General features: G+C 61.3%; 103 protein-coding genes, 1 tRNA gene, 1 other RNA gene and 4 pseudogenes (2 of these 109 cut by a window edge). 73 read left to right on the top strand and 36 right to left on the bottom strand.

The annotated features are described in order from the left end of the window. The 8 genes from cysG to NB311A_RS12940 all read left to right on the top strand — a co-directional run. Positions 1-1097 carry the 3' portion of a siroheme synthase CysG gene (gene cysG, locus NB311A_RS12975; protein WP_009799038.1) on the top strand. Its footprint begins 340 nt before the window's first position, so the window shows 1097 of its 1437 coding nt (coding positions 341-1437); the start codon falls outside the window, past its left edge; the stop codon is at positions 1095-1097. Next, complete coding sequence (locus NB311A_RS12970; RefSeq protein WP_009799037.1) at positions 1094-1855, top strand: phosphoadenylyl-sulfate reductase; 762 nt, start codon at positions 1094-1096, stop codon at positions 1853-1855. Before cysG ends, NB311A_RS12970 begins: the two co-directional genes overlap by 4 nt. A 129-nt stretch (positions 1856-1984) precedes the next feature. Beyond that, complete coding sequence (locus NB311A_RS12965) at positions 1985-2974, top strand: sulfate ABC transporter substrate-binding protein (RefSeq protein WP_040675226.1); 990 nt, start codon at positions 1985-1987, stop codon at positions 2972-2974. A 24-nt stretch (positions 2975-2998) separates the two neighbouring features. Beyond that, complete coding sequence (gene cysT, locus NB311A_RS12960) at positions 2999-3835, top strand: sulfate ABC transporter permease subunit CysT (RefSeq protein WP_083780451.1); 837 nt, start codon at positions 2999-3001, stop codon at positions 3833-3835. An 11-nt stretch (positions 3836-3846) separates the two neighbouring features. Then, positions 3847-4716 carry a sulfate ABC transporter permease subunit CysW gene (cysW, locus tag NB311A_RS12955; protein WP_050752115.1) on the top strand — a complete coding sequence of 290 codons (870 nt, stop codon included), beginning with the start codon at positions 3847-3849 and terminating at the stop codon, positions 4714-4716. Next, the gene (locus tag NB311A_RS12950) at positions 4706-5755 is read left to right on the top strand and encodes a sulfate/molybdate ABC transporter ATP-binding protein (protein WP_009799033.1); all 1050 of its coding nucleotides are present in this window, start codon (positions 4706-4708) and stop codon (positions 5753-5755) included. Before cysW ends, NB311A_RS12950 begins: the two co-directional genes overlap by 11 nt. Positions 5756-6024: 269 nt before the next feature. After that, complete coding sequence (locus NB311A_RS12945) at positions 6025-6534, top strand: CAP domain-containing protein (RefSeq protein WP_009799032.1); 510 nt, start codon at positions 6025-6027, stop codon at positions 6532-6534. Positions 6535-6541: 7 nt separating this feature from the next. Continuing rightward, positions 6542-7330 (top strand): 3-hydroxybutyrate dehydrogenase, encoded by a 789-nt coding sequence (locus tag NB311A_RS12940; protein ID WP_009799031.1) that lies wholly within the window; start codon positions 6542-6544, stop codon positions 7328-7330. Positions 7331-7339: 9 nt separating this feature from the next. Here NB311A_RS12940 and NB311A_RS12935 read toward each other — a convergent pair whose 3' ends face one another. Together NB311A_RS12935 and NB311A_RS12930 are read right to left on the bottom strand one after the other, a co-directional pair. Beyond that, positions 7340-8716 carry a flippase gene (locus NB311A_RS12935; RefSeq protein ID WP_040675068.1) on the bottom strand — a complete coding sequence of 459 codons (1377 nt, stop codon included), beginning with the start codon at positions 8714-8716 and terminating at the stop codon, positions 7340-7342. 105 nt (positions 8717-8821) lie between these two features. Then, positions 8822-9664 (bottom strand): protein-disulfide reductase DsbD domain-containing protein, encoded by an 843-nt coding sequence (locus NB311A_RS12930; RefSeq protein ID WP_009799029.1) that lies wholly within the window; start codon positions 9662-9664, stop codon positions 8822-8824. A gap of 142 nt (positions 9665-9806) precedes the next feature. Here NB311A_RS12930 and NB311A_RS12925 point away from each other — a divergent pair, with 142 nt between their 5' ends. Then, positions 9807-10457: a YqgE/AlgH family protein gene (locus NB311A_RS12925; RefSeq protein WP_009799028.1), complete on the top strand. Its 651-nt coding sequence runs from the start codon at positions 9807-9809 to the stop codon at positions 10455-10457. 42 nt (positions 10458-10499) lie between these two features. Here NB311A_RS12925 and NB311A_RS12920 read toward each other — a convergent pair whose 3' ends face one another. Both NB311A_RS12920 and NB311A_RS12915 read right to left on the bottom strand, forming a co-directional pair. Further along, positions 10500-13382: an EAL domain-containing protein gene (locus NB311A_RS12920; protein ID WP_040675222.1), complete on the bottom strand. Its 2883-nt coding sequence runs from the start codon at positions 13380-13382 to the stop codon at positions 10500-10502. Between the two features lie 197 nt (positions 13383-13579). Next, positions 13580-14578, bottom strand: coding sequence for an NAD(P)H-quinone oxidoreductase (locus tag NB311A_RS12915; protein ID WP_040675066.1), 999 nt, complete (start codon positions 14576-14578; stop codon positions 13580-13582). 202 nt (positions 14579-14780) lie between these two features. On the opposite strand from NB311A_RS12915, the gene NB311A_RS12910 reads away from it, so the two are divergent. Together NB311A_RS12910 and NB311A_RS12905 are read left to right on the top strand one after the other, a co-directional pair. Continuing rightward, a complete protein-coding gene (locus tag NB311A_RS12910) occupies positions 14781-14972 on the top strand; it encodes a DUF1192 domain-containing protein (protein ID WP_009799025.1) in 192 nt (63 codons plus the stop codon). Positions 14973-15485: 513 nt separating this feature from the next. Further along, entirely contained in the window at positions 15486-16007 is a 522-nt protein-coding gene (locus tag NB311A_RS12905; protein WP_009799024.1) for a DUF1465 family protein, read from the top strand. A 321-nt stretch (positions 16008-16328) separates the two neighbouring features. Here the strand turns inward: NB311A_RS12905 and rpmE are convergent, their stop codons facing one another. Next, entirely contained in the window at positions 16329-16556 is a 228-nt protein-coding gene (gene rpmE / locus NB311A_RS12900) for a 50S ribosomal protein L31 (RefSeq protein ID WP_009799023.1), read from the bottom strand. 147 nt (positions 16557-16703) lie between these two features. Between rpmE and NB311A_RS12895 the strand changes: the two genes are divergently transcribed. After that, complete coding sequence (locus NB311A_RS12895; RefSeq protein WP_083780460.1) at positions 16704-18590, top strand: ABC transporter transmembrane domain-containing protein; 1887 nt, start codon at positions 16704-16706, stop codon at positions 18588-18590. A gap of 12 nt (positions 18591-18602) precedes the next feature. On the opposite strand, the gene NB311A_RS12890 is transcribed toward NB311A_RS12895, so the two are convergent. The 3 genes from NB311A_RS12890 to NB311A_RS12880 all read right to left on the bottom strand — a co-directional run bounded on the left by NB311A_RS12890 (position 18603) and on the right by NB311A_RS12880 (position 21322). Further along, entirely contained in the window at positions 18603-19052 is a 450-nt protein-coding gene (locus tag NB311A_RS12890; protein ID WP_009799021.1) for a GNAT family N-acetyltransferase, read from the bottom strand. 158 nt (positions 19053-19210) lie between these two features. Further along, on the bottom strand, positions 19211-20239 hold the full coding sequence (locus tag NB311A_RS12885; protein ID WP_009799020.1) for a peptidoglycan -binding protein: 1029 nt from the start codon (positions 20237-20239) through the stop codon (positions 19211-19213). Between the two features lie 15 nt (positions 20240-20254). Beyond that, a complete protein-coding gene (locus NB311A_RS12880) occupies positions 20255-21322 on the bottom strand; it encodes a flagellar motor protein MotA (RefSeq protein ID WP_009799019.1) in 1068 nt (355 codons plus the stop codon). A gap of 525 nt (positions 21323-21847) precedes the next feature. On the opposite strand from NB311A_RS12880, the gene NB311A_RS12875 reads away from it, so the two are divergent. Together NB311A_RS12875 and NB311A_RS12870 are read left to right on the top strand one after the other, a co-directional pair. Further along, the gene (locus NB311A_RS12875; protein ID WP_009799017.1) at positions 21848-23056 is read left to right on the top strand and encodes an efflux RND transporter periplasmic adaptor subunit; all 1209 of its coding nucleotides are present in this window, start codon (positions 21848-21850) and stop codon (positions 23054-23056) included. Positions 23057-23062: 6 nt separating this feature from the next. Continuing rightward, the gene (locus tag NB311A_RS12870; RefSeq protein ID WP_009799015.1) at positions 23063-26227 is read left to right on the top strand and encodes an efflux RND transporter permease subunit; all 3165 of its coding nucleotides are present in this window, start codon (positions 23063-23065) and stop codon (positions 26225-26227) included. A gap of 44 nt (positions 26228-26271) precedes the next feature. On the opposite strand, the gene NB311A_RS12865 is transcribed toward NB311A_RS12870, so the two are convergent. From NB311A_RS12865 to NB311A_RS12855, 3 genes are all read right to left on the bottom strand, one after another. Further along, a complete protein-coding gene (locus tag NB311A_RS12865) occupies positions 26272-27063 on the bottom strand; it encodes an inositol monophosphatase family protein (RefSeq protein ID WP_009799014.1) in 792 nt (263 codons plus the stop codon). Between the two features lie 61 nt (positions 27064-27124). Then, a complete protein-coding gene (locus NB311A_RS12860; protein ID WP_009799013.1) occupies positions 27125-28153 on the bottom strand; it encodes a tetratricopeptide repeat protein in 1029 nt (342 codons plus the stop codon). Continuing rightward, positions 28150-28851, bottom strand: a complete 702-nt coding sequence (locus NB311A_RS12855) for a thiamine phosphate synthase (protein WP_009799012.1) — start codon at positions 28849-28851, stop codon at positions 28150-28152. Before NB311A_RS12855 ends, NB311A_RS12860 begins: the two co-directional genes overlap by 4 nt. A gap of 356 nt (positions 28852-29207) precedes the next feature. On the opposite strand from NB311A_RS12855, the pseudogene NB311A_RS12850 reads away from it, so the two are divergent. Beyond that, positions 29208-29525, top strand: a pseudogene (locus NB311A_RS12850) (cation transporter); the annotation flags it as partial. A 102-nt stretch (positions 29526-29627) separates the two neighbouring features. On the opposite strand, the gene NB311A_RS12845 reads toward NB311A_RS12850, so the two are convergent. From NB311A_RS12845 to tkt, 4 genes are all read right to left on the bottom strand, one after another. Then, positions 29628-30659 (bottom strand): class I fructose-bisphosphate aldolase, encoded by a 1032-nt coding sequence (locus NB311A_RS12845; protein WP_040675216.1) that lies wholly within the window; start codon positions 30657-30659, stop codon positions 29628-29630. Positions 30660-30778: 119 nt separating this feature from the next. Then, positions 30779-31975, bottom strand: coding sequence for a phosphoglycerate kinase (gene pgk / locus NB311A_RS12840; RefSeq protein ID WP_009799008.1), 1197 nt, complete (start codon positions 31973-31975; stop codon positions 30779-30781). 135 nt (positions 31976-32110) lie between these two features. Beyond that, positions 32111-33118 carry a type I glyceraldehyde-3-phosphate dehydrogenase gene (gene gap, locus NB311A_RS12835; protein ID WP_009799007.1) on the bottom strand — a complete coding sequence of 336 codons (1008 nt, stop codon included), beginning with the start codon at positions 33116-33118 and terminating at the stop codon, positions 32111-32113. Positions 33119-33437: 319 nt separating this feature from the next. Then, positions 33438-35423, bottom strand: a complete 1986-nt coding sequence (tkt, locus tag NB311A_RS12830; RefSeq protein WP_009799006.1) for a transketolase — start codon at positions 35421-35423, stop codon at positions 33438-33440. Between the two features lie 282 nt (positions 35424-35705). Here tkt and NB311A_RS12825 point away from each other — a divergent pair, with 282 nt between their 5' ends. The 32 genes from NB311A_RS12825 (at position 35706) to NB311A_RS12670 (ending at position 69345) form a co-directional block, all read left to right on the top strand. After that, a complete protein-coding gene (locus NB311A_RS12825; RefSeq protein ID WP_009799005.1) occupies positions 35706-36038 on the top strand; it encodes a DUF4164 domain-containing protein in 333 nt (110 codons plus the stop codon). After that, positions 36035-36418 carry a cell division protein ZapA gene (locus NB311A_RS12820; RefSeq protein ID WP_009799004.1) on the top strand — a complete coding sequence of 128 codons (384 nt, stop codon included), beginning with the start codon at positions 36035-36037 and terminating at the stop codon, positions 36416-36418. Before NB311A_RS12825 ends, NB311A_RS12820 begins: the two co-directional genes overlap by 4 nt. A 123-nt stretch (positions 36419-36541) precedes the next feature. Further along, a non-coding RNA gene (gene ssrS / locus NB311A_RS20615) (6S RNA) lies at positions 36542-36701 on the top strand. 215 nt (positions 36702-36916) lie between these two features. Then, on the top strand, positions 36917-37504 hold the full coding sequence (locus NB311A_RS12815) for a 5-formyltetrahydrofolate cyclo-ligase (protein WP_040675214.1): 588 nt from the start codon (positions 36917-36919) through the stop codon (positions 37502-37504). Positions 37505-37506: 2 nt separating this feature from the next. Then, on the top strand, positions 37507-38328 hold the full coding sequence (locus NB311A_RS12810; RefSeq protein WP_009799002.1) for a TIGR00282 family metallophosphoesterase: 822 nt from the start codon (positions 37507-37509) through the stop codon (positions 38326-38328). Positions 38329-38501: 173 nt separating this feature from the next. After that, on the top strand, positions 38502-39248 hold the full coding sequence (locus NB311A_RS12805) for a YebC/PmpR family DNA-binding transcriptional regulator (RefSeq protein ID WP_009799001.1): 747 nt from the start codon (positions 38502-38504) through the stop codon (positions 39246-39248). Further along, entirely contained in the window at positions 39245-39700 is a 456-nt protein-coding gene (locus tag NB311A_RS12800; RefSeq protein WP_245256994.1) for an NUDIX hydrolase, read from the top strand. Before NB311A_RS12805 ends, NB311A_RS12800 begins: the two co-directional genes overlap by 4 nt. A gap of 285 nt (positions 39701-39985) precedes the next feature. Then, the gene (gene mgtE, locus NB311A_RS12795; protein WP_009798999.1) at positions 39986-41356 is read left to right on the top strand and encodes a magnesium transporter; all 1371 of its coding nucleotides are present in this window, start codon (positions 39986-39988) and stop codon (positions 41354-41356) included. Between the two features lie 193 nt (positions 41357-41549). Next, the gene (gene ruvC / locus NB311A_RS12790; protein ID WP_040675060.1) at positions 41550-42068 is read left to right on the top strand and encodes a crossover junction endodeoxyribonuclease RuvC; all 519 of its coding nucleotides are present in this window, start codon (positions 41550-41552) and stop codon (positions 42066-42068) included. Positions 42069-42291: 223 nt separating this feature from the next. Continuing rightward, positions 42292-42909 (top strand): Holliday junction branch migration protein RuvA, encoded by a 618-nt coding sequence (gene ruvA / locus NB311A_RS12785; RefSeq protein WP_009798997.1) that lies wholly within the window; start codon positions 42292-42294, stop codon positions 42907-42909. A 193-nt stretch (positions 42910-43102) separates the two neighbouring features. After that, entirely contained in the window at positions 43103-44152 is a 1050-nt protein-coding gene (gene ruvB, locus NB311A_RS12780) for a Holliday junction branch migration DNA helicase RuvB (RefSeq protein WP_009798996.1), read from the top strand. Positions 44153-44478: 326 nt separating this feature from the next. Next, positions 44479-44940: a tol-pal system-associated acyl-CoA thioesterase gene (gene ybgC, locus NB311A_RS12775; RefSeq protein WP_040675211.1), complete on the top strand. Its 462-nt coding sequence runs from the start codon at positions 44479-44481 to the stop codon at positions 44938-44940. A 223-nt stretch (positions 44941-45163) separates the two neighbouring features. Then, positions 45164-45637 carry a VOC family protein gene (locus NB311A_RS12770; RefSeq protein WP_040675209.1) on the top strand — a complete coding sequence of 158 codons (474 nt, stop codon included), beginning with the start codon at positions 45164-45166 and terminating at the stop codon, positions 45635-45637. Between the two features lie 190 nt (positions 45638-45827). Then, the gene (locus NB311A_RS12765) at positions 45828-46196 is read left to right on the top strand and encodes a YciI family protein (protein ID WP_009798993.1); all 369 of its coding nucleotides are present in this window, start codon (positions 45828-45830) and stop codon (positions 46194-46196) included. After that, entirely contained in the window at positions 46193-47467 is a 1275-nt protein-coding gene (locus NB311A_RS12760) for an RNA polymerase sigma factor (RefSeq protein ID WP_009798992.1), read from the top strand. Before NB311A_RS12765 ends, NB311A_RS12760 begins: the two co-directional genes overlap by 4 nt. A 416-nt stretch (positions 47468-47883) precedes the next feature. After that, positions 47884-48300: a YciI family protein gene (locus NB311A_RS12750; protein WP_009798989.1), complete on the top strand. Its 417-nt coding sequence runs from the start codon at positions 47884-47886 to the stop codon at positions 48298-48300. Positions 48301-48466: 166 nt separating this feature from the next. Beyond that, positions 48467-49180, top strand: coding sequence for a TetR/AcrR family transcriptional regulator (locus NB311A_RS12745; protein WP_009798988.1), 714 nt, complete (start codon positions 48467-48469; stop codon positions 49178-49180). 270 nt (positions 49181-49450) lie between these two features. Continuing rightward, positions 49451-49945 (top strand): DUF2852 domain-containing protein, encoded by a 495-nt coding sequence (locus NB311A_RS12740; RefSeq protein ID WP_009798987.1) that lies wholly within the window; start codon positions 49451-49453, stop codon positions 49943-49945. Positions 49946-50465: 520 nt separating this feature from the next. Further along, the gene (tolQ, locus tag NB311A_RS12735) at positions 50466-51179 is read left to right on the top strand and encodes a protein TolQ (RefSeq protein WP_009798986.1); all 714 of its coding nucleotides are present in this window, start codon (positions 50466-50468) and stop codon (positions 51177-51179) included. 31 nt (positions 51180-51210) lie between these two features. Continuing rightward, positions 51211-51666, top strand: a complete 456-nt coding sequence (gene tolR / locus NB311A_RS12730) for a protein TolR (RefSeq protein WP_040675055.1) — start codon at positions 51211-51213, stop codon at positions 51664-51666. A gap of 3 nt (positions 51667-51669) precedes the next feature. After that, a complete protein-coding gene (tolA, locus tag NB311A_RS12725) occupies positions 51670-52680 on the top strand; it encodes a cell envelope integrity protein TolA (protein ID WP_009798984.1) in 1011 nt (336 codons plus the stop codon). A gap of 68 nt (positions 52681-52748) precedes the next feature. Then, a complete protein-coding gene (tolB, locus tag NB311A_RS12720) occupies positions 52749-54074 on the top strand; it encodes a Tol-Pal system beta propeller repeat protein TolB (RefSeq protein ID WP_009798983.1) in 1326 nt (441 codons plus the stop codon). Positions 54075-54388: 314 nt separating this feature from the next. Beyond that, positions 54389-56710 (top strand): bifunctional diguanylate cyclase/phosphodiesterase, encoded by a 2322-nt coding sequence (locus NB311A_RS12715; protein WP_040675053.1) that lies wholly within the window; start codon positions 54389-54391, stop codon positions 56708-56710. Positions 56711-56907: 197 nt separating this feature from the next. After that, the gene (locus tag NB311A_RS12710; RefSeq protein WP_009798980.1) at positions 56908-57651 is read left to right on the top strand and encodes a hypothetical protein; all 744 of its coding nucleotides are present in this window, start codon (positions 56908-56910) and stop codon (positions 57649-57651) included. A 256-nt stretch (positions 57652-57907) separates the two neighbouring features. After that, positions 57908-58402 (top strand): peptidoglycan-associated lipoprotein Pal, encoded by a 495-nt coding sequence (gene pal / locus NB311A_RS12705; RefSeq protein ID WP_040675050.1) that lies wholly within the window; start codon positions 57908-57910, stop codon positions 58400-58402. A 422-nt stretch (positions 58403-58824) separates the two neighbouring features. Further along, a complete protein-coding gene (ybgF, locus tag NB311A_RS12700) occupies positions 58825-59781 on the top strand; it encodes a tol-pal system protein YbgF (protein WP_040675049.1) in 957 nt (318 codons plus the stop codon). 59 nt (positions 59782-59840) lie between these two features. After that, a complete protein-coding gene (locus tag NB311A_RS12695; protein ID WP_009798977.1) occupies positions 59841-60230 on the top strand; it encodes a VOC family protein in 390 nt (129 codons plus the stop codon). Next, entirely contained in the window at positions 60217-61287 is a 1071-nt protein-coding gene (gene tilS / locus NB311A_RS12690) for a tRNA lysidine(34) synthetase TilS (RefSeq protein ID WP_116394768.1), read from the top strand. The genes NB311A_RS12695 and tilS overlap by 14 nt, the downstream gene beginning before the upstream one ends. A gap of 336 nt (positions 61288-61623) precedes the next feature. After that, positions 61624-63546, top strand: coding sequence for an ATP-dependent zinc metalloprotease FtsH (ftsH, locus tag NB311A_RS12685; protein ID WP_009798974.1), 1923 nt, complete (start codon positions 61624-61626; stop codon positions 63544-63546). Positions 63547-63847: 301 nt separating this feature from the next. Next, positions 63848-66694 (top strand): pyruvate, phosphate dikinase, encoded by a 2847-nt coding sequence (gene ppdK / locus NB311A_RS12680; RefSeq protein ID WP_009798973.1) that lies wholly within the window; start codon positions 63848-63850, stop codon positions 66692-66694. Positions 66695-67115: 421 nt separating this feature from the next. Beyond that, complete coding sequence (locus NB311A_RS12675; protein ID WP_009798971.1) at positions 67116-68501, top strand: cell wall hydrolase; 1386 nt, start codon at positions 67116-67118, stop codon at positions 68499-68501. Between the two features lie 265 nt (positions 68502-68766). Next, entirely contained in the window at positions 68767-69345 is a 579-nt protein-coding gene (locus NB311A_RS12670) for a hypothetical protein (protein WP_009798970.1), read from the top strand. 330 nt (positions 69346-69675) lie between these two features. Here NB311A_RS12670 and NB311A_RS12665 read toward each other — a convergent pair whose 3' ends face one another. From NB311A_RS12665 to NB311A_RS12650, 4 genes are all read right to left on the bottom strand, one after another. After that, complete coding sequence (locus NB311A_RS12665; RefSeq protein ID WP_009798969.1) at positions 69676-70182, bottom strand: tyrosine phosphatase family protein; 507 nt, start codon at positions 70180-70182, stop codon at positions 69676-69678. Between the two features lie 121 nt (positions 70183-70303). Further along, complete coding sequence (locus NB311A_RS12660; RefSeq protein ID WP_009798968.1) at positions 70304-70915, bottom strand: YfbR-like 5'-deoxynucleotidase; 612 nt, start codon at positions 70913-70915, stop codon at positions 70304-70306. Then, the gene (locus NB311A_RS12655) at positions 70912-71538 is read right to left on the bottom strand and encodes a DNA-3-methyladenine glycosylase I (protein WP_009798967.1); all 627 of its coding nucleotides are present in this window, start codon (positions 71536-71538) and stop codon (positions 70912-70914) included. Before NB311A_RS12655 ends, NB311A_RS12660 begins: the two co-directional genes overlap by 4 nt. Beyond that, positions 71535-72416, bottom strand: coding sequence for a folate-binding protein YgfZ (locus tag NB311A_RS12650; protein ID WP_009798966.1), 882 nt, complete (start codon positions 72414-72416; stop codon positions 71535-71537). The genes NB311A_RS12655 and NB311A_RS12650 overlap by 4 nt, the downstream gene beginning before the upstream one ends. Positions 72417-72569: 153 nt before the next feature. Here NB311A_RS12650 and NB311A_RS12645 point away from each other — a divergent pair, with 153 nt between their 5' ends. Next, positions 72570-73910, top strand: coding sequence for a dihydroorotase (locus tag NB311A_RS12645; protein ID WP_009798965.1), 1341 nt, complete (start codon positions 72570-72572; stop codon positions 73908-73910). A gap of 78 nt (positions 73911-73988) precedes the next feature. Here the strand turns inward: NB311A_RS12645 and NB311A_RS12640 are convergent, their stop codons facing one another. From NB311A_RS12640 to NB311A_RS12625, 4 genes are all read right to left on the bottom strand, one after another. Beyond that, the gene (locus NB311A_RS12640) at positions 73989-74255 is read right to left on the bottom strand and encodes a hypothetical protein (RefSeq protein ID WP_009798964.1); all 267 of its coding nucleotides are present in this window, start codon (positions 74253-74255) and stop codon (positions 73989-73991) included. Between the two features lie 264 nt (positions 74256-74519). Continuing rightward, positions 74520-74897 (bottom strand): TIGR02301 family protein, encoded by a 378-nt coding sequence (locus NB311A_RS12635; RefSeq protein WP_040675205.1) that lies wholly within the window; start codon positions 74895-74897, stop codon positions 74520-74522. An 85-nt stretch (positions 74898-74982) separates the two neighbouring features. Next, positions 74983-75414: an NUDIX hydrolase gene (locus NB311A_RS12630; RefSeq protein WP_040675203.1), complete on the bottom strand. Its 432-nt coding sequence runs from the start codon at positions 75412-75414 to the stop codon at positions 74983-74985. 100 nt (positions 75415-75514) lie between these two features. Further along, complete coding sequence (locus NB311A_RS12625; protein ID WP_009798961.1) at positions 75515-76027, bottom strand: hypothetical protein; 513 nt, start codon at positions 76025-76027, stop codon at positions 75515-75517. Positions 76028-76090: 63 nt separating this feature from the next. Between NB311A_RS12625 and NB311A_RS12620 the strand changes: the two genes are divergently transcribed. Next, positions 76091-76858 carry an SOS response-associated peptidase gene (locus tag NB311A_RS12620; protein WP_009798960.1) on the top strand — a complete coding sequence of 256 codons (768 nt, stop codon included), beginning with the start codon at positions 76091-76093 and terminating at the stop codon, positions 76856-76858. Positions 76859-76930: 72 nt separating this feature from the next. Here the strand turns inward: NB311A_RS12620 and NB311A_RS12615 are convergent, their stop codons facing one another. After that, positions 76931-78367: an FAD-binding oxidoreductase gene (locus NB311A_RS12615; RefSeq protein ID WP_009798959.1), complete on the bottom strand. Its 1437-nt coding sequence runs from the start codon at positions 78365-78367 to the stop codon at positions 76931-76933. Between the two features lie 13 nt (positions 78368-78380). Continuing rightward, entirely contained in the window at positions 78381-79367 is a 987-nt protein-coding gene (locus tag NB311A_RS12610; RefSeq protein WP_040675201.1) for an L-threonylcarbamoyladenylate synthase, read from the bottom strand. A 68-nt stretch (positions 79368-79435) separates the two neighbouring features. Between NB311A_RS12610 and NB311A_RS12605 the strand changes: the two genes are divergently transcribed. Continuing rightward, positions 79436-79512, top strand: a tRNA-Pro gene (locus NB311A_RS12605). 216 nt (positions 79513-79728) lie between these two features. On the opposite strand, the gene NB311A_RS12600 is transcribed toward NB311A_RS12605, so the two are convergent. Then, positions 79729-80664, bottom strand: a complete 936-nt coding sequence (locus NB311A_RS12600; RefSeq protein ID WP_009798957.1) for a LysR family transcriptional regulator — start codon at positions 80662-80664, stop codon at positions 79729-79731. Between the two features lie 128 nt (positions 80665-80792). Here NB311A_RS12600 and NB311A_RS12595 point away from each other — a divergent pair, with 128 nt between their 5' ends. From NB311A_RS12595 to NB311A_RS12580, 4 genes are all read left to right on the top strand, one after another. Then, on the top strand, positions 80793-81830 hold the full coding sequence (locus NB311A_RS12595) for a class 1 fructose-bisphosphatase (RefSeq protein WP_009798956.1): 1038 nt from the start codon (positions 80793-80795) through the stop codon (positions 81828-81830). 12 nt (positions 81831-81842) lie between these two features. Continuing rightward, positions 81843-82715 carry a phosphoribulokinase gene (locus NB311A_RS12590; RefSeq protein WP_009798955.1) on the top strand — a complete coding sequence of 291 codons (873 nt, stop codon included), beginning with the start codon at positions 81843-81845 and terminating at the stop codon, positions 82713-82715. A 121-nt stretch (positions 82716-82836) separates the two neighbouring features. Further along, complete coding sequence (gene fba, locus NB311A_RS12585) at positions 82837-83922, top strand: class II fructose-bisphosphate aldolase (RefSeq protein WP_009798954.1); 1086 nt, start codon at positions 82837-82839, stop codon at positions 83920-83922. Positions 83923-84398: 476 nt separating this feature from the next. Then, positions 84399-84659, top strand: a complete 261-nt coding sequence (locus NB311A_RS12580; RefSeq protein WP_040675199.1) for a hypothetical protein — start codon at positions 84399-84401, stop codon at positions 84657-84659. Between the two features lie 172 nt (positions 84660-84831). Here the strand turns inward: NB311A_RS12580 and NB311A_RS12575 are convergent, their stop codons facing one another. Further along, complete coding sequence (locus NB311A_RS12575) at positions 84832-85533, bottom strand: DUF1013 domain-containing protein (RefSeq protein WP_009798951.1); 702 nt, start codon at positions 85531-85533, stop codon at positions 84832-84834. Between the two features lie 231 nt (positions 85534-85764). On the opposite strand from NB311A_RS12575, the gene ispH reads away from it, so the two are divergent. The 6 genes and pseudogenes from ispH (at position 85765) to NB311A_RS12545 (ending at position 90348) form a co-directional block, all read left to right on the top strand. Then, a complete protein-coding gene (ispH, locus tag NB311A_RS12570) occupies positions 85765-86727 on the top strand; it encodes a 4-hydroxy-3-methylbut-2-enyl diphosphate reductase (RefSeq protein WP_009798950.1) in 963 nt (320 codons plus the stop codon). 131 nt (positions 86728-86858) lie between these two features. Then, entirely contained in the window at positions 86859-87839 is a 981-nt protein-coding gene (locus NB311A_RS12565) for a homoserine kinase (RefSeq protein WP_009798949.1), read from the top strand. Next, positions 87836-88291, top strand: coding sequence for a ribonuclease HI (gene rnhA / locus NB311A_RS12560; protein ID WP_009798948.1), 456 nt, complete (start codon positions 87836-87838; stop codon positions 88289-88291). The genes NB311A_RS12565 and rnhA overlap by 4 nt, the downstream gene beginning before the upstream one ends. A gap of 438 nt (positions 88292-88729) precedes the next feature. Next, entirely contained in the window at positions 88730-88921 is a 192-nt protein-coding gene (locus NB311A_RS22655; protein WP_245256999.1) for a hypothetical protein, read from the top strand. Further along, positions 88906-89055, top strand: a pseudogene (locus tag NB311A_RS22650) (RMD1 family protein); the annotation flags it as partial. The gene NB311A_RS22655 and the pseudogene NB311A_RS22650, both read left to right, overlap by 16 nt. A gap of 87 nt (positions 89056-89142) precedes the next feature. Next, positions 89143-90348 (top strand): PhoX family phosphatase, encoded by a 1206-nt coding sequence (locus NB311A_RS12545; protein WP_009798946.1) that lies wholly within the window; start codon positions 89143-89145, stop codon positions 90346-90348. 269 nt (positions 90349-90617) lie between these two features. On the opposite strand, the gene NB311A_RS12535 is transcribed toward NB311A_RS12545, so the two are convergent. The 5 genes from NB311A_RS12535 to NB311A_RS12515 all read right to left on the bottom strand — a co-directional run bounded on the left by NB311A_RS12535 (position 90618) and on the right by NB311A_RS12515 (position 97852). Beyond that, positions 90618-91103, bottom strand: a complete 486-nt coding sequence (locus NB311A_RS12535; protein ID WP_009798945.1) for a peroxiredoxin — start codon at positions 91101-91103, stop codon at positions 90618-90620. Between the two features lie 233 nt (positions 91104-91336). Continuing rightward, on the bottom strand, positions 91337-93019 hold the full coding sequence (locus NB311A_RS12530; RefSeq protein ID WP_009798944.1) for a long-chain fatty acid--CoA ligase: 1683 nt from the start codon (positions 93017-93019) through the stop codon (positions 91337-91339). Between the two features lie 132 nt (positions 93020-93151). Then, entirely contained in the window at positions 93152-94555 is a 1404-nt protein-coding gene (locus NB311A_RS12525; protein WP_040675194.1) for a serine hydrolase, read from the bottom strand. Between the two features lie 270 nt (positions 94556-94825). Further along, positions 94826-96655, bottom strand: coding sequence for a glucan ABC transporter ATP-binding protein/ permease (locus tag NB311A_RS12520; RefSeq protein WP_009798942.1), 1830 nt, complete (start codon positions 96653-96655; stop codon positions 94826-94828). 135 nt (positions 96656-96790) lie between these two features. Continuing rightward, complete coding sequence (locus NB311A_RS12515) at positions 96791-97852, bottom strand: ABC transporter substrate-binding protein (RefSeq protein WP_040675036.1); 1062 nt, start codon at positions 97850-97852, stop codon at positions 96791-96793. A gap of 237 nt (positions 97853-98089) precedes the next feature. On the opposite strand from NB311A_RS12515, the gene NB311A_RS12510 reads away from it, so the two are divergent. The 4 genes from NB311A_RS12510 (at position 98090) to NB311A_RS12495 (ending at position 100308) form a co-directional block, all read left to right on the top strand. Next, on the top strand, positions 98090-98671 hold the full coding sequence (locus NB311A_RS12510) for a YqaA family protein (protein WP_040675191.1): 582 nt from the start codon (positions 98090-98092) through the stop codon (positions 98669-98671). A 172-nt stretch (positions 98672-98843) separates the two neighbouring features. Continuing rightward, complete coding sequence (locus NB311A_RS12505; protein WP_009798939.1) at positions 98844-99032, top strand: hypothetical protein; 189 nt, start codon at positions 98844-98846, stop codon at positions 99030-99032. Positions 99033-99273: 241 nt separating this feature from the next. After that, positions 99274-99516 carry a hypothetical protein gene (locus NB311A_RS12500; RefSeq protein WP_009798938.1) on the top strand — a complete coding sequence of 81 codons (243 nt, stop codon included), beginning with the start codon at positions 99274-99276 and terminating at the stop codon, positions 99514-99516. Between the two features lie 138 nt (positions 99517-99654). Beyond that, positions 99655-100308: a hypothetical protein gene (locus tag NB311A_RS12495; RefSeq protein WP_116394767.1), complete on the top strand. Its 654-nt coding sequence runs from the start codon at positions 99655-99657 to the stop codon at positions 100306-100308. A 70-nt stretch (positions 100309-100378) separates the two neighbouring features. Here the strand turns inward: NB311A_RS12495 and NB311A_RS12490 are convergent, their stop codons facing one another. From NB311A_RS12490 to NB311A_RS22645, 4 genes and pseudogenes are all read right to left on the bottom strand, one after another. After that, positions 100379-101335 carry a glutathione S-transferase family protein gene (locus NB311A_RS12490; protein WP_009798936.1) on the bottom strand — a complete coding sequence of 319 codons (957 nt, stop codon included), beginning with the start codon at positions 101333-101335 and terminating at the stop codon, positions 100379-100381. 54 nt (positions 101336-101389) lie between these two features. Beyond that, entirely contained in the window at positions 101390-101893 is a 504-nt protein-coding gene (locus tag NB311A_RS12485; RefSeq protein WP_009798935.1) for an isoprenylcysteine carboxyl methyltransferase family protein, read from the bottom strand. Further along, on the bottom strand, positions 101890-102942 hold the full coding sequence (locus tag NB311A_RS12480) for a type III polyketide synthase (RefSeq protein WP_009798934.1): 1053 nt from the start codon (positions 102940-102942) through the stop codon (positions 101890-101892). Before NB311A_RS12480 ends, NB311A_RS12485 begins: the two co-directional genes overlap by 4 nt. 285 nt (positions 102943-103227) lie before the next feature. Beyond that, positions 103228-103548: pseudogene (locus NB311A_RS22645) on the bottom strand (PRC-barrel domain-containing protein); the annotation flags it as partial. A gap of 540 nt (positions 103549-104088) precedes the next feature. Here NB311A_RS22645 and NB311A_RS12470 point away from each other — a divergent pair. The 9 genes and pseudogenes from NB311A_RS12470 to NB311A_RS12435 form a co-directional block, all read left to right on the top strand. Next, positions 104089-105342, top strand: a complete 1254-nt coding sequence (locus tag NB311A_RS12470; RefSeq protein ID WP_040675185.1) for an MFS transporter — start codon at positions 104089-104091, stop codon at positions 105340-105342. Positions 105343-106136: 794 nt separating this feature from the next. Beyond that, positions 106137-106418 (top strand): hypothetical protein, encoded by a 282-nt coding sequence (locus NB311A_RS12465; protein ID WP_040675032.1) that lies wholly within the window; start codon positions 106137-106139, stop codon positions 106416-106418. A 117-nt stretch (positions 106419-106535) separates the two neighbouring features. Next, the gene (locus tag NB311A_RS12460; protein WP_009798930.1) at positions 106536-108536 is read left to right on the top strand and encodes a LodA/GoxA family CTQ-dependent oxidase; all 2001 of its coding nucleotides are present in this window, start codon (positions 106536-106538) and stop codon (positions 108534-108536) included. 3 nt (positions 108537-108539) lie between these two features. After that, on the top strand, positions 108540-109787 hold the full coding sequence (locus NB311A_RS12455; RefSeq protein ID WP_009798929.1) for an NAD(P)/FAD-dependent oxidoreductase: 1248 nt from the start codon (positions 108540-108542) through the stop codon (positions 109785-109787). Positions 109788-110013: 226 nt separating this feature from the next. After that, positions 110014-110217, top strand: coding sequence for a DUF3551 domain-containing protein (locus NB311A_RS20595; protein WP_083780449.1), 204 nt, complete (start codon positions 110014-110016; stop codon positions 110215-110217). A 209-nt stretch (positions 110218-110426) separates the two neighbouring features. Beyond that, on the top strand, positions 110427-110918 hold the full coding sequence (locus NB311A_RS12450) for a pyridoxamine 5'-phosphate oxidase family protein (protein ID WP_009798928.1): 492 nt from the start codon (positions 110427-110429) through the stop codon (positions 110916-110918). A 290-nt stretch (positions 110919-111208) separates the two neighbouring features. Beyond that, positions 111209-111766, top strand: a pseudogene (locus NB311A_RS12445) (ABC transporter ATP-binding protein); the annotation flags it as partial. Continuing rightward, positions 111763-114225, top strand: coding sequence for an FtsX-like permease family protein (locus tag NB311A_RS12440; protein ID WP_009798926.1), 2463 nt, complete (start codon positions 111763-111765; stop codon positions 114223-114225). The pseudogene NB311A_RS12445 and the gene NB311A_RS12440, both read left to right, overlap by 4 nt. Next, a protein-coding gene (locus NB311A_RS12435) for a lipocalin-like domain-containing protein (protein ID WP_009798925.1) crosses the window boundary here: on the top strand, positions 114215-114965 show its 5' portion. 338 nt of this gene lie beyond the right edge of the window; 751 of the gene's 1089 nt are visible here — the first part of the coding sequence; it begins with the start codon at positions 114215-114217; the stop codon falls past the right edge of the window. The genes NB311A_RS12440 and NB311A_RS12435 overlap by 11 nt, the downstream gene beginning before the upstream one ends.

The raw sequence follows: 114965 nt of genomic DNA, 5'->3' as shown, positions 1-114965 counted from the left end.
TTCCTGCGATCGTGGATCGTGGCGACGTGGTGGCGGCGATCGGCACCGGCGGTACGTCGCCCGTGGTGGCGCGGCGGGTGCGCGAACGCATCGAAGCAGCCTTGCCGGCGCGAATCGGCGATCTCGCGGCTATGATCGGGCGCTGGCGTAAATCGATTCATGACCACATTCCCGACCTCCCGTTGCGTCGTCGCTTTTGGGAACGTGTGATCGATGGTCCGATCGGCGAGGCGGTTCTTGCCGGCCGCTCCGATGAAGCCGAAGGTTCACTGAAGGCGATTGTCGATCCGACAGTTTATGCGGGTGCATCTGTTCCCGGCGATATCGCGGGCCGCGTTACGCTGGTCGGCGCGGGGCCGGGCGATCCGGATCTGCTCACCATCAAGGCGCTGCGGGCGCTACAGGATGCCGACATCGTATTCTATGATGAACTGGTCACGCCAGAGATTCTCGATCGCGCGCGCCGCGACGCGGTGCGTGTGCCGGTGGGACGCCGCGTCGGCAAGCCCGGCATCGGGCAGGACGCCATCAACCGGCTGCTGATCGATGCCGCCAGATCCGGCCAGCGTGCCGTCCGCCTCAAGGGCGGCGATCCCTTCGTTTTCGGCCGCGGTGGCGAAGAGATTGAGGCGCTACGAGAGGCCGGTGTCGCCTATTCGGTTATTCCCGGAATTACAGCGGGGATCGGCGCGGCTGCGGAATCCGAGGTGCCGCTCACTTACCGCCATGAAGCGCTACGCGTCACCTTCCTGACCGCGCACAAGGCTCGCGACGCTTCGAACGTCGACTGGTCGGCGCTGACCGACCGCAAGATGACGGTTGTGGTCTATATGGGAATCACGGCGGCGGCGGCGATCCGCAGCGGGTTGCTGGAGGCCGGGCGTTCGCCCGAAACTCCGGTCGGCGTGTTCGCTCGCGCCACCCGTCCCGACGCCAAATCCGCCGTCGGCATCCTGGATCATCTTCCGGCACTGGTTCGCGATGTCGAGGGCGGCCCCGCCATCCTCGTGATCGGCGATGTCGTGTTGCATTCCGCGCTGGGGCGCAACGCGAGCCGGAATTCCTTCCTCCAGACACTTCATGTGGCCGCAGAATGACTTCTCTGCCTGAACGAGAGAGCGTCGCGACGGATCCGACGGGGCAATCTCCCGTGGCGGAGGCTCCCGCATTGCCTGCTGCGGCCGCGCTGAACGAGTCCTTACGCGATGCTTCGCCCGCGGATGTGATAAGTGCGGCGCTTCGCGCGGTCGGTCGTGAGAGGCTGGCGCTGGTATCGTCGTTCGGGACCGAGTCGGCGGCGCTGCTCAAGGTGATGGCGGATGTCGATCCGGCCATTCCGGTGATCTTTCTCGATACCGGATGGCTGTTCGAGGAAACGCTGACTTATCGTGACACGTTGATCGCCGCGCTCGGCCTGCGAGATGTTCGCTCCATTCCGCCGTCCGACGAAGCGTTGAAGCGGGAGGACTCCGGTCGCGAGTTGTGGCTTTCGGATCCGGACGCCTGCTGCCGGATACGGAAAGTGGAGCCGCTTGCGCGCGCGCTTCAGCCGTTCGCCGCGTGGATCAATGGCCGCAAGCGGTTTCAGGGCGGGCTGCGCGCCGACATCCCGATGGTCGAGGATGACGGGACGCGGCTCAAGTTCAATCCGTTCGCGAACGCCTCGCGCGAGGATATCGAGGCGATCTATGCGTCGGCAAAGCTGCCGCAGCATCCGTTGGTGGCATCCGGTTTCCGCTCCGTCGGATGCATGCCGTGCACCAGCCGCGGGCAGGCCGGCGAGGATGCGCGGGCCGGTCGCTGGCGCGGCAGAGCCAAGACGGAATGCGGCATTCACACGATGAAGATTTCGTAGGGAAATGACTCTGCGCCGCCGCGAACATTGAAATCTCGTTCCGTTGACTTACGCATGCCCTTTGACGAGTTTCATCCATGGGTTCTGGCGCTAACGGTCCTCGCGTGAGCGGCTCTTGTGGAGATGGAAATGCTTCGTCGAATCTTAATGGTTTTGGCCGGTTTGATCTGGGTTGGTTCTGCCTACGCGGCCGATATATCGTTGCTGAATGTCTCATATGATCCGACCAGAGAGCTGTATGTTGATTTCAACAAGGCGTTCGCTGCGCATTATCAAAAGGAAACCGGCAAGAGCGTCGAGATCAAGCAGTCTCACGGCGGCTCCGGAAAGCAGGCACGCTCGGTGATCGATGGTCTTCGGGCCGATGTGGTGACCCTCGCGCTCGCCTATGACATCGATGAGGTGGCGGAGCGCGGTCTGTTGGCAAAGGACTGGCAGAAGCGGTTGCCGGAAAACTCGTCCCCCTATACATCAACGATTGTCTTCCTGGTGCGTACGGGCAATCCCAAAGGCATCAAGGATTGGGACGATCTGATCAAGCCGGGCGTCAACGTCATTACGCCGAATCCCAAAACCTCCGGCGGAGCGCGCTGGAACTATCTCGCGGCGTGGGGTTTTGCGCTTAAAAAGCTTGGCGGGGAAGATAAGGCCAGACAGTTTGTGTCCGATATCTACAAGCACGTTCCGGTGCTCGATACCGGTGCGCGCGGCTCCACAGTTACCTTCGTCGAGCGTGGTGAAGGCGACGTGCTGCTTGCATGGGAGAACGAAGCCTTTCTTGCGCTCAAGCAGTTCGGAAAAGACAAATTCGAGATTGTGGTGCCGTCGATCTCCATTCTGGCGGAACCACCGGTTGCTGTCGTGGACAAAGTGGTAGACAAGAAAGGAACGCGCGCCGTTGCCGAGGCATATCTGAAATATTGGTATACGAAGGAAGCGCAGGATATCGCGGGACGCAACTACTACCGCCCGACCAACCCGGAAGTAATCCAGAAGTATGCCGACATATTCCCTAAGGTCGACCTGTTCAAGATCGACGACGTCTTCGGCGGTTGGGCCAAGGCGCAGAAGGTGCACTTCAGTGAAGGCGGCATCTTCGACCAGATCTACAGGGACTGACTCGACGGGGCGGAGCGGGACAACGTGAAAGGGGGATCGGGACGACGACGGACTCTGCCGGGATTCGGCCTCACCATGGGGCTGACATTGACCTGGCTTTCGGTCATCGTCCTGATTCCGCTTGCCGGATTGTTTCTTAAGTCATTTGAGCTGAACTTTGCCCAGTTTCTCGACATCGTCATCAGCCGGCGAACTCTGAACGCGCTGAAGATTTCGTTCGGGCTCGCGTTTCTCGCCGCGCTGGCCAATCTGGTGATGGGCAGCGTCATTGTCTGGGCGCTGGTGCGTTATCGGTTTCCGGGTCGCCGGATTCTCGATGCCATCGTCGATATTCCCTTTGCGTTGCCGACTGCGGTCGCCGGCATCGCTCTTACGACGCTGTTTTCGCAGAATGGTTGGCTCGGCGCACCGTTGGCCGAACTGGGCGTCAAGGTTTCGTTCACGCCGCTCGGCATTTTCGTCGCAATGGTGTTTATCGGTATTCCCTTCGTGGTGCGCACTGTGCAGCCGGTGCTGATCGACCTCGATCCGGAGATCGAGGAGGCCGCCGCCAGTCTTGGCGCCAGCCGGTGGCAGACGGTGTGGCGGGTTGTTCTTCCCAGCCTTCTGCCGGCACTGCTTACGGGGTTTGCGCTCGCATTCGCGCGCGCGGTCGGTGAATACGGTTCGGTGATTTTCATCGCCGGTAACCTGCCGAATGTGTCCGAGATCGCGCCACTGCTGATCGTGATCCGCCTGTCGGAATTCCGCTACGCCGACGCGACCGCGATCGCGGTGGTCATGCTGGTGGTGTCGTTCCTGGTGATCTTCGTCATCAATCGCTTGCAGCGTTGGGCTCGGACGCAAGAGTCGGCGTATTAGAGGTGCCGTTGATGTCTGAAGCCGCTTTCACGATTCCGCTTGACCGGACCGATGCCCGCACCGAACCGCGCTGGGTGCGCGGACTATTGATCGGCCTCTGCGGACTGTTTCTCACGGTGTTCATCGTGTTGCCGTTGACGATCGTATTCGCGGAAGCTTTAGCCAGGGGCGGGCAGGCGTATCTCGCAGCCCTTACCGAACCGGAGGCGCTGTCCGCGATCAAGCTGACATTAACGGTCGCGGCGATTTCGGTCGGGCTCAATCTCGTTTTCGGACTGATCGCCGCATGGGCTGTCGCCAAGTTCGAATTTCCCGGGAAGACGCTGCTCATCACATTAATCGACCTGCCGTTCTCGGTCAGCCCGGTCATTTCCGGCCTCGTGTTCGTGCTGTTGTTCGGCGGACAAGGTTTCCTGGGGCCCTGGCTGCAGGATAACGACATCCAGCTTCTGTTTGCCTTGCCCGGCATCGCGCTGGCGACGACGTTCGTGACCTTTCCATTCGTGTCGCGGGCGCTGATTCCGTTGATGCAGGAGCAGGGGACGGCGGAAGAAGAAGCGGCGCTGTCGCTCGGCGCCTCCGGACTGCAGACCTTTTTTCGCGTCACGCTTCCGAATATCAAATGGGGCCTGCTCTATGGTGTGTTGCTTTGCAACGCGCGCGCGATGGGCGAGTTCGGTGCAGTCTCCGTGGTTTCCGGTCACATCCGGGGTGAAACCAATACGATGCCGTTGCTGGTTGAAATCCTGTATAACGAATATCAGTTTGTAGCGGCGTTCGCCGTAGCATCGTTATTGGCCTTGCTCGCATTGATCACGCTGGTTGCTAAAACAATTCTCGAAGGACAACTCGACGAGGGACGGCAGGCGCGTGAGCATTGAGCTGAAGAATATCGTCAAGAGATTTGGCGCGTTTTCCGCGCTTAATAACGTTGACCTGACGATCGCGGATGGCGAATTGCTGGCGCTGCTCGGCCCGTCGGGCTCGGGCAAGACCACGCTGCTGCGAATTATCGCGGGGCTCGATTGGCCGGACAGCGGCTCGGTGTCATTCGACGGCGAGAACGCGCTGGCGCGCGGGGCAGGCGAGCGGCAGGTGGGCTTCGTATTTCAGCACTATGCCCTGTTCCGCCACATGACGGTCTTCGAGAATGTCGCGTTCGGGCTGCGGGTTCAGCCGCGCGCCATTCGCAAGGATGAAGCCAGCATCCGCGCGCGAGTGAAGGAATTGCTCGATCTGGTGCAGCTCGACTGGCTCGCCGACCGCTACCCGAGTCAACTCTCGGGCGGCCAGCGTCAACGCATCGCGCTCGCCCGGGCGCTGGCAACCGAGCCCCGCATCCTGCTGCTGGACGAGCCGTTCGGTGCGCTCGACGCCAAGGTGCGGAAGGAGCTGCGCCGCTGGCTGCGCTCGTTGCACGAGGAGATTCATGTTACCTCGGTGTTCGTAACTCACGATCAGGAGGAGGCGCTCGAAGTCGCAAACCGCGTGGTGGTGATGGACAAGGGTCGGATCGAGCAGATCGGCAAGCCGGGTGAGGTGTATGACAGTCCGGCGACAGCGTTCGTCCATGGCTTTATCGGCGAATCGATTGTCCTGCCTGTCGATATCCAGGACGGCGTGATCCGGCTCGGCGGCACGCCGCTGAATATCGCCGCGGAGTGCGGTGCGGCCGGGCCGTCGAAGCTGTTCGTGCGCCGCCACGATATGCAGATCAGCCCGCCCGGCTGGGGCGGCCTCGAAGGCACCGTGCGACGGGTGCGGAGCTTCGGTCCGATCCAGCGCGCCGACATCGCGTTGTCCGACGGCCAGGGTGAAACCATCATCGAGATCGATGCGCCGCGTGATCGCGAGCTTCGCAGTGGCGAGGTCGTCGGATTGCAGCCCCGGCGCTATCGCATTTTCGCGGATCGCACCTGACGTATTTTCGCTTCTGACTTCGATGTTCGCATCAAAGGCTGCGGTAGCGAGACTCGGGATCATTCATCTTTCAGCCACTGTTGATGTGCAACAACAGCAGTTGATTGGGGGTGGTGGCCCGATTCGGACATTCGCATCCCGGTTCAGCGTGCCTTCCTACAAAGGCCGGAATACCACTAGCGGCATATGCTGCGCGTGCCCTTTAGAATCCGCGGTTCGCTACGGAGGGTACAGTGTCATGAGGCGAACTTCGGATTCGGGATACGGGGATGATCCGCATTTTTGCTGCGCTTCTCGGCCTGCTGCCTCTGGCCGGATGCGTTACGGATAAACCGCCTTCCCACGAGCAGCCGGCGTTCTATCTCGATATGGCCCATGGCGGGGCCAAGCTGGATCCCGCGATGGCGGCCTCCATGATTTCCGGCTATCGCGCCAATAACAACCTCGGCCCGGTGACGGTTGATCCTGAACTCATCAAGATCGCCGAAACCCAATCGATGGCGATGGCCAAACGCAACAAGATGGATCACGATGTTGCCGGAACGCTGCCCAAGCGGCTGGCAGCGGCCGGCTATCCGGCAACGCTGGCGGTCGAGAATATCGGCGCTGGTTACCATACTCTCGCCGAGGCGTTCTCCGGCTGGCGCGATTCGCCTCCTCATCGGGCGAACATGCTCAAGAACGGTGTCACGAAATTAGGCATTGCGGCGACCTATGCTCCGGGTACCAAATACAAGGTGTTCTGGACCCTGGTGTTGGCTTCCACCGACGAGCGATAAGAAAGCGATGACGGACCTGAAAGGCAAGACCGCGGTCGTGACCGGATCAACCAGCGGCATAGGTCTGGCCTATGCCCGCGCCTTCGCCGGGGCGGGTGCCAATGTCGTGATCAACGGGCTTGGCACGGCGGCCGACATCGAGAAAGAGCGCTCCGGCATCGAGGCGGAGTTCAAGGTCAAGGCGGTCTACTCGCCTGCCGACATGACCAGGCCAGCCGAGATCGCCGCCATGATCGAGCTGGGCGAAACAACCTTCGGCTCGGTCGATATTCTCGTCAACAATGCCGGTATCCAGTTCGTCTCGCCGGTCGAGGCATTTCCCGTCGAGCGGTGGGACGCGATCATCGCGATCAATCTTTCGTCGGCCTTCCACACCATCCGCGCTGCGGTGCCGGGCATGAAGAAGCGCGGTTGGGGCCGCATCATCAATACCGCCTCGGCGCATTCGCTGGTAGCCTCACCATTCAAGTCGGCTTACGTGACCGCCAAGCACGGCATCGCGGGTCTCACCAAGACGGTGGCGCTTGAACTTGCACCCCACAAGGTCACCTGCAACTGCATCAGCCCCGGTTATGTCTGGACGCCGCTGGTCGAGAAGCAGATCCCCGACACCATGAAGGCGCGCAGCCTGACCAGGGAGCAGGTCATTAACGATGTGCTGCTCGCGGCGCAACCGACCAAACAATTCGTTACCGTCGAGCAGGTCGCCGCGCTGGCGCTCTATCTCTGCGGCGACGATGCCGCTCAGATCACCGGAAGCAATCTGTCGATCGATGGTGGCTGGACGGCGGCGTAATTTTATTCGCTACGTCTTCTTTCCAAACGCCAGCACATGCAATCCGAGCCTGCGGCGGACGATCCAGAACAGCAGTACCGTTTCGAACGCGAGCGAGATCGAAGTGGCGGCGGCGGCGCCGTGACCGCCGTAGCGCGGGACGAACGCGAAGCACAAGGCGACGTTCATGCCGAAGGCCAGCGCATAGGCGGATGCACAGGCGTGCTGATGGCCAAGCATGTTGAGCAGTCGCTCGACGGGGCCAATGGCGGAACGGACCACGAGCCCGATCGCGGCGACGAACATGATGCTGTAGCCGGTGACGAATTGCGGACCGAACAGCCACAGCATCGGTTTGCCGAACGCGAGCAGCAGCAGCGTTGCCGCAAGCGAAGGCCAGAACGTCCATTTGATCGCATGCGCGAGGTAAGCCGCCAACCGCTCGCGGTCGCCCGCGGCATGATATTCAGTGAAGCGGTGGGCTGTTGTCGCCGACATGGCGTAGTGAATGAAAGATACCAGCGCCAAGGTTTTGACGACGGCGAAGTAAACGCCGACCTCCTCCGAAGAGCGAAACTGCTGCAGCACAAGGACATCGGTGTAGGATAACAGGAGATAGAAGCTCTCGACCAAAAGGATCGGCAACGAGACCGAGAGCCAGCCGCGAAAATCATGAACCTTGGCGCCGGACGCTATGATCTTGCCCAGTCTGCGGTTGAGGATGATCATCTGGCCGATCATGGCAATCCACACCGCCGCCACGCTGGCCAGCATGGCGACGGTGGCGTTGAGATGAAATCCCAGCACGAAAGCGCCGGCGGTGAAGCCGATAATCAGCGATTGCCGCACAATGAATTGCGGCATTAATCCGAGCCGCATCCAGTCGTGCGAACGCGCAATGCCGTCCTGGGTGTTGGCGACCACGAACGCCGGCAGCGTCAGGCAGCCGATATAAAGCGGAACGACCGTCGCTGCGTCGATCCATGGCGACAGCGCTTTGACAAGGGCCGCGAGTAAGATCGAGATCAGCGAGGCAACGATGAATGTCATCCAGCGGCTGCCGCTCAGGAATCCACGTAGCCGCTCGTCGTCGCCGCTCGCGCGATATTCCGGAATGATCTTCTGCGCCGAGGCCGAGATGCCGAAATCCATCATGCTGCCCAGCAGCAGCACCCAGGTCCAGACATACACATAGACGCCGTAGTCGGAACCGCCCATCCAGCGCGCCAGCAGGATTTGCGCCACGTAAGCGAGCCCGGCGCTTATCACACGGATGATGAAGATTGTGCCGGCGAGCCGCTTGGTCAGCGAAGCCTCGCTTGAACCGCCGCCCATTATCGCGCGCAATCGTCCGGTCAGGACCGACAATCGTTTCGCAGAGGCGGGCTGGGCGTCTGTCATGGCCACGGCGAAATCCTCGACGCTGGAAGCGCGCCTCGCTCCGGACCTAGCAACGATTCCTTAAGATTCAGTTGGGCGGAACGGATAGGTTTTGCCTCTGACGGTTCGCAGTCAATTCAGATTGATGTTGAATTCGTAGGCGCTCTTGTCGCCGACCAAGGTCAGTTTCAACGCGGCGCCTTCGGCGTTCGTGTTTGCCGGTAGACCGTCGAGCTTGAATGAAAATCGTTTCACCCCGTGCGGCGCGTGTTCGTGCCGTGTCGGGATCGGCAACGCCCAGTCCGGCGTCGGGCCTTCGACGAACAGGCTGACCTCGTCTTTGGGATTTGAGGTTGCGACATCGACGATCACGGTGGATTTCTCCTCGCGCCTGACGTCGCGGATCGTCAAGGGATTGGGATCGCCGATCCGGGCCGGCTTCGGCACCATATCGAGTGCTGCGGCCAGCGCGCTGTCTTCCGAGCTGGCGACGCTGGCGAAAGCAAGCTCCATACTGGCTTCGGCGGGAATGCACAGCTTGGCGCATACCGCGAAATTGACGGTTGCGCGCAGTGTGATCGGCTTGTCGGCGTTCGTGGCGGCGATCCGCAGCGGCAGCACGATCTGCTCCTTGTAGCCGAGCGCATGTCCGCCCGCGCCGTCGGGAAATTTCGAGGGCGCGGGCCACAGTACGGTCACCGCATCGACGTTTTCCGATCTTGAGAAGTCAAAACGCGGCGGCACGCCCGAGTCGCCCGGTGTGCGCCAGAAGGTTTTCCAACCCGGCTCGAGCTGAAACGCGATGCCGCCGAGCAGCACCGCTCCGCTGCGCGAGCCCGCGAGCAGGCGGACGGCGGCGTGGCTGCTCTGCTGCCATGGCGAGGAATCCTGGGCCGTCGCAGGAGTCGAAAGCGCACACGCCAGCAACGCGACCGCAACGCCGGGCACCGCGTAAAGAGGAACTTTGATGATCATGCGGTGTCTTTTTTACAGGTTGCTCCCGGGCCAAACTATTGAATTGCTTGTGATGCGCTGTTTAGCCCATGACGGGAAGGTTGATTGACAGAATGAACGCCCAATATCAGGATGGAAGGGGCAACATGAGGGTCATTTGCTGATGAATCCAGCGCGTAAGGAGCTTGGCGGAGACCATCGTCACACTGACGATGCAGACACGGAAACTCATGACCGCAGCTATCTTGACGGCCAGTTGCTGATTGCGATGCCGGTGATGGAAGATGAGCGGTTCGCACGTTCCGTGATCTACGTTTGCGCGCACTCGTCCGAGGGAGCGATGGGTATTATCCTTAATCGCCCTGCTGGGAGCGTCGACTTCACTGATTTGCTGGTGCAACTCAACATCATCAAGCGAACCGACCGGATCAAGCTCCCGGAAACCGCCGAAACGATGAAAGTGATGAAGGGCGGCCCGGTCGAAACCGGCCGCGGCTTCGTTCTGCATTCGAGCGATTTCTTCATCGAGGATGCGACGTTGCCCATTGACGAGGGCATCTGCCTTACCGCGACGCTCGATATTTTGGAAGCCATTGCCAAAGGCGCGGGTCCGAAACATGCGATACTGGCGCTTGGTTATGCCGGATGGGCGCCGGGGCAGCTGGAGACCGAAATCCAGGACAACGGATGGTTGCACTGCCCGGCTGATCAGGATTTGATCTTTGGCCGCGATATCGAGGACAAATATATTCGCGCGCTGCATAAGATCGGGATCGATCCGGGGATGTTATCGAACGAATCGGGTCACGCCTGAGCGAGCCGAGATTTTGCCTTTCGGCCTTCCCGCCCGCCAGTCTTAGCTCGCCGCCTCAAGCCGCTCCTGAGCCAGGAGCCGCATAGTCGCGTCGGCGTCCATCGGCTCGCCGAAAGCGAAGCCTTGCGCGTATTCGCAGCCCAGTTGATAGAGTTCCACCGCATCAGAATCGGTTTCGGCGCCTTCGGCGACTACATCCATGCTGAGATCGTGCGCCAGTGCGATGATCGACTTGAGAATGACAGGCCGCGTGCCATGGGTTGTGGTGCGCACGAACGACTGGTCGATCTTAATCGTATCGAACGGGAAACGCTGCAGGTACGAGAGCGAGGAATAACCCGTGCCGAAATCATCAAGCGAGAGCTTGACGCCGAGTTCGCGAATCCGTTGCAGCATCTGCGCTGCATGTTCGGGATTTTCCATGACAAGCGATTCTGTCAGTTCAAGCTTCAGCGTGCCGCGCGCGATTGATGAGCGCGAAAGCACCGAGCGGATGTCGTGGATCAGATCGTGCCGCAGCAATTGGCGCGACGAGACGTTGACGCTGGCGAAAATCGGTGGCTGCGACCGGATGGCGCGCTGCCAGACCGCGAGTTGGCGCGCGGTCTGGTCCATCACGAACGTCCCGAGATCGACAATCAGGCCGGCTTCCTCGGCGATGGTGATGAATTCGTCCGGCGCCATCCGCCCAAGCTTGGGGTGATCCCATCGCGCCAGCGCTTCAAAACCTGCGATCGAGCGATCCTCCAGCCGGACGATAGGTTGGTACAGGATCGCCAGCTCACGCCGCTCGATGGCGCGCCGCAAATCCGCCTCGAGCGATAGCCGGTCGTTTTTCCGGGCACGCATCGCGGGTTTGTAAACGTCGATCCTATCGCCGCCGATCCTTTTGGAATGGTACATCGCAAGTTCAGCATCCTTGATGATCTCTTGCGTCAGTTGCGTCTGAGGATCGCTCAACGCGAGTCCGATCGAGGCGGTCAGGAAGATTTCGCGGTCGTTGAAGGTGATGGGCGCGCGGATGGTCTTGCGGATGGTTTCGGCGAACGCGGTGATGCGGGGCGGGTCCTGCTCCGACATCAGGATGAGGCCGAACTGATCGCCGGCAATTCGCGCCAGCGTATCCTGTGGCTTCAGGATACGCGTCAACCGCCGCGCCAGCGTCAGCAGGATCGAATCCCCGACCGCGACGCCAACGGAGTCGTTGACCTGCTTGAAGCGGTCGAGGTCGATCACCATCAGGGTCGGCCGCAGGCTCGGCATGGTCTTGGCGAAGGTTGCGACCGCGTTGAGACGGTCGATGAAAAGCTTGCGGTTGGGAAGGCCGGTCAGATTGTCGTGCACCGAATCGTGCAGCATCCGCTCCTCGGCTTTCCTCGTGTCGGTGACGTCGGTGAGGGTTCCGACCACGCGTGAAACCTCGCCGTCGGATCCTACCACCGGGCGCGCCTTGAGCGCGAACCACATGAAGTGGCCGTCCGACGTGCGCAGCCGGTAGTCCTGCACCAGCCGTCCCCGGCGTTGTTCGAGCACGCTGTCCAGCGCGGCGCGGAACCGGTCCTGATCGAGCGGATGCAGCACTTCCAGCCAGGCCGCCGCCGGCCCCTCGAGCGTACCGCGCTTCAGGCCGAGCAGGCTTTCGGTTTCGGGACTGGTAAAGACCTTATCGGCCGAGACGTCCCAGTCCCAGACCAGATCGCCCGCGCCGGTCAAGGCGAGCGCGCGGCGCTCGATATCGGATACGACGCCCGAAGCGCCGCCTCCGCCAGCGAAAGCATGCTGCATCACCGTGAATCCGATCAGCATCACGATCAGCACCAGGCCGCCGAGCAGGGCAGGGCCCACGATGTCGTTGATGACTTCGCCTTCAATCGCCATTCCGGCGGCGGCGACCCACACCACCAACAGGAACCAGGTCGGGATCAGCAAGACGGCGCGATCGAAGCCGTGAACCGCGAGATAGACGATCAGTCCGAAGCCGAATACGGCGATTAGCGCGAGCGACATCCGCGCGATGCCCGAAGCCACCGCCGGATCGAACAGGGCAAGCGCCACCAGCGAGCCGAGGAAGGCTAGCCAGCCAAGGGTGATATGCGCATAGCGCACGTGCCAGCGATTGAGATTGAGATAGGCGAACAGGAATACGAGCAGCGTCGCTGCGAGAATTGCCTCGCCTGAGGCGCGCCAGACGCGTTCAGCGCCCGCCGGCATGTCCAGCACCTTGCCCCAGAAGCCGAAATCCACGCCGATATAGACCAGGACCGCCCAGGCAAGCGCCGCGGCGGCAGGAAACATGATGCTTCCCTTGACCACGAACAGGATGGTCAACACCAGCGCCAGCAGTCCGGAGATGCCGATGACGATGCCCTGATACAGGGTAAAGGAATTGATCTTGTCCTTATAGGCGTCGGGTTCCCAAAGATAAAGCTGCGGCAGCTTGTCGGTGCGCAGTTCCATGACGAAAGTAATAACGGCGCCCGGATCGAGCGTGATGCGGAAGACGTCGGCGGTGGCGCTCTCCTGCCGCTCCGGACGATCACCGGTCGATGGCGTGATGGTCGCGATGCGCGATTGTCCGAGATCCGGCCAAAGCAGTCCCGAAGACACGAGGCGATAATGCGGTGCGACGATCAGGCGATCCAGTTGATCGTCGGTGTTGTTGGCGAGCGCGAAAACCACCCAGTTCTGACCGCCTTCCCGCGCTCGCACCTCGACGCGGCGGACGATGCCGTCGGTGCCGGGCGCGGTCGAGACCTGAATGCGGTCGGAGTCGCTGTGCTGATGATCGAGGATGGCGGTGAGGTCGATAGCGGGCGCGTCACTGCGGACGCTGACGGCGTCGACTGCGCGTGCCGGCGATGCCGCGACGAAAATCATGAAGGCCAGCGTAAGCCACGCAAGCCACCTGACCGCATGCAATGTCATTTCCCCACGTTCAACAATACAGTCCGCCTTGATGCGCGCGCGGAGATCGAGACCCGCGCGGAGACGATCCTGCATGTCACAGGAATGGAAGCGAACCCGTGCAAACCCGCCACCTGCTCTTGCCGAACCCGTCGACCGCGCGAGATAGATGACATAATTTCAAAAGGAATTATAGACTCCCGCAGGTTCGCGGAAATCTAAACCGTCAACACAATTTTGCCCACATGCGCGCTGGTTTCCATCCGCCGGTGAGCTTCCGCCGCCTTATCGAGCGGGAAGCTGCTGTCGATCAGCGGCTTGATTCGTCCCTCACGCATCAAGGGCAGCACTCTGGCTTCGATGGCGCCGACCATCGCGGCCTTGTCGGCCACCGAACGCGGCCGCAGCGTCGAACCGGTGTGATGCAGCCGCTTCACCATCAGCCTGGCGAAATTAACGGTTGTCTTCGCGCCGCCGAGAAACGCGATCTGCACGATGCGGCCCTCGATCGCCGCGGCATCGTAGTTCTTCTCGATATAGTCGCCCCCGACCATATCGAGGATGAGATCGGCGCCTGCGCCGGCCGTCACCGCCGTTACCTCCGCGACGAAATCCTGGAGCCTGTAGTTGATGGCGTGATCGGCGCCGAGCCTGAGACAGGCGTCGGCCTTCTCTCTGGATCCGACGGTCACGATGGTCCTTGCGCCAAACGCCCTGGCGAGTTGAATCGCCATGGTGCCGATGCCCGATGAACCGCCGTGAATCAGCAGCGTCTCCCCGGACTTCAGCGCGCCGCGCTCGAACACATTGTGCCACACCGTCATCAGTGTTTCCGGTGTCGCGCCGGCCTCAATCATGGAGAAACCGAGGGGGACCGGCATCGCGATCGATTCATGCGCAACGCAGTATTGTGCGTATCCGCCGCCCGAGACCAGCGACATCACCTTGTCGCCGATCTGATACTTGTCTGCTCCCTCGCCAAGCGCAGCTATCTCGCCGGCGACCTCCAGGCCAGGCAGATCGCTGGCGCCCGGTGGCGGCGGATAGTGGCCGGAACGCTGCAAAATGTCCGGCCGGTTGACGCCGGCCACCGCGACCTTGATCAGAATTTCGTTCGGACCGGGTAATGGAACCGGACGAATCTCCGGTACAAGAACCTCCGGGCCACCGGGTTTGCTAATCCCGATGGCGGTCATTTGCGCTGGTGGCTTTTCCATGGTTTGTCCCCGGAAAACGCGGAAAATCAACGGGATTCCTGACTACAGCGTTTTCGAGCGAGTGGATACCGGCGTAGCGTGAAAACGCGTCGGAACAAATCATCGAGCTTACTCGCTTCTCGTTCCGTCCGAAGCGGCTCCGGATAGCCGGCTGCGGTCTGAACCGCGCTTCACGCGTATAACTGACAGCGGAGCAGGATGCATGGCCCTCGAGGATGACGACAAACCCAGGAAAAGGATCGCTCACGAGATCGGGCAGGACCTTTCGCTGCTTTCGGTCGACGAACTCGGCGAGCGCATCGCGCTGCTGACGGCGGAGATCGAGCGCCTGCGGGCTGCTGAAGCAAAGAAACGTGCTTCGAAGGATGCTGCCGACCGCTTTTTCAAGTCCTGAGAAGTTTCCTCCTTCCGTTCGGGCATAGGACGGATAGAGCGACGAGTCACCTTGCCCAAACTGCAAACAAAAGCTGAAGAAATTCGTTCGTTTACGATTAATTAAGCTTTCCCGTCTATGACTGAAATGTCCTTCATTGGACACCGAGTGGCTTCCTGTCCACTCTGTTTGACGCCTCCCTGTTATCAACTTCAGGCCGCCGGAAACGGCGGCTCTTTTTTTGCCCGCGTCATTTTGCTGGGTTGCTTTGCGTCATTTTTTCGCAATGTCGAGCCGCTTTGAATATTAACCCTTATTTAACCCTTGCCGATACCTAGCGCTGGACTCCCGCTCCGCGGCGCGCAATGATTTATTCATTATAAGCTGGCGCGAGGAAGCTGGCGGCGGATAAAATGGAAATACCGGACGTTACCCTCAGAATGCGCGTAAGTTATTGATCGAAAGTATTTTCTAGCGGTTAACCGGATTCCCTGCCTGGCGGTACAAGTGCCCTGATTGCGTGAGGCGTGAATTATGTTCGATCCATCGACAGCCGACACCGGCCTTGTTCAGTTCAGTGAACGTCTCGCCGGTTCTTCCGTGTTCACGACCCTGTTCCGGGAAGGCATGGATCTGGTGGAGGAAACCGCTGCCTATCTTGATGGTGAAGGCCGCACCGAGGCGAAGGCGCTCGAACGTTCAGTCAGCCTGACCTATGCCACCGAAAGCATGAGGCTGACCACGCGGCTGATGCAGCTCGCATCATGGCTCCTGCTGCATCGCGCCGTGAAGGAGGGCGAGATGACGCTGGCGCAGGCCAATCGCGAAAAGACCAGGGTCAAGCTGACGGCGGCGGATCCAGGTCCGCAGGACATGATCGCAAAATTACCCTGGCAGTTGCAGGACCTGATCGAACGATCGATGAACTTGCAGGCGCGGGTCCGGCGTCTCGATACCACCATCCATGCGCCGCCCGTCGAGCGCGGAACGGTCGGTAATCCGCTGGTGTCGCAACTCAACCGCCTCAAGGAAGCTTTTGAACGTCAGGTCAGCTGAATCCGCCGAGTAAAGTCGCAGCGAAGAAAGAGCAGGCTTGCCGTATTCTTTCTGGCAGCGGATGTTTTCATGAGAGCTTTTCCGCTTCTGATGGAATCAGAAGCGGGCTCTATGATTTTGATTTGACGCGTTTTCTTCAAGCGAACCGGCGTCCACTTCGCTTGAAAACGCTATAGGGCGAAACACGCACGCGCGCCTCGCCCTATGATGGAAACGGGCTCATTGACAGAACGCGCTCGACCCTAACCGTCCCATCAGAACTTCCAGATTGTCCGGCGTGATGCGCCTCGCAATGCTGCAATCTATGATTGAGTTCTGAACTCAGCCCTTCTTGAGGAAGCCCGAGAATTTCTTCTGGAACCGGGAGACGCGACCGCCGCGGTCGAGAATCTGCTGGGAACCGCCAGTCCAGGCAGGGTGCGACTTCGAATCGATGTCGAGGTTGAGGGTATCGCCGTCCTTGCCCCAGGTGGAACGGGTCAGATACTCCGTGCCGTCGGTCATCACGACCTTAATTGTATGATAATCCGGGTGAATTTCGGCTTTCATGACGTGTCCTTGCAAGGCTGACGATTTGGGGCGGATCCGGTCCGCTCTATATCGCACCAAAGTTTGACGGACAAGCGCGCCTGCGCATTTGCCAGCGTGCGCTGGGGGGCATATTAGGTGCCTTATCAGCAATGGCATGGTCAGGCGATGAGTTCGGTAGAAGTGCGTGAGAATACCTCGAAATCCGCGGCTGTCGCCCTGCCGCTCGATGGTCCCTTGAAGGCTGGGCCCGAGCCGGCCGGACCAGCCGTGGCGGATCAGGCCTCGCCGCCGGACGCCGGAGCCCGCGGCGGCGCACGGTTGCGCCCGCTGCTCGCGCTCCTGCCCTATATCGCCCGCTACCGCGGTCGGGCGCTGCTTGCGCTTGTCGCCCTGGTCGTTGCCGCACTGACGACGTTGGTGGTGCCGCTCGCGGTGCGCCGGATCATCGACTTCGGTTTTACGTCCGAAGGCGTTGCGATGATCAACAGCTACTTCACGATGATGATCGGCGTCGTCGCCGTCCTCGCCGGCGCCAGCGCGGCGCGTTATTTTCTGGTGACCACCACCGGCGAACGCATCGTCGCCGATCTGAGGCGCGACGTTTTCGCCCACCTGATCTCCCTGTCGCCTGTGTTTTTCGACACCGCCCGCAGTGGCGAACTGGTCTCGCGGCTGACCGCCGATACGACCCAGATCAAGTCTGCCGTCGGCTCTTCGATATCGGTTGCGTTGCGCAACCTGGTGCTGTTCGTCGGCGCGGTCTCGATGATGGTCATCACCAGTCCGCGCCTGTCCGGACTGGTGCTGGCGGCGATCCCGTTGATCGTCGTGCCGCTGGTCGCATTCGGACGCTGGGTGCGCCGCCTGTCGCGGAACGCGCAGGACAATCTTGCGGACGCCACCGCCTATGCCTCCGAGTTGGTCGGCGGGATCAGGACGGTGCAGGCCTATACCAACGAACGGCTTGCCGATGCGCGTTTCGGCGGCGAAGTCGAGCAGGCCTATGTCGCGGCGCGCAATTCGGCGCGCGCTCGTGCCGTGCTGACCGCGATCATCATCTTTATCGTCTTCACCAGCGTGGTCCTGATTCTCTGGATCGGGTCTCGCGACGTCCTTGAGGGCAGCATGACGCCGGGCCGACTCGGCCAGTTCGTGCTGTATGCCGCTTTCGCAGCGACCGGTCTAGGCCAGCTCAGTGAAGTCTGGGGCGAGGTCGCCGCCGCTTCCGGCGCGGCCGAGCGTCTGTTCGAGCTGCTTCGCGTCAAGCCGGTGATCGCGGCGCCGCCGGCGCCGCGCGCTCTGCCGGTCCCTGCGCGCGGCGATGTCACGCTGGACAACGTCAGCTTTGCCTATCCGTCGCGCCCGCAGGTCAAGGTGCTTGATGGCGTCTCGCTTGCCGTAAAGGCCGGTGAGAAGGTTGCCATTGTCGGCCCGTCAGGCGCGGGAAAAAGTACGCTGTTTCATCTTTTGCTGCGGTTCTACGATCCTGCTTCGGGCACCATCTCCTTCGATGGCGTTCCGCTGCGAGCAGCCGATCCGTGCGAGGTTCGCGCGCGCATTGCGCTGGTGCCGCAGGAGTCGGTGGTCTTTGCCGCGTCCGCCCGCGAGAATATCCGCTTCGGCCGGCCGGATGCCTCCGACGCCGAGGTCGAGCGTGCCGCCGAGCTTGCCCATGCCACCGAGTTCATCCGCCGGTTGCCCGGCGGCTTCGAGGCGTTGCTCGGCGAGCGCGGCGTGACGCTGTCCGGCGGACAACGCCAGCGCATCGCCATCGCCCGCGCAATCCTGCGCGACGCGCCTCTATTGCTGCTGGATGAGGCGACGTCGTCGCTCGATGCCGAATCCGAAACCCTGGTGCAGACCGCGCTGGAGGAACTGATGCGCCATCGCACGACGCTGGTCATAGCGCATCGCCTCGCAACGGTACTTTCCTGCGACCGGATCATGGTCATGGATCACGGACGGATCGTGGAGCAGGGGACTCACGCCTCGCTCGTGGCGGCGAATGGACTATACGCCCGGCTGGCGCGGCTGCAGTTCGAGGGGGTGTGAGGTCTTATTTCCTCACGGCTTCCATTCCATGCGGTTGACCGGCCGTCCGGAAATCGGATTCACATCCTCGCCTGCATGTTCGAAGCCGTTGCGCGCGTAGAAGCGTATGGCGCGCGTGTTGTCGGCGTTGACCTTGAGCGTGATTCCCGCGGGTGACAGGCGTTTCGCCTCATTCATCAGTGCGTTCGCGATATCGCCGCCCCAATGCGCCGGATCGACCACGAGCTGGTCGAGATAGCCTTCGCTGTCGATGGTGACGAAGCCGACGAGATCGCCGGATCGCCGGGCGACGACGATTGCGGCGTTCGGCACCAGTTCGTTGCGCCAGCGTTCGCGCCACCACGGCAGGCGCGCCGCGAAATCGATCTCAGGATAGGCTTGTTGCCACGTCGCCGCCCACAGCGCGATCGCGGCGTCCTCGTCGGAGGCACGGTAGGGGTGGAGCTGAAACGAGGCCGTCATTCAAACACCGCCGTTTTGCCCGACACTCGGGTCCGGCTTCATCGGCTCGAACACGGCCCTATCGTGCCGGGTATCCATGTCTTTCTTTTTTGCGGCACGGCAAGATGGGGATGGCCGGGATAAGCCCGGCCATGGCGATGGGGGATCGCATAAGGATATCACCGCTCCGTCAGCTTCAGCTCGATACGGCGGTTGCGCTTGTATGCGTCGTCCGTCGTGCCGGGATCGAGCGGCTGGAATTCGCCAAAGCCCGCGGCAACGAGGCGTTGCGGCGGCACGCCGCGCGAGACCAGATACTGCACCACCGAGATCGCGCGCGCCGCCGACAAGTCCCAGTTCGACTTGAAGACCGGGCTGTTGATGGGCCTGACATCGGTGTGGCCGTCCACGCGCAGCACCCAGGCGATCTCGCTCGGGATCTGTTTGTCGAGATCGGTCAGCGCGTTGGCAATCTTATCGAGCTCGGACTTCCCTTCCGGCAGCAAAATCGCCTGCGCGGTCTCGAAGAACACCTCTGACTGGAAAACGAAACGGTCGCCGACAATTCTGATATCCGGCCGGTTACCGAGAATGGCGCGCAAACGTCCGAAGAATTCCGAACGGTAGCGGGACAGCTCCTGCACGCGCTTTGCCAGCGCAACGTTCAACCGCTGGCCGAGATCGGCGATGCGATTCTGCGATTCCTTGTCCTTTTTCTCGGATGCGTCGAGCGCGTCCTCCAGCGCCGCCAGTTGCCGGCGCAGCGCGCTGATCTGCTGTGTCAGCACCTCGACCTGCGCCAGCGCACGAGCCGAAATCTGCTTTTCGGAATCCAGCGCCTTGTTCAATTGGCTGTTGCGGCCCGCGGCATCGTTACCCGCGCCGGCGAGGCCCTCATAGAGTCCCTTGATCCGATCGCGCTCGGCTTCGGCCGATGCGAGGCCCGCACGCAACTGGCTGACTTCGTCGCCGAGACTGACCTTGCCGAGCTTTTCCAGCGACAGCAGATCGGTCAACTGGGCGATCCTGGCATTAAGTTGTTCCAGCGCCTTGTCCTTGCCCGTGACTTCCTGCGACAGGAAAAACTGCACCACCAGAAATACAGACAGCAGGAAAACGATCGCGAGCACCAGCGTGGAGAGCGCATCGACGAATCCCGGCCAGTAGTTGAATCCACTCTCATTCCGGCGCCCGCGTGCTAGGGCCATGATGTTTCTCTTAGATTATGCCTCTCCCTCTGCGGAGGGAGGCGCCGGCCGCGGAGCGGCGGTCGGGGTAAACGGGACGGTCAGCTGATCGTTGTCCGGCGGTTGTGCTAGGTGCTGAAGCAGCTTCTTGATCTCGCGGTTTTGCTCGCCCTGTTCGTCCGCCCATTCGCGGATCAACTGTTGTTCGCTCCGCATATGGTTGACGAGCCCCTGAATGGCTTCTGCGAGGCTGGCCATTGCGGAGGTGGTCTCATGACCGGATCCCGCCTTCTCGACGGTGGCGCCAAGCCGCTCGATCGCAGCCTTTATCTCGGCCGCCGGATCGGCCCGGGCCTTGTCGCGATATTCGCGAACGGTGGTGGCGAGCCAGTCCTCGAGGTCGGTATAGAAGCGGTTCTGCGCCTGACTCGATTGCAGATCGAGAAAACCAAGAATGAGCGATCCGGCGAGGCCGAAAAGCGACGACGAAAACGAAATGCCCATGCCGCCGAGCGGCGCGGCAAGGCCTTCCTTCAGCGTCTCGAACAGGGATCCGGTGTCGCCGCCGACTCTCAGGCCGTCGATCACCTTGCCGACAGAGCCGACGGTTTCGATCAAGCCCCAGAACGTGCCGAGCAGGCCCAGGAATACCAACAGACCCGTCATGTAGCGGGAGATGTCGCGGGCTTCGTCGAGCCGCGTGGCGATGGAATCGAGCAGATGCCGCATGGTCTGCTGCGAGATCGACACCTGCCCCGTGCGTTCGCCGCCGAGAATCGCGGCCATCGGAGCCAGCAATCGCGGCCTTCGGTCAGAAGCCTGGCCCCGATTGGCGACGCGGAAATTGTTGACCCACGCGATTTCCGGATAAAGCCGGATCACTTGCCGGAAGGCAAAAACGATTCCGATCGTCAGGACGCCTACGATCAGCGCGTTGAGACTGGGGTTGGCGAAGAACGCGGAAACGGTCTGCTTGTAGAGAACGATCAGCACCAGCGCGCACAGCACGATGAACACGACCATACGCACCAGAAATATCCGGGGTGGCGCCAGCTTGGTCTGTTCGATCTCCGGTGCGGAGCGGGGGGCAATGCCTGGCGCCATGAGCGAGCGTGCTTAACCCATCAAGAGAGCAAGGAGGTTGAGTAAGCCGCATTATGGCACGGCGTCGCCGGCAACAAATAGCTCTTCCACCGATTTTGCCAAGTTATCGATTTTGCCAAGTCATCCGCCCCGCGGCGCAAAGAGTTTCAATCGCGGCGTATTTCTTGCGTCGAGATTTCGCCAAGAACAATGCGCGGAGCTTTTGGCGTGCCGTGCTGGTCGATCCTTCTGCTTGAGGTCATCGCGACAAAACAGCGCATTCGGAAAGACTGTCGTTACCATTTTCTTTCAATTTGAACGGAACCTGGATCACGACTGTTTGAATCCAAGAAACCGGAACGATCTCAACGCGATAGCGGTATGTGACATTGCGCCGCCAACAAATCATATTGCATCGCGGTCGTTCTCGTCTAACCTCCCCTGTGGGGATGATACGGATTCGCGCGCATCGGACTGCGAAGCATCGCGCTTCGCCCAGGGCGGATTCGTACTTTGCTTGCCGAATTATGAGGTTTCCAGGTTCCAATGCCGAGATTCAATTTGCGACTGACGTTGGCGGCTGTCCTGCTTGCTGGGTTGTCGCCGCTCCTTGGCGGCTGTGACGAGCCCGTTACGGCTGAAGCTTCGGTGAAAGCGGTCACTCCTGAAGTCAGCGTCGTCACGGTGGTTCCAAAACCGCACGCGATCGTGCGCGAACTGCCGGGCCGAATCTCGCCATTACGGGTTGCGGAAGTGCGCCCACGGGTTTCCGGCATTATCACCAAGCGGTTGTTCCAGCAGGGCAGCGAAGTGAAGGCCGGCGATCCGCTGTATCAGATCGATCCAGAGCCGTTCGCGGTCGAAGTGCAGGCCGCGGAGGCAGCCCTGGCAAAGGCTAACGCCGTATTCGAACAGGCCTCGCACCATGCGAGACGTATCGAGAAGCTGACCGCCCGGCACGCCACTTCCGAGGCCGAGAACGAGAAGGCGATCGCCAATATGCGTCAGGCAGCGGCCGATGTCGCTGGCCGCAAGGCGGACCTGGCGCGGGCGCGGCTCCATCTTGCTTACACCACCATTCGCGCGCCGATTGACGGTGTGGTCGGCGCGGCTCAGGTGACCGAGGGCGCGCTCGTCGTGCAGAACGACGCGGCGAGCCTCGCGACGGTGCAGCAGCTCGACACGATTTATGCCGACTTCACCCAGTCCGTGTCGGAGCTGAATAATCTGCGTCGTGCGTTCGAGACGGGAGAACTGGAGCGCATCGCGCCTGGCGCTGCAAAGGTCCGCCTCGTGCTCAACGATGGAACGCTCTACCCACTGGCCGGAAAGTTTCTGTTTTCCGAGGCCAAGGTCGATGCCTCGACCGGGCAGGTGACCTTACGCGGCGAATTTCCAAATCCGAAGCGCGAATTGCTGTCGGGTATGTACGTTCGCGTGCTGTTGGAGCAGGGCGTCGACAGTGATGCGATCGCCGTCCCGCAGCAGGCGGTCCAGCGCGACTCCAGCGGCGGTAGCGAGGTCTTTGTCGTCCAGGACGACGATCGCGTCATCGCGCGTCCGATCCGGACGGATGCCGTCCAGCACGGCTATTCGATGGTCAGCGATGGGTTGAATGCGGGCGACCGCGTCGTGGTCGAGGGCTTTCAGAAGTTCACGGCAGGCGACAAAGTTCGCACCCTGATGTGGGCGGAAGCCGATGCTTCGCGCGACACCGTAGCGACGCCCGGCGAGACGGCGTCCGCCCGGCAGTAACGCAGCATGCCGGCTTTCTTCATCGACCGGCCGATCTTCGCGTGGGTCGTCGCGCTATTCATCTGTTTGATCGGCGTGATTTCGATTCCATTCCTGGGCATCGCGCAATATCCCATCATCGCGCCGCCTTCGATCTCGGTCGCAACCGTGTATCCCGGCGCCTCGCCGGAGAACCTTTATAACAGCGTCACGCGACTGATCGAAGAACAACTCAACGGCGCGTCGGGCATCCTTAATTTCGAATCCACCAGTGATTCTCTGGGACAAGTCGAGATCACCGCGTTCTTTGTTCCCGGCACCTCCACTGCTCTCGCCTCGGTGGACGTGCAGAATCGCATCAAGCGCATCGAGGCTCGCCTTCCCGCGGCTGTGCTGAAGGAAGGCATCCTGGTCCAGGAGGCCTCGAGCGCGGTGTTGCAGATCATCACGCTGCGTTCGACAGACGGCAGTCTGGATGAGGTCGGCCTCGGGGACTTCATGACGCGTAACATCATCGGGGAAATCCGGCGTATTCCCGGTGTCGGCCGGGCCACGCTGTTCTCCACCGAACGCTCGTTGCGCGTCTGGCTCGATCCAGAAAAGCTCGTTGGCTACGATCTGACGTCGGAAGACGTCACCAAGGCGATTGCGGCGCAGAATGCGCAGGTGGCTTCGGGCAGCATCGGAGGGCCGCCGAGCCGGGCAGGGCAGAAAACCGCGGCGCTGGTGCTGGTGAAGGGGCAACTCACCACGCCCGAGGAATTCGGCTCCATCCTGCTGCGCGCCAACCGCGATGGCTCCACCGTGCGCCTGCGCGACGTGGCGCGGGTCGAGGTCGGCGGCATGGATTACCGATTCACCACCCGCCTCAACGGCAAGCCGACCGCGGGTCTTTCGGTGCTGCTCGCACCGGGCGCCAACGCGCTTGCCACCGCGAGCGCGGTGGAAGCCAAGATGAAGGAACTTTCGAAGTTCTTTCCGGCGAATATCGCCTACAGCATCCCTTACGATATCACGCCCGTGGTGGAGGCCTCGATCGAAAAGGTCGTGCATACGCTGATCGAGGCGGTGGTGCTGGTGTTCCTGGTGATGTTCCTGTTCCTGCAGAACATCCGTTACACGATTATTCCGACCGTCGTGGTGCCGGTCGCGCTGCTCGGCACCTGTGCGGTGCTGCTAATCGCCGGCTATTCCATCAATATGCTGACGATGTTCGGCATGGTGCTGGCGATCGGCATTCTGGTCGACGACGCCATCGTCGTGGTGGAGAATGTCGAACGCATCATGGCGGAGGAGGGGCTGCCGCCCAGGGAGGCGGCGCGCAAGGCGATGTCGCAGATCACGAGCGCCATCGTCGGCATCACGCTGGTGCTGATGGCGGTGTTCGTGCCGATGGCGTTTTTTCCGGGCTCTGTCGGCATTATCTACAGGCAGTTTTCCGTCACGGTGGTTGCCGCGATCGGTTTCTCTGCCCTGATGGCGCTGTCGCTGACGCCGGCGCTGTGCGCCACGCTGCTGAAGCCGGCGGAGGCCGGACACGCCCATGCCCGCAAAGGCTTGTTCGGCTGGTTCAATCGCGCGCTGGAGGGCGTGCGCGGCCGCTACGTCTCGACCGTCGGCTGGTCGCTCAGGCGAACCGGACGCCTGATGCTGATTTACGCCGTTCTGGTTGGCGCCCTCGTTTGGGCCTTCGTTCGATTGCCTGCCGGCTTTCTGCCGGTGGATGATCAGGGCTTCATCACCACCGACGTGCAGACGCCGGCGGATTCATCCCACGGGCGGACCGAAGCGGCGGTGGAGGCGGTCGAGAGATACCTGGCCCAACGGCCTGGGATTCAGGATGTCACTTTCCTGACCGGTTTCGCCTTTTCGGGGCAGGGCATGAACACGGCGCAAGCGTTCATCACCCTGAAAGACTGGTCCGAACGTCCTGAGAAGGACTCAGCCGCGAATATCGTTGCTGACGCCAATCGTGATCTGGCGCTATCGCTGCGCGACGCCAAGATCACCGCGCTGCAGCCGCCGCCGATCGACAACCTCGGCAATTCCTCCGGTTTCAGCTTCCGTCTTCAGGATCGCGGCCAGAAAGGCTACCCGGCGTTGTTGCAGGCGACCAATCAGTTGATCGCCGCGGCCAACGCCAGTCCGATCTTGCAGAACGTCTATGTCGAGGGTTTGCCGTCGGCGGGGCAGGTCAATCTCATGATCGACCGCGAGAAGGCCAGCGCTCTCGGGGTCACGTTCGAGGACATCAACGATACCATGTCGACCAATCTCGGCTCGACCTATGTCAACGACTTCCCCAACCGTGGGCGAATGCAGCGCGTGATCGTGCAGTCGGATCGTGACGGCCGCACCACGGCGCAAGACATCCTCAACTACAACGTCAAGAACAGCAGCGGGCGGCTGGTCCCCTTCTCCTCCTTCTCCTCTATCGAATGGTCGAAGGGGCCGACACAGATCGTCGGCTTCAACTACTATCCGTCAATGCGCATCACCGGCGAGGCGCGGGCCGGCTTTACCTCCGGCGACGCCATCGCCGAGATGGAGCGGCTGGCCGATCGCCTTCCGCGCGGTTTCGGCTATGAATGGACGGGTCAGTCGTTGCAGGAAAAGTTGTCGGGATCACAGGCGCCGTTCCTGCTCGCGCTTTCGGCATTGGTGGTGTTCCTCTGCCTGGCTGCGCTTTATGAAAGCTGGACCATTCCGCTCGCGGTGTTGTTGACGGTGCCGCTAGGGATCTGCGGCGCGGTGCTGGCGGCAACCGGGCGCGGGCTTGCCAACGATGTTTATTTCACCGTCGGACTCGTGACCATCATCGGCCTGGCGGCCAAGGACGCCATCCTCATCGTCGAATTCGCCAAGGATTTGCGGGCGCAGGGCAAGCCGCTCGTCGACGCCACAATGGAGGCGTGCGCGCTGCGCTTCCGTCCGATCTTGATGACAGGCTTTGCCTTCGCCTCCGGCGTGCTGCCGATGGTCGTCGCCAGCGGTGCAGGCGGAGCAAGCCAGCAGGCGCTCGGCACCAGCGTGATGGGCGGCATGATCGCGGTGGTGGTGCTGGCGCTGTTGATGGTGCCGGTGTTTTACGTCGTCGTGATGCGCGTGCTTGGGCGCGACAAGAGTGGACTGGAGCCGGCGGGCGCGCCGGAAGTCCATGGACCGCCGGCGCCGCTGCGTCCGGCGGAATAGGGCATGATCCCGACCCGAAGCGTTGCGCCGGCTTGTGACGTTCGCTATCCCAGCGGCTTGATGATCTTCACGAGTTCGGCGTGAACGAATTCGTTGCCACAGATCACATCGCCGGTCGTGAGCGGATCGTCATCGCCCTGGATGCCGCTGACAATGCCGCCAGCCTCCCGGACGATGATTTGTCCGCCCGCAATATCCCACGGCTGCAGGTTGCGCTCCCAGTAGCCGTCGACGCGGCCCGCCGCGACAAAGGCGAGATCAAGCGAGGCCGCGCCGAAGCGCCGCAGGCCCGCTACCTTCGGCTGCAGCGCGGCCATCTCCCGTCGTGACAACTCATGGTCGCCGCGTCCGATATGCGGCAGGCCGCAAGCGATAACGCAGTCGTTCATCTGGCGGCGCCCCGACACGCGTAGCCGCTGATCGTTGAGAAAGGCGCCCTTGCCGCGCTCCGCGGTGTAGAGTTCGTCATTGGCGGGGTTGTAAACGAGGCCGGCGATCAGCACGCCGTCGCGCTGCAGGCCGATTGATATCCCGAAATGCGGAATGCCGTGCAGGAAGTTGGTGGTGCCGTCAAGCGGATCGACGATCCAGGTGTGGCTCTTGTCCGTGCCCTCGCGGTTACCGCCTTCCTCGCCGAAAAAGCCGTAGCCGGGACGCGCCTTGCTGAGTTCCTCATACAGGATATCTTCCGCGCGCTTGTCCGCAAGACTCACGAAATTCGCAGGCCCCTTCAGCGATACCTGAAGATTCTCGATTTCGCCGAGATCGCGTTTCAGGCTCCGGCCTGCGCGGCGCGCAGCCTTGACCATGACGTTCATGAGAGCGGATTGCAGCATGATAGGGCTCAGGATGGATGATGGGTCTGGGTGCCCTGCGAACGGGTCCCCGTCAAGCGGTTCATTTGATTCCAAGCCATTTGCGGGCGGCGCTCTCCGCATTGGCGCGTTCTTCGGGCGTTGCCTGCGCCAGCGCCTCGTCAAGCATCAGATCGCCCTTGCCTGCGGTTTTCGCCACGATATGCCATTTCAGGCCTTCGATCTTGTCCATCGGCGCGCCCATACCTGTGACGAGGACCCGGGCGAGACGATTTTGAGCGATCGCACTGTTCTGTCTCGCGGCTTTGCGCAGCAGCGATACCGCGGCGGCCTCGTTCTTTCCGGTGCCGCTGCCGTTGAACAGCGCAATCGCGTACTCGACTTCGGCATCGACGTTGCCGGCGAGCGAGGCCGCCTGCAACAGCCGCACTGACTTGTAGAGATTTTTTTCAACGCCGGTGCCCTCCTTGTAGAAGGTCGCCAACGCATATTGCGCTTCCGGGCTGCCGGCGTCGGCTGCGAATCGCAGCAGCTCGGCCGCGCGCTTGAAATCCTGCGGCAGCGTTTGCCCGTCCATATAGAGAAGCGCCAGGTTGTAGGCGGCCTTGGGTTGACCGAGCTTGGCGGACGCGGCCAGCCATTTCACGGCGCCCGCCCTGTCTGGCGGTCCGCCGCGCCCGCTGATGCGTAGCATGGCGAGCGCGAACATGGCTTCGCGATCGCCCAGATTGGCCGCGCGCTGATGCCATTCGATCGCCTTGCCATAGTCGCGCTTGACCCCGAGACCATTGGCATAGAGCTCGCCGAGCATGGTCATGGCGGCGGGAGCCTTGTCCTCCTGTGCCTGCTTCAACGCGAGATCGAACGCGGTCTTGTAGAGGCCGCGCTGATAGGCGCCGTAGACCAGATCTGCATTCGGATCGTCAGGGGCTTGCGCGTCTGTTTTGCGGTCCGGTTCGGGCCTGGCGGGTGGCGTCGGCGGCACCGGCATGATGGTCTTCGTCTTGATGCTCTTGCCGGCGGCCGCCGGAGCTGGCTGAAGCTGCGCCAGCGCACTTTCCCCGAACATGAGAACGCCAATCAGTATGGCGACGGGACGCAGGACAATCATCCGGCGCCCCTGACGCCATGAGGATGGTTCGCGCGTTGCGCGCCTCCTTGTGGTCCGTAACCTTGGCCGATTGCGGTTGCGATATCCGCGAGCGCGGCCGCCGCGCCGCGCGGGTCGTTCCAGATGATGTCGCCGACCAGCACGAAATCCGCGCCCGATGCCGCGAAAAGCTGCGCTTCATCGAGGTTCGCGGCGTGAGCAACGCAGGGCGGCTCGAACAATTCGGCCCACCATGCCAGCCGATCCGCGATCGCTTCCGCGGACGGCCGATCGCCGGTCTTGTCCGGCTCGCCGAACAGCACGTAGTCGGCGCCGGTCTCGCCAGCGACCATGGAGTCATGGCGCGTCGGCAGGCCGCCGGCGCCGACGATGCGGTCGGGTTTCAGTGCGGGCATCGCCTCCTGCAACGCCTCGATGCTGGCGAGATGCGCGCCGTCGGCGCCGGACCGCGCGACCAGATCGGCGTGGCCATCAAGCAAAAGCGCAGCGCCGCTGTTCTGGATCAAAGGCGCAAGCGCCTTGATGCGCGATATCATTGTGCGTGGATCGGAGAGCGCGAGCCGCATCAGCACGGCGGCGATGTCCGCGGATGCCAGCGCATCGGCCAGTGGCGTCATGATCCCTGTCGGATCGCAGATCACCGGCGTGGCCAGATAGAGACGCGGTGCGGGGCGGAGGGAGGCTGATTTCGCGAGCATCGGAAGGGTCTCAGATAGCCGAACAGGTGAAAGCGAGAGGCTCAATGCCAGGACATTTTCGTCGACATTATGCGTGAGCAGCGGCAAAAGATTCTAGCAGCTTCGCCTTTTTGCGGGTCACGTTCATGATCTTGAATCGATTTGATCCAAAATCATCGCGACATCAGGGCGAACACCTTCTCCGGCTCGTGATCAAAGTATCGATCTTCAAAACCCGGTTGCCGCGTCATGCCGGCAAGGGCAAATCATAGACAGGCGTTTGAGCAGAACTCCCTTCTGTGATCGGTCTTCGAAGGTCAAGGCACCGTTGTTCTTCGTAGCAGTTTTGTCCGCCGATTGTGCGAACCTTCCATCGTCCGAGCGCCGAGGTCATGGGCGTTATCGGCTTTATGGCCCTGGCGGCCAACCTCGCCTCGGCTGGTCTGCTTGTACCGTACAAGGATGGCGACGCGAATGTACGGTCGGTCTGGCTCTGCTCTCGTAACGACGCCATCGGCAATGTGATGGTGATGCTTGCAGCCTTCGGAGTCTGGAGTACCGCCACCGCGTGGCCGGATTTGATCGTCGCCGCGATCATGGCCGAAATCTTCCTCACCTCAGCGGCTCAAATCTTGCGGCAAGCCTGGAGTGAATATCGTCAGGAACATACCTCGCGTTCTGTCGCCGCAGAGTAGGGAGTATCAAAGACAGCCGCGCGCTCGCGCGAGCGTGCTCTGTCTGATTCTCCCTCCTCTTCTGTTTGAATCGGCAAGGGTCCGGGAGCCGATTGTCCCGTCTCACGCGGCTTTCTCCTCCAGTTCGGCTTTCCACTCTCCCTTGGTTGCGAGCGAGTTCATCCGCGCCCGGTGGATAAGAGCCCGTTGCCCTGCGGCGACGTTCTCGGGCTTGCCGGACCACGCCTTCTGCGGTGCCGCCTGTAACGCGCGGCCGTAGGAGAAGGTAAGTTTCCACGGCAGGTTTCCCATCCGGTTCATGGCATCGAGATGGGCAGTGGCCTCCTCGTCGGACTGTCCGCCGGACAGGAAGGCGATGCCGGGGACGGCAGCCGGCACGCAGGCCTTCAGCATCCGCACCGTCTTTTCCGCAACCTCCTCCACGGATGCCTGCCTGGCGCTCTTCTTGCCCGCGATCGCCATGTTGGGCTTCAAGATCATGCCTTCCAGCGCGACGCGCTGCTTGCGCAATTCCTGAAACGTTACATTGAGGACGCGCGTCGTGACCTCAAAACAGCGATCGATGTCGTGATCGCCGTCCATCAGCACCTCGGGCTCGACGATCGGTACGATCTGGGCAGCCTGGCACAGCGCCGCGTAGCGTCCGAGGGCGTGGGCGTTGACACCGATCGCGGTCATGGTCGGGATGCCGCCCGCCGCGTTGATATCGATCACCGCTCGCCATTTCGCGAAACGTGCGCCCTGATCGTAGTATTTTTTCAGGCGCTCCGCGAGCCGGTCCAGTCCGACGGTCACGAGTTCGCCGGGGCAGGCGGGCAAGGGTTGCGTGCCTTCGTCGACCTTGATGCCGGGAATGGCGCCGGCCCGCTGGATCAGCTTGATCAGAGGCGTGCCGTCCCTGGCGTTCTGCCAGATGGTCTCGTCATAGAGGATGACGCCGGAGATATATTTCGTCATGGCGTCGGTGGCACGGAACATCATCTCGCGATAGTCGCGCCGGCTTTCCTCGGTGGATGTCACACCGATGGCATTGAACCGTTTGGTGATGGTGGGAGAGGATTCGTCGGCGGCGAGAATGCCTTTGCCCGGCGCGACCATGGCTTGCGCCACGTTGTTGAGGTCAGCGAGATTCATGAGCGGCTCCTCCTGCATACACTCTTCCGACCTCCGATGGAGGCCGGTTTTGAGGATCAGGCAGGCATCAGAGTTGCGACTTTCTGATATCGCAACTCATTTTGCCGCGAGGAGCAGCGTCATTTTGCCCTTAGCACCTCCACGCCGGGCAGCGGCTTACCCTCCATCCACTCCAGGAAGGCGCCGCCGGCCGTAGAGACATAGGTGAAGTCGCCGGCTACGCCAGCCTGGTTCAGCGCCGCGACCGTGTCGCCGCCACCGGCGACCGACACCAGCTTTCCAGCCTTGGTACGTTCTGCCGCGTGTTTTGCCGCGACCACGGTGCCGCGATCGAAAGGCGACAGCTCGAACGCGCCGAGCGGGCCGTTCCAAACCAGCGTCGCGGCGTCGTCGATGGCCGAGTGAACGCGTTCCACCGACTGCGGTCCGACATCGAGAATCATGCCCTCCGCAGGAATGGCGTCGAGTCCGTAGGCGTGGGAGGGCGCGTTGGCGGCGAAATGGAATGCTACCGTCGCATCCACCGGCAGGATGATGGCGCAGTTGGCGGCTTCGGCTTTCTCCATGATACGCAGTGCGGTCGCCGCGAGATCCTTTTCCGCCAGCGATTTACCGATGTTGACACCCTGCGCGTGCAGGAAGGTGTTGGCCATGCCGCCGCCGATCACCAGCGCATCGACCTTGTTGACGAGGTTCTCCAGGAGGTCGATCTTGGTCGAGACCTTTGCGCCACCGATCACGGCGATGACGGGCTTGGTCGGCGCTTCGAGCGCCTTGTTGAGCGCTTCGAGTTCGGCCTGCATGGTGCGTCCGGCATAGCCCGGCAGCTTGTGGCCGAGACCTTCGGTCGAGGCATGGGCGCGATGCGCGGCCGAGAAGGCGTCGTTGACCCAGATATCTCCGAGCTTGGCGAGTTCGGCGACGAAGGCCGGATCGTTCTTTTCCTCTTCCTTGTGAAAGCGAGTGTTTTCAAGGCACAGGATGTCGCCATCCTTCATCTCGGAAATCGCCTTTTGCGCCGACTCGCCGACGCAGTCGTCGGCGAACGCGACCGGCTTGCCGAGCACTTTGGCGAGTTCCGCCGCGACCGGCCGCAGCGAATTTTTGGGGTCGGGACCCTTGGGCCGGCCGAAATGCGCCAGCAGGATCGCCTTGCCGCCCTTGTCGGCGATTTCCTTGATCGTCGGCGCTACCCGTTCCAACCGCGTGGCGTCGGTAACGCGCCCTTGTTCCATGGGGACGTTGAGGTCGACGCGCAGCAGAACGCGCTTTCCGCGAACGTCAACGTCATCGAGGGTGCGGAAGGAATTTGTCATGGTTGGATGCCCCGGACACGGTGCCGCGTGTACGGTGTGCCGCAAATCGGGACTGCCACGCGGAAAAAGTTGCGGTTTGAACGGCGCCGGTTCTGCATCGCGGCGCTTGCGCCGCGATGCGCCGGATCCATGGTCTCAGATCAGCTTCGCCATCGCCACGGCGGTGTCAGTCATGCGGTTGGAGAAGCCCCATTCGTTATCGTACCACGACAGCACGCGCACCAGCGTGCCGTTCTGCACTTTGGTCTGGTCGATGTGGAGCGTCGAGGAGTGCGAATCGTGGTTGAAGTCGCTCGAGACATTGGGCTGGTCCGTGGTGCCGAGGATGCCCTTCAGCTCCTGAGATGCCGCCCGCTTCATCGCCTCGTTAATCTCCTTGGCGGTGGTCTCCTTCTTGGCGACCACCTTGAGATCGACGACCGAGACGTTCGGCGTCGGCACGCGGATGGCAACGCCGTCAAGCTTGCCCTTCAGTTCCGGCAACACCAATCCGATCGCTCTCGCGGCGCCGGTCGAGGTCGGGACCATCGAGAGAGCCGCGGCGCGGCCGCGATAAAGATCCTTGTGCATGGTGTCGAGCGTCGGCTGGTCGCCAGTATAGGCGTGGATCGTGGTCATAAATCCGGTTTCGATCCCGACCAGATCGTTGAGGACCTTCGCCACCGGAGCGAGACAGTTGGTGGTGCAGGATCCGTTCGAAACCACCAGATGGTCCTTCGACAGCTTGTCGTGGTTGACGCCATAGACCACGGTCATGTCGGCGCCTTCGGCCGGGGCCGATACCAGCACACGCTTGGCGCCGGCAGTGAGATGCGCGGAGGCTTTTTCTTTCGCGGTGAACAGGCCCGTGCACTCCATCGCGATGTCGATGCCGAGTTCCTTCCAGGGCAGTTTCGACGGATCGCGCTCGGCGGTCACCTTGGTTCTGTTCTTGCCGATCACGATGCTGTCGCTTTCGACCTTCACTTCGAAGGGGAAGCGGCCGTGCACCGAGTCGAAGCGCAACAGATGCGCGTTGGTTTCCACCGGGCCGAGATCGTTGATGGCGACGATCTCGATCTCGTCGCGGCCGGCCTCGTAAACGGCGCGCAAAACATTGCGGCCGATGCGGCCAAACCCGTTGATTGCGACCCGGACTGCCATATCTTCATTCTCCTTCAAATGAGTGACGTGTCTGCGCGCACCGCAGTTTCCGCGCGCAGCGTCAACGCCTTTTCGCCTGGTTCTGCCAGGCCGCGACCATTGGTAATGTCTAGCGGTCCGATTTTAGCATTCGAATGCCCGTTTCAGCGGGCATCTTTGCCGAATGTTGAAATCACAGGGACCACTAGCAAATGTAAGTTGCCAGTGGAATTCTGATATTGCCATTCGCATCAGGAGCCCATGATCGACCGAGCAGCGAATGCCAAATCCGTTCCACGGTTTTAGCTAGCGCCTTTTTGATTTTGAGGCAATCTCAACCTCAGCCAAGGCGTGTCTCCACTGCCTTGACCACGGCTTCGGCGGTAATGCCGAAATGCTTGTAGAGGTCCTTGGCAGGAGCGCTGTGGCCGAAGCTGTGCATGCCGACGAAAAGACCGTCCGCTCCGATGACAGCATCCCACCCGAAGCGCACGGCTGCTTCCACGGCAATCTTGAAGGGCGCCTTGCCGATGATGGCCTGGCGGCGGTCTTCAGGCTGCTCGAGCAACAGCTCCAGCGAGGGCACCGAAACCACCCGCGACGCGATGCCGCGCTGGGACAGTTGCTGCTGCGCGGCGACGGCGATCTCGACTTCGGATCCGGTCGCGAAAATCGACACCTTCGCCTCGCCATTGGCCGCGACCAGTTCATAGGCGCCGTGCGCGCAGCGATTGTCCGCATGCGCGGTCTTGCGCACCGGCGTGAGGTTCTGCCGCGACAGCGCCAGAACGGTCGGTCCCTTCGGACGCTCCAGAGCGAGCTGCCAGCATTCGGCGGTCTCGACCGCGTCGGCGGGGCGGAACACGCGCATGTTCGGCATTGCGCGCAAGCTTGCCAGATGTTCGACCGGCTGATGGGTGGGGCCATCCTCGCCGAGCCCGATCGAGTCGTGGGTCATGATGTAGATTGTGGGAATATGCGCCAGCGCCGAAACACGCATCGCCGGCCGGGCATAGTCGGTGAAGCACATGAATGTGCCGCCAGCCGGCGCATATCCGCCATGCAGTGCGATGCCGTTCATGGCGGCGGCCATGCCGAGTTCGCGGATGCCGTAGTGGATGTAGCGGCCGTCATAATGGCCGGGCTCCACTTCTTTAAGACCCTTGGTGCGGGTGTTGTTGGATGGCGTGAGATCGGCAGAGCCGAGCAGCAGTTCCGGCACCGCAGGCACCAGTACCTCGAGCGCCAGTTCGCTGGCTTTGCGGGTGGCGACCGTCGGCGGCTCGGCGACCAGCTTGTCCTTGAGCTTGCGGATCACCTCGTCGAGATTTTGAGGCGGCTTGCGGTCGATGGCGCGGCGCTTGAATTCGCCTCGCTCCGCCTCCGGCTTCGCCTCGAAGCGCGCGCGCCATTCCTTGTTGTGCCGCTTGCCCTTGCGTCCGGCGCTCCGCCAGGCCTTGAGGACATCGTCGGGAATTTCGAAGGGACCGTAATCCCAGCCAAGGGCTTTCTTCGCGCCTGCGAGCTCTTCCGCGCCGAGCGCTTCGCCGTGCGCCTTTGATGTGCCAGCCCTTGTGGGCGCGCCGAAACCGATGATGGTCTTGCAGGCGATCAGCGACGGTTTGTCGGACTTCTGCGCCCGGCGGATTGCGGCGGCGATCGCCTTCTGATCGTGCCCGTCGATGCGCCTTGCGTCCCAGCCGCACGCCTTGAAACGCGCCACCTGATCAACGCCGTCGGCCAGCGAGATCGGTCCGTCAATGGTGATGCCGTTGTCATCGTAAAGGAAAATCAGCTTGTTGAGCTTGAGGTGGCCGGCCAGCGCGATCGCCTCATGGCTGATGCCCTCCATCAGATCGCCGTCGGAGCACAGCACATAGGTATAGTGATCGACGACGTCGCTGCCGAACTCCGCAGCCAGCAGGCGCTCCGCCAGCGCGAAGCCGACCGAGGTGGCGACACCCTGGCCGAGCGGGCCGGTGGTGGTTTCGACGCCCTCGGTAATGAAGTTCTCGGGATGACCCGGCGTCTTGGAGTTGAGCTGCCGGAAATTCTTGAGCTGGTCGAGCGTCATCTCCTTGTAGCCGGTCAGGTACAAGAGCGCATAGAGCAGCATCGAACCGTGGCCGGCGGAGAGAATGAAGCGGTCGCGGTCCGGCCAGTGCGGATCGGCGGCGTCGTATTTCAGAAACTTGGTGAACAGCACCGTGGCGATGTCGGCCGTGCCCATGGGCAGGCCAGGATGGCCCGATTTTGCTTTTTCTACACCATCCATCGCGAGCGCGCGGATTGCGTTTGCCATACGGGAGGAATCGACGGTCGGCATGGGAGATATCCGGTCCTGATAGGGAGGAGGGCTGACGGTTTGCATGGGAATCCGATGGTGTCCAAGGGGGTAAAAACTGGCTTGCCGGGGGGAATAGCACCTGCGTCGGCGGAGTCCAAGGGCGGGAGGGCCTCCTGACCGGGAGAATGTTTTGCGGTGCATAGTTTTGCGGCGGCGTTGCGCTGGCCTCGCCCGCCACGTAAATTTCAGTCTCTAAGGGCTTGCCGAGCCGCAGCTTTGTAGTTTGGCCCGCAGTCGGCCCAAAGGCGCGCAGGGACGAACATGAACGACCGACCGGCCAATCGTTCCGCCAGTTCTGAACCGGCCAATAGTGGCGGAACCGATATCGACGCTGCGACCCGGCGGCTGACGGCCGCGCTCGACGCACTGGAAAGAGCGGTGGAAAGACGGCGCGACGCGGACCGCAATGAGGACGAGCTGGCGAGCCGCATTCAGGCTCTGGGTGCGGATCGTTCGCGCCTTGCGGATGAACTCGACGGATCGCTGGTGCGCACCCGCAAGCTCGAGCGGACCAATCGCGAGATCGCCGAAAAGCTCGACGCGGCGATCGGCACCATCAAGTCCGTGCTCGAGGCGGCGGGAGAGAAGCCATGAGCCACGTCAACGTGACCATCAACAGCCGCCAATACCGGATGGCCTGCGAGGATGGGCAGGAAGACCGGCTGCTGAAGCTGGCAGGCGATCTGGAAGGCCGCATCGGCCAATTGCGCGGCAAATTCGGCGAGATCGGCGACCAGCGGCTCGAGGTCATGGCGGCGCTGGTGACTTCCGACGAACTGATGGATGCGCAGCAGCGCATCCGCGCGCTGGAGGAAGAGCTCAAAGCCCTGCGCGATGTGCGCGCTGCGGCGGCCGAGCGCGCACGTGCGACCCAGACAGCGGTTGTCGCCGCGCTGAACATGGCGGCCCACCGCATCGAGAAGACAACGCAGGTGTTGAACCGCACCGTCGGCGGCGGCATCGCCATCGGGTGATCCTCTCAAGGGAAGACGATCCTCGGGCAGCGATGACGTTCCGCATCCTCTCCTTCAGGAGAGGGTAAAATGGGACGCCGTCCTCCACTGGCGCCGCACAGCCGTCTCCACTACATTGTCCCTGCGAGGCTGCGACGCGCGTCAGGAGCCACAATCCCCGGGGCCTTATCGATCCTTAAGGGAACTGTCCCTGGCCGGGTCCGTGGACCCGGACATATGGTGCCCACCTACTTTCGTAGGGAACTCCGGGATCGAGCGCTCCAACGGCGATTGCGGCTTCGCGCTTTCCTTCATACTCCCATGCCTCCACTCCCATGCCTCGGAGGATTGGCTTCCGAAGTGCGGCTCGTTTGGACCCTGCCGGAGTTGTCCGCTTTCGAGGATGACGGTTGCGGACCAGAGCCGTTCTTCTTTATTCTTCTGATCTCCGTCACTTTGTTTGATGCTTTCGTCGGGCGAATCGACCCCTCGGCTTCGAAAGAAGCTATAAGCACCCGCATGTCGATTTCTTCTGACGCTGCATCCAAGGAAGAACTGCGCGCCGCGGCGTTAGCGCGGCGCGATGCCTTGAGCGTGGAGCAACGCGCCGCTGCGGCGGTCGCGATCGCGGCGCGGATGCCGCCGCTTGTTACGACGTCGTCAACGGTCATTGCAGGCTATGCGCCCATCCGCAACGAGATCGATCCCGCGCCACTGATGCAAAAGTTTGCCGCGCGGGGCGCGGTGCTCGCGATGCCGGCCATCTCACGACCTGACGCCGCGCTGGTTTTCCGCATGTGGAAGCCGGGCGAGGCGCTGGTGCGCGGAGCCTTGGGGACTTACGAGCCCCCCGCCGATATTGCCGAGGTCGTTCCGGACATCGTGCTGGTGCCGCTGGCGGCGTTCGACCCCGCCGGCCATCGCATCGGCTACGGCGCCGGCTATTACGACCGCACGCTAGAGGCGCTGCGGCAGCATAAGGCCATTGTCGCGATAGGCCTCGCTTTTTCGGTGCAGGAGATACCGCGGGTGCCGGCATTGTCCCACGATGTCCGGCTTGATTATGTGCTAACCGAAGCCAGCGTATTCGGGTTCGGGAGCGAATAGAGGTGCGAATCCTTTTCATCGGCGATGTCGTCGGCAGGGCCGGGCGTGCCGCGGTCGGCGACCATCTTCCCGCGCTTATCACCACGTGGAAACTCGATCTCGTCGTCGTCAACGGCGAGAACGCCGCGGGCGGCTTTGGCATCACCGAGGCGATCTACCAGGAATTGCTCGACGCCGGCGCCGATGCAATCACGCTCGGCAATCACGCCTGGAATCAGAAAGAGGCGCTGGTGTTCATCGAACGCGCGCCGCGGCTCGTTCGTCCGCTGAATTTTCCGCCCGGTACGCCGGGGCGGGGCGCGGCGCTGATCGACGCCAAGGACGGCCGCCGCGCGCTTGTCATCAATGCGATGGCGCGCATCTTCATGGAACCCCTCAACGACCCTTTCCACGCCATCGAACACGAACTCGACGCCTGCCGTCTCCGCGAGGCGGCGGATGCGATTATCATTGATTTTCACGGCGAAGCGACCAGCGAAAAGCAAAGCATGGGTTACTTCTGCGACGGCCGCGTCAGTCTCGTGGTCGGGACGCACACCCATGTGCCGACGGCGGATCATCGGATTTTGTCCGGCGGCACGGCCTATATGAGCGATGCCGGCATGACCGGCGATTATGACTCCGTGATCGGAATGCAGAAGGAAGAGCCGCTGCGCCGCTTCACCACGGGCATTCCGAGCAGTCGGTTTGAGCCGGCCGCGGGCGCTGCCACATTGAGCGGCGTCGCGGTCGAGACCGACGACGCGACGGGGCTGGCCCTCAAGATCGCGCCGGTGCGCATAGGCGGACGGCTTGAACGGGCGGAGCCTTCATTCTGGATGTGATGGCGTTCTGGACGTGATCGCGCTTCAAGGATTCGAGACGCGGTTGCGCTGGACGTTGCCGGGGCGGTCTTTGATTCCGCGCGATCCCGTCTTATAACGCCGCGCCGCTTCCACCTTTTTGCAGAGGCCGCCGGGCGCCGCCGGGCCTGCGGAATTTTGAGAGAGACCTGCCGATGGCCGGACATTCCCAGTTCAAGAACATTATGCACCGCAAGGGCAGGCAGGATGCCCAGAAGTCCAAGTTGTTCAGCAAGCTGGCGCGCGAAATCACGGTTGCCGCCAAACTGGGGACGCCGGATCCGGCGATGAACCCGCGGTTGCGCGCGGCCGTGATCGCGGCACGGGCGGAAAACATGCCCAAGGACAATATCGAGCGCGCGATCAAGAAGGCCAGCGGCAACGACGCCGAGAACTACGACGAATTGCGCTATGAGGGCTATGGTCCGGGCGGCGTGGCGGTCATCATGGAAGTGCTGACCGACAACCGCAACCGCGCCGCCTCCGACATCCGCTCGTATTTCACCAAATCCGGCGGCAATCTCGGTGAAACCGGCTCGGTGTCGTTCATGTTCGACCGGCTCGGGGTGATCGAATACGACCCGGACAAGGGGTCCGCCGACGACATGCTGGAAGCGGCGATCGAAGCGGGCGCCGATGACGTCGTGTCCGGCGAGGGCGGCCACGAAATCTATGCCTCGCAGGAAAGCTTCCGTGACGTCGCCAAGGCGCTCGAAGACAAGTTTGGCGAGGCGCGCAAGGTGGCCTTGATCTGGAAGCCGCAGAATACGCTCGCCGTCGACGACAACACTGGCGAAAAGTTGCTCAAGTTGATTGATCAACTCAACGAGCATGACGACGTCCAGAACGTCTATGCCAATTTCGAAGTGTCCGACGCGCTGATGGCGAAGCTGGGTGTGTGAGCGTGGTATCGCACGGCTCCCTACGTCTGCGCCCTGCGGCGCGGCTACTATTGCTCGACCTCAAAGAACGCCTGCTGCTGTTTCGTTTTGTCCATAAGGACCGCGCCTTTTGGGCGACCCCGGGCGGGGGTGTCGACGACGGCGAAACCTTTGAACAGGCGGCGATCAGGGAGTTGTGGGAGGAGACCGGCCTGCGTGTCGCTTGCGTCGGACCGGAAATCGCGCAGCGCCAATTCGTTCTCGAGCTTATCGGCGGCGAGCGTGTACTGGCCGACGAGCGGTTTTTTCTGGTGAGAACCGACTTTCATGTTGTTTCCAGCACGGCGTGGACCTCGCTTGAACGCGAGGTGATGGTGGAGCATCGTTGGTGGTCGCGCGCCGAACTCGCGAGGCCCACCGAGCGGGTCTTCCCGGAAGATATTGTGGACATGCTTGCGGCGGCGGCTCCTTGAGAGGCGCGCCCCTTGCGTACGCCTTGCCGTCGCGCGGGGTACATCGAACCGAACCTGAACGAGCGCTTTTTCCTTGACGCCGTCGGGCTGAAGGATCATGTCAGCCGCAGCGGGATGTCGCGGCCCCGGTCGCGCGTCCATCACGGGAACACCATACAAATGCCAAGCGACAGTCCGGGTACCTTGCCAGGTACCTCGCCACATACTTCGCCGACAGCGGCGCCGGTCTGAGAGCTTGATGAGCTCGCCGGGCCTGCCGTTGCCGGCAGACCACGAAGGTGAGCTATGACGGATACCCACACCGCCACAACGGACGGCGATCTCGATGTGTACGCGCTGGCCTCGCGCCTGAGCGGCGGCCATGTCGCCGATAACGTTGAAATTCTCAACCAGCTCGAACCGCAGGACGCCGCGGCGGTTCTGGTGCTGCTGCCGGTCGATATTTCGATCGAGATTCTCGACAAGCCGGAGCTGAATTTCGGCCCCGAGATCGTTGAGGCGCTGCCGCGGCAGACGGCGACCATCCTGTTGGCCGGTATGTCGGCCGACATGGCCGCCGATATCGTCCAGCAACTCGAGGAGCCGGCCCGATCCGAGCTGATGCAGGGTCTCGACGAGCCGACGCGTACGACCATCGAGGGTCTGCTTGCCTATCCGGAAAACACCGCGGGCGCCATGATGACAACCGAATTCGTCACCGTGCCTGCGACCTGGACCGTTGAGCGTACGCTCCAGCACATCCGCCAGGTCGAGCGCACCCGCGAGACGGTCTATGCCATTTACGTGCTGGACGCCTTCACCCGCCGCCTGATCGGCGCGGTGTCGCTGCGGCGGCTGATCTCCGGCGAGCCGTCAGCCCAAATCGCCGATCTGGCGCGTTCTCCGATCACCACCACGCCGCTGGCGGACCGCGAAGACGTGGCGCGGCTGATCTCGCGCCACGACATGCTGGCAGTGCCTGTGGTGGACAAGGTCGGGCATGTCCTTGGCATCGTCACGGTCGACGACATCATCGACGCCATCATCGAGGAAAACACCGAGGACGCTCAGAAATTCGGCGGCATGGCCGCGACCGACGAACCCTATCTCCAGATCAGGCTCCCGGACATGATCCGCAAGCGTGGCGGCTGGCTTTGCGTGCTGTTCCTCGGCGAGTTGCTGACCGCCAGCGCGATGCAGCGATTCGAGGGAGAGCTGGAAAAGGCCATCGTGCTGACGCTGTTCATCCCGCTGATCATGAGTTCGGGCGGCAATTCCGGTTCGCAGGCGACCTCGCTGCTGATCCGTGCGCTGGCGCTACGCGAGGTCAGGCTGGGCGACTGGTGGCGCGTGGCCGTGCGCGAACTGCCGACGGGGCTGATCCTCGGCGCCATGCTCGGTCTGATCGGGCTGGTCCGTGTGGCGGCCTGGCAGAAGCTTGGCATCTACGATTATGGCGAGCATTGGATGCTGGTCGGCCTGACCGTCGCTGCCGCGCTGATCGGCGTTGTCGTCTTCGGCTCGGTGGCCGGCTCGATGCTGCCGTTCATCCTGCAACGGGCGGGTTTCGATCCCGCAAGTGCCTCCGCGCCGCTGGTGGCGACGCTGGTCGATGTCACCGGGCTGATGATCTACTTCAGCGTGGCGCTGCTGATCTTGAGCGGGACGTTATTGTAGCTCCGAAATCTTCTTTCCGTTTTCCGTCATCCCCGGCCCTATATCGGGCATCCACGTCTTACCGAAATTGAGGCAAAGCAAGACGTGGGGTGGCCGGTGGAATCCGGCCATGACGACCGAGTTGCTTCCAGCGCGGGACAACCGGGCCGCTTGCCGGGGCGGACGGGAAGAGGCGGTTGCGGTAACATGGGTCATGACCTCCTCACCGATTCGCATTTTGGGCATCGATCCGGGGCTCCGCCGCACCGGCTGGGGCGTGCTTGACACCGAAGGCAACCGGTTGGTCTTTGTCGGCTGCGGTTCGGTCGAGACGCGCGAGCACATGGAGCTGGCGAGCCGGCTCTTGGCGATTCATGCCGGACTCGGCGCGGTGCTCGACCGATTCCGTCCCGCTGAGGCTGCAATCGAGCAGACCTTCGTCAACAAGGACGGCGTGGCCACGCTGAAGCTCGGGCAGGCGCGTGGCGTCGCGATGCTGGCTCCGGCGATGTTCGGCATCGCGGTGGCCGAGTATGCGCCCAATCAGGTGAAGAAGACCGTGGTCGGCGCGGGCCATGCCGACAAAATCCAGATCCAGGCGATGCTGAAAATCCTGCTGCCGAAAGCTGATCCGAAAAGCGCCGACGCCGCCGACGCGCTCGCCATTGCCATCACTCACGCGCACCATCGAAAGAGCGCGGCGATCGCGGCGCGGATAAAGGCGGCGGGATGAGCGTAGTTGGACTGATGAATCTCCGCGAAGCCGACCTGCTCTCTCTCCCCAACAGATCGCGCTTGCGCGATCTGAACCATGGATGGCGCATATCGGGCAGGCCCGACATGCGCTGGGGGAGAGGTGGAGAGGGTATGCCTCATCATCAGCATGTGTGGTTTGCCTCCCTCCCTGACCCTCCCCCACAAGGGGGGAGGGAATAGAAACGGAGCGGGATACGCCCATGATCGGCAAGCTCAAGGGTATCATCGATTCCTATGGCGAGGATTACGTGATCCTCGATGTCGGCGGCGTTGGCTATCAGGTGCATTGCGCCTCGCGCACGCTGCAGGCGCTGCCGTCGCCGGGCGAGGCGGCGGTGCTGTCGATCGAGACCTATGTGCGCGAAGACCAGATCAAGCTGTTCGGCTTCCGCACCGATCACGAGCGCGAATGGTTTCGTCTGTTGCAGTCGGTGCAGGGCGTCGGTGCGCGGGTGGCCTTGGCGGTGCTCGGCACCTTGTCCCCCGCGGATCTCGCGAGCGCCGTCGCTTTGCGCGACAAGGCGTCGGTGGCGCGTACGCCGGGCGTCGGACCGAAGGTGGCCGAACGCATCGTCACCGAGCTGAAGGATAAGGCGCCGTCCTTCGCCAACGTCGATCCAGCGGTGGTCCATCTCGTCGGCGCCGTCGATGACCGGCGCGCACCGGGTCCGGTGACGGACGCGATCTCGGCGCTGGTCAATCTCGGTTACGGTCAGCCGCAGGCGACCGCGGCGATCGCGGCCGCCGCGCGCGGCGCTGGCGAAAACGCGGAGACCGCGCAACTGATCCGGCTCGGCCTGAAGGAGCTGGCGAAGTGAGTTTGTCCACCACGGATCGTTTCTTTCTATCTTTCTCCCCTTGTGGGAGAGGGTGCCCGAGTGAAACGAGGGCGGGTGAGGGCGCTTGCGCAGGTCGGTATTCCCCCTCACCCGGCGTGAACGTGCTGCGCTCGTTCTCGCCACCCTCTCCCACAAGGGGAGAAGGAAGAACGACATCACTTCAGGCTTGCAGATGACAACGCCCTCCCGCATCGTTACGCCCGAGCGCCGCGCCGACGATGTCGGCGACACCGCGCTGCGGCCGCAAAAGCTGTCCGAATTTGTGGGCCAGCGCCAGGCGCGCGCCAACCTGCAGATCTTCATCGACGCCGCGCGCAAACGCAAAGAGGCGCTCGATCACGTGCTGTTCGTCGGCCCGCCGGGACTTGGAAAGACCACGCTGGCGCAGATCGTCGCGCGCGAGCTCGGCGTCGGCTTTCGCGCCACTTCCGGCCCGGTGATCGCCAAGGCCGGCGACCTCGCGGCGCTGCTGACCAACCTCGAAGAGCGCGACGTGCTGTTCATCGATGAAATCCATCGCCTTTCGCCAGCGGTGGAGGAGGTGCTGTATCCGGCGATGGAGGATTTCCAGCTCGACCTCATCATTGGCGAGGGGCCGGCGGCGCGCTCGGTGAAGATCGAGCTGGCGAAGTTCACGCTGGTCGGCGCCACCACGCGCGCCGGCCTTCTCACCAATCCGCTGCGCGATCGCTTCGGGATTCCGGTGCGGCTGAACTTCTATACCGAGGATGAACTGGAGAAGATCGTCAGCCGTGGCGCGCGGGTGCTTGGCGTCGGCATGACGGCGGACGGCGCGAACGAGATCGCCCGCCGCGCCCGCGGTACGCCGCGCATCGCTGGACGGCTGCTGCGGCGGGTGCGCGATTTCGCTTCAGCCGCCGACGCGGCGTCGATCGATCGCAAGATCGCAGACCATGCGCTCGGCGCGCTCGAAGTCGATGCCGCTGGTCTCGATGCGATGGACCGTCGCTATCTCACCACCATCGCGTTGAACTACGGTGGCGGCCCGGTGGGCGTGGAGACCATGGCGGCTGCGCTCTCAGAGCCGCGCGACGCCATCGAGGACATTATCGAACCCTATCTGATCCAGTGCGGTTATCTGCAACGCACCCCGCGCGGTCGGTTGCTGACCTCGCATGCCTTCCGTCATCTCGGCCTCGCCGAACCGACGCGCGATCCGGCGCAATTCGGTTTGTTCGATCCTGACAATCAAGATGATTGAGAGAGACAGAAAGGGAATGATAACTGTTTTTGATGGCGAAGCAGGCAGAAAAGATGTCGACTACTTCGAGTGGTGTGCCGAACATCCCCATGGCTTTGTGCTTAACTCGCGTCGCAACGTCGATGCCAATTATCTTGTGTTGCACAGAGCTACATGTCGGTGTGTTACTTCCCATGAGGCGTCCGATGGCGGCTACACTGAACGCAGCTACGTAAAGATTTGTTCAGACGAAATTCAGTCGATACTCGTGTGGATTCGTTCCAATGGCGCAGAATGCGTCTCTGCTCAATGCTCGCATTGTGGTCCAAATCCAACTCGAATCGGAAATGACGAAAGATCAAGATAGCGCTGTGCTCGACGGATACATTGCCGACGGCCGGCATTACATGCGTATTCGCGTGTACTACGAGGACACGGATTTTACGGGCCTCGTCTATCACGCCAACTATCTGCGCTTCATGGAGCGCGGGCGCAGCAACTATCTGCGGTTGCTCGGTGCCGACCAGCGCGCGCTGTTCGCGGAGGCCGAGAGCGAAGCGCCGGGCTTCGCTTTCGTGGTGCGTTCGATGCAGCTCGATTTCCTGAAGCCCGCCCACATGGACGACGTGCTCGACATCGTGACGCGGCCGCTGGAAGTCCGGGGCGCCTCGATCACCTTGCATCAGGAGGTGCGGCGTGGCGACCTGCTGCTGCTGGACGCGAGGGTGAAGGTGGCGTTCATATCCGAAGGGCGGGCGAAGCCGATACCGAAGCCGCTTCGGGCTGTGATGAAGGCCGATCAAGTCTGATTGCCGGAATCGGACCCCTGCGCCTGGCGGTCACGATGATTTGCATTCCCCGACAATGGCGCGGTGTCGCCGGACCCAGGCGGAAAATGCGTTATGCAGAAAATTGTTATGTGTTGTCGGATCGCGGCCGACCCGTTCGTTCTTGGGACCTGTCCGGGCGGAACCCGCCCTCTGCTCGCGGGTTGCCTCGCATCAACCGGGGCAGGCAATGATGGAGCCGACGATGCCCAAGATTACTCCATTCCTTTGGTTCGATACGCAGGCCGAGGAGGCCGCGAAGTTTTACGTTTCGGTGTTCAATAACTCGAAGATCCTCGAAACCACGTATTACGGCGAGGGCAGTTCAAAGCCCGCCGGAACGGTGCTGACCGTGGAGTTCGAACTCGACGGCACCCGTTTCCTGGCGTTGAACGGCGGACCGCATTTTCAGTTCAGCGAAGCGACCTCGTTCAGTATCGACTGTAAGTCGCAGGACGAGATCGACTACTACTGGGACAAGCTCACCGCGGGCGGTGGCGGTCCGCTCAAGGGGGGATGGCTCAAGGACAGGTTTGGCGTATCCTGGCAGGTGGTGCCCGACATGATGCCGCGCCTGTTGCAGGACCCGGATCGCGCCAAGGCCAGCCGCGCCATGAAGGCAATGCTGAAGATGAAGAAGATCGTCATCGCCGACATCGAGGCGGCGGCGAACGGGTAGCGGCTTGCTCAAACCGGACGCTTATCCCGAAAGGCGCGTGGCGTAGAGCCCATCGTGGCGTCGGCTTTGCAATGGCGGACGCCGTGCGCTTGCTGTCGCCTAAAAACTCCCACGGAAATTCTGTTGGGTCATTTGTCGGCTGTCGGCATACTGGTTCGTCCTGAGGGGGAAGGAAGAAGGACCATTGCGCATGCTCTACGCCATCCTTTGCTACCATAACGAAGACGTCGTTGGTTCCTGGAGCAAGGAGCAGGACGCCGCCGTCATGCGGAAGCTTGCCGTGGTGCAGGACAAGCTGAAGAAGCAGGGCCGGCTCGGACCGGTGGCGCGGCTGCTGCCGACCACCGCGGCGACCACCTTGCGCAAGGAAAACCCGCCATTGATCGTCGATGGTCCATTCGCTGAAACCAAGGAGCAGTTGCTCGGGTTCTACCTGATCGACTGTAAGAACCTGGAGGAGGCGTTGGAAACGGCGCAGGAACTCGGCGAGGCCAATCCGGGCGGCTCCTATGAAATCCGTCCAGTCGGCGTGTTCAATTCCGGCGAAGCCCTGACATGACCGACGTCGCCTGGATCGATGCGGCTCTGACGGCGGCGCGTCCCCAGGCGCTCGGTGCGCTTCTACGCTACTTCCGCGATCTCGACACAGCCGAGGAGGCCTATCAGAACGCCTGCTTGCGCGCCTTGAGAAACTGGCCGGAGAACGGGCCACCGCGCGATCCGGCGGCATGGCTGATCATGGTCGGGCGCAACGCCGCGCTTGACGAGGTGCGGCGGCGCGGCAAGCAACAGGAATTACCGGACGATGATGTGATCTCCGACCTTGGCGACGCCGAGAACGAAATCGCCGAGCGGCTCGACAATTCGCACTACCGCGACGATATTCTGCGTTTGCTGTTCATCTGCTGCCATCCTGATCTGCCGGCGACGCAGCAGATCGCGCTGGCGCTGCGCATCGTCTCGGGTCTGACCGTGAGGCAGATCGCGCGTGCGTTTCTCGTCAGCGAAGCCGCGATGGAGCAGCGCATCACCCGCGCCAAGGCGGCGGTGGCGAAGGCAGGCGTCGCGTTCGAGACGCCCGGCGCGGTCGAGCGCAGCAAGCGGCTCGGCGTCGTTGCCGCCATGATCTACCTCGTCTTTAACGAAGGTTATTCGGCGAACGGCGGCACCTCGCAGGCTCGCGCGCCGTTATGCGAGGAGGCGATCCGGTTGGCGCGGCTGCTGCTTCGGCTGTTTCAGAACGAGCCGGAGATCATGGGGCTTACGGCGCTATTGCTGCTGCAGCACGCGCGCGCGGCTGCAAGATTCGACTCTGACGGCGCGATTATCCTGCTGGACGATCAGGATCGCAGGCTTTGGAACCGGACGATGATCACGGAAGGCGCAGCGCTGATCGACAAGGCGATGCGCCATCGACGCCCGGGCCCCTATCAGGTGCAGGCCGCGATCGCGGCGCTTCATGCGAGCGCGCCGAAACCGGAGGAGACCGACTGGCGCCAGATCGACCTCCTGTACGCGACGCTGGAGCGCTTGCAGCCGTCGCCGGTGGTGACGCTCAATCGCAGCGTGGCCCTCTCCAAAGTGGAGGGGCCGGAAGCGGCTTTGGCGCTGATCTCGCCGCTGGAGCAGCGGCTCTCCGGGTATTTCCATTTTTTCGGCGTCAAAGGCGCATTGCTGATGCAGTTGGGCCACAATGAGGAGGCGCGCATTGCATTCGACTGTGCCATCGCGCTCGCCAATTCCTCGGCGGAGGCGGCGCATATCCGCGCGCATCTTGATCGATTGGTGAAAGATGGTGCCGCCAGACGGCCGCAGAGCTATCTCACATAGAAGACGCAGGCGGCGATAATCAGCAGCGCAGTCACCGCCGTGACATGCGCGATCATATCTGCGAGCGTACCGGAAGCCGTCCGCTTCGTGGCATCGGTCATGATGTCCTCCCCCATCTGGCTTTTCACCATTGTGGTTCGGGCATGTGTGGTTCGGGCATGACTCGTCGCGGCTTGCGCGCGAGCCAAATGGAATCGATGTTTTACGCGGAACGCCCCTTCAAATTGCTGCGCCCGTATTTGTGTCCCCACGGCCGAAGCAATGATGCGAGCGTGATCAAGCAATGCGGCAAGAATTTGTTGTGAGGGATTTGCGCTCGCGATGAAAAATGTTGCCGGACATGTCGGAGAGGCCGCTGTCCGCCCGTCTTCATTGCTGGGCCGGCGTGAACCGGTTCGGATCAACGGAGAATCGCGATGCGTTTCATGGTGATGGTGAAGGCGACGAAGGAAAGCGAAGCGGGCGAGATGCCGAGCGAGGCGGTGCTGGCCGCGATGGGCCGATTTAACGAGGAGATGGTGAAGGCGGGCGTCATGCTCGCCGGCGAGGGTCTGCATCCAAGCGCGAAGGGTGCGCGAATCCGTTTCTCCAGCAAAAGCGTCGATGTCATCGATGGTCCTTTCGCGGCCGCCGATGAACTGGTCGCCGGCTACTGGTTGATCGAAACCGCCTCGCGCGACGAAGCCATCGCATGGATGAAGCGCGCGCCGTTCGCGCCCGGCGACGAACTCGAACTGCGTCAGGTTTTCGAGGCCGAGGATTTCGGCGAGGCATTCACGCCGGAACTGCGCGAGCAGGAAGAACGGCTGCGCGCAGAGGTCGCGCGCCGGTAGGCTCCGCCGCCACGGCCATTGACTGATTTCCGGCGAACCGGCCCCGTTGTCGTGGTCCATCGTGACGGTTCGCAGGTTTCTTCGTGCCGGATTTCGCTCAACTTCTCGAATGGAAGCAGGTCGAAACGAGTGGCGTTTCCCCCGTTCTCATGTAAGAACCATTCACATGAGTTGGCGCAAGGATCATCGCCGCCCGGAGCGGGGGTACCATCACGGCAATCTGAAGGAGGCCCTGCTGCAGGCGGCGCTCGGCCTGATTGCCGAGAAGGGTGCGGCAGGTTTCACCTTCGCCGATGCGGCGCGGTCCGCGGGCGTCAGTCCGGCCGCGCCGTACCGGCACTTTCGCGATCGTGATGAACTGCTGGCCAGCATCGCCCAGCGTGGCTTTGAGCAGTTCGAAACGCTGTTGACCAAGGCGTGGGATGATGGCCGGCCGGATACCGTCAGCGCGTTCGAGCGTGTCGGCCGCGCCTACCTCGCTTTCGCGCGTAATGAGCCGGCCTATTATTCCGCGATGTTCGAGTCTGGAGTGCCGATCGACGTTAATCCGATGCTGTCGGCCGCAAGCGAGCGCGCCTTCAGCATCATTCGCGCTGCGGCTGAACGGCTTGCCGCGCTGACACCGCCGGGCGCCGCGCGACCGCCGGCCCTGATGATGGCGTTGCACATCTGGTCGATGTCGCACGGCATCGCCTCGTTGTTCGGCCGTGGCGACGCGGCGCGACGCAAGCTGCCGATGTCCGCCGAAGACCTGCTCGAGGCGGGCGTGCTGATTTATCTGCGCGGGCTCGGCTTTCCGACCGAGCGCAGATCGCCTGAGGACCCGAACGCTGCGCCCAAGCCACCGCGAGGTCCGTGGGATCAAAAGTCCGCGACCTGAACGACCCCTTGAGCTGTGCGGATGTCCGGCAGTGGATTCGTCCCCGCGCTCGCGGCAAGCGGCCAAGAGCTTCTGCCGGATGAGCTTTTTCGATTCGGGCGCCGATGTCACCGCGTTCAATGTAACGAAGTCTCACAATGGGAAACCCTGCTTCCGCTGAAACCTCCGGCGTTTCCGTGCAAAGTCGCGCTTGACAAAAGCCGTCGGTAGCCTACCTATGTGAATGTTATTTACATTCACGCGGCATGACGCCGTTGATGGAGAAGGCCCATGGCCCACACCGCTGACTACGACCGCTGGAACGGTCCCGATAACGCTCGGGGCCAAGGCCAGTATCCCTGCCGCTTCACGGATGCACCCTGGCATCCATTCCGGATTGTCCTGATCGTGCTGGGCTTCATGGTGTGGTGGCCGATCGGTCTTGCAATTCTCTTCTTCACTCTATGGAGCAGGAAAATGGGCTGCTGGAGCAACGATCGGTTCGAGAGCAAAATGCAACGGATGCAATACAAGATGGACCGCATGCGGGATCATATGGAACGCCGCGGTTTTGGCTTCCGCGGTTTCGGCGCGCCATCCAGCGGCAACCGCGCCTTCGACGAGTATCGCATGGAGACGCTGCGGCGGCTTGAGGAAGAGCAGAAAGAGTTCAAGGACTTCCTTGAACGGCTTCGTCACGCTAAGGACAAGGAAGAGTTCGACGCGTTCATGGCCCAACATCGCAATCATCCGACGCCGCCGAACGACAGTCCGCAAGGCCAGTAGTCGCCAATCGGCAACGCTGCGACCGGCGCCGCGCTTGGTGTTGCCGGTATCCACCACCCGATAGGAAGGCCCGCCTGTCCGACAGGCGGGCTTTCTTCATCTGCGCGTGTTGAAGTTCCTATCAATTCAGGCGTCGGATCATGGCCGCACACTCGCTGGACGGGTCTCCCGTCTCGCGGGAGACCCGTCCGCCACGTCCGCCGCCCCCGCCGGGCACGGTTCGCGGTAAGCAAGGATTGGAATATAACGCGGATTTATAGCCGCAATTCTTCTTTGGTAACCTGGTCTTAACCATGATTAGCGTTTGGTTACAGCCGTAAAGGTGCGCCGTTAGCCCTCGTTTTGACACGTTGGCAGGGGATGCAAGCTCCGGCTTTGGACGGACCCCCCAAGTGACTCAACCGGCTTGTTCCGTGGCGCTTTTACGCCGCGTGCGCTTCGTGGCTGCGAAACCGGTGGCGGTGGCAGAGGTCACGCCGCGCGTCGATGGGGGATATCTTGCGTTGAGAGGAAACTGCTCATGAATCCGGCCGACGTGGCGCAGTCAGCCTTGCCCCTAGCCTCGGCCGACGTGTCGCTGATTACGCTTTTCTTTCACGCTCACTGGATCGTGAAAGCGGTCATGCTGGGCCTATTGGCCTGCTCGGTGTGGGTGTGGGCGATCGCGATCGACAAGATGTTTCTTTATACCCGCACCAAGCGCGCGATGGATCGTTTCGAGCAGGCCTTCTGGTCGGGAGAGTCGATCGAGGACCTGTATCGGGCGCTGTCGGCCAAGCCGACACAGTCGATGGCCGCATGTTTCGTTGCAGCGATGCGCGAATGGAAACGTTCTTTCGAAAGTCAGGCGCGGTCGATTGCCGGGCTTCAGATGCGGATCGAGAAAGTGATGAACGTTTCCATCGCGCGGGAGATCGAGCGCCTGGAACGGCGGTTGCTGGTGTTGGCGACCGTGGGCTCGGCTGGTCCCTTCGTTGGCCTGTTCGGCACCGTGTGGGGCATTATGTCGAGCTTCCAGTCGATTGCCGCTTCGAAGAATACCTCGCTCGCTGTGGTGGCGCCGGGCATCGCCGAAGCGCTGTTTGCAACCGCGATCGGCCTTATCGCCGCCATCCCCGCGACCATTTTCTACAATAAGTTCACTGCGGAGGTGAATCGTCAGGCCCAGCGCCTTGAGGGTTTCGCCGACGAGTTTTCCGCGATCCTCTCACGTCAGATCGACGAGCGGGCATGAGGTCAAGCGGCATGGAAACGGGCGGTCCATTATGTCCATGAATCCGGCAGCGTCTTCCTCCGGAGGTGGCGGACGACGAGGACGGCGGCGGTCACAGCCGATGGCCGAGATCAACGTCACGCCGATGGTCGACGTCATGCTGGTGCTTTTGATCATCTTCATGGTGTCCGCGCCGCTTTTGACGGTGGGCGTGCCGCTCGATCTGCCGCAGACCCAGGCGAAAAGCTTGGAACAGGACAAGACGCCGTTGCAGTTATCGGTCGATGCCCAGGGACGGATTTTCATCAATGACACCGAAGTTACAATGGAGGAACTGATTCCGAAGTTGACCGCGATCACCGATGCGCGCGGTGGTCTGGACGAGCGCATCTTCATGCGTGCCGACAAGAAGGCCGACTACGGCACGGTGGCGCGGGTGATGGGCCGGCTGTCGGGCGCCGGATTCAAGCGTCTGGCGCTGGTTACTGAAGTGGAACAAGGATCTTAAGGTTTGAGGGTCAAGGTCGATAAGACACTGGCGGCGTCGGTTGCCCTGCACGTTCTTGTCATCGGGTGGGGGCTGGTGTCGTTTTCGTCGAAGGCCTTCGAATCGGTGCCGGAAGAATCCCTGCCGGTCGACATCATCTCCGCCGATCAGCTTGCCCATGTCACGGCGGGCATGAAGACCGGAAAGAAGGAAAACCCGAAGCCGCTGGTCGAGAAGGTCGCCGAGCCTACGCCGCCACAGGAGGACATCGTCGGCAAGATCGAGGATAAGAAGCCTCCGGTCGTGACCGACGTGGCGCCGAAAGAACAACCAAAACCTGATGACAAGGCCGCTGCCGAGGCAGCAGCAGCAGCGAAGGCCGAGGCGGTAGCCAAAGCAGCAGATGCAAAGGCCAAGGCGGAGGCGAAAGCCAAAGCGGAAGCCGCGAAGGCTCAGGCGGAAGCCGTAGCTGAGGCCAAGGCCAAGGCCAAGGCCGAAGCGCAGGCGAAAGCCAAAGCTAAGGCGAAAGCGGAAGCCAAAGCCAAAGCCAAGGCCGAGGCAAAAGCCAAGGCTGAGGCCGAGGCGAAAGCCCAGGCGGCGGCGAAACGGGCCGAGCGCGTGTTCGACCAATCAAAGATAGCGGCCCTGCTCGACAAGCGTGATCCTACACGTCATTCTGTCGCCGGCGATACGCTGAATTCGAACGCTGCGCTGGGACTAGCCCACGGTAAGGCCGCGGACAACTCCGCGACCTGGGGGGCGATGTTCAAGTCCCAGGTCGAGCGCTGCTGGAAGAAGCCCTATGGGGGACTCGAAGCGCAGATGACCGAGGCGGTTTTCAGCATCAAGCTGAAGCGCGACGGCACGCTCGAGACCACGCCGACGGCCATCAGTAACCCGTCAACGCCGTATTTCCGCGTCTACCAGGAGAGTGCGCTACGCGCGATCATTGAATGCCAGCCATACAAGCTGCCCGCGGCTTATTTCGACGAATGGAAGTTTTTCGAGCCCGTATTCACGGAACGAAAGTTGTAAGCGCGCTGCGACGAACGGTGCGGAAAAGAAAAGTCTGACCAATGATCGAGAGAAATGAATTGCAGAGAATGCCGTTCCGCCTGAACCGCCGACACATGTTTTTCGGGATGGCATCGGCCGCTGTGTTGCTGCGCGGCCGTCAAGCCCTCGGTCAGGCGCGGGTCCAGATCACCGAGGGTAATGTCGCGCCGCTTCCGATCGCCATTCCGAATTTTGTCGGAGGTTCAGCGTCGGACAACGAGGTCGGCGCCGGTGTCGCCAAGGTTATCACCAACAATCTCAAGCGCAGCGGATTGTTCGCGCCGATCGACCAGGCCGCGTATATCGAAAAGATCACCAACATCGACGTGCCGCCGCAGTTCGCCAATTGGAAGACTATTAATGCGCAGGCGCTGGTGACCGGACGCATGACGCGTCAGGGCGATGGAAGGCTCAAGGCCGAGTTTCGCCTGTGGGATGTCGCAACAGGCCAGCAACTCGCCGGCCAGCAATATTTTACATCGCCGGAGTACTGGCGGCGCATTGCGCACATTATTTCGGATCAGATTTACGAACGCCTGACGGGCGAGAAGGGTTACTTCGACAGCCGCGTGGTGTTCGTCGACGAGAGCGGGCCATCGCAGCACCGCGTCAAGCGCCTGGCCCTGATGGATCAGGACGGCGCCAACGTGCGCTATCTCACGCGCGGCGCCGACCTCGTGATCACGCCGCGCTTTTCTCCCTCGACCCAGGAAATCACCTACATGGAGTTCGGGCAGGGCGATCCTCGGGTCTATCTGTTCAACATCGAAACCGGACAGCGTGAAATCGTCGGCAATTTCCCCGGCATGTCCTTCGCGCCGCGTTTCGCGCCGGATGGTCAACGCATCATCATGAGTCTGCAGCAGGGCGGAAATTCGAATCTGTTCGTGATGGACTTGCGTTCGAAGTCGACGACACGTCTGACCGATACGCCGGCGATCGACACGTCGCCCTCTTATTCGCCGGACGGCGCCCGCATCTGTTTTGAGTCGGATCGCGGCGGCAAGCCGCAAATTTATGTGATGGGAGCGTCCGGTGGCGGGGCGCAACGCATCTCGTTCGGAGAGGGCTCCTACTCGACCCCGGTGTGGTCGCCCCGCGGTGACTATATTGCCTTCACCAAGCAAGGCGGGGGCCAGTTCTCTATCGGCATCATCAAGCCGGACGGTTCAGGCGAACGGATCCTGACGTCGGGATTTCACAATGAGGGGCCGACCTTCGCGCCCAACGGCCGCGTCCTGATGTTCTTCCGCGACCCCGGCGGCGCCGGTGGACCATCGCTCTATACGATCGACGTCTCGGGCCGCAACGAATTGAAAGTTCCTACGCCTGGTTTCGCGTCTGATCCGGCATGGTCACCCCTGCTCTCATAAGCCGGAACCTCGCGAGGGCCAAGAACACGCCCGCGGGATGATCTTGTCCGTGAAAAATTGAGGGGCGACACCGTCGTGGACCGGACGCGCCGTCAGCTCCTCGGCAGCCCGAGCAACCGTAAACCCGTCGTCCTTTTTATGAAACCATTGGTGAGCCGAAGCCGGATTGGGTTGGAACCGGCCCAACCGGCTGATTAATTTGTGGAATCTCTCCTTGAGAAGATCGGTTCAAACTGCGCGGTAACGATGTTCGCTCAGAAAGGCTTCATGAGCAGCCGGTAATACTGCGCGCGCGGAAAGGATGCGCGCAGCCGATGCAGTTGGCCGACCACCATCACGACACCGATACGATGTCGCCAGCGATATATGCGGCGCTTGTGGGTTCCCTATTTCAGAATCCGGCGCCGATGTTCGCTGGCGCGGTCTGCGCTGCGATTGCGGCGCTTATGACCGCATTGAAGACCGGCAACCATCTCCTGTGGCCATGCGCGGTGCTTCTGGTTCTGATTGGCGTGCTCCGCACCTTCGACATGACGAAATACAAGAACCGCCGTTCGGATCTAACCATCGGCGAAGCCGCGCGCTGGGAGGCCCGCTATCAGATAGGAGCGGTGCTCTACGCAGTTGCCCTTGGTGCATGGTGCGCGATCGCGCTTTTGATGACCGACGATGCCGTCGCTCACATGATTTGCATCTCGGTCACCACGGGATATGTAGCGGCCGGCGCGGGCCGGGCCTACGGGCGCCCGTGGATATTCCATCTCCAAATTCTATTGACCTGCGGGCCGATGGCGGGAGCGATGATGTTACGCGCTGATCCCTACTATATTGGGATGGCGCTTCTCACCGTGCTGTATTTCCTCGGCCTCGAGAGGATCACGACAAGGCTGCAGGCCATCTTTGTCCGCGCGCTGATTGCGCGCGAGCGTGAAGCAGCGCTCGCCAGCCAGTTCGACACTGCGTTGAACAACATGCCTCATGGCCTATGCATGTTCGACGCCGACGGCCGCCTCGGCGTGATGAACTACTGCTTCGGCGAAATGATGCATCTCCCCGCCGACTTCGTTCATCGCAACGTCGGTGCGTCGGAGCTCATCGCGGCCTGCGTGGTTGCCGGGGCGATTTCGTCAGAAAACGGACGGGCGATCAATTCGGAGCTCGAGAATTCGCAAGCCGGCGCCATGGTGACCTCCGACGCGGATTTGGAACAAGGCCGGGCGTTGTCATGGACATTCCAGCCGATGGCCGGCGGCGGCACCGTCGTTCTGGTCGAAGACATCACGGAGCGGCGCAAGGCGGAAGCGCGAATCAGCCATCTTGCTCGGTTCGATTCGCTGACGGATCTGCCAAACAGGCTCAGCTTCCGCGACGAAATCGAACGCCTGCTGGAATCCCCGACCGACCGGTCGCGGCTTTCGGCGCTGCTGTTCATCGATCTCGATCAGTTCAAGCAGATCAATGATACGCTCGGCCATCCCTGCGGCGACCGCCTGTTGTGCATTGTCGCCGACCGGCTACGCGGAATGCTGCGCCCGGAAGATTTCGTTGCGCGATTCGGCGGCGACGAGTTTGTCGTGTTCCAGCAAAACATTCAGTCGCCGGAGGAGGCGGCGGCGCTGTCCCGCCGCATCGTCGAGCGTCTCACCGAGCGATACGAGGTCGATCGTCACCTTGTCGAGATCGGCGCGAGCATCGGCATCGCGCTGACTTCGCCGGGCGCCACCGCTGACAACCTTCTCAAGCACGCCGATATGGCGCTCTACCGGGCCAAGGCGGATGGACGTGGAACGTTCTGCTTCTTCCGCAGCGAGATGGCGGAAACCGTCGAAAGGCGACGCGTCCTCGAACTCGATCTGCGCAAAGCGCTGGCCAACGAAGAGTTCGAGCTGTTTTATCAGCCATTGGTCAATTTGAGGTCAGGACGGATCATGGCCTGCGAGGCGCTGCTGCGGTGGAATCATCCTACGCGCGGGATGATCTCCCCGATGGATATCATTCCGGTGGCGGAGGAGATGGGCCTCATCCTCGATCTCGGCCGCTGGATTTTGCGCAAGGCCTGCATGGAATGCATGATGTGGCCGGAGGCTGTCAGTGTCGCCGTCAACTTCTCATCGCAGCAATTCCATCAGCGCGACGTCCTTAGCGAAGTCCGTTATGCGCTGGAGGTTTCCGGTCTTCCGGCGCATCGTCTCGAAATCGAAATTACGGAATCGTCGTTGCTGCGCAACACGGAGTGGACGCACGACGCGCTGACGCAATTGCATTCTGCGGGCGTGAGGATTTCACTTGATGACTTCGGCACCGGATATTCGAGTCTCAGCTATCTGCACAATTTCCCGCTTCAGAAGGTCAAGATCGATCGCTCCTTTCTGGAGGGGATCGATACGGACCGGCCGCTGACGCTGTTGCGTGGCGTGGCCAGGCTGAGCGCCGATCTCGGCATGGCCGTCGTCGTCGAAGGCATTGAAACCAACGAGCAGCTCGAGCTCATCAGCGCCGACAGCACGGTGACGGAGGCGCAGGGCTATCTGTTTAGCCGACCGGTGCCCGCGGCACGTATTCGCCAGCTGCTCGAGTCCTCTCATGGACGCCATCAGCGTGGTGACAAAGTGAAGGTTGTCCGGTCCATCGCTTGAATGTTACTCCCCACAAGTCACGTTATGTTCCGGTTTGAATTCCTCTAATTTCGACATGCAATGACGAACCTGTGGGCCGGCGGATGAAAGAAGAGAGGGATACGAGGTAACACTAATGCTTTGTTATCTTTTCAATTCATTAACTAATTGTTAACCTTCCGTCGCCGGCTGAATCGGGCGGCTCGGGGGGTGTTCCAATGAGTTCGGCTCCACAGACAATTGCCAAGCCTGCAGACCGAGGTATCGAGCTTCTCGATCGGGTTGACTATCGCTTGGTGGAAACGCCGGCAGATAAGGAGATCATCTACCGCCTTCGATATCGCGCCTACCTGAATGAAGGGGCGATCGAGGCCAACCGCGATCACAAGATCTTCGATCGTTTCGACGATATGCCGAACTCCTGGATTTTCGGCGTCTATCTGGACGGCGCGCTCGCCAGTTCCATCCGTCTCAGCATTTCATCGCCGGAACATCCTCTCAGTCCGTCGGTAGATGTCTTTAACGATTATCTTCAGCCCGAGGTCGATCGGGGCAAGGTTATGGTCGACCCGACCCGCTTTGTGGCGGACCCGGAACTCGCGGGCCGATTTCCTGAATTGCCCTATATCACACTCCGTCTATGCTTCGTCGCCTGCAGCTTCTTCAATGCCGACCTCGGTCTGGCCACCGTCCGCGCCGAACACCGGTCGTTTTACCGGCGCTTGTTTAACCACCAGCCGTTGAGTCCGCCGCGCCTGTATCCTGGCCTCATCAAGCCGATCTGCCTGATGGCGGTCGATTTTCCGGCCTCGCGCGAAACGGTTTTCGCCCGCTATCCGTATCTTCGTTCGAGCTATTTCGAGCGTCGAATGTTGTTCGAACGCAGAGTTGGCGCGGCGATGCTCGCGCCCTTCGAGTCTTCGTTTCCGTTCGCGCGATCCTCGATCGTCCCGAGGTCCTGATCTCCACATCTGTTGCGTCGATGTGGATCATGGGCGAGGGGGGCATGGCCGCACTCCGGATCTCGCGGTTGTGAAAATCGTTTGTCGGTTCACCCTCGCGCCATATTTGCGGCTCATTAACCATCGCGGGCGCTTCTTTCACAAACATGGCATTTGATGCAGTCGGGCAACGTCTCATCAAGGTTGACGGAACGTTCGCTTAACCATCGCCCTGTAGAGCGGTAACAGTGGAAAACGCGAGCGTGGAGGCTCCGGAATGTTAGATCAGAAGCGATTCCTCCGGGGATTGAAGCTCGCTGCCGTGCTTGCGGCGGCGCTGTCGATGGGGGCCTGCGCCAACAAGAATCCGATGGACGGAAGGGGCGGGATGGCCGGCGCCGCGGCCCCGGGCAGCCAGCAGGATTTCGTGGTCAATGTCGGCGACCGCGTTTTCTTCGAGAGCGATCAGACCAGCCTGTCGCCGCAGGCGATAACGACTCTGGAAAAGCAGGCGCGTTGGCTGCAGACCTACAATCGCTATTCCTTCACGATCGAAGGCCATGCGGACGAACGAGGCACCCGCGAGTATAACATCGCGCTGGGCGCCCGCCGCGCGCAGACCGTTCGTAGTTTCCTTGCGTCGCGCGGCATCGACCCGGGCCGGATGCGGACCATTTCCTATGGCAAAGAACGCCCGGTCGCGGTCTGCAACGACATTTCCTGCTGGTCCCAGAACCGCCGCGCCGTCACCGTGCTCAACGCCAGTTCCTGACGCGTCCCATGTTTTGTTTTCAGCCGGCGCCTTGGGCGCCGGTTTTTTGCGTCAGGACAATCGAAGGAATAAAGCTGGCTCCTGCTCTCGGTCTTGACGGGTGCAAACCGGCTATTTCTCTGCAGGGCAGGCCGGTAGCGTTTGACGCTGGAGTATGATTCTGACCGGGTTGAATCGCATCATGCTCCAAAATTTTTATCTGGCCGCATTTTCTTGCGGCGGACCGGTATCCACTTCGCCGGAAAATGCTCCAAACGCCACGAGACTCTTTTTAAGGACACGAGACTCTTTTTAAGGAGAAGACTGACCGGCAAGATCGTCGTAAAGTGATTGCCGGTGTTGGACCAAGTCACATTTTCGGCGTACTCAAGTCTTCAATGGGGGCGCTTTCGATGTGACGTTTATTCAGTCGACAGGCCAAAATGTCTTCCATATCTCCGATGCTTGCCCGTGCAATGGCTGTTGCCACGATGCTTGTGCTATCGTCACATGCCTCCGCGCAATACGACGTCGATCCTGAACTCCGCATTCAGCAACTGGAACAGCAGCTGCGAACGCTGACCGGGCAGAATGAAGAATTGCAGCACCGGAATCAGATGCTCGAACAACAGCTCCGGCAGTTGCAGCCGGGAACGGCATCACCTGGCGTCGCGGCGACTGCGCCGGCGCGTCCCGGTCCCGACTCGCACCAGCCGACTTATGATCCGCGAGGAGGTCAGCCTCCCCTCGTGCAGGAGCGGGTCGTAGCCGCTCCTGCGCAAGGCCACCGCGGTGATGCCTTTGACCCCAGCCGGAATCCCAACGCCCCGGGTGCGCCGCGCGCGCTGGGGGGCGGACAGATGCCGATCGCGGCGGCGGCCGTAGGCTCGCCCGGCGGCCGCGAAGCAGGCGCGCCGCTCGATCTCGCCAACGTCGGTCCACGGCCTTCGGGGAATTACCCGACAGCTGGCAACGCTCCGCTCCATACCGGTGGCCTGACAACACTGCCGCCATCGGCGACGCCGCGCGACGAATTCGATCTTGGCATCGGCTACATGCAGCGCAAGGACTATGCGCTTGCCGAGGAAACCATGCGCAATTTCACCCAGAAATACCCCTCCGATACGCTGACGGGCGACGCGCAGTACTGGCTGGGAGAAAGCCTGTTCCAGCGCCAGAAATATCGTGAGGCCGCTGAGGTATTCCTAGGCGTGACCACAAAGTATGACAGTTCGGCGAAGGCGGCCGATGCGTTGCTGCGGCTCGGACAATCGCTGGCCGCCCTGAAAGAAAAGGAAGCCGCCTGCGCCGCGCTTGGTGAGGTCACACGCAAATATCCCCGCGCCTCCGCCGGTGTGAAACAAGCCGTGGACCGCGAGCAGAAGCGGGTGAAGTGCTAGAGAACATGCGCCGGATCGCGTAAATTCGGGCGGGTCTCCGACTATAAGGAGCTTGTCCGATGAGCCTTGATGCCCCGCAATTTTGTTCGGCCGCGACCCTGTTCGTGGTCGAGGACGAGGACGTCCCCAAGGCCGTTGCCCATTATCGCGATGTCCTCGGTTTCAAGATGGGCTTCACCTGCGGTGATCCGGTTTTCTGCGGCGGCGTCGAGCGGGACGACGTTACGATTCATCTTCAGGCCGCGCACAAGACGCAACGCGAAGCCGGCCAAGGCGCCGTCAATGTGTTCGTGACCGAGGTTGACGCACTGCACGATGAGCTGAGGTCGCGCGGGGCGACCATCGTGCATCCACCGGGCGATCGTCCCTACGGCCTGCGTGACTTCGACATCGACGATCTGGACGGCAGTCGCCTGACGTTTGGGATGAACATCGGTGGTTCGAACTAGATCGACCGCGCACGCGACAAGGCCGTCGAAGGCGTGCTCCACCTTGCCGATTTCGGCGGCGGAAGCGAAACTGCTGTTCGCGGACTGGAAAGGCGAACGCGCGCTCGTCCTCGCCGTATCTGGAGGCCCCGATTCCATGGCGCTGATGTGGCTCGCAGCGCGATGGCGGAGCGCCATGACACGCGGTCCCGACCTCATTGCCGTCACCGTCGATCATGGTCTGCGGCGAGGGTCCGCGCGCGAGGCACGGGACGTCAAAAATCTCGCAACCTCGCTCGGCGTGACCCACCGCACCCTGCGCTGGAGCGGCGCCAAGCCGGAATCCGGGCTGCCCGCCGCCGCGCGAGCCGCCCGCTACCGCCTGCTGGCGAGAACAGCCCGCGCCAACGGCGCATCACATATCCTCACCGCTCACACCCGTGACGATCAGGCGGAAACCGTTCTGATGCGGATATCACGCGGCAGCGGTATTGCGGGCCTCTCCGCCATGGCGCGTGAAACGATGCGTGACGGGTTCATTCTGGCCCGGCCGTTCCTGAACGTTCCGAAGTCGAGGCTGATTGCCACGCTGAAGAAAGCGAAGATTGACTACGTGGAAGATCCGACCAATCGCGACCTCAATTTCACGCGTCCGCGTTTGCGCGCTCTGATGCCGGCGCTGGCGGAGGAAGGATGCGACGCCCGCAACCTGGCGCGGCTCGCATCGCGCCTGGCGCGAGCCAACATCGCGCTGGAACTCCTCGTCGACGGCGCGGAGCGTTATCTGGCCGTGCAGGACGGCGCGGAGCGACCGGGCTTTCGAACGGAGGCGTTTGCGGCTCTCTCGGAGGAGATCAAGGTTCGATTGCTGCTGCGAATGATCGATCGCGTCGGCTGTGAAGGGCCGGCCGAACTGGGTAAGGTTGAGGCCCTGCTCCTGGCGCTTGAAAGCGCCGCAAATCACGCGAATGCCGGTCGACGCATTCTGCTCAGGAGGACGCTGGCGGGGGCAGTGGTAACGCTGACCTCCGAACGGATCAGCGTCGAGCCTGCACCGCCCCGGCGTCGGGCCAACTGATGCGGCTTCGTTAATCGCCGCGTAGAGAGCGCCGGCCATGATCCAAGCCGGAGTTCATTTTCCGCCATGCGTCCAAATTCCGTCAGGCGCGCGGCTTCCAAGATGAAGCAGATCAACAAGATGAAGCAGATCAAAGGGTAAGGCAGAAATATCGGCAATGCGAAACCTTGTGTCGACGGCCCTGGCCGAATAGGTTTTATTTTAAGAAGGGGCCCTCCCGGTTCCCTTGGCAGCGGCAGCCTCCGCGCCTAGATTGTATACGTGTCGGCAACCCCCATCTATTAAGTCGATGCAGGGATATCCGGCTGCGATCCGCGCGGCCTCGAAGGAAGATCGATGAACGCCAATATGCGCAACTTCGCCCTCTGGGTCATCATTGTATTGCTCCTGTTGGCATTGTTCACATTGTTCCAGAATCCTGGCCATCACACGACCGCGCAGGATATTTCGTTCTCGCAGTTGCTGGCGGAAACCGATCAGAACAATGTTCGCGATGTCGTGATCCAGGGGCAGGAAATTCGCGGCACCTTCACCAACGGTTCCACTTTCCAAACCTATGCGCCCAGTGATCCGGGGTTGGTGAAAAAGCTCTATGACGCCAAGGTGCAGATCACAGCCAAGCCTCCCGGCGACAGCGTGCCATGGTTCGTTTCCCTGCTGGTATCGTGGCTGCCGTTCATCGCGCTCATCGGCGTGTGGATTTTCCTGTCGCGCCAGATGCAGGGCGGCGCCGGCAAGGCGATGGGCTTCGGCAAGTCTCGCGCCAAGATGCTGACGGAGGCCCACGGCCGCGTCACCTTCGAGGACGTCGCGGGCGTTGACGAGGCCAAGCAGGACCTTCAGGAGATCGTCGAGTTCCTGCGCGATCCCGGTAAATTTCAGCGTCTCGGCGGCAGGATCCCGCGCGGGGTGCTTTTAGTCGGCCCGCCCGGCACCGGTAAGACGCTGATCGCACGCGCGGTCGCGGGCGAGGCCAATGTGCCGTTCTTCACCATTTCGGGTTCGGACTTCGTCGAGATGTTCGTCGGCGTCGGCGCGAGCCGCGTCCGCGATATGTTCGAGCAGGCCAAGAAGAATGCACCCTGCATCATCTTCATCGATGAGATCGACGCGGTTGGCCGGCATCGCGGCGCGGGTCTCGGCGGCGGCAATGACGAGCGCGAGCAGACGCTGAACCAGTTGCTTGTGGAGATGGACGGCTTCGAGGCCAATGAGGGCGTCATCCTCATCGCTGCGACCAACCGGCCCGACGTGCTCGACCCGGCGCTGCTGCGTCCAGGCCGCTTCGATCGCCAGGTCGTTGTGCCGAACCCGGACGTCGTCGGCCGCGAACAGATTCTCAAGGTCCATGTCCGCAAGGTGCCGCTGGCGCCGGATGTGAACCTGAAGGTGATCGCGCGCGGCACCCCCGGCTTTTCCGGCGCGGACCTGATGAACCTTGTCAACGAGGCGGCGCTCACCGCCGCCCGCCGCAACAAACGGATGGTGACGCAGGCCGAGTTCGAGGAGGCCAAGGACAAGGTGATGATGGGCGCCGAGCGCAAGTCGCTCGTCATGACCGAAGAAGAGAAGCTGCTGACGGCGTATCACGAGGGCGGTCACGCCATCGTGGGTCTCAATGTCGTTGCCACCGATCCGATCCACAAGGCGACCATTATTCCGCGGGGTCGGGCGCTAGGCATGGTGATGCAACTCCCCGAACGCGACAAGCTGTCGATGTCGCTGGAACAGATGACCTCGCGGCTCGCGATCATGATGGGCGGCCGCGTGGCGGAGGAGATGATTTTCGGCCACGAGAAGGTGACGTCCGGCGCGGCGTCGGATATCGATCAGGCGACGCGGCTTGCGCGCATGATGGTGACACGGTGGGGTCTGTCGAAGGAACTCGGCACCGTGTCCTACGGCGAGAACAATGACGAGGTGTTCCTCGGCATGCAGGTCAACCGTCAGCAGAATGTGTCGGAGGCGACCGCGCAGAAGATCGACTCCGAGGTCAGGCGTCTTGTCGAGACCGGTTACAAGGACGCGACCCGCATTCTCACCGAGAAGCGAGCCGATCTGGAAACGCTCGCCAAGGGTTTGCTCGAGTTTGAAACCTTGACCGGCGACGAGATCACCGACCTCCTGAACGGCAAGAAGCCGAACCGGGAATCGGTGCTGGAGCCAGCGGCCCCGCGCACGTCAGCGGTGCCGCCGGCTGGCAAAACACGTCCGCGCCCGGAGCCAGATCCAGGTCTCGAACCTCAGCCGCAGGCTTGACACCGGCTGTTCGAAGCGATCCATCGACGGATACGGTCAAAACAGCCCGGCGCAAGCCGGGCTGTTTGTCATTTGCGTCGTGCTTCCGAGTTTGAATCCTCATATCGATATCCTGCAGGACAAGGGAGTTAGAGCCTTCGCTTCTGATCAGAGGCGAGGGTCCTAGGTTTTGATCTGACGCATTTTCTTCACGCGAACGGGTCTCACTTCGCTTGAAAACGCTATGGCGCAGCTTGCGCGGAGTCGTCGAAACGTGGTGTAAGGCGCGCACGATTTCCCTTACGTGGAATGGCTTCTAACCATGGCCAAAGCTGCTTCGAAGTCGAAAAAGCCTGCGACGAAATCAAAATCCACGAAATCCCGGGCGAAAACGCGAAGTTCCACCGGCGCGGCGAAGGCGAAAAACAACGCGACGGGAACGCCGTCGCCCGCGAGGAGCAAGTGGGTCTATACCTTTGGAGACGGCAAGGCGGAGGGTAAAGCAGAACTGAAAGAACTGCTCGGCGGCAAGGGCGCCAATCTCGCGGAGATGACCAATCTCGGTTTGCCGGTGCCTCCCGGCTTCACGATTACCACCTCGGTATGCGCGTTTTTCTACGCGCATGACAAATCCTATCCGACGGAACTGAAGCCGCAGCTCGAAAAAGCACTGAAGCACGTTGCGAAAATAACCGGCAAGATGTTCGGTGATGCGACCAATCCGCTTTTGGTTTCCGTGCGCTCGGGAGCGCGCGCCTCGATGCCCGGCATGATGGACACGGTGCTCAATCTCGGTCTCAATGACAAGACCGTCGAAGCCATGGCCACGCTGTCTGGCGATCGGCGATTCGCCTATGATAGCTATCGCCGCTTCATCACCATGTATTCGGATGTCGTGCTTGGTTTCGCGCATCATCACTTCGAAGACATTCTGGATACCTTCAAGGATAACAAGGGCTATTCGCTCGACTCCGACCTGACCGGCGACGACTGGATTGAGGTGGTGGACAAGTATAAGCGGGCTGTTGCACGCGAGACCGGCAAGGATTTTCCGCAGGATCCCTATGAGCAGTTGTGGGGTGCAATCGGCGCAGTGTTCTCATCCTGGATGAATGCGCGGGCCATCACCTATCGTCGCCTGCACAACATTCCGGAATCATGGGGCACCGCCGTCAACGTGCAGGCCATGGTGTTCGGCAATCTGGGTGAAACGTCGGCAACTGGCGTGGCCTTCACGCGCAATCCGTCGACCGGAGAGAGCCGGCTTTACGGCGAGTTTCTCGTCAATGCCCAGGGCGAGGATGTGGTGGCAGGCATCCGCACGCCGCAGGACATCACCGAGGCGGCGCGCAAGGAATCCGGCTCCGACAAACCGTCGATGGAAACGGTGATGCCCGAATCCTTCAAGGAGTTGACGCGCATCTACAGGTTGCTCGAAAAGCACTATCGCGACATGCAGGACATGGAGTTTACCGTCGAGGATGGCAAGCTGTGGATGTTGCAGACCCGAAGCGGCAAGCGTACCGCGCGCGCCGCGCTTCGCATCGCGGTCGAACTCGCCAAAGAGGGCCTGATCTCGAAGAAGGATGCGGTGATCCGTATCGATCCGGCCTCGCTCGACCAGTTGTTGCACCCGACCATTGATCCGAATGCAACGCGTGATGTGATCGCCACTGGCCTGCCGGCATCGCCCGGCGCGGCTGCGGGTGAGATCGTGTTTTCTTCGGAGGAAGCAACCAAGCTGCAGGCCGATGGCCGCAAGGTTATCCTGGTCCGAATCGAGACCAGCCCGGAAGACATCCACGGTATGCATGCCGCCGAGGGAATTTTGACGACGCGTGGCGGCATGACCTCGCACGCAGCGGTGGTCGCGCGCGGCATGGGCAAGCCCTGTGTTTCCGGCTGCGGCAGCATCCGCGTCGATTACGGGCGCGGCACCATGGCGATCGGAGATCGCACCTTTAAGGCCGGCGACGCCATCACTATCGACGGTTCGCTCGGCGAGGTGCTGGCCGGACAGATGCCGATGATCGAGCCAGAGATGTCCGGCGAATTCGGCACGCTGATGGGCTGGGCCGACGAGATTCGCAAGCTCGGCATCCGGGTCAACGGCGACACGTCAGCCGATGCGCGAACGGCGATCAGGTTCGGCGCCGAGGGAATCGGCCTGTGCCGCACCGAGCACATGTTCTTTGAGGAGGCCCGCATTCGCACGGTGCGCGAGATGATACTCGCCGAAGACGAGCAGGCTCGCCGTGCGGCGCTCTCGAAGCTGTTGCCGATGCAGCGCGCCGATTTCATCGAGCTGTTCGAGATTATGAAGGGCCTGCCGGTCACGATCCGGCTGCTTGATCCGCCGCTCCATGAATTTTTGCCGCATACGCAGGCTGAGATTGAAGAAGTCGCGCGTGCGATGAACGCTGATCCGCGCAAGCTCGCTGACCGTGCCCGCAATCTCGCCGAGTTTAATCCAATGCTTGGCTTTCGCGGGTGCCGCCTTGCCATCGTCTATCCCGAGATCGCCGAAATGCAGGCGCGGGCGATCTTCGAGGCGGCGATCGAGGTCGAAAAGCGCACCGGCAAGGCCGTCGCCGTTGAAGTCATGGTGCCGCTGATCGCGACCAAGGCCGAATTCGATCTGGTCAAGGCGCGGATCGATATGACCGCGCAATCGGTGATACGCGAAACCGGCGGCAAGCCGACCTACCAGGTCGGCACCATGATTGAATTGCCGCGCGCCTGTCTGGCGGCGGGAGAGATCGCCGAAACTGCGGAGTTCTTTTCGTTCGGCACCAACGATCTGACGCAGACTACGTTCGGCATCAGCCGCGACGATGCGGCGAGTTTCCTCGGCGCTTATATCGCGAAGAAAATTCTGAAGATCGATCCGTTCATCTCGGTGGATCGCAATGGTGTCGGAGAACTGATCAAGATCGGTGTCGCGCGTGGCCGCAAGACCCGCCCGAATCTCAAGGTGGGCATCTGCGGCGAACACGGGGGCGATCCCGTTTCGGTGGCATTTTGTCACGAGATCGGATTGAACTATGTGTCGTGCTCGCCATATCGCGTGCCGATCGCGCGTCTTGCAGCCGCTCATGCGGCGCTCGGCAAGAGCGTCGCGAGCCGGGGTGATGGACGGTCACGATCGGAAGACCTGCCAGCAGCCTAGAACCTTTCCGCGTCTGGCAGAATCAGAAGCGGCTCTGTGACTTTGATTTGACGCGTTTCTTCATGCGGACCGGTATTCACCCTCGCATCGGCCCGAGGACATGCTTCGTTCGAAAACGCGGTGAAGCAAATCCCGAAAGCGGAAAGCAGGTTCAAGATCTGGATCATGCTCTGCCGGTGAATTCGCGACGTCCCGCACGTCGCGCGAACCAGGTGTTGACCCAATCTTTACTATTTCGCTCGAGGCGTTGTTTACCAACGCTTCCGATGGCCGCTCGCGCTTTCGTATGCATGCTTGCCTGTTGTGCGCTTGCATCGCCGGTTAACGCCCTTGCAACTTTAATTTGATATTACCGAGATCGATCGAAATGGACTAAACGTGCAATTCGATCACGTGTGTGTGGCGTTGCGTGAGCGTATCGATGTCTGTGTTGCGTAACCAACCGAAGAGCGCGCATCTTGCGCTCTTTGGTTTCGGTCTCTGCTTCTTCGCATTGATCCCGAACGAAATCGGATATCAGGATATTGCATCCTTGCTTGCGCGGCAGCCGGGTGTCGCCGAGCGCTGGCAAAAGCGTGTGTCCGCGAGCGCGGTCAGCTCCATTCAAGTCGCGACATTCAATTTCGGACGTCCGGTCGGCACATCGGTCCCGCGCGCTGCCACACTCCTGCTTGCAAGTCTTGATGAGGGCGTGGGTGATGCGGCGCGCAACCGGCTGACGCGATCGCCGCCTCATTATAGCGCCTCGGATTTTCCCAGGGTCAATCGAACACTGAAGGGCGACCGTTTAGCCATCGTTGCGCCGGAACCGCCCGTTGCACCGACAACCGCTGCGCCGCAGGATCCCTCGACGTTTAATGCTCCGGTGTTGGGGGCAAAGACGGCGACGGCCAGTCATGGCGGCGCGCGCTCGGGGCTTGATCCCGAACTGACCGAAGCCCTGAACGCACCTCCGCTGACGCAATACGATGCTTCGCTATCGCCCGAGACGCAGCCGACCGACGATCTTGAGGATGGCAAAGCGGTTGAGGGGTCGCAACCTTCCACCGACGGGTTCTCGATCAAGACGGCAAGTCTGTACTTCGGCAGTTCGGTACTTGGTGTCGTGAATGAAGGTCTGGAACGCTGGCGTCCTGGTGAAGAGCCCATGATCGTGATGCCGATCCCCGATCCCGACATGAAGGCATCGGTGACGTCGCAGCAGGATTCTTCAAAAGCCGGCGAAACCGTGGTCGGCAAGGGCGAGGTCAAGACGCCCGCTCAGCGGCTTGGACTTCTGGACGACAAGAAGCGCGCCAAGCAGGAAAAATGCCTCGCGGAGGCCGTTTACTTCGAAGCGCGCGGCGAAGCGGTTCGCGGTCAGATCGCGGTCGCGCAGGTGGTTATGAACCGTGTGTTCTCGGGTTACTATCCGACGACGGTGTGCGGCGTGGTCTATCAGAACGCAAATCGTCGTCTGGCCTGTCAGTTCACGTTTGCCTGCGATGGCATTCGCGACGTCGTCACCGAGCCGGACATGTGGGATCGCGCCCGCAGGATCGCGAAGGCCACGCTTGACGGACGGCTGTGGCTGCCGGAAGTCGGCAAGTCGACGCACTATCATGCCTATTGGGTACATCCTTCCTGGGTGCGCGAAATGAAGAAGATGTACCGCACCGGCGTTCATACTTTCTATCGTCCGCGCGCGTGGGGTGACGGCGGTGATGCGCCGAGTTGGGGCACAAAGGCTCAAACCGCCGAAATCTCCGCCAGACTCGCCGAGGCCGCTCACAGTTCGGCGGAGCTTGGTGGTTCTGCACGGCGGTAGAACGGGCGGCAGATGACGGCCGCGTCATTTCGATCGCTAATCTATTTGAAATCGCTTATGAAATTGGTCTGGAGGCGGTAATCCAAGCCGGTGTCAGGATTCTCGCGAGTGAAATTCGCGGCCCTCTCGTGGAAAGTTTCCCAGGATATTCAGACTTTCCCAACCAAGCTGCTCCAATGTTGCCACGGTTGGTATGGTAAGGAGCGGGTAAAGGCATCAGCCATCGGCGGCTATCCCCGCGGCCAGGTTTGTTCGGAGTTGCAGTATGCTTGCGCGTTTCGTGTCAGGAGTCCTGGTTGCAGGTGCGATCGCCGCGCCGGCAATGGCCGGTCACCTCATGAATGCCAGCGAGGCCAAGCGGTTTGTGGCCGGCAAGGTTTTCGCGTTCACCTGCTTCGACGGGACCCGCGGCGCTGGCCGGGTGTTTGAGGACGGGGGCGCGGCCGGCGCGGTGCAGTTCAGCGGCGAAGGTCCGGTTCGCCACATGAGGCTGCCGGGCAATACGTTACAGGTGCGGGGCCAGGCTGTTTGCGCCTCGATCAAGGGTCTTCCGTTCGAACCGTGCTTCAATCTCGACAAGAAGAGCGAACGCAGCTTCCGCGGTTCGGTGTCCGGCATGGGCTTTGCGTATTGCGACTTCAACCATCAGGGCGGCAGGCAAATGTTGCTGGCGCGCGCTGCTGCGCGCCCGTATGCCCGCCGCAAGGCTTCGCGCACGGCCGATGCCTCGAACACGGAAGTGACCGCGCGTGTCGAAACCCCGCGGGTCGAGAGCGCCAGGCTTGAACCCGTCAAGCCGGCCAAGGTCGAAGGCGCCATGGAACTGCGCCGTTCCACCGAGTAAGTTCTGTAGACGCGCCGATCGCGCCAGGTCGATCGCTTTAGAGCATGATCCCGAAAAGTGAAAACCGGTTTTCGGAAAAGATCATGCTCGAACAAAAAGATATAAGCGATGAGTCTGATTCAACGCGGTTGAAAATAGGCTCTAGCCATCGTGGCCCGGTCTCACTCAAGCTGTCACAATCACACAGGATCGCGTCGCGACCAGACGCCCGTGAAGCATATTTAAGATGCTGATGCGGTTTGGACTGAAGGCACGATTCGTCGACAGAGGTTCGTGGGATCGATTCGATGCGAACAGGTCTTCCGCGTGAATCGTAATAGGGCTCTCTGATCATTCCAGATCGATGCGGAACGGTCGGCCTTCAATCGTCATGTCGCCGGGGCCCATCTCGTCGACCGCCCGCAGCATCCGTCCCTCGCGCCCAAGGGCTTTGTCTGCCAGCGCCACGATCAGGCGATTCGGCCGTGCGATCGGCGAAGCCGCGCGGATCTGACGGGCGATGGAGATTTCGTCGCGATGCGGGTTGAGCGCGCAGGCCGCGGTGAAAGCGCTTGCGCTCGACCGGCTGATTCCGGCGTAGCAATGCACGACCAGCGGCGCCTTGCGATCCCAGCCGCGCACGAAGGCGAGAAGTTGCAGGATATGGCCGTCGTTCGGCGCGACGAAACCGTCCGCGGGCGCGTCGATGTCATCCATCGACACCTTCAGGTGATTGGCTTCGAGAACGGACATCGGACGGCACACCTGATCGACATTGGCCATCACCGTCAGGATATGGCTTGCACCCGTGATTCTCACGGTTTCAGCAAGCGCGGCAAGCGAGCAGACGTGGATCATGGCGTTCCCGAATTTTCGGGGGATTATAGGCCGTCGCGTCTTGGGGCAAAAGGCGGTCCGCGAAAATGAAACACTGTGGCGCCCGGGTATTTGGAGCGGGATGCGGGGCGGAAAAGCCGCTTTAGCCGTGCAGACTCTGAAACCGCGCCAGGAACCGCTTCTCGGCCTTGCTTGCCGGCCACGGCATCAGATAGTCGTCGATCATCGCCGCCGGCAGGCCGGGATCGCTGCCGAACAGCCGCTTCGCCTCGGGCTCGGAGAAGCCTGCGAGATGGGTCGCTTCGAGATAGGCCGCGCCCATGTCGGCGGTCTTGATTTGCCGCTCGGTTTCTGCCGGCAGGACAGGCGGCAGCCCGAAGCGAATGTGGATCGCCGACAATAGCCGCTTTTCGACCGCCTTGTAGGAACCGCCGATCATCGCCTTGAACGGGGAGATCATGTCGCCGATGACATATTCCGGCGCGTCATGCAGCAGCGCCGCCAGCCGCACCCGGATATCGAGGCGCGGCGTATGCTCGCGCATCATGGCCTCGACCAGCAGCGTGTGCTGCGCGACGGAGAAGATGTGCGCGCCACGGGTCTGACCGTTCCATCGCGCGACGCGGGCGAGTCCGTGCGCGATATCCGCGATCTCGATGTCGAGCGGCGAGGGATCGAGCAGATCGAGCCGCCGGCCGGACAGCATCCGCTGCCAAGCGCGCGTCGCGGTTTTCGGGGCAGCCCGTGTCGTCATTTCGTCTTGGGGCGCGACTGGCGTGTCTGCCTGCCGCAGGTCTCATGGCAATGGCATGTCACCAGGTGGTCGTTGACCATGCCTGTTGCCTGCATGAACGCATAGACGATCGTAGGCCCGACGAATTTGAATCCGCGCGAAGCCAGTTCCTTCGATATCCTGACCGACAGCGGCGTCGAGGCCGGTATGGTCGCGGTGGTCTTGAACCGATTGACCTTCGGCTGGCCGTCCATGAAATCCCATAGCAGCGCGGAAAAACCCGGACCCTGCTCCATGATCCCGAGGTAGGACTTCGCGCTGGTGATGGCACCCTCGATTTTCGCCCGGTTACGCACGATGCCGGCGTCATTCATCAGCGCATGGACCTTCTTCTCGTTGTAGCGTGCGATGGTCTCTGGCAAGAAACCGTCGAAGGCGCGGCGGAAGTTGTCGCGCTTACGCAAAATCGTGATCCACGACAGACCGGCTTGAAAGCCGTCGAGGATAAGCTTTTCAAATAGCGCGCGGTCGTCATATTCGGGTATGCCCCATTCGGTGTCGTGATAGGCGAGGTAGAGCAGGTCGTCGCCGGGCCATGGACAGCGGGTGAGACCGTCGGCATGCAAGCGCGCGGATTGTGTCATGTGACGGTATTCTTCGCCGGTAGCTTCAGGTCATCCGGTTCGGCGACATGGATTGGAATGTCCCCCGCCGTCAACGGAATCCCGGCTTCGATCGCGTCGGCGGCGCGATCCAGCCGCAGCAGCGCAAGACCCTGGTCCGCGGCTGACGAACCCATGGTGCCCACGGCCTTCTCCCCCGCGACCACAGCCGTTCCTGGTTCGGGCGCGCCTGCATCCAGCCGCACGCGCACAATCCGGCTGCGCGCGGTGCCGCGATGCTCCATGCGCGAAACCACTTCCTGACCGACATAGCAACCCTTGTCGAAATCGACGCCGTGCAGCCGGTCCATATTGGCTTCATGCGGAAAGGCGTCGCCGAACTTGAAATCGTTGCCGCCGCTCGGTATCCCGGCTGCGATGCGGTGAGCCTCATAGTCGGCGCTTTCAACCAGTTCGGCGCCGATCACAGTGGCCGCTCTGCCCGCGAGTTCCTCCGGCGCGAGAATGCGCCAGCCGAGCTTGTCGCTTCGCGGATCGGCGAAGGTCAGGTCGGGGTGCATGGCGGGTTCGCCGTCCCAGGCCGCCAGTACGCCGAGCTTGCCCGAAAGATTTTCGACCGTGACCTTGGCGCGCAGCTTGTAAAAGCCGAGCTTGGTGGCGAGCGGTTGCGCCAGCGCCAACGGGCAGTCAATGAGAAAGCCGCCGCCGTGACCCGGCTGCGCTTCGGTGATGAGGAAATCGAAGATGATCTTTCCCTGTGGCGTCAGCAGCGCGCCAAACCGGCCGAGCCCGGGCTGGACCTTGGTCACATCGGTGGTCACGAGACCGTTGAGAAAATTACGTGCGTCGTCGCCGATGACCTTGACCACGCCCCGGTCGGGAAGAAACGCTGCTTTCATGACACCTTCTCTTGGCCGGCTATCGTTGGTTTAGCGAGTTTTTGCGCAGTGTCCCGGACAAGCCTGCGTGCCGGATTTCGCTTTCGGAACGTAAGCCGCTAAGGTGCCGGCAACAAGGTCCGTGCCCGGCGCACGGAAAAGCTTTCGGGAACGATGACCAAAACATTTGATGTGATTCTGAGATCCGGCGCCATCGTCAATCAAGACGGCGAGGGGGTCGGCGACATCGGCGTTTCGGGCGGTCGCATCGCCGAGATCGGCGGGCTTGGCCAGGCCGATGCCGGGGAGGTGATCGACTGCCGGGGGCTTCATATTCTGCCCGGCGTGATCGACACCCAGGTGCATTTTCGTGAGCCGGGACTGACGCACAAGGAGGACCTCGAAACCGGCTCGCGCAGTGCGGCGATGGGCGGGGTGACCGCGGTGTTCGAGATGCCGAACACCAATCCTCTGACAGTCACGGCGGAGACTTTCGCCGCGAAGATGAAGGCTGCGCATCATCGGATGCATTGCGACTTCGCCTTCTTCATCGGCGGCACCCGCGAGAATGTGCAGGATCTGCCCGAACTGGAACGCGCGCCGGGCTGCGCCGGCGTCAAGGTGTTCGTCGGATCGTCCACAGGTGCGCTGCTGGTCGAGGATGACGACAGTTTGCGGAAAATCTTCAACGTGATCCGCCGCCGCGCCGCATTTCACGCCGAGGACGAATACCGCCTCAATGAACGCAAGGGGTTGCGGATCGAAGGCGATCCGCGCTCGCATCCGGTGTGGCGCGACGAGACCGCCGCGCTGTTGGCGACGCAGCGGCTGGTCACCCTGGCCCGCCAGACCGGAAAGCGCATTCATGTGCTGCATATTTCGACCCGCCAGGAGATCGAATATCTTCGCGACCACAAGGATGTGGCCTCCTGCGAAGCGACACCGCACCACCTGACCATGGCAGCGCCCGAATGCTATGAGCGGCTCGGCACGCTGGCGCAGATGAATCCGCCGGTGCGCGATGCCGCTCATCGCTCCGGGATATGGAAAGGCATCGAGCAGGGCATTATCGACGTGCTCGGCTCCGATCACGCGCCGCACACTCTGGAAGAGAAGCAAAAGACCTATCCCGCCTCGCCATCGGGCATGACCGGCGTGCAGACGCTGGTGCCCTTGATGCTGGATCACGTCAGCTCGGACCGCCTGTCGCTGGCGCGCTTTGTCGATCTCACCAGCGCCGGTCCGGCGCGGCTGTTCAACATTGCTTGCAAGGGACGGATCGCGGCCGGCTTTGATGCCGATTTCACTGTGGTCGATCTCAAGCGGACGGAAACGATCACCAACAAGTGGGTGGCCTCGCGCGCGGGCTGGACGCCTTATGACGGGGTTGAGGTGACGGGCTGGCCGGTCGGCACGTTCGTGCGCGGCCGCCGCGTGATGTGGCAGGGAGAGCTGGCGACCGCATCCACCGGTGAGCCGGTGCGTTTCCTGGAGACGCTGAAGCCCGGATCATGAACGTGGACCGTGAAATGGTTTTTGCGGTCTAGATCCGCTTCAACTGCGTTGAATCGGCTCCCGATGGCCGGAAGCGGCTTATTGCTTCGCCAGCGTGATCGAGAATTCGCCGTTGCGGATACGGCCAGCGAGGCCCTCGACGAAGGTCGCTACGGCATCCTCGCCATAGGTGCCGACGAGTTCGGCAAAGGCGGCAAACAGGCTGGCCTGCGCCAGACAGTCGCCGTCGACGCCGTCATGGCGAGCGTCGGCCCAGGCTTCGTTGAGATAGCTCAGGGCAGCCTGCTTCTGCTCCTGATCGGCAAACGAATGGCGGGCCGGGCTGAATGCAAATGGCGGTCGCATGAAAATTCCGAATACGTCTGACGAGGCGAAGCGCTCAACGTCCGTGGGTTTAGCATGCGAATCGGCACCGGACAGCCAGTTCTTTAGGAAAGGTTAACGCCTCTTTTTGCATTTGAGACGGGTTTCGGAAAAATACCAAGGGCGACGTCCGGAATGTGCGGCAAGCCGGCTTTATAGCGTTTTCGAGCGAAGTGGATACCGGGTTCGCGCGTCAAATCAATCTCATTGAGCCTCGCTTCTGACTCCCTCAGAAGCGAGAAGGCGCTAGTTAGCGTATCTGGCGGTCAGGTCGCGGGAAATTTTCGCACCTTCCTCGATATACCGACGGATGGCCACATTCGCGGCGGGCGTGCAGGCCCGGTAGGTCTGCTGGAACCAGGTATAGCCGCGATTGAAGGCTGCGATCATCCTGGCGCGGCGTTCGCCCGTAGGCGTTTCGGCGTCGATCAGGGCCTGCATTTCATTGCGCCATTTTGCGCCGTCATGGGCGGCGCAGATGTCGCGAAGATAGTGCAGTGTGCCGAGGATTTCGGCCAGCCGTTGCAGATCCGCGTCAAAGGGCGCGGCTCCGTCCTGCGCGCGCGCGGGCGGTGCGCCGCAGACGGCGGCCGCCAGAACGATCGCTAAAACCGATTTGCGCATAAAGAGGCCCAGATTCGCCGTGATATGCCTCTTCAATGCGATGGAAGCAAGGCGGGGCAATTTGCGCAGGGCCATCCAACCCGGTTCAAGCTCCGACGAGCCGGCATGCGGTGTCGATGATGGGTTGCAGACCTTCGGTCAGCCGCAATTCGCCCGGCCATTCCGGGGCGACCCAACTGAAGGCGTCGAGTTCGTCGTTCAGGACGGGCTCGCCTGCGATCCAGCGGGCTGCGAACGACAACACGATGTAATGCGCGTCGCCGGGCCGGGCCGGCATCACCTCCCGCCAGCCCGCCAGCCCGGCGATCTCGACCGTGAGCCCGGTCTCCTCCAGAACCTCGCGATGCAGCGCGGCGACGATTGTCTCGCCGAACGCGATGCACCCGCCGGGCAGCGAGTGCAGGCCCTTGCCTGGCGACCGCGCGCGTCGCACCAGCAGAACCTTGCCGTCGCGGAAGATCGCGGCGCTGACGGCGAGCTGCGGAGTTTGGAGACTCGCGGACAGAATCGGCGGCATCAGAGCATGATCCCGAAAAGTGGAAACCGGTTTTCGGATAAGATCATGCTCGATCAAAAAGTTAAGGCTAGAGTCTGATTCGACGCAGTTGAATCAGACTCTAGTGATTCATGATGTAATCGATGTCGGTTTCGCCGCCCTGACCATTGATAATGCCGCCGGCCCGCATGACCATCGGCTTGATCCAGCCGACTGCCTGGGTCGCAAGCGCGGCGCGGGTCTCGTGCCGGTGAACGTCCTTCGTCGCGGAAGCCACCGCGGTCAGGATGGACGTCATCGTGATGGTCAGTCTATCGAATTCGGCGCGAATGTCGGGGGGCGCGTTTTCATAAGCCTCGATCGCCTGCTCGCGCGCCTTGAAACCGGACGCCATGAAATGCTCCCGGTAGGTCAGGGGCCGCCAGTTCAGGAAATCCTCCACGCAATCCGGCATGTCCGGGATCATTTCGAGCAGCATGATGGCTTCGTTGAAATGATTGAGATAGTCCGTCGCAAGGCCGCTTTTCGGATTGATATTGGCGGCGGCCAGAGCGGCGGCGCTGTCCGCCCTGTTCTGGTCGGTTTGCGTCGCGGCTGCCGGAGAGAAGGATGATTCGTCGGCTTGGGGTGTCATTGGTCCCAGTGTTGGACTTCGATATTAAAACGGATTGAATGTCGCATCTGTTGGGACGATGAAATGTGCGGACGCTACGTGATCTTGTCGCCACCGGAGGCGTTGCGTCAGGTTTTCGGCTACGCCGAACAGCCGAATTTCCCGCCGCGGTACAATATTGCGCCCACTCAGCCGGCTCCTGTCGTCATCCTCGAAAACGGAGGCCGGCATTTTCGTCTGATGCGGTGGGGTCTGATTCCGGTCTGGGTCAAGGACCCCCGGCAGTCTGCGCTTCTCATTAATGCCCGCGCCGAGACAGTGCTGGACAAGCCTTCTTTCAAGAATGCGATGAAACGGCGCCGCTGCCTGCTCCCGGCCGACGGCTATTACGAATGGCGCCAATCGGTGGAGCGAAAGCGTCCGTTCTTCGTCCGGCCACGCAATGGCGGGCTGATGGCGTTCGCGGGGCTTGCCGAGACCTGGGTCGGGCCGAACGGCGAGGAGCTTGATACGGTCGCCATCATCACCACGGCGGCGCGCGGCGATCTCGCGACCTTGCATCCGCGCGTGCCGGTGACGATCGCCCCTGCGGATCACGCGCGCTGGCTCGACGGCGACGCCCTCGAGTCCCGAAAAGCTGCGATGTTGCTGCGCGCGCCGGAAAACGGTGAATTCGCCTGGCATGAGGTGTCGGCGCGCGTGAATCAGGTCGTCAACGACGATCAGCAATTGATGATGCCGGTCTCGGCAGAGGAGCTGCAGAACGAGGCGAAGCAGGCCGCAAGGAAGCCGGCAGCCCGCAAGGCTGCGCCTGAAATCCCAAGGGACGATGGTCAGGGCTCGCTGTTCTAACGGTTGGAGCAGATTTGGTTCAGACGGAATAGGCAGCGCCGTCATGCCCGCGCTCGTCGCGGGCAGATGTCATCATAGCACCTTGCCCGGATTCATGATGCCGAGAGGGTCGAACAGCGCCTTGATGCCGCGCATCACTTCGATTGCCGTCTTATCCTTCACGCGGGGCAAATCGTCGCGCTTCAGCACGCCGATCCCATGCTCGGCGGAAATCGAGCCGCCCATCCGCAGCGCGATGGCGAAGACGACGGCATTGACCTCCCGCCACCGGGCGAGAAATTCCTCTGTCGTCATCCCGCTCACGGGCTGGCTGACGTTGTAGTGGATATTGCCGTCGCCAAGATGGCCGAACGGGACCGGGCGTGCGTCCGGAATCAGCCTTGCCACGGCGGCATCGGCCTCGGCGATGAAGGCAGGCACGGCGGCGACTGGCACGGAGATATCGTGCTTGATCGAGCCGCCCTCCCGCTTCTGTGCCGGCGGGATCGTCTCGCGCAGCTTCCAGAACGCCGCGCGTTGCTGAAGGTTGGCCGCGATTGCCGCATCCTCGATGCAGCCGCTCTTCATGCTCCGCTCAAGGATGGCCTCGACCGTCGCCGCCGCATTGTCACCCGGGGACGAGACCTCCATCAACACGTACCAGGGATGGCGGCGGGTGAGCGGATCGCGGACGCCAACGCCGTGCCTGACGCATATGTCGACGCAGATCTTTGCAAGGAGTTCAAAGCTTGTCAGGCTGCCGGCGGCTTCAGCTTGGGAAATCGCGAGCAGCTTCAAGGCATCGGACGGTTCTCTCAGACCGACAAAAGCGGTTTGCACCGAGCGCGGCTTTGAGAACAGCTTGACGACCACGGCGGTGATGATGCCGAGGGTGCCTTCGGCGCCGATGAAGAGGTTGCGCAGGTCGTAGCCGGTATTGTCCTTTTTCAGCTTGGACAAGCCGTGGAGGATGCGCCCGTCGGCCAGCACCACCTCGAGACCGAGCGCCATGTCGCGCGCCACACCGTACGCCAGCGCGCCGGTGCCGCCGGCATTGGTCGAGAGATTGCCGCCGATGGTGCAGCTTCCTTCCGCGCCGAGCGACAAGGGGAAGAAACGGCCGGCCTCATCCGCGCGCCGCTGGATGGTCTGCAGGATAGCGCCGGCCTCGACCGTCATCGTATTGGAGGCGGTATCGACTTCGCGGATTCTGTCCATCCGCCGCATCGACACCACGACCTCGCCGTTGTGCGGGATTTGTCCGCCGACGAGACCGGTGTTGCCGCCCTGCGGCACCAGCGCGATCCGGTATTCACTTGCGAGCTTGCAGATCGCCGAGACCTCCGCCGTCGATGCGGGACGCAGCACCAGCGGCGAGCGGCCATGAAACAAGTTGCGCGCCTCCGTGAGATATGGCGCCAGTTCGTCGGCGTCAGTCACCGCATATCTGTCGCCAACGATGTCGGCGAGGCGCGCGATCAGATCGGGCGATAGCGGCGGCTGCGCGGATTTTGGCGGAGCGATCGTCATGGGGCGGCGCCGATCAGCCCTGCGGCACGGCGGCGCGGCGCAGCCGATCGTTGATGGCTTCTCCGAGTCCCTCGTCGGGAACGGGCATCACCGCGATGGTCCGCACGCCGCTGGCATCAAGGGCGCGAAGACAGCCGAACAGATTGGCTGCGGCCTCCTCAAGATCACGGCGTTCGGACAGGTTCATGACGGCGACCGCGGCGTCGATGCCCGACAAATCGGCCGGACCGAATGCCAGCAGCGCCTCGCCGCGCGCCAGGTTCACAGCGTTGAGCCGCACCTTCGCGCGTGGTGCATAGTGCGAGGCCAGCATCCCCGACGCTCGCGGTTGTCCGTCGGCCGCTCCGGGATCCGGCGAGGCCAAAGTGCGGCCCAGCACGCGCTCGATATCGGCGCGCGAAATTCCGCCGGGCCGCAGCAATGTCGGCCGGTCAAAACAGCCGACGATGGTGGATTCGATGCCGACCTCGACCGGTCCGCCGTCGACGATGAGATCAATCCGCCCCGCGAGGTCGCTTTGCACATGCGCCGCCGTCGTCGGGGAAACGTGGCCCGACAGGTTGGCGGACGGCGCGACGACCGCACCGCCGAACCCGCGCAGGATGGCGCGCGCCACCGGATGGGCGGGAACTCGCAATGCAATGGTGTCGAGGCCCGCGGTGGCGAGATCGGCGACCGGGCATTGCGCGCTCTTCGGCAGCACCAGCGTCAGCGGGCCCGGCCAGAACGCGTCGGCGAGCGCGAGGGCGATTGCATTGAACCGGGCGATCCGTTGAGCGGCCGCAAGATCGCTGACATGCGCGATCAGCGGATTGAACGCGGGTCTGCCCTTGGCCCGGTAGAGCCGCGCGATCGCCTCTGCATTGGCGGCGTCGGCGCCGAGGCCGTAAACCGTCTCCGTGGGGAACGCGACAAGCCCGCCATCTCGAAGGAGCCGCGCAGCAGTCGCCGCCGCGGCCTCGCCGGCCAGTTGTATCTGCGTTGTGAGGTCCACGGTCATGGGATGTTCGGTTCTTGTTTTCAGCTTCTTGCGGTACGCGAAACCCAAGGTTATAAGCCGCGTCTTGTCGGAGTGTGGCTCAGCCCGGTAGAGCACTGCGTTCGGGACGCAGGGGTCGCAGGTTCAAATCCTGCCACTCCGACCATTATTTCAATGACTTATAATTTCGATGCGTCAGCCGCGCAACGCAACGCGCGACGAATTGACCCCTCATGCGTGCTTCGGCCATATGCTAGGCGCTTATGCTCGTTTACGCCGGACCGCTTGTCTTGCCGCGCGGCCGCGAGATTCTGGCATGTATGTTCCTGTTTCAGTGCCCTGTTATGCGTCGGCGGCGGGCTATTCGCCTGGCAGGCTCAGCTCAGCCGCGACCGATCGGCGCTTTCGGAAGGAACTGCTTGCCGTTCGCGATCAGGAAATCGAGCATTTCCTGCGCTGGAGGAAGCAACACCTTGTCTTTCCTCCTGACGACAAACCATTGCCTGATAATCGGAAGACCGGCGATATCCAGCGTGATCATCCGGCCTTCCTTAAGTTCGACGGCCACGGTGTGCGCCGAGATGAAAGCGATTCCAAGACCGGCGATCACTGCCTGCTTGATGGTCTCGTTGCTGCTCATCTCCATGCCGATCTGCGGCTCAAGATTGCTGCTTTCAAAAAACTGTTCCATGAGGAATCGAGTACCCGAGCCCGGCTTGCGGGAAAGGAACTTTTCGTGCGCCAGATCGACCGCCGTAAGTCCGGACGCGTTTGCGAGCCGGTGTCCTGCCGGCGCGATGACGACATGGGGGTGGTCGCCGATCAGATGCCTGTCCAGTTCGATATCGGGAGGGGGGTGGCCCATGATTGCAAAATCGAGCGCATAGCTGCGCAAGGCCTGACGTATGTCCTGGCGATTGACGATCGTCAGACTGATGTCCATTCCCGGATGAAGTTTCGAAAAGGCCGAAATCGCAAAAGGGACAAAATACTTTGCCGTACTCACAGCGCCGATCGATATGCGCCCGCCAGTTCGACCGGTAATCATATCGAGCGAGGTCGCGCAGCTTTCGATCGCAGCTTCGATGCGCTCGAAAAGCGTGTACAATTCCTGCCCGGCAGGGGTAAGAACCATGCCATCGCTGGTTCGCTGAAGCAGCGGCAGTCCGCAGAGTTGCTGAAGATTACGCAATTGCAGCGTAACCGCGGGTTGGGTCAAATTCAGTTTGTTTGCGGCGGCAGTAACGCTACCTCCAGCCGCGACCGATGCCAAAGCACGAAGCTGCCGAATTGTGACGTCGCGAAGCTTCGTGATCATATAAGGAAAATTTTGCCTCGATGAAGGATATTGAAATTGTACTTATTACATGCAACGAGTCAATTCTCGCAATGCTCTGGAAAGCGGCAAATCGGCTGTTTGGAGGTTGCGGCCGAGGGGGAGTCTGAATGAGTCAAGTGCTGACACTGCAGGAAAGGATGGAGGGCGAGGCGGGATCGGATCCACTTCGCCAGGCAGTGAAGGAAGCGGTAGCTGCGCTCGCGCAGGCTGCGGTCGATATTTCCGATTTGACTTGCCGCGGCGCGCTGGCCGGGATCACCGGTCAGGCACAAGGTCGCAACACCGACGGAGACGTTCAAAAGGATCTCGACGTTCGCGCCGATCAGATTATTCGCGACGCTCTCGGCAAGCTGCCGATCGCAGCGCTTGCCTCCGAGGAAATGGCGGATCTAGATATTTTGAATCCGGGCGCGCCGATCTGCGTCGCATTCGATCCGTTGGACGGTTCGTCGAACATCAACACCAACATGTCGGTAGGTACGATTTTTTCGATCATGCCGACGCCCTCCGATGTCAACGCTGCGTTCAAGCAGGCCGGAAGTGCGCAGCTTGCGGCCGGTTTCGTTGTCTACGGCCCGCAGACCTCTCTCGTTCTTACGCTTGGGCGGGGTGTCGACATCTTTACGCTTGACCGGGTCGACAGGGTATTCAAGCTCACCGGATCGACAGTGCAGATTCCGGCAGAGGCAACCGAGTTCGCGATCAACGCATCGAACAGGCGGCACTGGGACCTGCCGGTTCGCGCCTATATCGACGAATGTCTTGCGGGAGCCGATGGCCCCGGCGGCAAGAATTTCAACATGCGCTGGATCGGCTCGCTCGTCGCGGAGGCTTTCCGTATTCTCATTCGCGGCGGCATTTTCCTCTATCCCGGAGACGCCCGGGACGGTTATGAGGAGGGACGCCTGCGCCTGGTTTACGAGGCGCATCCGATGGCTTTCATCGTCGAGCAGGCGGGCGGCGGCGCTTCAACCGGACGCAAGCGGGTTCTCGATATCGTGCCCGATAGCCTTCATCAGCGAGTCCCGCTAATCATGGGTTCGATCAAGAACGTCCAGCGGCTCGAACATATGCATACGGTCCCCGACGTCGCCCTTGAAGCGAATGCGCCGTTGTTCGGGAATCGTGGTCTGTTTCGCGTTTGAGGGGCTCATATCGTGTCGAGGAAGCATCCCATCATCTCAATTACGGGTTCGTCGGGCGCCGGTACGACGTCCGTCAAGCGGACCTTCGAGCAGATTTTCCGCCGCGAGAACGTCGTTGCGGCCTACATCGAAGGCGACGCTTTCCACCGTTACAATCGCGCTGAAATGCGCACCCGCATGGCCGAGGAATCGGACAGGGGCAACAAGCACTTCAGTCATTTCAGTCCTGAAACCAACCTGTTCACCGAGCTGGAAGCCGTATTCCGCAGCTATGGCGAGACCGGAACGGGCACCACGCGATACTATGTTCACGACGATACTGAATCGGCGCTGCACGGTGTTCCTCCCGGCACGTTCACGGACTGGCAGCCTTTGCCGGAGAACTCGGATTTGCTGTTCTACGAGGGGCTTCACGGAGCCGTCGTAACCGACAAGGTGAATGTCGCCCAGTACGCGGATCTCAAGATCGGTGTCGTTCCTGTGATCAATCTCGAATGGATCCAGAAGCTGCATCGCGACCGAAGCGCGCGCGGCTATTCGACCGAGGCGGTCACCGACACTATCCTTCGGCGCATGCCGGATTACGTCAACTATATCTGCCCTCAGTTCGCGGAGACGGATATCAATTTCCAGCGCGTGCCGACGGTGGACACTTCAAACCCGTTCATCGCCCGGTGGATACCGACGCCCGACGAGTCGATGGTCGTCATTCGCCTCAAGAATCCGCGCGGCATCGATTTTCCATATTTGCTATCCATGATCCCGAACAGTTTCATGTCGCGTGCCAACTCGATCGTCATCCATGGCTCCAAGCTTGACCTCGCGATGCAGTTGATCCTGACGCCGCTGATCCTTCAGCTCATCGAGCGGAAGAGGCGCGCGTAATGGGACGGATTGCATTTTCGGAATCGCCGGCCCCGGCGGTGTCAGGACGGGGCGTGGCCAACAATACGATCGCGCCAAACGCGACATCTTTTCACGATAGCCAGATGGGGAGGGAACCGACATGGCGCGCATAACCTTGAGACAGCTGTTGGATCATGCGGCAGAGCACGGCTACGGCGTGCCGGCGTTCAACATCAACAATATGGAGCAGGGGCTTGCCATCATGGAGGCGGCCGCCGCCGTCGACGCTCCGGTCATTCTCCAGGCCTCCAGGGGCGCGCGCTCCTACGCCAACGACATCATGCTGGCGAACATGATCGACGCGCTGGATCAGATGTATCCGCACATTCCGCTGTGCATGCATCAGGATCACGGCAACGAGGAATCGACCTGCGCCACCGCGATCAAATACGGCTTCACCTCGGTGATGATGGACGGCTCGCTCAAGGCCGACGCCAAGACCGCGGCGGATTATGAATATAACGTCGACATCACCCGCCGCGTCGTCGACATGGCGCACTGGGTCGGCGCCTCGGTGGAAGGCGAGCTGGGCGTGCTCGGTTCGCTCGAGCATGGCGGCGGCGAGCAGGAGGACGGGCACGGCATCGAGGGCCCGGTCAGTCACGACCAGTTGCTGACCGATCCGGACCAGGCCGTTGATTTTGTTCGCGCAACCAAGGTCGACGCGCTGGCGATCGCCATGGGCACCTCGCACGGCGCCTACAAGTTCTCGCGCAAGCCGGACGGCGACATTCTCGCCATGAAGGTGGTCGAGGAAATCCACCGCCGTCTTCCCAATACGCATCTGGTGATGCACGGCTCGTCCTCGGTGCCGCAGCATCTGCAGGATGAGTTCAATAAGTACGGCGGCGAGATGCCGCAGACCTGGGGCGTGCCGGTCGAGGAAATCGTTCGCGGCATCAAGCACGGCGTTCGCAAGGTCAATATCGACACCGACTGCCGGCTGGCCATGACCGCGGTATTCCGGAAAGTCGCGACCAACAACAAAAGCGAATTCGATCCACGCAAGTTCCTGAAACCCGCGATGGATGCGATGCGCGATCTCTGCCGTGAGCGTTTCGAGCAGTTCGGTACCGCCGGAAATGCCTCGAAGATCAAGGTGATCCCATTGGCGGAAATGGCCAAGCTCTATCGCACCGGTAAACTCGATCCGCGTATCGGTGAAACAGCGGTCGCTGCCGAGTAAATACGATCCGGCTCTGGCGCGGTCAGGCTTCCGGTCAGACCGCCCGGAGGCCGATTGCCGCAACATCCGCTGCGCCGCCTTCCATGCGGTGCCCGCACGTTCCGAGGCAGCCTGCGCCTCGTGGTCTGAAACCATCCGGTTCGAACCAGGACGATTCATCCTCCCGATCGTCCAGCCCGGATGTACTGCTCCGTCGTCTCGCATGACGACGGAGCCTTTCTCCCGGCCGTTCTGAAGAAAAGCCCCGTGATCCTGCAAGGGCCGCAGTACCCGCTGCAACCTTGAAATATTCGATGGACTTACAATCCTCGCAATTGGGCTCGAACAGTTGCTTCAGTCTGATTCCATACACCTGTATCAGGCTGAAGCCTTTTTTCATTTGACCATGATCTTATCGAAAGTGGTTTCCGCCTTGCGCTGGCGCGGCCCTTCGGATCGAGATTATGCTTCAAGCTCCGGCAATCGGGGAAACGATCATGGGACGAACGACATTCACGCGCCAGGCGGTCATCGTCCTGGCTGTCCTGTCACTTGGCGGGTGCGCTAACCTTGAGCGGCACAATCCGAACGCGCTGTCTCACAGCGATGACGATGCCTATTGTCAGGCGCAGGGCGGTCCGCAGGGATCCGCAGCCTACACCGCCTGTCGCAAAAATCGTGATGTCGCCGCCACGCGATCGGATCGTATGGAACGCACCCACCGCGATCTCGCCGAGCGGATGCTGAACGGGCAGTAAATGGCCTTCAGCGACGCGCCTGTGACCATCGGGGCAAGCTGACATTTCCGGATGCGGACGTCGCAGCCGCTGTGAAACGACAAACTCTTTGAGCACGATCCCGCTTTTCGGAAAAGATCACGCTCAAACAAAAAGATAGCGACGAGTCTGGTTCAACGCAGTTGAAGTATCTCTACTCTTTTTCATCCTCCTCGGTTTTCTTGCCGCCGATTGTCTTCAGCTTGGCGAACACGGCGTCGACGTTGAGATCGTCCTGCTGCTTTTCGGTGGGCTCGGATTCGCCGTCCTGATGGGTGGTCTCGGACGCCGGTAGCAAGGTAGCGCCGCCATACTGCTGATCGGTCGGCTTCTCCTTGGCTGCGCGCTGCACCTCGAAGTCAAGTTCGATCTGTGAGCAAAGGCCCAGTGTCACCGGATCCATCGGCGTCAGGGTTGAGGCGTTCCAGTGGGTACGGTCGCGCACCGCGGCGATCGTGGTTTTGGTCGTGCCGACCAGACGCATGATCTGTGCGTCCTTCAATTCCGGGTGATTGCGCACGAGCCAGAGGATCGCGCTCGGCCGCTCGTGGCGACGTGACACCGGGGTGTAGCGGGGTCCCTTTTTCTTGGCCGCAGGCGGCAGCACCACCCGGCTCTCGCTCAGCTTCAGCCGGTAATCCGGGTCTTTTTCGCCTTTCTCGATCTCGTCGCGGGTGAGTTGGCCAGTGGAGATCGGGTCCATGCCCTTGATGCCCTGGGCGGCATCGCCGTCGGCGATGGCGCGGACTTCCAGGGGATGCATCTTGGTGAAGTCGGCGACCTGATCGAACGACAGCGCGGTATTGTCGACGAGCCACACGGCAGTCGCTTTCGGCATCAGCGGTGCATTGCTCATGGCAAATCTCCTTTGCGCTTTGCCCACCCCTCAGGGCAAAGCCTTTTGGTCATCGACGATGACGGGAATTGGAGTCTATATATGCTGCCGGAGGTCGGCTGCGCAATGGCTCTGCCGATCCTTGGCTTGCGGAAGCTGCCTTGACAGCGCCCGAAAGCCGTCCAAAGTCACCATCAGATATTGGCCGTTCCCGCCCTGCCGGTGTGGGGTGATTCGGTCCCGGATCGCCTCATGAATGCTAAGCCAAAACTTAAAATCGTGCTTTGTTCGCCCCGCGGCTTCTGCGCCGGGGTCGTCAGGGCGATCGATACCGTGGAACGTGCGCTGACGCTGTACGGCGCGCCGGTCTATGTGCGGCACGAAATTGTCCATAATCGCTATGTCGTGGACAGTCTTCGCGCCAAGGGAGCGATTTTCGTCGAGGAACTGGCGGAAATTCCCGATGACACCACGGCGCCCGTGGTTTTTTCCGCCCATGGCGTGCCGAAATCGGTTCCCGCGGATGCTCAGCGGCGCAATTTCTTTTCGCTCGATGCCACCTGTCCTCTCGTGACCAAGGTTCACCGTGAGGCGGCGATCCATTTCAAGCGCGGCCACGAGATTCTGCTGATCGGGCATTCCCATCATCCGGAAGTCGTCGGCACCGTGGGACAGTTGCCGGCGGGTGCGGTGACCCTGATCGAAACTGCCGAGGACGCCGAAAAATTCACGCCGAAAGATGTCGATAACCTTGCTTTCGTGACCCAGACCACGCTGTCCATCGACGACACGGCCGAGATCGTCGCCGTGCTGAAACAGCGCTTTCCCAATATCCATGGGCCGCACAAGGAAGACATCTGTTACGCCACCACCAATCGCCAACTGGCCGTCAAGAAAGTGGCGCCGGTGGTCGACGCGCTGATCGTGGTCGGCGCGCCGAACTCCTCCAACTCGCAGCGGCTGCGCGAGGTTGCCGAGCGCGAGGGGTGCAAGGTATCCGTGCTTGCGCAGCGCGCCAGCGATCTCGACTGGAGCATGTTCGAGGGGATCACAAGCCTTGGGATCACCGCAGGCGCGTCGGCGCCCGAAGTCATCGTCGAGGAAATCATGGACGCATTCGCCGCGCGCTATGAGCTTGAGGTGGAGACGGTCTCGGCCGCGGAAGAAAACGAGTTTTTCCCGCTGCCCCGCTCGCTGCGGCCCGACGCCGCCTAGAGCACTTTCGCTTCTGATTGAATCGGAAGCGAAGCTCTGGATTGTTGTTTTGACGCGTTTTCTATACGCGAGCCGGATTCCACTTCGCTCGAAAACGCTATAGCACTGCAAGACCCGAATGAGGATATGAGATGGCGGTCTACACTGACGTCGCCACCGAGGAGCTTGCGGATTTTCTGAAAGCCTACGATATCGGCGATGTGCTGTCCTACAAGGGCATCGCCGAGGGCGTCGAGAACTCCAATTATCTGCTGCACACCACCTCCGGATCGTTTTTCCTGACGCTCTATGAAAAGCGCGTCGCCATCGACGATCTGCCGTTCTTTCTCGGCTTGATGGGGCACCTTGCGACCCATGGCATCGTATGTCCGCAGCCGGTCAAGACGCGCGGCGGCGAAACGCTCGGCCGCCTCGCGGGGCGTCCGGCCGCCATCATCGATTTTCTCGAGGGCGTGTGGCCACGGAAGCCGAACGTCGCTCATTGCGCCGCAGTCGGTGCAGCGCTGGCGAAACTGCATCTCGCAGGCCGCGATTTTCCCATGAGCCGCGCCAACGCGCTGTCGCTGCCGAGTTGGCGGCCACTGTTCGAACAGGCCGGAGCCTGCGCCGATATCGTGCAGCCGGGTTTGCACGATTTTCTCAGGGCTGAACTCGACCACCTTGAGGCGCGCTGGCCGCAAGAGCTGCCTGGCGGGGTGATCCATGCCGACCTGTTTCCTGATAACGTGCTGTTTCTCGGCGACAGGCTCTCGGGGCTGATCGATTTCTATTTCGCGTGTCATGATTTCTTCGCCTATGACGTCGCGATCTGCCTCAACGCATGGTGTTTCGAGCCGGATCATTCCTTCAACGTCACCAAGGCGCGGGCGCTGCTTGCCGCCTATCATCGCGAGCGTGCGTTGTCGGAGGCCGAACGGGAAGCGTTGCCATTGCTCGCGCGGGGCGCGGCGATGCGGTTCCTGCTGACGCGGCTGGTCGATTTTCTCAACGTGCCCGCTGGCGCGCTGGTGAAGCCGAAAGACCCGCTCGAATACGTCCGCAAGCTGCGATTCCAGCAGCGTGTCGGCAGCGTCCGCGATTACGGCGTCGCGCTCTCGGGGCTGGTGGCGTGAATTCGCCCGCGCTTCCGCATGTCACGATTTTCACCGATGGCGCCTGCTCGGGCAATCCGGGTCCCGGCGGCTGGGGCGCGATCCTGCGGTTCGGTGACATCGAGAAGGAATTGAAGGGCGGCGAGCCGCACACCACCAACAACCGGATGGAACTGCTGGCGGCGATCTCGGCGCTGGAGGCGCTGAAGCGCCCGGCGCTGGTCGACCTCACCACCGACAGCCAGTATGTGCGGCAGGGCATCATGAGCTGGATTCACAACTGGAAGCGCAACGGCTGGCGCACCGCCGACAAAAAGCCGGTGAAGAACGCCGACCTCTGGCAGCGGCTCGACGCAGCCCTGCAGCCGCATCAGGTGCGCTGGCATTGGATCAAGGGTCACGACGGCCACAGCGAGAACGAGCGCGCCGATCAACTCGCGCGCGAAGGCGTGGCGATAGCGAGGTTGAAGTAATTCTTCCCTCTCCCCTTGCGTTCTCGGGAGAGGGATTGCTGCGGATGGACGTTTGTTCCTTGGAGTGGATAGCGCGTTGATATTGCTTGCGTCAATGACGACGGAAGGTCACGTTTGAACCCATCATTATCCGTGCGGTGCTACCTATTTGGGTTTGAGGTAGCACCGTGGGTCGGGGATTCAAATGCCGCAAATGAAGCTGACCAAGACTGCGATTGACGCGCTGCCAACACCTTCCAAGGATATCGTGTATTGGGACGCCGGTTGCCCAGGTTTCGGCATCAAGGTGACCCCTCTCAACGTGGGGCACCGATTGCTGCCAACAAAGCGAAGTCGACCAAAACGTTCTTTCGTTGGTGTGTAGGCCGCGCGGTGCTGGATCGCTTGCCGGCCGATGGAGTGCCTCTGCCGGCAAAGCAAATCACGCGGGATCACGTCTTGAGCGACGACGAACTCCGTCGAATCATTCTCGCTGCCCGCCAGCTCGGTGGACCTTATGGCGACATCGTCGAAATGTTGGAGCTCACCGGTCAAAGACGTGAGGAGGTGGCCCGCTGCACTTGGGACGAGATAAATTTGAATACCCGAATCTGGCGGCTTCCATCCGAGCGTGCCGGAAGCTCGCTGTAGTAGCCGAAACAGCCAACACTCTCGCTGATATTATCGATACGCGCCGGTCGCTGCACCTTGAGCTTATTATCGTCGTGTTGATCGCGGTCGAGATTATCGTCACCTTTTATCAAATTTATGCTGGAGGTCATTGATCTGGAGTCGGCCCCGTCTCCGAAGTGAACGAACTGTCACAGAGCGGCGGTAAAAATTTGGGACCTTCCCTTCTTGTGAGTCCCGAGATGAGCCAGGCCATCGAGATTATTCCCGGCGACGGCTGCGATGAGCCACCCTGCCTTGAGACCGGAAACCCGCGTTTTGGCGATCTTGTCACGCGGCGCCTGAAGCGTCGCGACGTGCTCGTTGGCGGGCTCGCTAGCGCGCTCGTCGCGCTGTTCGTCCGGCCGTCTGGTGGAAGAGCTGGCAACCGTCTCGATTTCAAACCAGTCCCGGTCAGCCGTGCCGATTGCGTGGCTGTCCCCGAAGGATACCGCGTTCAGGTCCTGCTGCCATGGGGCGAGCCGATCCTGGGCAGGATGCCTGCCTTCACCATCAACAACAGTGGCGAGGATCAGGCGATGCAGATCGGTAGTCATCATGATGGGATGCACTTCTTTGCGATTGACGGCAGTTCTGATGACGGGCTGCTTGTCGTCAACCACGAATATGTCGAGCCGCGGTTGATGCAGGCCTCTGCCTCAGGTCTCAGGCTCGGCGTCGATGACGCTTATCTTATCGATGGCCGCCGACCGGCTGACGACGTGCTCAAGGAAATGAATGCGCACGGCGTCAGCGTCGTTCGGATTCATCGCGAGGCTGATGGCGGATGGGCGGCGGTTGCCGATCCTCGTAACCGCCGCATCACCGCGTTGACACCGATGGAACTGGCTGGACCGGCGCGCGGCAGCGATTTCGTCAAAACGAAATACAGCCCGGACGGCACCAGCGTCCGCGGTACGCTGAGCAACTGTGCGTCGGGCGCGACACCGTGGAATACCTATCTTGCCGCAGAGGAGAACTGGGCGCTGTATTTTCGTAACGACGACAGCAAGGACGGCAAGCCGGATCAGCCGCGGGAGCACAGCCAGTATCGGGTTCCGCGCGGCAAGACACGCTACCATTGGGAATTGGCCGACAACGGCGACGATGCGTTCGTTCGCTTCGATGCCTCACGCAAAGCGCCGAGCCCGACCGAGGACTATCGCAACGAGCCAAACGCTTTCGGTTGGATGGTGGAGATCGATCCCTTCCAGCCCGATGCGGTACCGGTCAAGCGCACCGCGCTCGGACGCTTTGCACATGAGGGCGTGGTGTTCGCGCCGCCGACCGAAGGCAGGCCGCTGGTTTGTTATTCTGGTGACGATGCCAAGTTCCAGTTCATCTACAAATTCGTCAGCGCGACTACCACCACCATCACCAGCATAGGATTCATGGCCACTAAGCTCTGATGACCCAGTCGGATGCTGCGATCCGACATGTTCAGCTGCTTCGCAGCCTGCTCTTTGGAAACAAACGGCAAACTTTCCGCTTGATCCGATTTGCGATAACCGCAGCGGCGGAGACAGAAACCTTACCGGATTCGACGGCTAGCCGGGTGAGGGGTACGGATGAGGACGCACGCGCGCCCTCACCCGCCTTCGATGCTCCGCATCTCAGGCACCCTCTCCCGCAAGGGGAGAGGGAAGAAGAAGGTCATCACGCTCCGTGAAATTCTTTCTCAAAGCTGCCCCAGCAGCGTGTCGCCGCCGGAGACCTCGACCTTGCCGGGCGAGTCCTCGACGTTCAGTTTCTTCACCACACCGTCCTCGACCAGCATGGAATAGCGTTTTGAGCGGATGCCGAGCCCTTTCTCGGAGCCGTCGAATGTCATGTCGAGCGCCTTGGCGAAATCGGCGTTGCCGTCGGCAAGAAACGTGGCCTCGTTGCGCTGGTCGGTATCCCGCTTCCAGGCGTTCAGAACGAACACGTCGTTGACCGAGACGATGGCGATCTCGTTCACTCCCTTGTCCTTGATGGCGCGAGCGCTGGCAAAAATGCTCGGAAGATGCTGCTTGTGACAGGTGCCGGTATAGGCGCCGGGCACCGCGAACAGCGCCACCTTCCGGTCCTTGAAGATGTCGTTGGTGTTTTTGGTCTGAACGCCGTCTTCCGTCATGATGCGGAATGTCGCGTCGGGCAGGCGGTCGCCAACTTTGATGGTCATCGTCAGATCTCCGAGGAATGGCAGCGTGTGGAAAGGTGGACATACAATATTCCACGGCAGCGAAACGGCAACCGTGGCCGGTTCACCGTACTGTCATCAAGGCGATTCCCAGCGAAGCGGAACGCGGCAAAAAGAGAGCCGGAGCATGATCCCGAAAAGTGGAAACCGATTTTCGGAAAAGATCATGCTCATGATCAAGCGGGGATTCTGCTGAGACTTCAGGAGGAGTGAACCTACGCTGCCGCCTTCGGCTTCTCGCGCAGTTCGCGACGGAGAATCTTGCCGACATTGGTTTTCGGTAGCGAATCGCGAAATTCAACGTGTCTGGGCACCTTGTAGCTCGTCAATTCCGTGCGTGCATACTTGATGATCTCTTCGGATGTGAGATTCGGATCTTTCCTCACCACGAAAGCCTTTACCGCCTCGCCCGACCTTTCGTCCTTGATGCCGACCACGGCGCATTCCAGCACGCCCGGATGGCCCGCGATCACGTCCTCGATCTCGTTTGGATAGACATTGAAGCCGGAGACCAGGATCATGTCCTTCTTGCGGTCCACGATCCGGGTGTAACCGTCCGCCGACATCACGCCGATATCGCCGGTGCGGAAGAATCCATCCGCCGTCATCACCTTTGCGGTCTCGTCCGGCCTGTTCCAGTAGCCCGGCATGACCTGCGGCCCCCTGGCGCAGATTTCTCCCGCCTCGCCGAGTGGAATCTCCTTGCCGTCGTCGTCGCGGATGGAGAGGTATGTCGAGGGTAAGGGAAGCCCGATCGAGCCGGAGAACCTGTCGCTGTCGGCCGGATTGCAGGTCAGTGTCGGCGAGGTTTCCGAAAGGCCGTAACCTTCCAGCAAAGCGCATCCTGTCGCCTTCAACCATCTCTCCGCCACGATTTTCTGGACGGCCATGCCGCCGCCGATTGACACCTTGAGTTTCGAGAAATCGACCTGGTCGAAACCGGGCGCATTGACAAGAGCGTTGTAGAGCGTGTTCACGGCCGGGAAGATGTTGATCTGATACTTCCTCAATTCCTTGACCAGTCCGGGAATGTCGCGCGGGTTCGGGATCAGCAGATTGACGCCGCCCGCACGCATCCCGAGCATGAAGCACGCCGTTAGCGCGAAAATATGATAGAGCGGCAAAGCGCAGACGATGAAGAGTTGATCGACCCTCGGCGGCTTCTTCAACGCAGGTTGCAGCCACGCATCATTCTGCAGCATGTTGGCGAGAATGTTGCGATGGAGCAGCGTCGCGCCTTTCGAGACGCCTGTGGTGCCGCCGGTATATTGCAGGAAGGCCGCGTCATCAGGCGTGAGTTCGGGCCGCGCAAACGTCATGCCGCGCCCTGCGGCAAGGGCGTCGTTGAACCTGACGGCGCCGGGGATCGATGAGGGCGGCACCATCTTTTTGATGTGGCGAACGACAAAGTTGACGATCACGCCCTTGAAGCCGAGCAGGTCGCCCATGCTGCCGACAATGACGTGCCTGACGTCGGTTCGACCGATTGCCTGCTGCACGGTCGATGCGAAGTTCTCCAGCACGATGATCGCTTCCGCGCCGGAATCCTTGAGTTGATGTTCAAGTTCGTGCGGCGTGTAGAGCGGGTTGACGTTGACGGCGGCATAGCCGGCGCGCAGCACGGCGACCGTCGAGATTGGGTACTGCAGCACGTTCGGCATCATCAGCGCGACGCGCGCGCCCGCTTTCAATCCCCGGTTTTGCAAGTAGGCGCCCAACGCCAGCGACATCTCGTCGAGCTCGCGATAGGTGATCGCCTTGTCCATGCAGATGAAGGCCTTGCGATCGCTGAATCTGGCGAAACTCTCCTCCAGCAACTCGATCAACGAAGCGTATTGCGACGCGTCGATGTCAGCGGGCACGCCCGCAGGATATTGCCTAAGCCAGATGCGATCCATGTGACGCCCCGGTGGTCCCTGTTTTCAAAAGGGAGATTGTCGGTTCAGGGACTATCGGGCAAGGCGGCCGTTCAAGGCAAGCGGTTGCCGGAAAATGACGTCCGGCGCGTTTGGTTTCGCCGTGCTGGCGTTTTACGGTTTGGGCTTGCTTTCCGCCGTTTTCGGTTTGGCTGATGAACCTGTAGCGGACGCCGGCCGGGCACCGGTGCGTTTCGCATCATGCTTTTTGCTGGCGGCGGGTTTGGCATCGGCCGGGGGTTTTGTGGTCTTGGGATCGATGGTTACCGAGAGCCGCTTTTTCGATTTTTCTTTCGTTTTGGCTTCCGGCGCGGCGTTGCCGTCGCGTTTGCCGCGGGCGGTCTTGCCGCGCTTGCCGGCCTTTGGCGGAGCATCTCGTGCGGCATCGGCTTCTGCCGCTGCGGCGATGGCAGCGCCGGTTCGCGTAGGTCCGGTATAGACAATGACGGGCTCCGAGGGCGCCGGAGCGGCGGCGATCATATCCACCGGACGCAGCGTCGGAGGTTGCGTGCCGGTCGCGAAGAACGACATCACGGCGGCGCTTGTCGCCGACGTGTTGGCGACAACATCGTTATCCTCGTCGCTGGCAGGATGCATGCGTTTCGGTCCGCACATTTCATCGCGCAGATTGGGGGGCGCGGCCGCGATCGGCGCCAGCCTGTCGACAGTGCCGAGCGCCGGACGCAGCCACGACAGCGTGTTGTTGGCGAAGCCGCGCTCCAGCATTTGCGCGGCGCGTACAGCGCGCATTGTGCCCGACGATGCGCCGAGCACCACCGCGATCAGCCGCTTGCCGTTCTGCGTGGCTGATGCAACGAGATTGTAGCCGGAGGCGCAGATGAAACCGGTTTTGAAACCGTCGGCGCCCGGAAAGCGCCCGATCAGCTTGTTGAAATTGTGAGTCACCCTGCGGCCGTAGCGTATCGAGGGGATGTGCACGAAATACTCGTACTCAGGCAGATCGTGAATGAACGCGCGCGCGAGAATGGCTATGTCGCGTGCCGAGGAAATCTGGCCGTCGGCGGGCAGGCCGTTCGGGTTGACGTAGCTGGTCTGCGTCATGCCAAGCCGTTGCGCGGCGGCGTTCATTTCGGCTGAAAAACCGTCGATCGAGCCGCCGACGCCTTCCGCAAGCACCACGGCCATGTCGTTGGCCGACTTCACCAGCATCATCTTCAACGCGTTGTCGACGGTCACCCGGGTCCCCGGACGAAAGCCCATCTTCGAAGGCGACTGCGCAGCGGCGGTCGGCGATACCGTCAACAGCGTGTCGAGCGTGATGCGTCCGTGCTTGACCGCCGTCAGCGTGACGTAAGCGGTCATGAGCTTGGTGATCGAGGCCGGATACCAGGGAAAGGTGGCATTCTCCGCTTCCAGCACCTTTCCGGTGTCCGCTTCGATCAGCAGATGCGCTTCGGTGGCATGAGCCGCGCGTAATGGCGCGCCCGCAATCAGCAGTCCGGCGAGGACCATCCAGATCGGCAGACATTTGCGAAACGGGACGATGAAAGAATGCACGGTTGTTCCGGTCCTTTGAGACCCTCCTTGCAAGAAGGTCTGCTTCTCGAGCGTTGTCCGGCTAGAGCGTGATCCGATCAAGTTGAATCGGACCATGCTCTAGAAATTGTTGTCTGGTCGCATTTTCTTGCGGCGAACCGGTATCCACTCTTAATGAAATGCGCGCTAGTAATGAAATGCGCGCTGTAGGTTTCAGGCTTGTCCGGGCGCCGTCATCGCGGCGGCTCCAACCTATACCGGCTCAGCGAGCCAGAACAGATGGTCTGCAGCCTAATTCCCCAACGAAAGGGGCCGAATTTCGACGGCCGGGCTGGTTCCCGACGCCGGCTGGCCGACTTGGGTACCCTCCTGCGTCATGAATTGCGCTCTCGCAAGCCGGGCGAAGTGACCGCCGTTCGCCACTAGTTCGTCAAAGGTTCCATTTTCAATCACGCGCCCGTTCTCGAAGACCAGAATACGGGTAGCGTTGCGGATGGTGGACAGCCGGTGCGCGATGACGAATGTCGTGCGCCCCTTCATCACTTCGTCGAGCGCGGCATTGACCTTGGTTTCGGTTACGGCATCAAGCGCACTTGTTGCCTCGTCGAGGATCAGGATCGGCGGATCCTTCAGCAGCGCGCGGGCGATCGATAGCCGCTGCCGTTCGCCGCCGGACAGCATTCGCCCACGCTCGCCGGCATGGGTATCGAATTTTTTATCTCCGCGTTCGATGAAGTCCAGCGCCTGGGCCCGCTCGGCGGCCAGCCGCATCTCCTCATCCGTGGCGTCGGGTTTACCGACGCGGAGGTTCTCCGCGATCGAGCGGTTGAACAGCAGCGGCTCCTGGAACACCACGCCGATGTTTCGCCGCAAACCGCTGAGCGTCAGGTCACGAATATCCCTGCCGTCGATCTTGATGACGCCGGATCGCGGATCGAACGCCCGGTGCAGCAGCGCGACGGCGGTGGACTTGCCCGCGCCGGTCGGACCGACAAGCGCGATGGTTTCGCCGGGCGACGCGATGAACGACAGATCCGCGACCGCAGGCCGTTTGCCGTCGTAGGAAAACGACACGTCGTTGAATTCGACGAGCCCCTGCAAACGCCCGGGATCGACGGCGTCGGGACGGTCGCGCACCGCCGGAACGGCATCGAGCACGTCGAAGAACTCCCGGAGCCGCGGCGCCTCCATGAACACGCTGTTGATGAAGGAAACGATCTGCTCGAGCCTCTGGATCAGCATGGTGGCGAAGCTCACGAACATCACGATCTCGCCGACCGACGTCATTCCCCGCTGGTTCAGCGCGATGCCTGCGGTGAAGATCGCCAAAATGGTGATAGTGGTCGAGGCGCGCGTCATCACGGTGACGACGGCCCACCACGACAGCACCGGCATCTGCGCCGCCAGCAGCTTGTCGACGACGAAACGCAGGCCCTGAATCTCGGCATCGATGCGAACAAAGCTCTGTACCAGCGCGACGTTGCCGAGGGCGTCGGAAGCTCGCGCGGAAAGATCGGTGAAATGCGCTTCCACTTCGTTCTGCATGTCGAAGGTTCTGCGGACCACCAGCGTCGTCAGCATCGTGAACACGATGCAGAGCGCAAACAGAAGGATCGCCAGCCGCCAGTTGATATAGAGAGACAGCGGCAGCAGTACCATGAGTGACATCATCGCCGCGAAATGTTCGCGGAAAAATCCGAGCCACAGCCGCCACAACGCATCCGTGCCTTGCAGCATGACCTTCATCAATCGCCCCGAATGGGTACCGGAGTGGTAGGAGAGGGGCAGTTGCATGATGTGCTCGAAATAGCCGGTCAGTACGGCCTGGCGCTGGCGATGGGCGAGGCGGTCGGCATTGAGAGCGACGATCACGCCGCACAGGATCGTAAACAGGCCGAAGGCCGTCCAAACCGCCAGCAGCGGCCACGGCGACGTCGAAGCCGTTCCGAAGGGGCCCGCCGCCGAATTACCCGAGAGGACGTCAATGATCCGGCCGAACAGCACCGGCTCGGCGAACTGCGCGCCCGCCAGCAGCAGGTTGGCGCCGGCCAGAATCCAGCCGAGCCGGGTTTCCTTGCCGAGCGATTCGAGAACGCGCGTGTAAAGACGGACCATCGACATCGGACACCATCGACATCGGACAAAGACTCTGGCGGATCGCAACGGCAGCATTCCGGCGCAAATGAAGGATACGCCGGGCGGGGGGGGGGACGATATCTAATCAGAGGCAGGCGCTGGAATACAGCTTGCCGCTGGTTACTCGGTTTGCGTGATCTTGCGGTCGCTGGCCGGGGGTAAGAAACTGTTGTCGAAAATATCCTGGGGCGCCGGACGATTACGGAATTTGAAACCTTCGGCGATCTGGTCGATCAAGGTCTCGAACCGGACCGGGTCGATGCCGCCGATACCGCTGTGTCTGACCTCGCTGGTCAGAATGTTGTCGCTCAGCACGGCATGCAGGCGTTCCAGTTCGACAGCGCGTGATCCGCCATTTATCCGAGTCAGCACGTCATCGACAGCCTGCGCGGGCTCCCTGATGGTGAGCCGCAGACCGGCGATCACCGCGCGCACGAACCCCTTCACCGCCTCCGGCTTGTCGGCGGCGAATTCGGGGTTGACGATCAGGGCCTTGCCGTAGGCGGCGCAGCCGTAGTCGGCAAATCGCAGCACGGCGATATCGTCGGCCGGGATACCGCGATTGCGCAGGTCGATCGCCGACAGGTAGGACAGGCCGGATATGGCGTCGAGCTGGCCCGCCGACAGCATCGGTTCACGAACGGCGGGGCCGATCTGCTGCAGCTTCACGGTCTTGAGCTGCAATCCGTTCCGCCGCGCCAGCGCAGGCCACAGCCTGATGGAAGGATCGCCGTCAGTGACTCCGACCGTCTTGCCCTCGATGTCGGCAAGCTTGTTGATGCCCCGGCTCTTGCGCGCAATGAAGGCGTAGGCCGCCTTGTCGAACAGCACGAACACCGCCTTGACCGGAGGTACGCCCGGCTGATCGCGAAAGCGGATCAGGGCGTTGATATCCGCGAGGGCCAGTTCGCTTGTGCCGACCGCAACGCGCGCAATCGCGTCTGCTGCGTCGGTGGCGGCTATGGTTGTTACACTCAGGCCTTCCGCGCGGAATAGTCCCCTGGTGGACGCCAGAATGACCGGAGCCACGGCGGCATCGATCGGGCGGTCGAGCGAGAACTTGATCTGGGTTGGCGCGCCGGCGTCGGCCCCACCGCCCGCAACGCCGGGGTATGCAATACCGGCCGCGCCTACGAGCACAAGCAGGACATACCAGAGACGACCTATAGAACGCGCTTGCATGGAAGATACTGCGGCAGTTTTTGTTGATTGGGGCCGCAACGCGACCGTAACCCGGTGGCACTCTACCAGAGGCAATCTGAATGCGCGATGACCACTGCAATATGTCGCGCGCGGTTTCCTTTTACTCCGCCGGGAACCGATGGGCGGGTCGACCATCACCTCCAGTTCGCTGTGCAGGCGCCGCCGAATCTTCGCATCAGCCATGGACAAATCGGCGTTGCGATGGTTGATCGCGTCATGCTGAGACCGACCTACAACTGGTGCATCGCCGCCGCTGACAAGCCCTATGCGTTCTGGATCTTGGCCGCCGTGGCTTTCGCTGAAAGCTCGTTCTTTCCGGTGCCGCCTGATGTCATACTGTTACCGATGGCGCTGGCGCAGCCAAAGCGGGCCTGGGTGTTTGCGACCGTATGCACGATCGCCTCGGTTGCCGGCGGCGTGCTTGGCTATGCGATCGGCGCGCTGCTCTACGACTCGGTCGGCCAATGGCTCATTCATTTCTATGGACTTGGCGACAAGGTCGAAGCGTTTCGTGCGTCGTATGCGCAATGGGGCGCATGGATCATCATCGGCAAAGGTCTGACGCCGATTCCCTACAAGCTCGTCACCATCACATCGGGTTTCGCCGGATACGACATCTGGCTGTTCATTCTGTGCTCGATCATCGCGCGGGGTGGCCGCTTCTTCATCGTCGCGATCATGCTCAATCGCTACGGTGATGCCATTCGCCATGAGATCGAAAAGCGGCTCGGCCTTTGGGTGGCCATCGGGGCTGTCGTTATCGTCCTGGGATTCGTGATCGCGTTCCGCCTGATCTAGATGTCGATGAGCCATACGCACGGTCTTGCAGCCATCGGCGGATCATGCGCCACGCATGACGCGCGGTCGGCACCTGCGCGTGAAGCGTTGCGTTGATGAACAGGGCAGAGTTGGGATAGATGGCCGCAATTTCGGGCGAGGTCGCCTTTAGACGGCGGAGAAGGGAGGACCAATGATGACGATCAATGATGACCTGGAAAAATTCAGGCAGGCGAGGGCGATGGCCTTCAAACGTGGCTTTGTTGTTCGAAGAGCGGACGATCCGGACGATCCCAAGCCCTACACGCTGGTTCGCCAAGCCGTGGAAACGCATCTTGCGACCATTGATGAGGTGCTGGAGGAACTCAAGCGCACCAAGTGATTGAGCCTGGCGGAATCAGCAGCTTCGTGGGCGGGTGTTCCAACTGCGCCCGGCGTGCAGTGGAGCATCATTTACAAGGGCGTGATCGAGTCCACCGGCGAATTTGGTCGCTCGAGGAATGCCTGTGCGGCGGTTCCGCTATTAACGACTCATTAACCACTATTGGACAACTTGGTCCTGGGGACCGGTATGTATCTGCCCCGCGAGAGGCAAAAATACCGTTCGAACGGGCACAAGGCTGATGGAAGGCGACATCGCACCGGGAAAAACACCGGCGACCATCCAGGAATTGCAGGCGCGAGTGGCCGCGGCGTTTGGCAGGCATCCGCTGTGCCGCGAGGTGCGGTTCGACATCGTCAGCACGCCTAAAGCCCGTAGCGGCGTCAACTGGACGGTCGCCGTGAACGCGATCCCGCCAAATGCTGTCTGGGAAGTGTCCGAACTCGTCGCCGATATCCAGGACGCTTATATTCTGGCGGCCTGACCGCCGGCCATTGCGTTCCAGAATGCAGATTCAGTGTGAATAACGGCGGCCCGGCCCTGTCTGGCGTCGGCAAGCCTTGATTCATGTCGAGTTGTAGGGATCAATCGGCTGCGTTCGTGAACTGAACGGAGAACCTTTTTGACCCGGACGATGACGATTCTGGCGCTTGCGTGCTGCGTTGTCATGGGGGTGGCGCTGGCGGAGATATTCGGCCCTGGCAACGTTCTGATGGTTCGGTTTGTTGCAACGCCGTCTCCACAGTCCGTGGAAGCACAGCCGGCCGAACCGGCAGCCAATCGCGAGCGCAAGGCAGACAGGCTTCCGGTTCAGGTCGTAACTCCTGACGTCGGCGCCGATTTGGCGTTGTCGGAATCGCTGAGGCCGACGGTTGCAACCGACCCTCCCTTCAACACCGAGATTGCGCCATCGATGCCGCCGATCGAGGAACCGCCGTTGCCGCGCTCCCGGCCTAAACTCGCGAACCAGCTGGTCCAGAAGGACTATTCGCTGCTTAGCGATATGCAGATCGCCGCGTTGAAAGGAAGGCTTCGACTGACGCCCGGGCAGGAGCCCTATTGGCCAGCCGTGGAAAGCGCATTGCGGGATGCCGCCCAAAAAATCCACGAGCGGCGCTCGGGGTCGGGCAAGCAGGCTGCGCTCCGCGCCGCTGAGATCGAGCAGATAAAGGTCGCAGCTCAGCCGCTGTTGACGAGGCTACGGGAGGATCAGAAGCGGGAGGTGCGTGCGCTCGCGCGCATTATCGGGCTTGAGGCGGTGGCTTCGCTGATCTGAGGATGTTCGCGGTCCAGGGAGTTGAGGATAGCAGCGCTTCGACCCTCCCGGAAGTCACGTAAATCGCATGTCAAAGGCCGAGGCCGCTGAGGTCGGGTCCTTTCGGGACGATGCCATTCGGGTTGAGCGACTTGATGGAATAGTATCCTTTCTTGATATGATCGATGTTCACCGTGTCGCGAATCCCTGGAATATCCAGCACACGCTTGAGATAGGTGGTGAGGTTGGGATATTCGGAGATGCGCCGCAGGTTGCATTTGAAGAGTCCGTGATAGGCGGCATCGAAACGAACCAGCGTCACGAACAGTCGGATGTCGGATTCGGTAAACGGCACGCCGAGCAGAAACGAGCGGTCCGCCAGATAGCTTTCCAATCTGTCCAGCATTGCGAAGACCTCGTCATAGGCCTCGTCATAAGCGATTTGTGTGGTGGCGAAGCCGGCGCGGTAAACGCCGTTATTGAGCGCCGGGTAGATGCGGTCGTTGAGCGCGTCGATCGCGGGACGGAGCGCTTGCGGATAAAGATCGACATCCTCGTCCGCCAACCCGGCGAATCCTGAGTTGAACATGCGCACGATTTCGGCGGATTCGTTATTGACGATGGTCTTGCGCTTCTTGTCCCAGAGGACCGGGACCGTCGCGCGCCCGCAGATTGCCGGATCGGCTCGTGTATAGAGTTCGTGCAGATAGGTCGCACCGTTGACCTCGTCCCGGTCGGAGCCCGGGTAGTCGCCGAAACGCCAGCCCTGGTCTGTCAATGCCGGCTCCACGACGGACATCGAGACGACGTCCTCGAGTTTCTTCAGCTTGCGGGCAATGAGGGTGCGCGAGGCCCAGGGACAGGTCAACGCGACATACAGATGGTAGCGGCCGCGTTCCGCGGGGAAACCAGCTTCGCCGGTTGGCCCGGCGCTTCCGTCAGGAGTGATCCAGTTGCGAAAGCTGGACGTCTGACGGACAAAGCCGCCCTTTTCGTCCTTGGCCTGGACCGGTTGCCAATCCGACGTCCATTTTCCATTCACCAGCATGCGCGCTCCTTGGCGTTTCTGAAAATGGCGGACCAATACGCGGAGACTCTCGGATTATGGCTGCCGTTCGCGGACCATTGCAAGTGCGCGGGCCTCGGCGCGAATGCGGATGCCGAGCACCACAGCGTTCAGACCAGTGAAGACCAGCGCCAGCAAACACAGATGAAGCGCGAGCGGCAGCACTGCGATTTCCGCGGCGACGATCGCATAGTTCGGATGTGACAGATATCTGTAAGGTCCCGATGTCACCAACGGCGCGTCAGGCAGGACGATGATGCGCGTGGTCCACCGCGGTCCGAGGGTCGCGAGCACCCAAACGCGACACACCTGTAGCAAAATGTAGGCCGACAGGGCGACGACGTTCACATTCTGATCGCGGCCCCACAGCCATAATGCGCCCAGCCAGGCGGTGTGGGTCGCGATGATCAGCGGATAGTGACCCGGCGCGATCTCGATCGCGCCTCGCGCCAACAGTCTCGCAGTGTTGTAGCGGGACAGGATGAGTTCGCCGAGCCGCTGCACGGTAACCAGCGCAAGTATGAAAGCGGCGAGAGTCACGCAGCGTGACGAAGGGTGACGCAGCTTGCGGTGAAGCCCGGACCCAGCGAGGTCACGAGCGTTCGCGAGGGCAGGCCCTGCGCTCGGGCGCGTTCGAGCACAAACAAGACGGTGGCCGCTGACATGTTGCCGTAGTCGGCGATAACGCTTCGTTCGTGATCGAGGGTTCCCTGATCGAGGGAGAAGGCGCGCTCGATCGCGATGATGACCTTTGCACCGCCTGGATGGCAGATGAAGCGGTCGATGTCGTCGATCGAAAGACCCAGCCGGGACAGAACGGCGATGACGCCGGGCTTCATGTGTGCGGTCACAAAGTCCGGAATTGTGCGCTGGAAGATCACGCCGAACCCTTCGGGGTCCACGCGCCATCCCATGATATCGAGCGTGTTCGGCCAAAGATACTCGCCGGTTGCCTCGACGCGCGTGGCGCCTCCATCTCCGGCGCGCAGCACGACCGCGGCGGCTCCATCGCCGAACAGACTGGCGGCCACGATATTGGCCTTCGTCAGTTCGTCGTGGCGAACGGCAAGCGTGCAAAGTTCGAGGACCACGAGGAGCACGTTGGTGCCTGGCCGGGCTTGCGCCAATCGCGATGCAATGGACAGTCCTGCTACGCCGCCGGCGCAGCCGAGCCCAAACACCGGTACGCGCGATATATCGGTTCGGAAGCCAAGCCTGCCGGCGAGGCGGGCTTCAAGTGTCGGGGTAGCGATGCCGGTCGAGCATACCGTAACGACGGTGTCGATGTCGGTTGCGCTGAGATCGGCCCGCTCCATCGCTTTCTGCGCGACTTCGACGAACAATGCTTCGGCGCCGCCCAGAAAGGCTTGAGTTCGCTCCGGCCAGCCACGTGGCTCGCAATACCATTCAATTGGCTTGACGCCGTAGCGGTGCTGGATCCCGGTGTTGGCGAAAAGAGAGGATAGCGTTTCAAACTGCGGATATCGCGAGCCTAGGATGAATCGCGCCGCGTCGAGAATTTGCGACTGATGAAACACATTGGGCGGAACCCCGGTCGCCATCGAAAGCAAAGCGGCCGTGTGCTTCATGTCATCGCTCCCGCTCCCATTGTCATGAGCGCAGCCGCCACGACCACGTTTTCGAAGCAGCGTCTTCAATGCGCGTGGGGATGAGTTTCGGTTTCAATCACTCTCAGCCCGACTACGCCAGCGAACCGGGTTGAAGCGGAAATGCTGTTCTCGGATGCAGGTCGTGGAGCACCACGGCCAGGCGGCGACGGATATCAGGGTCGTGCGATGCGGCCTCGAAAATCTGTTCCTGAACATCCCGCGCAAGTTCAGGCCAAAGCTGCAAAACCGCACGGCCGAGCTGGTCCGGCCTGGCTCTGACCAGTTCCAGTTGCTCTCAGTCTGGTATTTCGGGGCTTTTTGGAGTTGATCGAGGGTTATGCCGGTCCGATAGCCGCCAAGCCGGGTGTCGTATTTGAGCGTATGCCAGGGTAGCGGATAATGATCGTCACCGATTCCAAGGAAACCGCCAAAGCTCAGGACGGCATATGACACGCGTCCGCTGGTCTTTTCGATCATGACCCGCTCGATCGAGCCGATCTTTTCATCGGTGGGGCCAAAGACGGCCGTCCCTTCGACTTTGTCACTTCCGATCAAGGTTCTGGTTTCGTTTTCTTGCGTCGCCATGGCGTCCTCCTGGAGTCTTTTCGCTTCTGGCAGGATCAGGGAAGCGTGGTCCGCTATTTTGAGCTGACGCGCCTTTTCATGCTCAAAACGCTACAGGCTGGAGAACAGAAGCGCCGGGCGCCCCAAAAGTTCCCAGCTACCTGTTTCAGGGGAACAGACAGCGGAGCTTCATGGCTTGATCGATAATTTGTTGCGCTGTCTCATAGGTTCGTCATGCGCTGTTAGCTGATCTGCACCCGCAACTGGAACATAATATTCACTACGCGCAATGCGCCGGCAGAAAGATGCAGCGCATGGTTCGCCGCCGTGGGCGAGGAGCCGAATGGGTGAAACCGTTCGGCAGGCTAGCGCTCGCTCCCCCTGGCGCACTCACCGCGACCGCACCGACGAGCTTCCTCTGAAATCGATAGACGCAAACTCTTCGACGGGTTACTATGTCAACCAGTTGACACTATAACGCCAAAGGCCACTTATAATTTCGTGTCGCCCGGCACATTGGCGTTGAGCTGGCGACACAGAAGTCATGTGCGAGGAATTACCGTGGAAAATTTTAGTGTCGGGACTAACGCGACTGCGGGGCCGCCAGGCAATGCGAGGGTGTTGTGGATATCAACCGTGGCATTTTCCCTCGGGTTCGCGATTTGGGGAATGTTTTCCGCGCTCGCTCCCTTTATGATCGAGCGGTATCATTTTACAAGCACCCAGGTGCTGGTTCTCGCCGCCATGGAGCCGCTTTTCGCGGCCGGCATCAGCATCCCCCTCGGCATCTGGGCCGACAAGTACGGCGGACGCACGGTCTTCACGCTTTTGCTTGTGGTTCTCTCCGTGGTTCTGCTTTTGGGAACCTTTGCTGAGAGCTATTACGGCTTCCTGCTTCTGGGAACGATGCTTGGACTTGGCGGCGCGAGTTTCGTGGTCGGCAACGCCCATGTCTCGTCCTGGTATCCCAAATCGAAACAGGGGACCGCACTCGGCCTTTTCGCGCTTGGCAATGTCGGGATTACGGTGGGCATGATGGCGGTTTCGTATCTGCTCACCAACGTTTTTGATGCCAACGATCCGGACGGATGGCGGCTGATATTCCCGATCTTCGCCGTTCCCACGTTGTTGATGGCGGCGATCTATATGTTCTTTACGTCGGATCCGCCGAACCGGGTGCTCAAGAATACCTCGATGAGCGAAATCTTCGCCGTCTACCGGTCGGGCGTGGTGGTATGGCTGGTTCCCGGTCTCTACTGGGTCGCGTTTGGCACGCTGGTCTTCTTCGCGTCAACGCTGCCGACATATCTGGTCGATCATTGGCACGTGGAGGCGTCGACCGCGGTTGCGGTCTATACGCCGATTTTCGTGGTCTGCGTGGCGATCACCCGGCCATTGGGCGGCTGGCTCGCTGACCGTTACGATGTTCTCAGCCTCTTGAGTGTCTTATTCGGATTTATGTCAGTGCTGGCCGTGCTCCTGGCCTTGCAGATTTCGCTGCCCATCGAGTTGGCCGTCATTTTCGCGCTTGCGGCGCTGTCCGGCGCCGCCGCGGCGGCAGTCGTCAAGCTGATCCCCATGTACTTCGTGCATGTCGGTGCAGTGAGCGGGTTAGCCAAGGCTGCCGGTGCTGCATGCGGGTTCACCATGACTGCGATCCTCGCCGGCAGCAAATATCTCATGGGCGGTTACACTCTGGGTTTCTTCATCTGGGCACTCATGAATATCGCCGCGTTCTATGTGTCATTCTCGCGCGTGGGCTTCAGGAGCGCCAAACCCGTCCATACGATTGCGAAATCCGTCCCTGCTCACTGAAGGGTTCGGAAGCGCAACGCGTCGTTCTTCGGCGGCCCGGCTCGTCCTGTTGGACACGCCGGGCCGTCAGCTCAAATAGGGACAGAATCGTTTAATATAGGAGAGAAAGCGCTCCGCCATCGTTGATTTGGGTTCGCGTTGCGACGTGGACCAGCGATCAGTGCGTAGTGCGTCAGCCATCGGCGCCTCCAGACGATGATGAATGGCATAGAACGCCAAGGGAGAACGTCTGTTCCCGGGTCTTTGGTGCACATGCTGCTCCGCTTGCCGACCGGGTAGGAATTTTAACACGCGTTTTCTTCACGCGAGCCGGTAACCATCCGAGGCAAGCCCGAAGACAGGCTTCGTTCGAAAACGCTATAATATAAGTTTACGGCAAACGGCCTTCGCCTCGGCGGCCTGCAAATGCGGCCGCGACCGACCAAGGGCGTTCTTGGCTGCGTGAACACCTGGACCAAGCGACATTCAGCCGCCTCCGTAAACCTCCGTATGCGTCGGGCTTGATACCTTCCGCGATAGCGGAACGGAGGGGCGAGCGACTTATGGCGCGCATCCGGACGTTATCGAGTGCGAGATGCTTGATGGTTTTCGCGGCATGGCATGGCGCCTGACCCGAAGGAGTGACGTTAAATCCGGCGCGGCCCCCAGCCGCCCGGAGGCCGTGACAAATGGCGTTGCCGCCGCCGCTTGAACCAGGAGTGTCTCTGTCATACCCTCACGTCACTGAATCTACAGGCAGTTAAAGATATTCAGTTCTTTATTTCAGCATGGCCGCTCGACCGGGGAGACAGATCATGGACATCGAGCGTAGAGATTTTGTCAAAGGGTGCGCAACTTTCTCTGTCCTGTTGATGCCGGGGATCGCCAGTGGTGAAAGCATCAAGCCCGCATCGGCTTCAGTATCTCGCTCGCAGGTCGAGAAATCGATCAAAGCCAGCTTCGGCGGTGGTTTCTCCGTGCGGGATTACATCGAATCAAACGGGCGAGCTTGCGCCAGCATCGAGCATCTCGGTAACAGATATGCGGTCGTCTCCGCGGACCTGCTGGACTGGAGCATCGTTGAGGCCTCGCTCTAAGCAACCGAATCCTTCCGTCAGCACTGTTGTTGATCTCCTCTTCAGGTGAGATCGCCTGAATATTGACGGTTGCGGTATTCTTTCCCCAACAATAGCGATTTCTGGAGGCAATGAGTCGTGGCTGAGAAGATCAAGAGCATTCGCATCCACCCTGGAATCGGCATTGCTCGTCTGGGCACCAGTGACGAATTTTACATCGGACCAGAAACGCCGGGCGTTGTTGTCGATCCGGGCGGCCGCAATGGCCCCGGACCAAACGGCGGAACCTACCGCGACAGTGAGGCGCGACTGAAACGTCAGGCGCAGCGATATCGAATCTATGCTTACGACGCCAATGACGAGGTCGTTGCAGAACTCACATCCCATTCCGACCTCGTACAATCCGTTCGCTGGCGGGTTCATGTCAGAAACATGAAAGCAGCGAATTATGCGTTTCAGGGCGCGTATCTGTTTGATCCGGACAAATTGCGAAACCCTTCCATCCAGCCCGGTATGAAGCCGATCGAACGCGACAAGCTGATCATTGATCCGGGTGTGCATACGATCGCTTCGGGGCGGACCGAGCCGGTGGTCATGAAAGGTGATGTGTTCAGGGACATCGAGAAGGGGACGTTGCCGGGCGAATTGCGTTTTGAGGGGTTCACGCCGAAGGATCCTTCAAAAGAGGTTGATGTCACTTACAAGGTCGCCAGAGATATCGAATTCGGGCAGCTTCGTTTGGATTCCAAGGACCGGCTGCTGTTTATTCCCGCGCCGGGGAAGGGCGAGTGTGTCACCACGCCCAAGGTCGTTCTGTCGAACCCAAGCGAAACAATGAGCCCTCCGAACGGCCCGGAGAACGGCAAGAATCCGCTGACGAACCAGTTCGCCTACTTCAACATTCCAGGATGGTGGGATGACACGTGCTGTGGCGAAATCGATGTGACCGTCACGCTGAAGGACGGAACTGTATTGAGCACACGCGACAACGTGAAATCAGCGACGGACGAAGGAACGCGGAATCCGCTTGCGGGGGCCTGGATCGTTACCGCGCCACCGAAGTTTGCACCTCACATGTACCATGTGGTCTCTATTCTGGATCGCGTTTATGAGGCCTTTCCTGAGTCTTACCCCCACTTGGGGAAGAAGACGAACTTCTATCGGGACATCTACCCGATCTTCGCCAAGGCGGTCACCTACAGCTGGGTGAACGCGGCGGCAGGAGGCGTTTCACCTGAAACCAAAGACGCCGCTCACGGTCCAGGGCAGCCGGGAAGCCTGCTCAGTGCCGAGTACATGGCTGCTTTCACGGATCCGGGCGAAGACAGCAAGCCGACGCGGCAGATGATCTATGGATTGATGCGGCATGCGCCCGGAAAGCGCGGTCGGCTGGTTGATGCCCTGATGCCGCCGCCGCCCGCGCGCCCGACCAGCTGGAAGGATGACGAATTCAAACGTGATGAAGACTCCTCCAAGATGCCCAAGCTGTGGGGAACGGGGGGTAAGCCGTTGCAGAACAAGCAGTTGGGATTCAGTCTTCCCGATCAGTTTCTCAGCCTGACCGATTGGCAACTCAAACACCTGAAAGAATGGGCGGACGGAAACTTTGAGGTAGGCTCTCCAACAAAACTAGTGGCGCTTGAGAACTTGCCGCTGGGTGAGCAGCCGCATGCGCTCGACAGTTCGGCGCTCGAACCCACGATTGGCGGCGGCTTCCACCCGGGAATCGAATTCCCGTATCTGATCATTTATCGGGAGAATTTCGCGGAAGCGTTCCGCGTCAACAAGGGCATCGAGCCCGGATCGCTCTCTGCTTTCATGTCGAGCCCGTGGCAGGGTGATTTCTGGTCGTGCAACGTGATGTGGTGGCCGACGCAGCGGCCGGATATCGTTTTCGAATACGACAGGAAGAACCACACCCGAACCTACAAGGAATGGTTCCGCGGATACGATGAACACGGTGAGCCGCTCTCGTCTGACGACGGTTACCACCAGATGGTTTATGCCTGGTCACGATTGGGCATGGTGCTGCCGGTCAAGAATGAAGACGGTAGCTTCCTCAGAGCCAACGGTCAGATCGTGTTCGCCGAACAAGAGCGTGATCCGGCGTTGAACCGGCCGCCCGCCAAGAGCAAATGATCGGTGGCGGCGGCGCCGTTGCTCGACCCGGCCTGGACAACATGGGATGTCGTCATTGTCGGCGCGGGGCCGGCGGGAGCCGCGACCGCCATCACGTTGGCGAACTGCGGGCAGCGCGTTTTGCTCGTGGAGAAGCGCGGATCGCCCAGCTTCAAGCTTGGTGAGTCCTTGCCCCCGGCCTCCATTGGTCTGGTCAGACACTTCCTGGGAGACCCTGAAAGTCCAGACCAGCAACTTCCTGGTCTCTTCAGGACCGCCGGCAATATCGCGCTGTGGGGAAACGAGCAGGCCGAGATTACGGATTTTTTCTTCACGCCGACCGGCCATGGTCTCTGCGTCGACCGGCTGGCGTTTGATGAAGCGTTGTGTACGAAAGCCATCGCGGCCGGTGCGACCTTGCTCAGGGATGTCCGTTTCCAGTCCTGTACGCGGATCGAAAGCGGCAATTTCAATTGGCAGCTAACGCTCACCTCGCGCGCCGGCATTCGGCAGGTTCGTGCCCGTTATCTCGTCGATTGTTCGGGTCGCCAAGCGGTCGTGGCCCGCATGCTTGGTGTCCCGAGGCTATATCAAGGCGATCGGCTGTTCGCCTATGCGCAATGGTTTTCCTGCTCCGGCGGTGATGATGACCGTTACACCCGGATCGAGGCCACGCCACACGGCTGGTGGTACAGCAACCGCTTGCCCGGCTCCGGAGGCAATGAAACTAGACGGCTGGTGGTTTTGCACACCGATAAGGATCTTCCAGCGGCGAGGTTGGCGGCCTCACGTCAAGGTTTCGATCAACTGCTGGACGGTTCGACACATATCGCGCTCTTGCTCAAGGCTCGCGGCTATCGTTCTTGTGGAAGCATCCGGGGTGCGCCGGCCCATAGCCAGCGGCTACGAGACTTTTGCGGCGACGCCTGGATGGCGGTGGGCGATGCGGCACAAGCATATGATCCGCTCTCGTCGCAAGGCATCGACAAGGCGCTCAGGACGGCCAGTCATGCCGGACATATGATTCACTACGCGCTGACTGACTCTTCGCAGGGTGCGACGGGGTTGGACGGTCGCAATCCCTACATCCATCGATACGATCAAGAGCAGCACCGACTCTGGCAGGCGTTCTCGTCCCAACGAAATTTTTACTACGGCGTCCAAACTCGCTGGTCCGATCAGGTGTTCTGGCAACGTCGGCGGCAGCCGGCGAATGAATCCAGTCAATTCAGCACTGATGAAACCGAGCCCGGCGGTAACGGCGCGATTTGACCGCGCTATCGCGTTATCGAGCAAAGTGAAAATCCGGTTCGATTGAAGAAAACGCGTCCATCAAAAAGAATGGTCTTTCATCGCTTTCGTGGAACTGCGAAAGACCCGGTTCCTGGCTCTGCGAGCAAATTCTCCGTGTGGAACCTTTTTTCATGCAGATTATGCCGCCGCATACAGGAACCTTGCGCGTCGGCACTCTGTTGGCCGGAAAAGGAGGAGCGATGATATGAGAATCGTTTTGCTCGTCATTCTAGGCGCCGGAACGTTGATGGGTGCGAGCGCGCTGATATCCGCGGAGAATAGCGCATACTGCTTACAGGGAGGAGAGCGGGGCTATCCCGGTAACTGCCAGTTTTCGACCTATCAACAGTGCGTCGCATCGGCGTCAGGAACGAATGCGACGTGCGGCACGAATCCGCGCATGCCGTAAAACAGCCACTAGGAGTCGTGCTTTGGCAGAAAGCGCTTTCATCCGGCCGTGGGAACCCAAGTTGCGGGGTTTTCTGTTTCGCAACTGAACTCAGACTTTTTATCGACGCGGGACCCAGGATGCCTTCGGAAAACCATCCTTCAGTCCGGCGCCGTGAATGATGATCGACCACTGCCGCGTCAAAGCTCGTAGCTGTAAGAGGACTCGTCATGAGCCAAGGAAAAGACATCGACCGGGTCTGGGACATCGTTGAACAAGTTGGCGTTTGCATGCTGACGACGCAATTTGCCGGTGGACTGCGCGCGCGGCCGCTCGAAGCCAGGCCGGATCGCGACGCCGGCCTGATTTTCTTCATAACCGACATCCATAGCCCGAAGGAGGAAGAGATTGAGCCCAGGCCCGACGTCGGCCTCGTCTTTATCGATTCGAGCGATAAAGCCTACCTGTCCATCACCGGGCGCGCCTGCATCATCCACGACGCCGAAATGACACAAGCGGCATGGCGAAAGACGGATGAACTATGGTGGCCAGGAGGACCCGGCGACCCTAACGTATGCCTGTTGCAGATTGAACCCTCGATTGCGGAATTATGGGACGGGCCGGCGAGCAGCCTCGTGACGGTATTTGAGTTCGCCAAGGCGAAGTTGACCGGCAAGAAGCCCAACCTGGGGGAGAATCGGAAGGTGACGGTCAAGCTGTAGGGCTCTTCAGCACCGCCCGTTGAGGCCGTCGGTCGAGATGCGGCGCGGGACGAGGGCGGTTGGCAGGCAGGCTGGAGCGGAGCCATGGCGCCAAGCGCTGGATTTACGTCAGCGGAGAAGCAATGGCGCGCACGAGATAGCCTGAGATTTCGTTCATTGACGGACGAGACGACAAGGTCCATCCAAAAGCACCGATGCTGGATATCCAGAACCTGACCAAAACCTATTCTTCGGCGCAGGAACACATCGCCGTTCTTCGCGGAGTCTGCATGTACGTCAGCGCCGGTGAAAGTGTCGCGCTGACCGGCGAATCGGGAAGCGGAAAAAGCACATTACTGCACCTGATCGCGGGCCTCGACGAGGCGGACGGTGGCTCGATCCGGATCGCCGACACCGAAGTGACTGCGCTGGGGGACCGGGATCGGGCCGCGATCCGCCGGGATCGGCTCGGACTGGTTTTTCAACAGTTCAATCTGATTCCGTCCCTCACCGTGGCCGATAATCTGGCTTTTCAATCGCGTATCGCCGGCCGTCATGACAGCCGCTGGCAGAACGAACTCGTCGAACGGTTGGGCCTCGGCAATTTGCTGGAACGATATCCCGAGCAACTTTCAGGCGGCCAGCAACAGCGGGTTGCGATCGGGCGCGCGCTTGCGGTCAGGCCGCCTCTGCTCCTGGCTGATGAACCGACCGGCAATCTTGATGAGGCAACGGCCGACGACGTCACGGATATAGCGCTTGATCTCGTCAAGCGGACCGGATGCGCTTTTCTTATGGCGACGCACAGCACGCGGCTTGCCGCGAGACTGGACCGGAAAGTTCGACTGAGCACCGGACTGATTTCGTGAAGCAGGGGTGTTGGATCCTTGCGGTTCTGCTTAGCCATTGGCGCCGGCATCCGCTGCAATTGACGACGCTCATGGCGGGCCTGATCTCCGCGACTGCCTTGTGGAGCGGCGTGGAAGCACTGAACCAGCAGGCTCGCGCCAGCTACGATCGGGCCGCGGCGGTCTTTGGCGGCTCCCGGACCGCGATGCTGGTCGGGCAGCGGAGCTCTACATTTTCTCAACAGCTTTTCATCGATCTTCGGCGGGCGGGGTGGCAAGTCTCACCCGTCATCGAAGGGCGAGTTCGTATTCAGGGAAGACCATTTCGCCTGTTGGGAATCGAGCCGGTGACGTTTCCAGCGCAGGCGGGAACGGTTCCGGCGATCGGCAAGTCGGATCTGAAATCATTCATCGCGCCTCCCGGCGAGGCCCTGGTCGCGCCGGAGACATTGGCCGCGCTAGGCGGGACCGAAGGCGCGGTCTTTCGTGCGGACGACGGTGGAGCATTGCCGCCGTTCAAAGTCCAGGCGGAACTCGCGCCAGGCGTCGTGATCGTCGATATCGGACAAGCGCAACGCCTTCTTCACCTGCCAGGCCGGATATCTCGTCTGCTGGTCGATAATATACGCAACCGCCCTCCGCCGCTTGAGGCTGTCACCGGTGACATGCTCAAATATGTCGCGGCGGACTCCGAAACCGATCTTGAACGTCTGACTGACAGCTTTCATCTCAATCTGTCGGCCTTCGGGCTGCTGTCGTTTCTCGTTGGACTGTTTATCGTCTATTCGGCGGTTGGTCTGGCCTTCGAGCAGCGCATGCCGATGTTTCGGACCCTGCGCGCTTGCGGCGTATCGTCCCGGACGTTGAACAGCGTGGTGCTGATCGAGTTGCTGGTCTTGGCCATCGCCGGCGGCCTGATCGGATTAGTCTGCGGATATCTGATCGCCGCGGCGTTACTGCCAAACGTTGCCGCGAGCCTGCACGGGCTGTATGGCGCGCGAGTTTCCGGAGCGCTGGTCCTCGGACCCGAATGGTGGATCGCAAGTCTGGCAATGAGCGCCGTCGGGACATTGGCGGCGTCGGCGACAAGCCTCCTGAAAGTCATCCGTCTTTCCGTCCTCGCCGCGGCGAAGCCTTATACATGGCAGCAATCGCAGCGGCGATGGCTGGGCTGGCAAGGCCTCATGGCCGTCGCGATGCTTGTCGCGGCAATCACGGTCCTGATGGTCGGCGGCTCGCTGATCTCGGGATTCGCGGTGCTGGCGTTATTGCTGCTGGGTGCGGCGCTCGCGCTTCCCGTGCTGCTCGAAGCCGTACTGCGTATCGGCGAGCGAAATTCGCGACAGCCGCTTGTGATCTGGTTCTGGGCGGACAGTCGCCAACAACTTCCCGGACTGTCGCTGGCGCTGATGGCGTTGCTGCTCGCGCTCGCGGTGAACGTCGGAGTCGGAACCATGGTGGAGAGCTTCAGCAAGACCTTCGCCGCTTGGCTGGACGGTCGGCTCGCCGCGGACGTTTATGTGAACGCGTTGAGTGATGCCCAGGCGCGCGATATCGAAGCATCCTTGCGCGCCCGGCCCGAGGTCACCGCCATCCTGCCAAGCGGCCGCGCCGAGATCGAGATCGGCGGCTGGCCGGCGGAGGTTCTTGGTCTCGCCGATCACGCCACCTATCGTGACCGCTGGCCGTTGTTGGAGTCGCAGCCGAATGCGTGGGATAACGTCAAGGCAGGCGAAGGCGTCCTCGTGAGTGAACAACTCGCACGGAGGCTGAAGCTACGGCCTGGCGGTCGGCTCGATGTAAGCACTCCCACCGGCATCTGGTCTCTGCATATCGCCGCGATCTATGCGGATTACGGCAATCCTAAAGGGCAGATCGCCGTCGATATCGACGCCTTCAGAGGTCGGTTTCCAAATCTGCCGCGGACCCGGTTCGGCCTGCGCGTATCGCCTGGCAAGATCGCGCCGCTGATCGATGACATGCGCCGAGAATTTCGTCTCGACGAAAGTCGGCTCTCCGATCAATCCACGCTGAAGTTGGAATCGACGAGAATTTTCAACCGCACCTTCGCCGTGACCGCTGCACTGAACACGTTTACGCTCGGTGTCGCTGGAGTGGCGTTGCTCACGAGCCTTCTGACCCTCAGTCATTCCCGTCTTCCGCAACTGGCGCCGTTATGGGCGCTCGGGGTGACAAGGCGGCAACTGGCCGGCATTGAGCTTCTCAGGACGATATCCATTGCGTTCATCACCGCGATGCTGGCGCTGCCGCTCGGCTTGCTGGTGGCATGGTGCCTGATCGCTGTTGTCAACGTCAGAGCATTTGGCTGGCGTCTGCCGTTCCATGTCTTTCCGCTGCATCTCGCCGAACTTCTCGGCGTGGCGATGCTTGCGTCGCTACTGGCGGTGCTGATTCCGGTCGTCCGTCTGATGCGCATGGCTCCGGCGGCGCTGATCAGGATCTTTGCCAATGAGCGCTAGTGCAAACATTTCGCGCCGTACGTTTGCAACGGGGCTTGCCGTTCTCGGCTTTGGGCGAAGAACCTCGCTGGCTCAGACCTTCGCTGATCTTGGTGGCGATGCGTCCGGATTTGCTTCTGTCATCCCCGGCAAAAGCTTTGAATTTCCCCGGGATCACGGTCCGCATCCGGATTACCGGATCGAGTGGTGGTATCTCACCGCCAACCTCAAAGACAGCGCCGGCGAGCGGCTCGGCGTGCAGTGGACGTTGTTTCGCCAGGCGATGCAGCCGGGACCGCAACGCGACGGCTGGGCGAGCCAGCAAGTCTGGATGGGTCATGCCGCCGTCACGCGCGCCGATACGCATCGCTATAGCGAAACGTTTGCACGCGGAGGCGTGGGCCAGTCCGGCGTGGAAGCCGACCCCTTTCGCGCCTGGATCGATTCATGGCAAATGCGCGGGCTCGATCGCATCTCGGCGCTCACCGTCGCACCACTTGAGATCAACGCATCGAGTGCGGAGTTCAGTTATGCGCTGAGGCTTGAAGCTGGCAAGGCGCTCGTACTCCAGGGCGAGGCCGGCTACAGCGTAAAATCCGAACGTGGGCAGGCGTCCTACTATTATAGCCAGCCGCACTTCACGGCGGCCGGGACCGTCACGATCGATGGCAGGCCCGTCAATGTCATCGGACAGGCCTGGATGGATCGCGAATGGAGCAGTCAGCCGCTGGCCTCGGACCAGACCGGATGGGACTGGTTTT

This window comes from Nitrobacter sp. Nb-311A (assembly GCF_000152905.1).
In the GTDB taxonomy this organism is placed as follows: domain Bacteria; phylum Pseudomonadota; class Alphaproteobacteria; order Rhizobiales; family Xanthobacteraceae; genus Nitrobacter.
The sequence above is the reverse complement of the archived record's forward strand: the minus strand, read 5'-3'. Positions and strand labels throughout refer to the sequence as shown.

What these genes read in the sequence shown, in the direction of transcription:
- NB311A_RS12675 (WP_009798971.1), top strand. Translation starts at nt 67,116, where the DNA reads ATGTCTGTGTTGCGTAACCAACCGAAGAGCGCGCATCTTGCGCTCTTT.
- NB311A_RS12695 (WP_009798977.1), top strand. Translation starts at nt 59,841, where the DNA reads ATGAGCCTTGATGCCCCGCAATTTTGTTCGGCCGCGACCCTGTTCGTG.
- NB311A_RS12890 (WP_009799021.1), bottom strand. Translation starts at nt 19,052, where the DNA reads ATGACGGCCTCGTTTCAGCTCCACCCCTACCGTGCCTCCGACGAGGAC.
- gap (WP_009799007.1), bottom strand. Translation starts at nt 33,118, where the DNA reads ATGGCAGTCCGGGTCGCAATCAACGGGTTTGGCCGCATCGGCCGCAAT.
- NB311A_RS12870 (WP_009799015.1), top strand. Translation starts at nt 23,063, where the DNA reads ATGCCGGCTTTCTTCATCGACCGGCCGATCTTCGCGTGGGTCGTCGCG.
- pgk (WP_009799008.1), bottom strand. Translation starts at nt 31,975, where the DNA reads ATGACAAATTCCTTCCGCACCCTCGATGACGTTGACGTTCGCGGAAAG.
- ruvB (WP_009798996.1), top strand. Translation starts at nt 43,103, where the DNA reads ATGACAACGCCCTCCCGCATCGTTACGCCCGAGCGCCGCGCCGACGAT.
- NB311A_RS12480 (WP_009798934.1), bottom strand. Translation starts at nt 102,942, where the DNA reads ATGAAGCACACGGCCGCTTTGCTTTCGATGGCGACCGGGGTTCCGCCC.
- NB311A_RS12925 (WP_009799028.1), top strand. Translation starts at nt 9,807, where the DNA reads ATGAATCCAGCGCGTAAGGAGCTTGGCGGAGACCATCGTCACACTGAC.
- NB311A_RS12745 (WP_009798988.1), top strand. Translation starts at nt 48,467, where the DNA reads ATGAGTTGGCGCAAGGATCATCGCCGCCCGGAGCGGGGGTACCATCAC.
- NB311A_RS12880 (WP_009799019.1), bottom strand. Translation starts at nt 21,322, where the DNA reads ATGGCGCCAGGCATTGCCCCCCGCTCCGCACCGGAGATCGAACAGACC.
- NB311A_RS12510 (WP_040675191.1), top strand. Translation starts at nt 98,090, where the DNA reads ATGCTGAGACCGACCTACAACTGGTGCATCGCCGCCGCTGACAAGCCC.
- NB311A_RS12650 (WP_009798966.1), bottom strand. Translation starts at nt 72,416, where the DNA reads ATGAAAGCAGCGTTTCTTCCCGACCGGGGCGTGGTCAAGGTCATCGGC.
- tolQ (WP_009798986.1), top strand. Translation starts at nt 50,466, where the DNA reads ATGAATCCGGCCGACGTGGCGCAGTCAGCCTTGCCCCTAGCCTCGGCC.
- NB311A_RS12625 (WP_009798961.1), bottom strand. Translation starts at nt 76,027, where the DNA reads ATGACACCCCAAGCCGACGAATCATCCTTCTCTCCGGCAGCCGCGACG.
- NB311A_RS12500 (WP_009798938.1), top strand. Translation starts at nt 99,274, where the DNA reads ATGGAAGGCGACATCGCACCGGGAAAAACACCGGCGACCATCCAGGAA.
- NB311A_RS12965 (WP_040675226.1), top strand. Translation starts at nt 1,985, where the DNA reads ATGCTTCGTCGAATCTTAATGGTTTTGGCCGGTTTGATCTGGGTTGGT.
- NB311A_RS12815 (WP_040675214.1), top strand. Translation starts at nt 36,917, where the DNA reads ATGTCGATTTCTTCTGACGCTGCATCCAAGGAAGAACTGCGCGCCGCG.
- NB311A_RS12600 (WP_009798957.1), bottom strand. Translation starts at nt 80,664, where the DNA reads ATGATCACGAAGCTTCGCGACGTCACAATTCGGCAGCTTCGTGCTTTG.
- NB311A_RS12710 (WP_009798980.1), top strand. Translation starts at nt 56,908, where the DNA reads ATGAGTTCGGCTCCACAGACAATTGCCAAGCCTGCAGACCGAGGTATC.
- NB311A_RS12715 (WP_040675053.1), top strand. Translation starts at nt 54,389, where the DNA reads ATGCAGTTGGCCGACCACCATCACGACACCGATACGATGTCGCCAGCG.
- NB311A_RS12640 (WP_009798964.1), bottom strand. Translation starts at nt 74,255, where the DNA reads ATGCGACCGCCATTTGCATTCAGCCCGGCCCGCCATTCGTTTGCCGAT.
- NB311A_RS12530 (WP_009798944.1), bottom strand. Translation starts at nt 93,019, where the DNA reads ATGGATCGCATCTGGCTTAGGCAATATCCTGCGGGCGTGCCCGCTGAC.
- ppdK (WP_009798973.1), top strand. Translation starts at nt 63,848, where the DNA reads ATGGCCAAAGCTGCTTCGAAGTCGAAAAAGCCTGCGACGAAATCAAAA.
- NB311A_RS12565 (WP_009798949.1), top strand. Translation starts at nt 86,859, where the DNA reads ATGGCGGTCTACACTGACGTCGCCACCGAGGAGCTTGCGGATTTTCTG.
- NB311A_RS12910 (WP_009799025.1), top strand. Translation starts at nt 14,781, where the DNA reads ATGGCCCTCGAGGATGACGACAAACCCAGGAAAAGGATCGCTCACGAG.
- NB311A_RS12930 (WP_009799029.1), bottom strand. Translation starts at nt 9,664, where the DNA reads ATGATCATCAAAGTTCCTCTTTACGCGGTGCCCGGCGTTGCGGTCGCG.
- NB311A_RS12665 (WP_009798969.1), bottom strand. Translation starts at nt 70,182, where the DNA reads ATGATCCACGTCTGCTCGCTTGCCGCGCTTGCTGAAACCGTGAGAATC.
- NB311A_RS12660 (WP_009798968.1), bottom strand. Translation starts at nt 70,915, where the DNA reads ATGACGACACGGGCTGCCCCGAAAACCGCGACGCGCGCTTGGCAGCGG.
- cysW (WP_050752115.1), top strand. Translation starts at nt 3,847, where the DNA reads ATGTCTGAAGCCGCTTTCACGATTCCGCTTGACCGGACCGATGCCCGC.
- NB311A_RS12630 (WP_040675203.1), bottom strand. Translation starts at nt 75,414, where the DNA reads ATGCCGCCGATTCTGTCCGCGAGTCTCCAAACTCCGCAGCTCGCCGTC.
- NB311A_RS12610 (WP_040675201.1), bottom strand. Translation starts at nt 79,367, where the DNA reads ATGACCGTGGACCTCACAACGCAGATACAACTGGCCGGCGAGGCCGCG.
- NB311A_RS12645 (WP_009798965.1), top strand. Translation starts at nt 72,570, where the DNA reads ATGACCAAAACATTTGATGTGATTCTGAGATCCGGCGCCATCGTCAAT.
- ispH (WP_009798950.1), top strand. Translation starts at nt 85,765, where the DNA reads ATGAATGCTAAGCCAAAACTTAAAATCGTGCTTTGTTCGCCCCGCGGC.
- NB311A_RS12970 (WP_009799037.1), top strand. Translation starts at nt 1,094, where the DNA reads ATGACTTCTCTGCCTGAACGAGAGAGCGTCGCGACGGATCCGACGGGG.
- NB311A_RS12845 (WP_040675216.1), bottom strand. Translation starts at nt 30,659, where the DNA reads ATGAATCTCGCTGACCTCAACAACGTGGCGCAAGCCATGGTCGCGCCG.
- NB311A_RS12820 (WP_009799004.1), top strand. Translation starts at nt 36,035, where the DNA reads ATGAGCCACGTCAACGTGACCATCAACAGCCGCCAATACCGGATGGCC.
- ruvC (WP_040675060.1), top strand. Translation starts at nt 41,550, where the DNA reads ATGACCTCCTCACCGATTCGCATTTTGGGCATCGATCCGGGGCTCCGC.
- ybgF (WP_040675049.1), top strand. Translation starts at nt 58,825, where the DNA reads ATGTCTTCCATATCTCCGATGCTTGCCCGTGCAATGGCTGTTGCCACG.
- NB311A_RS12895 (WP_083780460.1), top strand. Translation starts at nt 16,704, where the DNA reads ATGAGTTCGGTAGAAGTGCGTGAGAATACCTCGAAATCCGCGGCTGTC.
- NB311A_RS12825 (WP_009799005.1), top strand. Translation starts at nt 35,706, where the DNA reads ATGAACGACCGACCGGCCAATCGTTCCGCCAGTTCTGAACCGGCCAAT.
- NB311A_RS12740 (WP_009798987.1), top strand. Translation starts at nt 49,451, where the DNA reads ATGGCCCACACCGCTGACTACGACCGCTGGAACGGTCCCGATAACGCT.
- NB311A_RS12915 (WP_040675066.1), bottom strand. Translation starts at nt 14,578, where the DNA reads ATGGAAAAGCCACCAGCGCAAATGACCGCCATCGGGATTAGCAAACCC.
- NB311A_RS12545 (WP_009798946.1), top strand. Translation starts at nt 89,143, where the DNA reads ATGAGCCAGGCCATCGAGATTATTCCCGGCGACGGCTGCGATGAGCCA.
- NB311A_RS12875 (WP_009799017.1), top strand. Translation starts at nt 21,848, where the DNA reads ATGCCGAGATTCAATTTGCGACTGACGTTGGCGGCTGTCCTGCTTGCT.
- NB311A_RS12945 (WP_009799032.1), top strand. Translation starts at nt 6,025, where the DNA reads ATGATCCGCATTTTTGCTGCGCTTCTCGGCCTGCTGCCTCTGGCCGGA.
- tolR (WP_040675055.1), top strand. Translation starts at nt 51,211, where the DNA reads ATGTCCATGAATCCGGCAGCGTCTTCCTCCGGAGGTGGCGGACGACGA.
- NB311A_RS12520 (WP_009798942.1), bottom strand. Translation starts at nt 96,655, where the DNA reads ATGTCGATGGTCCGTCTTTACACGCGCGTTCTCGAATCGCTCGGCAAG.
- NB311A_RS12855 (WP_009799012.1), bottom strand. Translation starts at nt 28,851, where the DNA reads ATGCTCGCGAAATCAGCCTCCCTCCGCCCCGCACCGCGTCTCTATCTG.
- pal (WP_040675050.1), top strand. Translation starts at nt 57,908, where the DNA reads ATGTTAGATCAGAAGCGATTCCTCCGGGGATTGAAGCTCGCTGCCGTG.
- NB311A_RS12620 (WP_009798960.1), top strand. Translation starts at nt 76,091, where the DNA reads ATGTGCGGACGCTACGTGATCTTGTCGCCACCGGAGGCGTTGCGTCAG.
- mgtE (WP_009798999.1), top strand. Translation starts at nt 39,986, where the DNA reads ATGACGGATACCCACACCGCCACAACGGACGGCGATCTCGATGTGTAC.
- NB311A_RS12515 (WP_040675036.1), bottom strand. Translation starts at nt 97,852, where the DNA reads ATGCAAGCGCGTTCTATAGGTCGTCTCTGGTATGTCCTGCTTGTGCTC.
- NB311A_RS12865 (WP_009799014.1), bottom strand. Translation starts at nt 27,063, where the DNA reads ATGCTGCAATCCGCTCTCATGAACGTCATGGTCAAGGCTGCGCGCCGC.
- NB311A_RS12885 (WP_009799020.1), bottom strand. Translation starts at nt 20,239, where the DNA reads ATGGCCCTAGCACGCGGGCGCCGGAATGAGAGTGGATTCAACTACTGG.
- NB311A_RS12940 (WP_009799031.1), top strand. Translation starts at nt 6,542, where the DNA reads ATGACGGACCTGAAAGGCAAGACCGCGGTCGTGACCGGATCAACCAGC.
- NB311A_RS12770 (WP_040675209.1), top strand. Translation starts at nt 45,164, where the DNA reads ATGCCCAAGATTACTCCATTCCTTTGGTTCGATACGCAGGCCGAGGAG.
- NB311A_RS12450 (WP_009798928.1), top strand. Translation starts at nt 110,427, where the DNA reads ATGAGCCAAGGAAAAGACATCGACCGGGTCTGGGACATCGTTGAACAA.
- fba (WP_009798954.1), top strand. Translation starts at nt 82,837, where the DNA reads ATGGCGCGCATAACCTTGAGACAGCTGTTGGATCATGCGGCAGAGCAC.
- NB311A_RS12615 (WP_009798959.1), bottom strand. Translation starts at nt 78,367, where the DNA reads ATGACGATCGCTCCGCCAAAATCCGCGCAGCCGCCGCTATCGCCCGAT.
- NB311A_RS12575 (WP_009798951.1), bottom strand. Translation starts at nt 85,533, where the DNA reads ATGAGCAATGCACCGCTGATGCCGAAAGCGACTGCCGTGTGGCTCGTC.
- NB311A_RS12535 (WP_009798945.1), bottom strand. Translation starts at nt 91,103, where the DNA reads ATGACCATCAAAGTTGGCGACCGCCTGCCCGACGCGACATTCCGCATC.
- NB311A_RS12655 (WP_009798967.1), bottom strand. Translation starts at nt 71,538, where the DNA reads ATGACACAATCCGCGCGCTTGCATGCCGACGGTCTCACCCGCTGTCCA.
- NB311A_RS12860 (WP_009799013.1), bottom strand. Translation starts at nt 28,153, where the DNA reads ATGATTGTCCTGCGTCCCGTCGCCATACTGATTGGCGTTCTCATGTTC.
- ruvA (WP_009798997.1), top strand. Translation starts at nt 42,292, where the DNA reads ATGATCGGCAAGCTCAAGGGTATCATCGATTCCTATGGCGAGGATTAC.
- NB311A_RS12580 (WP_040675199.1), top strand. Translation starts at nt 84,399, where the DNA reads ATGGGACGAACGACATTCACGCGCCAGGCGGTCATCGTCCTGGCTGTC.
- NB311A_RS12635 (WP_040675205.1), bottom strand. Translation starts at nt 74,897, where the DNA reads ATGCGCAAATCGGTTTTAGCGATCGTTCTGGCGGCCGCCGTCTGCGGC.
- NB311A_RS12760 (WP_009798992.1), top strand. Translation starts at nt 46,193, where the DNA reads ATGACCGACGTCGCCTGGATCGATGCGGCTCTGACGGCGGCGCGTCCC.
- NB311A_RS12490 (WP_009798936.1), bottom strand. Translation starts at nt 101,335, where the DNA reads ATGCTGGTGAATGGAAAATGGACGTCGGATTGGCAACCGGTCCAGGCC.
- NB311A_RS12920 (WP_040675222.1), bottom strand. Translation starts at nt 13,382, where the DNA reads ATGACATTGCATGCGGTCAGGTGGCTTGCGTGGCTTACGCTGGCCTTC.
- tolB (WP_009798983.1), top strand. Translation starts at nt 52,749, where the DNA reads ATGCCGTTCCGCCTGAACCGCCGACACATGTTTTTCGGGATGGCATCG.
- NB311A_RS12465 (WP_040675032.1), top strand. Translation starts at nt 106,137, where the DNA reads ATGGACATCGAGCGTAGAGATTTTGTCAAAGGGTGCGCAACTTTCTCT.
- NB311A_RS12670 (WP_009798970.1), top strand. Translation starts at nt 68,767, where the DNA reads ATGCTTGCGCGTTTCGTGTCAGGAGTCCTGGTTGCAGGTGCGATCGCC.
- NB311A_RS12750 (WP_009798989.1), top strand. Translation starts at nt 47,884, where the DNA reads ATGCGTTTCATGGTGATGGTGAAGGCGACGAAGGAAAGCGAAGCGGGC.
- ftsH (WP_009798974.1), top strand. Translation starts at nt 61,624, where the DNA reads ATGAACGCCAATATGCGCAACTTCGCCCTCTGGGTCATCATTGTATTG.
- NB311A_RS12505 (WP_009798939.1), top strand. Translation starts at nt 98,844, where the DNA reads ATGATGACGATCAATGATGACCTGGAAAAATTCAGGCAGGCGAGGGCG.
- NB311A_RS12765 (WP_009798993.1), top strand. Translation starts at nt 45,828, where the DNA reads ATGCTCTACGCCATCCTTTGCTACCATAACGAAGACGTCGTTGGTTCC.
- NB311A_RS12905 (WP_009799024.1), top strand. Translation starts at nt 15,486, where the DNA reads ATGTTCGATCCATCGACAGCCGACACCGGCCTTGTTCAGTTCAGTGAA.
- tkt (WP_009799006.1), bottom strand. Translation starts at nt 35,423, where the DNA reads ATGCCGACCGTCGATTCCTCCCGTATGGCAAACGCAATCCGCGCGCTC.
- NB311A_RS12805 (WP_009799001.1), top strand. Translation starts at nt 38,502, where the DNA reads ATGGCCGGACATTCCCAGTTCAAGAACATTATGCACCGCAAGGGCAGG.
- NB311A_RS20595 (WP_083780449.1), top strand. Translation starts at nt 110,014, where the DNA reads ATGAGAATCGTTTTGCTCGTCATTCTAGGCGCCGGAACGTTGATGGGT.
- rpmE (WP_009799023.1), bottom strand. Translation starts at nt 16,556, where the DNA reads ATGAAAGCCGAAATTCACCCGGATTATCATACAATTAAGGTCGTGATG.
- ybgC (WP_040675211.1), top strand. Translation starts at nt 44,479, where the DNA reads ATGACGAAAGATCAAGATAGCGCTGTGCTCGACGGATACATTGCCGAC.
- NB311A_RS12595 (WP_009798956.1), top strand. Translation starts at nt 80,793, where the DNA reads ATGAGTCAAGTGCTGACACTGCAGGAAAGGATGGAGGGCGAGGCGGGA.